The organism is Brevibacillus sp. 7WMA2 (genome assembly GCF_010748895.1).
In the GTDB taxonomy this organism is placed as follows: Bacteria; Bacillota; Bacilli; order Brevibacillales; family Brevibacillaceae; genus Brevibacillus_B; species Brevibacillus_B halotolerans.
On record NZ_CP048799.1, the window covers coordinates 1,524,461 to 1,639,803 of the forward strand.

At 40.7% G+C, this 115,343-nt stretch carries 66 protein-coding genes, 1 pseudogene and 1 riboswitch (2 of these 68 running past the window's edge); of the genes and pseudogenes, 14 read left to right on the plus strand and 53 right to left on the minus strand.

The genetic code is table 11. The features are described from left to right. The 3 genes from GOP56_RS05545 to mtnA form a co-directional block, all read right to left on the minus strand. Positions 1-281, minus strand: partial view of an MFS transporter gene (locus GOP56_RS05545; protein ID WP_003336268.1) — the start only. 982 nt of this gene lie to the left of the window's left edge; 281 of the gene's 1,263 nt are visible here — the first part of the coding sequence; the start codon lies at positions 279-281; its stop codon lies off the left edge, out of view. Between the two features lie 164 nt (positions 282-445). Continuing rightward, positions 446-1,297, minus strand: coding sequence for a class II aldolase/adducin family protein (locus GOP56_RS05550; RefSeq protein WP_163244850.1), 852 nt, complete (start codon positions 1,295-1,297; stop codon positions 446-448). A 36-nt stretch (positions 1,298-1,333) separates the two neighbouring features. Next, positions 1,334-2,395 (minus strand): S-methyl-5-thioribose-1-phosphate isomerase, encoded by a 1,062-nt coding sequence (gene mtnA / locus GOP56_RS05555; protein ID WP_163244853.1) that lies wholly within the window; start codon positions 2,393-2,395, stop codon positions 1,334-1,336. 364 nt (positions 2,396-2,759) lie between these two features. On the opposite strand from mtnA, the gene GOP56_RS05560 reads away from it, so the two are divergent. Further along, entirely contained in the window at positions 2,760-3,560 is an 801-nt protein-coding gene (locus GOP56_RS05560) for a DeoR/GlpR family DNA-binding transcription regulator (RefSeq protein WP_101668368.1), read from the plus strand. A gap of 113 nt (positions 3,561-3,673) precedes the next feature. On the opposite strand, the gene GOP56_RS05565 is transcribed toward GOP56_RS05560, so the two are convergent. Together GOP56_RS05565 and GOP56_RS05570 are read right to left on the minus strand one after the other, a co-directional pair. Beyond that, positions 3,674-4,882, minus strand: a complete 1,209-nt coding sequence (locus GOP56_RS05565; RefSeq protein WP_003336263.1) for a NupC/NupG family nucleoside CNT transporter — start codon at positions 4,880-4,882, stop codon at positions 3,674-3,676. Positions 4,883-4,936: 54 nt separating this feature from the next. Beyond that, a complete protein-coding gene (locus tag GOP56_RS05570) occupies positions 4,937-5,755 on the minus strand; it encodes a purine-nucleoside phosphorylase (RefSeq protein WP_163244856.1) in 819 nt (272 codons plus the stop codon). A gap of 395 nt (positions 5,756-6,150) precedes the next feature. On the opposite strand from GOP56_RS05570, the gene GOP56_RS05575 reads away from it, so the two are divergent. Then, the gene (locus GOP56_RS05575) at positions 6,151-7,542 is read left to right on the plus strand and encodes a hypothetical protein (RefSeq protein ID WP_163244858.1); all 1,392 of its coding nucleotides are present in this window, start codon (positions 6,151-6,153) and stop codon (positions 7,540-7,542) included. Between the two features lie 152 nt (positions 7,543-7,694). Then, a complete protein-coding gene (locus GOP56_RS05580) occupies positions 7,695-8,555 on the plus strand; it encodes a polysaccharide deacetylase family protein (RefSeq protein WP_101668371.1) in 861 nt (286 codons plus the stop codon). A gap of 543 nt (positions 8,556-9,098) precedes the next feature. On the opposite strand, the gene GOP56_RS05585 is transcribed toward GOP56_RS05580, so the two are convergent. The 4 genes from GOP56_RS05585 to GOP56_RS05600 all read right to left on the minus strand — a co-directional run bounded on the left by GOP56_RS05585 (position 9,099) and on the right by GOP56_RS05600 (position 13,759). Beyond that, positions 9,099-10,124 (minus strand): ABC transporter substrate-binding protein, encoded by a 1,026-nt coding sequence (locus tag GOP56_RS05585; protein ID WP_121474356.1) that lies wholly within the window; start codon positions 10,122-10,124, stop codon positions 9,099-9,101. A gap of 25 nt (positions 10,125-10,149) precedes the next feature. Then, entirely contained in the window at positions 10,150-10,953 is an 804-nt protein-coding gene (locus GOP56_RS05590; protein WP_003336257.1) for an ABC transporter ATP-binding protein, read from the minus strand. Position 10,954: 1 nt separating this feature from the next. Then, complete coding sequence (locus tag GOP56_RS05595) at positions 10,955-12,052, minus strand: FecCD family ABC transporter permease (protein ID WP_068792361.1); 1,098 nt, start codon at positions 12,050-12,052, stop codon at positions 10,955-10,957. A 249-nt stretch (positions 12,053-12,301) separates the two neighbouring features. Then, positions 12,302-12,499, minus strand: a riboswitch (cobalamin riboswitch). A 399-nt stretch (positions 12,500-12,898) separates the two neighbouring features. Continuing rightward, positions 12,899-13,759, minus strand: a complete 861-nt coding sequence (locus GOP56_RS05600) for a DUF421 domain-containing protein (RefSeq protein WP_163244860.1) — start codon at positions 13,757-13,759, stop codon at positions 12,899-12,901. 140 nt (positions 13,760-13,899) lie between these two features. Between GOP56_RS05600 and spoVAC the strand changes: the two genes are divergently transcribed. The 4 genes from spoVAC to GOP56_RS05620 are packed head-to-tail and all read left to right on the plus strand — an operon-like array spanning position 13,900 to position 15,980. Then, the gene (gene spoVAC / locus GOP56_RS05605; RefSeq protein ID WP_022586939.1) at positions 13,900-14,379 is read left to right on the plus strand and encodes a stage V sporulation protein AC; all 480 of its coding nucleotides are present in this window, start codon (positions 13,900-13,902) and stop codon (positions 14,377-14,379) included. A 1-nt stretch (position 14,380) separates the two neighbouring features. Continuing rightward, the gene (spoVAD, locus tag GOP56_RS05610; protein WP_163244863.1) at positions 14,381-15,391 is read left to right on the plus strand and encodes a stage V sporulation protein AD; all 1,011 of its coding nucleotides are present in this window, start codon (positions 14,381-14,383) and stop codon (positions 15,389-15,391) included. Beyond that, positions 15,392-15,745, plus strand: coding sequence for a stage V sporulation protein AE (gene spoVAE / locus GOP56_RS05615; protein WP_003336249.1), 354 nt, complete (start codon positions 15,392-15,394; stop codon positions 15,743-15,745). 28 nt (positions 15,746-15,773) lie between these two features. Further along, positions 15,774-15,980, plus strand: coding sequence for a DUF1657 domain-containing protein (locus GOP56_RS05620; protein WP_003336248.1), 207 nt, complete (start codon positions 15,774-15,776; stop codon positions 15,978-15,980). Positions 15,981-16,123: 143 nt separating this feature from the next. Here the strand turns inward: GOP56_RS05620 and GOP56_RS05625 are convergent, their stop codons facing one another. The 3 genes from GOP56_RS05625 to GOP56_RS05635 form a co-directional block, all read right to left on the minus strand. Beyond that, entirely contained in the window at positions 16,124-16,435 is a 312-nt protein-coding gene (locus GOP56_RS05625; protein WP_163244865.1) for a sensor histidine kinase, read from the minus strand. A 266-nt stretch (positions 16,436-16,701) separates the two neighbouring features. Then, the gene (locus tag GOP56_RS05630) at positions 16,702-17,019 is read right to left on the minus strand and encodes a magnetosome magnetite crystal formation protein family (RefSeq protein ID WP_003336240.1); all 318 of its coding nucleotides are present in this window, start codon (positions 17,017-17,019) and stop codon (positions 16,702-16,704) included. Between the two features lie 741 nt (positions 17,020-17,760). Next, positions 17,761-18,300 (minus strand): cupin domain-containing protein, encoded by a 540-nt coding sequence (locus GOP56_RS05635; protein ID WP_163244868.1) that lies wholly within the window; start codon positions 18,298-18,300, stop codon positions 17,761-17,763. 339 nt (positions 18,301-18,639) lie between these two features. Here GOP56_RS05635 and GOP56_RS23300 point away from each other — a divergent pair, with 339 nt between their 5' ends. The 3 genes and pseudogenes from GOP56_RS23300 (at position 18,640) to GOP56_RS05640 (ending at position 19,617) form a co-directional block, all read left to right on the plus strand. Next, complete coding sequence (locus GOP56_RS23300; protein ID WP_003336238.1) at positions 18,640-18,798, plus strand: hypothetical protein; 159 nt, start codon at positions 18,640-18,642, stop codon at positions 18,796-18,798. 262 nt (positions 18,799-19,060) lie between these two features. Further along, entirely contained in the window at positions 19,061-19,156 is a 96-nt protein-coding gene (locus GOP56_RS24355) for an aminoglycoside 6-adenylyltransferase (protein ID WP_371807983.1), read from the plus strand. Next, a pseudogene (locus tag GOP56_RS05640) lies at positions 19,156-19,617 on the plus strand (aminoglycoside 6-adenylyltransferase). The gene GOP56_RS24355 and the pseudogene GOP56_RS05640 overlap by 1 nt, the downstream one beginning before the upstream one ends. A 408-nt stretch (positions 19,618-20,025) precedes the next feature. Here the strand turns inward: GOP56_RS05640 and GOP56_RS05645 are convergent. The 3 genes from GOP56_RS05645 to GOP56_RS05655 all read right to left on the minus strand — a co-directional run bounded on the left by GOP56_RS05645 (position 20,026) and on the right by GOP56_RS05655 (position 24,429). Continuing rightward, the gene (locus GOP56_RS05645; RefSeq protein ID WP_163246814.1) at positions 20,026-20,472 is read right to left on the minus strand and encodes a GNAT family N-acetyltransferase; all 447 of its coding nucleotides are present in this window, start codon (positions 20,470-20,472) and stop codon (positions 20,026-20,028) included. A 56-nt stretch (positions 20,473-20,528) separates the two neighbouring features. Continuing rightward, positions 20,529-20,819 (minus strand): hypothetical protein, encoded by a 291-nt coding sequence (locus GOP56_RS05650; RefSeq protein ID WP_022586925.1) that lies wholly within the window; start codon positions 20,817-20,819, stop codon positions 20,529-20,531. A 280-nt stretch (positions 20,820-21,099) separates the two neighbouring features. Beyond that, the gene (locus tag GOP56_RS05655) at positions 21,100-24,429 is read right to left on the minus strand and encodes a DEAD/DEAH box helicase (protein ID WP_163244872.1); all 3,330 of its coding nucleotides are present in this window, start codon (positions 24,427-24,429) and stop codon (positions 21,100-21,102) included. A gap of 236 nt (positions 24,430-24,665) precedes the next feature. On the opposite strand from GOP56_RS05655, the gene GOP56_RS05660 reads away from it, so the two are divergent. Further along, positions 24,666-25,478, plus strand: coding sequence for a MurR/RpiR family transcriptional regulator (locus tag GOP56_RS05660; RefSeq protein WP_068792368.1), 813 nt, complete (start codon positions 24,666-24,668; stop codon positions 25,476-25,478). Between the two features lie 95 nt (positions 25,479-25,573). Here GOP56_RS05660 and GOP56_RS05665 read toward each other — a convergent pair whose 3' ends face one another. The 33 genes from GOP56_RS05665 to GOP56_RS05825 form a co-directional block, all read right to left on the minus strand. Next, entirely contained in the window at positions 25,574-26,257 is a 684-nt protein-coding gene (locus tag GOP56_RS05665) for an N-acetylmannosamine-6-phosphate 2-epimerase (protein ID WP_216842798.1), read from the minus strand. Between the two features lie 29 nt (positions 26,258-26,286). After that, positions 26,287-27,828 (minus strand): PTS transporter subunit EIIC, encoded by a 1,542-nt coding sequence (locus tag GOP56_RS05670; RefSeq protein WP_163244877.1) that lies wholly within the window; start codon positions 27,826-27,828, stop codon positions 26,287-26,289. 230 nt (positions 27,829-28,058) lie between these two features. Then, positions 28,059-29,066 (minus strand): tagatose 1,6-diphosphate aldolase, encoded by a 1,008-nt coding sequence (locus tag GOP56_RS05675; protein ID WP_101668383.1) that lies wholly within the window; start codon positions 29,064-29,066, stop codon positions 28,059-28,061. A gap of 62 nt (positions 29,067-29,128) precedes the next feature. Next, the gene (gene gpmA, locus GOP56_RS05680) at positions 29,129-29,869 is read right to left on the minus strand and encodes a 2,3-diphosphoglycerate-dependent phosphoglycerate mutase (RefSeq protein WP_003336228.1); all 741 of its coding nucleotides are present in this window, start codon (positions 29,867-29,869) and stop codon (positions 29,129-29,131) included. A gap of 257 nt (positions 29,870-30,126) precedes the next feature. Continuing rightward, complete coding sequence (locus GOP56_RS05685) at positions 30,127-30,531, minus strand: nuclear transport factor 2 family protein (protein WP_163244880.1); 405 nt, start codon at positions 30,529-30,531, stop codon at positions 30,127-30,129. Between the two features lie 45 nt (positions 30,532-30,576). Next, on the minus strand, positions 30,577-31,227 hold the full coding sequence (locus tag GOP56_RS05690; protein ID WP_003336226.1) for a DsbA family oxidoreductase: 651 nt from the start codon (positions 31,225-31,227) through the stop codon (positions 30,577-30,579). Positions 31,228-31,549: 322 nt separating this feature from the next. After that, complete coding sequence (locus GOP56_RS05695; RefSeq protein ID WP_163244882.1) at positions 31,550-33,130, minus strand: acyl-CoA synthetase; 1,581 nt, start codon at positions 33,128-33,130, stop codon at positions 31,550-31,552. A 161-nt stretch (positions 33,131-33,291) separates the two neighbouring features. Beyond that, entirely contained in the window at positions 33,292-33,804 is a 513-nt protein-coding gene (locus tag GOP56_RS05700) for a hemerythrin domain-containing protein (protein WP_163244885.1), read from the minus strand. A 145-nt stretch (positions 33,805-33,949) separates the two neighbouring features. Further along, positions 33,950-34,546, minus strand: a complete 597-nt coding sequence (locus tag GOP56_RS05705; protein WP_022586916.1) for a hypothetical protein — start codon at positions 34,544-34,546, stop codon at positions 33,950-33,952. 81 nt (positions 34,547-34,627) lie between these two features. Next, on the minus strand, positions 34,628-35,749 hold the full coding sequence (locus GOP56_RS05710; protein ID WP_163244888.1) for a Ger(x)C family spore germination protein: 1,122 nt from the start codon (positions 35,747-35,749) through the stop codon (positions 34,628-34,630). Then, positions 35,746-36,849, minus strand: coding sequence for a GerAB/ArcD/ProY family transporter (locus tag GOP56_RS05715; protein WP_163244890.1), 1,104 nt, complete (start codon positions 36,847-36,849; stop codon positions 35,746-35,748). The genes GOP56_RS05710 and GOP56_RS05715 overlap by 4 nt, the downstream gene beginning before the upstream one ends. 6 nt (positions 36,850-36,855) lie before the next feature. After that, entirely contained in the window at positions 36,856-38,370 is a 1,515-nt protein-coding gene (locus tag GOP56_RS05720; protein WP_163244892.1) for a spore germination protein, read from the minus strand. A gap of 208 nt (positions 38,371-38,578) precedes the next feature. Continuing rightward, positions 38,579-42,529: a non-ribosomal peptide synthetase gene (locus GOP56_RS05725; RefSeq protein ID WP_163244894.1), complete on the minus strand. Its 3,951-nt coding sequence runs from the start codon at positions 42,527-42,529 to the stop codon at positions 38,579-38,581. 46 nt (positions 42,530-42,575) lie between these two features. Continuing rightward, positions 42,576-44,177: a serine hydrolase domain-containing protein gene (locus GOP56_RS05730; RefSeq protein WP_163244896.1), complete on the minus strand. Its 1,602-nt coding sequence runs from the start codon at positions 44,175-44,177 to the stop codon at positions 42,576-42,578. Positions 44,178-44,196: 19 nt separating this feature from the next. Further along, the gene (locus GOP56_RS05735) at positions 44,197-49,884 is read right to left on the minus strand and encodes a MupA/Atu3671 family FMN-dependent luciferase-like monooxygenase (RefSeq protein WP_163244898.1); all 5,688 of its coding nucleotides are present in this window, start codon (positions 49,882-49,884) and stop codon (positions 44,197-44,199) included. A 27-nt stretch (positions 49,885-49,911) separates the two neighbouring features. After that, the gene (locus tag GOP56_RS05740; RefSeq protein WP_163244900.1) at positions 49,912-53,919 is read right to left on the minus strand and encodes a non-ribosomal peptide synthetase; all 4,008 of its coding nucleotides are present in this window, start codon (positions 53,917-53,919) and stop codon (positions 49,912-49,914) included. 138 nt (positions 53,920-54,057) lie between these two features. After that, positions 54,058-66,930 (minus strand): non-ribosomal peptide synthetase, encoded by a 12,873-nt coding sequence (locus tag GOP56_RS05745; RefSeq protein WP_163244902.1) that lies wholly within the window; start codon positions 66,928-66,930, stop codon positions 54,058-54,060. A gap of 116 nt (positions 66,931-67,046) precedes the next feature. Further along, positions 67,047-74,795 (minus strand): non-ribosomal peptide synthetase, encoded by a 7,749-nt coding sequence (locus tag GOP56_RS05750; protein ID WP_254068626.1) that lies wholly within the window; start codon positions 74,793-74,795, stop codon positions 67,047-67,049. Between the two features lie 235 nt (positions 74,796-75,030). Beyond that, on the minus strand, positions 75,031-82,794 hold the full coding sequence (locus GOP56_RS05755) for a non-ribosomal peptide synthetase (protein WP_163244906.1): 7,764 nt from the start codon (positions 82,792-82,794) through the stop codon (positions 75,031-75,033). Positions 82,795-82,821: 27 nt separating this feature from the next. Beyond that, a complete protein-coding gene (locus tag GOP56_RS05760; protein WP_163244908.1) occupies positions 82,822-83,790 on the minus strand; it encodes a 2,3-diaminopropionate biosynthesis protein SbnB in 969 nt (322 codons plus the stop codon). A gap of 21 nt (positions 83,791-83,811) precedes the next feature. Next, positions 83,812-85,101: a diaminobutyrate--2-oxoglutarate transaminase gene (gene ectB, locus GOP56_RS05765; protein ID WP_163244910.1), complete on the minus strand. Its 1,290-nt coding sequence runs from the start codon at positions 85,099-85,101 to the stop codon at positions 83,812-83,814. 29 nt (positions 85,102-85,130) lie between these two features. Then, positions 85,131-91,196: a type I polyketide synthase gene (locus tag GOP56_RS05770; protein WP_163244912.1), complete on the minus strand. Its 6,066-nt coding sequence runs from the start codon at positions 91,194-91,196 to the stop codon at positions 85,131-85,133. 25 nt (positions 91,197-91,221) lie between these two features. Then, entirely contained in the window at positions 91,222-94,959 is a 3,738-nt protein-coding gene (locus tag GOP56_RS05775; RefSeq protein WP_163244914.1) for a non-ribosomal peptide synthetase, read from the minus strand. Between the two features lie 56 nt (positions 94,960-95,015). Further along, positions 95,016-96,272, minus strand: a complete 1,257-nt coding sequence (fabD, locus tag GOP56_RS05780; RefSeq protein ID WP_163244916.1) for an ACP S-malonyltransferase — start codon at positions 96,270-96,272, stop codon at positions 95,016-95,018. A gap of 104 nt (positions 96,273-96,376) precedes the next feature. Further along, positions 96,377-97,330, minus strand: coding sequence for a 2,3-diaminopropionate biosynthesis protein SbnA (gene sbnA / locus GOP56_RS05785; RefSeq protein WP_163244919.1), 954 nt, complete (start codon positions 97,328-97,330; stop codon positions 96,377-96,379). Positions 97,331-97,874: 544 nt separating this feature from the next. Next, a complete protein-coding gene (gene fabG / locus GOP56_RS05790) occupies positions 97,875-98,636 on the minus strand; it encodes a 3-oxoacyl-ACP reductase FabG (RefSeq protein WP_163244922.1) in 762 nt (253 codons plus the stop codon). 72 nt (positions 98,637-98,708) lie between these two features. Further along, a complete protein-coding gene (locus tag GOP56_RS05795) occupies positions 98,709-100,610 on the minus strand; it encodes a 6-bladed beta-propeller (protein WP_163244925.1) in 1,902 nt (633 codons plus the stop codon). A 1-nt stretch (position 100,611) separates the two neighbouring features. Beyond that, positions 100,612-101,655: a 3-oxoacyl-ACP synthase gene (locus tag GOP56_RS05800; protein ID WP_163244928.1), complete on the minus strand. Its 1,044-nt coding sequence runs from the start codon at positions 101,653-101,655 to the stop codon at positions 100,612-100,614. Continuing rightward, positions 101,652-102,065: a MaoC family dehydratase gene (locus GOP56_RS05805; protein ID WP_003340252.1), complete on the minus strand. Its 414-nt coding sequence runs from the start codon at positions 102,063-102,065 to the stop codon at positions 101,652-101,654. Before GOP56_RS05805 ends, GOP56_RS05800 begins: the two co-directional genes overlap by 4 nt. A gap of 20 nt (positions 102,066-102,085) precedes the next feature. After that, a complete protein-coding gene (locus tag GOP56_RS05810; RefSeq protein ID WP_163244931.1) occupies positions 102,086-103,645 on the minus strand; it encodes an o-succinylbenzoate--CoA ligase in 1,560 nt (519 codons plus the stop codon). Between the two features lie 19 nt (positions 103,646-103,664). Then, complete coding sequence (locus GOP56_RS05815; RefSeq protein WP_163246815.1) at positions 103,665-104,258, minus strand: TetR/AcrR family transcriptional regulator; 594 nt, start codon at positions 104,256-104,258, stop codon at positions 103,665-103,667. 159 nt (positions 104,259-104,417) lie between these two features. Further along, entirely contained in the window at positions 104,418-104,924 is a 507-nt protein-coding gene (locus GOP56_RS05820) for a hypothetical protein (protein WP_163244152.1), read from the minus strand. Between the two features lie 23 nt (positions 104,925-104,947). Then, positions 104,948-105,598 (minus strand): anthranilate synthase component II, encoded by a 651-nt coding sequence (locus GOP56_RS05825; RefSeq protein ID WP_163244934.1) that lies wholly within the window; start codon positions 105,596-105,598, stop codon positions 104,948-104,950. Positions 105,599-105,880: 282 nt separating this feature from the next. Between GOP56_RS05825 and pabB the strand changes: the two genes are divergently transcribed. Continuing rightward, a complete protein-coding gene (gene pabB, locus GOP56_RS05830) occupies positions 105,881-107,422 on the plus strand; it encodes an aminodeoxychorismate synthase component I (RefSeq protein WP_254068627.1) in 1,542 nt (513 codons plus the stop codon). A gap of 218 nt (positions 107,423-107,640) precedes the next feature. Here the strand turns inward: pabB and GOP56_RS05835 are convergent, their stop codons facing one another. Continuing rightward, positions 107,641-108,105 (minus strand): DinB family protein, encoded by a 465-nt coding sequence (locus tag GOP56_RS05835; RefSeq protein WP_163244939.1) that lies wholly within the window; start codon positions 108,103-108,105, stop codon positions 107,641-107,643. Between the two features lie 237 nt (positions 108,106-108,342). On the opposite strand from GOP56_RS05835, the gene GOP56_RS05840 reads away from it, so the two are divergent. Together GOP56_RS05840 and GOP56_RS05845 are read left to right on the plus strand one after the other, a co-directional pair. Next, the gene (locus tag GOP56_RS05840; protein WP_163244941.1) at positions 108,343-108,894 is read left to right on the plus strand and encodes a helix-turn-helix domain-containing protein; all 552 of its coding nucleotides are present in this window, start codon (positions 108,343-108,345) and stop codon (positions 108,892-108,894) included. A gap of 65 nt (positions 108,895-108,959) precedes the next feature. Continuing rightward, complete coding sequence (locus GOP56_RS05845) at positions 108,960-110,051, plus strand: M24 family metallopeptidase (RefSeq protein WP_163244944.1); 1,092 nt, start codon at positions 108,960-108,962, stop codon at positions 110,049-110,051. A 166-nt stretch (positions 110,052-110,217) separates the two neighbouring features. Here the strand turns inward: GOP56_RS05845 and sucD are convergent, their stop codons facing one another. The 4 genes from sucD to GOP56_RS05865 all read right to left on the minus strand — a co-directional run. After that, complete coding sequence (gene sucD / locus GOP56_RS05850; RefSeq protein WP_003336193.1) at positions 110,218-111,120, minus strand: succinate--CoA ligase subunit alpha; 903 nt, start codon at positions 111,118-111,120, stop codon at positions 110,218-110,220. A gap of 20 nt (positions 111,121-111,140) precedes the next feature. Continuing rightward, positions 111,141-112,301: an ADP-forming succinate--CoA ligase subunit beta gene (gene sucC / locus GOP56_RS05855; RefSeq protein WP_003336192.1), complete on the minus strand. Its 1,161-nt coding sequence runs from the start codon at positions 112,299-112,301 to the stop codon at positions 111,141-111,143. A gap of 143 nt (positions 112,302-112,444) precedes the next feature. After that, positions 112,445-113,686 carry a 2-oxoglutarate dehydrogenase complex dihydrolipoyllysine-residue succinyltransferase gene (gene odhB, locus GOP56_RS05860; RefSeq protein WP_163244946.1) on the minus strand — a complete coding sequence of 414 codons (1,242 nt, stop codon included), beginning with the start codon at positions 113,684-113,686 and terminating at the stop codon, positions 112,445-112,447. 5 nt (positions 113,687-113,691) lie between these two features. Next, positions 113,692-115,343: the 3' portion of a 2-oxoglutarate dehydrogenase E1 component gene (locus GOP56_RS05865; RefSeq protein ID WP_163244949.1), read on the minus strand. It continues 1,195 nt past the right edge of the window; 1,652 of the gene's 2,847 nt are visible here — the last part of the coding sequence; its start codon lies beyond the right edge, outside the window; the stop codon is at positions 113,692-113,694.

The window sequence follows — 115,343 nt, forward strand, 5'->3', positions numbered from 1 at the left end:
AAAACAGAAGCGGCACTTAAAATATCACACCACACCATTGTTCTTTTTGGTCTCCAACGATCAGCAAACGTCCCGCCTATAAATGAGAAAATAAAGATAGGAGCAAATTCGGCTACAGAAATCATGGAGACCGCATAAGGATCATTATTGGTAACTTCCATAACATACAAAAGGATAGCAAAATTTCGCACCCAGGTACCTAGCTGTAAAAATACACCTGACAATAGAATAACGCGTATAAATGGATTTGATAAAATATGCGGTTTTTTTACGGTTTCCACCTGATTCCCCCTCCTATAAATACATACTTACAAGTAGAAGCATTCCTATATCCTATCACATCTTTTTATAGTATACATTCTTTTTTTTACATAACTTTTAACCAAAAGGAAAAATGCGAAAACCTTGAAAACAGGCTTCGCATTTTTTCTATCACTACCATTTCCTATTCCAGTTTTGAATGCTGTAGCTGGGAAATAACCGCCTTGGTTACCCTGCTAACAAGCTCCTCCATTTGTTGTTCATCTAATTTGACTGTCAGTGGTTGTGGTTCCTTCATAGACATAGCTTGTTTATTTACAGAGCATACATCGACTCCTGGTGGACAAATGACTCCTGTTGGTGTCTCCCCTATTAAGCCCATTTTCTCTCGTAACGCTACTAGCTCTTGTACCCGTTCTACTGACAACTCCCGTGCTCCGTTCATTTGTTTTGCAATCCAATTAATTTTTGCAGTAAATTCGAGCGATTCCATCAAATAGTAGGCTGTTTGCAGGTCTTTTCCCCATGTAAGTGCCCCGTGGTTTTCTAGCAAAACCCCCTGATGGTTCATGATATGAGGCGCAATGGATTCAGGAAGAGCATGGGTGGATGGAGTCGCATATTTCGCTAAAGGTATGGTTCCAAGCAGCACTACCGATTCTGGCAGGGTTGCAAAATCTAAAGGAATGCCTGCTATCGCAAAAGCTGTAGCATACGGAGGGTGAACATGAACGATCCCGCCAATGTCTGGACGCATTTCGTATACTTTCAAGTGCATTTTCATCTCAGAGGTTGGTTGAAGCTCTCCTTCTAATACTTCCCCTTGGAGGTTTACTTTGACCAGCATATCTGGCTGCAAAGCTCCTTTACTTACGCCGGTTGGTGTGATCCAGATCTCGTTGGCAGAAAGACGAACCGAAATATTTCCATCGTTAGCCGCACCAAAGCCTTTTGCATATACTTTACGCCCAATCTCACAGATATCCTGTTTGATTTTAGCTTCATCTGTCATCTGTTTGTACGCTGGTTCGGTCATGATTAGTTTTGTCCTCCTTGTTTCCTGTAGGTCCATCTAGTTGCTTTTTGCAGTGACCTGGAACAGCTCTGTCAATGCATTGTCGTAAGGAGCTCGTAAAATACCCTTCTCCGTAATGATTGCTGTTATTAAATCGTGTGGAGTTACATCAAAGGCAGGATTAAAGACTTTGACATCATTGGGTGCCGTTTGCTTGCCAAATCCTTCAATAATTTCACCAGCTTCTCGCTCCTCAATCGGAATCTGCTCTCCCGTAGCGGTATCCAGGTCAATTGTAGACATTGGGGCTGCTACATAAAATGGAATGCCATGAGCCTTTGCCAGTAGTGCTACACCATACGTTCCAATTTTGTTCGCTACATCACCATTAGCCGCAACCCGATCGCATCCAACGATAACTGCCTGTACCCAGCCTTTAGACATCACCATTGCAGCCATGCTATCCGTAATTAACGTAACATCAATACCCGCTTCCTGTAATTCCCATGCTGTCAGACGAGCTCCTTGCAGTAAGGGACGAGTCTCATCGGCAAATACCCTGATATCCCAGCCTTTTTCTTTTGCTAAATAAATAGGTGCAAGCGCTGTGCCATAACGTGCCGTAGCAATTCCACCAGCATTACAATGCGTTAACACACCCATGCCATCCTCAAACAACGTCAATGCATGTTCACCAATCATTCGGCATGTTTCTTCGTCCTCATCACGAATCGCATGCGCTTCTGTAACAAGACGCTGTTTAATTTCAGCCACTGGTAGGTTCTGGTCAGCCAAAGCTCGTTGCTCCATACGGTTTAATGCCCAAAATAGGTTAACTGCTGTAGGTCGTGACGACGCGAGGTACTCTTTATGCTTTGTGAATGCATCGTAGAAGGCTTCAAAGGAGTCCTCAGGTGCATCATGAATTCCCAACAGTAGTCCATAAGCGGCAGCAATCCCAATCGCAGGAGCTCCTCTTACCTTTAGCTCCTTAATGGCATCCCAGGCATCCTTTATGTTGTCTATTTCTAAAAATTCTTTCAAAGTTGGAAGTTTCGTCTGATCTAAAATAAATAAAATATTGTCTTCAAAACGGACCGATTGAATAAACGTCGCCATGTGAGAGCCTCCCCCTATTTGATAAGTCGATTCAAATTTGAATGACTTAAGATTACGATTTGTCTTATCTTTGTTATAGCAAAAAAACAAAAAATTTTCTGCTAGTAATCAAAAGTCACATAAAACCACATAATCTAACATTTTTATTGACTGATACCTTGATTTTACTAATCTGTATACTTATTTTCAACTGCTTCCGGCCCTTTGGTCAAAACTTTTTCGACACTCCATCTGGATTTCTGTAAATAATGATTCAAATTTCTTTTCTTTCTATCTTTTTTTACAACGTTATTTTTGGTATCCTTTTTGGCAAGAGACATACCTGTAGGTCGATTGGGATTAGATCATTGTTTTGGGAGGTATTATGTTAGCAATCGAACGTCGCAAAAAAATCATGAGCATGCTATTTGAACAAGGAAATGTCATGGTAACAGAGCTTAGTAAACAATTCTCTGTTTCTGAAGAGACCATACGTCGTGATTTAGACAAATTAGAGAAGGAAGGCATTTTAGTCCGTACATATGGAGGAGCTATTTTAGAAGATGGACTACGCTCTGATTTCCCACTTTGGGTACGTGAAAGCTATTATGTCGAGGTAAAGGAAAAACTAGGAGAAAAATGCGCTCAGCTCATAAAAAGCGGCGATACAATCATGCTTGATTCCAGCACTACTTCATTATATATTGCCAAAAAAATAAAAAATAAACAGAATCTTACGGTTATCACCAATTCATTTAAGGTCGAGCTAGAGCTATCGGATGCTGAACACGTAAAACTAATTTCCACGGGTGGCACTCTACAACGCCGTTCCCTTTCATATGTTAGCCACTCAGCAACTAGAGCCCTTTCTCATTATTTTGCCGATGCATCCTTCGTTTCCTGTACCGGCCTTCATCTTCAACGAGGCGCTACAGATTCTAACGAATTTGAAGCGGAAATTAGAAAACTGATGTTAAAAAACTCAGAGCAAAAAATCCTAGTGCTCGATCATACTAAAATTGATAAAGCCGGCTTTACTTTTATTACTGACTTTCAAGGCATTACAAAAGTGATCACAGACCAGCCCTTATCTGTAGAATGGCGACAGCTTTTAAGTAGATATAATATCGAAATTGACGATGAGGATATTGATACCGCTTTCGAGGAAACTCCTTCCTCTTCCTAAAACTTCCAAGCAGGAGTAGAGGTAGAGGTAGTCGTAGAAGTAAGTGACTACATACGAAAACGCAGCTCCTGCCTACATCATAGGTAAGGAACTGCGTTTTATGGTTTTACCCCTTACAAGAACATCCCAGCAATCGCACCATTTAACAAGGAAGCCAATGTACCGGCAAAGATAACCTTCATGCCAACCTGAGCAATTTCACTTCGACGCTCAGGTACAAGTGTACCAAGCCCACCAATCAGCATTGCCATAGAGCCAAAGTTAGCAAATCCGCAAAGCGCAAAGCTCAGGATTGCTACCGTTTTAGGTGTCAAATTTGCCATGTTTTTAGCCATATCAATATAAGCGACAAATTCGTTTAATACGATTTTTTGGCCAATATAAGAACCTGCTTGAACAGCCTCACTCCATGGTACTCCAACTGCAAAAGCCAAAGGAGAGAACAGATAACCAAAAATCCCCTGCAAGGTTATCTCCAGGCCAAACAGTCCTCCAATATAGCCAAGCAAGCCATTCACCATAGCAACCAAGGCTACAAATGCCAACAGCATGGCTCCCACATTCAACGCCAAAAACAGGCCATCTCCTGCACCGCGTGCTGCTGCATCAAATATATTCGCTGATTCATTTTTTTCCAGTTTTATTTCCCGGTCTTTTATATTTTCCGTCTCCGGGAAGAATAGCTTGGCTATAACTAATCCAGCAGGAGCAGCCATAAAGCTCGCCGCAAGCAAATATTCCATTGGGATACCTAGTAAAGAGTAGGAAGCAAGCACTGTTCCCGCTATAGAAGCAAGTCCCCCTGTTAGCACAGCAAACAGCTCTGAGCGTGTCAGTTGGCTTAAAAAGGGACGAATAACTAAAGGTGCTTCCGTTTGACCCACGAAAATATTCGCCGCTGCTGACATTGACTCAGCTTTACTCGTACCTAATATTTTAGAAATACCGCCACCAATGTATTTGATAAATAGCTGCATAACGCCTACATAATACAAAACAGCAATCAGAGCTGCGAAAAAAATAACCATTGGCACAACATTAAATGCTACGACAAACGTAATTTTAGAATCAGGAGTGTACAGCCCGCCAAAAAGGAATTTGATCCCTTCATTCGCATAACCAATAATATGGTTCATTACGTCAGTGAACTTACTTAGTACAGCTCGACCTGCCTCCCACTTTAACACAATGAATGCAAACAGAAACTGGATAGCTAATCCTCCAACAATCGGACGCCATCTAATCCCTTTCTTATTGTTACAAAACAAGAATGCAATAAATAGAACAGCAATTACCCCAAGGAGGCCTCGAAGAAAATCCATGATGACTTTACACCTCTGTTTTTTATTTAATACCTACTCTTATAACCTTGTGACTTACATATTCTCCACGATGCCTCGTAGAAGCTTAGAAAAATTCTCTTTTGCTTGTCCTGCTGCCTCATAAACCTCTTCAGCCGTAATAGGTTGAGGCAGAATACCAGCAGCTAAATTGCAAATGCATGAGATAGTCAGCACTTTAATACCTGCATGCTTGGCTACAATCACCTCTGGTACTGTTGACATACCTACTGCATCTCCCCCTATTGTTCGTGCCATTCTGACTTCAGCTGGCGTTTCAAAGGAAGGTCCTGTAAAAGCCACATAGACACCCTCTTTTAAAGGTACACCTATCTGTGTCGCTACCTGCCTTGCCAACTGAGCTAAGGATTTACAATAGGTGTCACTCATATCAGGAAAGCGATCTCCCAGCCTCTCATCATTAGCCCCGATCAACGGATTTATCCCCATTAAGTTAATGTGATCCGTCACTAGCATTAAATCCCCTGGCTGCTGGTCGATATGTAAGCCTCCACTGGCGTTAGTTAAAATAAGTTGCTCAACCCCCAGCATTTTCATTACTCGAATTGGAAATGTTACCGATTCGATACTGTGACCCTCATAATAATGAAAGCGGCCTTGCATAGCAACAACCGTCTTCCCTTCAAGTTTGCCAACAATAAGTTTACCTGCATGATAATCCACTGTCGACATCACAAAATGAGGAATTTCTTGATAAGGAATAACAATGGCATCAGCTAACTCTTCCGCTAATTCACCTAAGCCCGATCCTAGAATCAATCCAATGGTTGGTGTTTGATTTATTCTTTCCTTTATGTATTTGTTAGCTTCATCTATAGCTTCCCACTTATGCATAAGAAACCTCCCTGTTGTTTTTTTCTGTCTTAACTCATATGTAGTCTGTCAGAATATCACAAAACACAACATTACCAAAAAGAAATCAACAATTGATCGGTGCAATCTTATTTTATTTTAATATCCGAATTTAATCAAGCTAAAACAAAACATTGTACGTATTTTAGCCAGTTAAATTGTTTTTTTTGATTAATAAACAGAATTTTTAATGCATTTTACTTACATTCCGAAAAAATAATCCTTTTAAAAAGCTCTTCTATCCCTTTATAATATGAGTATAAAAACGTCTTTTTATTGTAATTTTATGGATTTTACTGGCAAGTAGCAAACGAAACCTTTTTTCGTAAAAAGTTTAGTTCAGTTAAAATTCATCTAAATTGGGAGGTCAAACTAACATGAAACGAACCCTACATCCAATGAAAAAGCCTGGACTAGCTTTTGTCTTAGCTTTAAGTGTTTTAACAGCTTCTCCATCTGTTTATGCCAAGGAGACTTTACTGCTTGCCACTCAGGGGACATCTTCGGCCGTCACTGCCCCTCATTTGAATGAATATGCCCAATTCTTACAGACCAATTATCAGGTAACCTTTTCAAAACAGGTAACCCGCGCTGATTATCTACAAGCTCTATCGACTATACTCGCTTTACAACCATCAAAAGAAAGCAAAATCTCATTTACTGATGTAAAAGAGGGTTCTACTTTAGCACAAGCCGCTAGTGCTCTGCAAGAACAAGGGATCGTTAATGCCACTACACTAAAGCCAAATGAATCCTTAACCGCTCAAGATGCCATCTCGTATACGGTCCGTGCTGCTGGTCTGAAAGAATTAGCTTATACGTATCCGGAAGCGAAAATAAAAAAAGCCTTTGCTTCTGTAGCCCTCTCCTATAAAACAGGTCAGCTTCCTATGAAGGCAGCGCAAGAGATTGCTGTGGCAATCGATACAAAGCTACTCCCAGAATCTCTTGCTCAAACCGTTATCAAAAATCAAGCTGTTTCGCCCGATGTAGCAGCTTTATTGATCGGAAAAGTACTCGAATATAAAGGAGAGTATAAGCATTTCCTAGGTCTAACAACTGATGAGGATATTTATAATAAGGTGTCTCATTCCTGGAAAACCACCAATTTAATCAAAGCTGAAGAATTGCAAAAGATCGTGGACGAGGCACTTAAACAAGATATCGTCACAGGGTATAATCTCAAGGATAAACGATTCGCCCCACGGTTTGACCCGGCTCTTTCACTCACCTATGGTCATAGTGACATACAGCATGCCATTCAACTGATCGGTTTGCTAAAAAGTGAGGGACTGGTAGCAAAAGTACAACTAGAGCGGAAAACATCTGCTTTTATCTATTTAGCCGAATGGGGTCAACCTGTCATCACTCCTGATTATCAAGTAGTAAAAATTGATAACGGTAAATACATCGCCTACTCCAAAGAATACGATATCAGTTTTGAATTCACATCTGTAGCTGATAAAGAAGCCTTTGACAAAATCATTCATACGTATGCAAAAAAAGATAAGGAAAATCAGACTGGTTTGCTTATTTCATCTTGGTGGCAGCCACTCTACTTCTCGCTGAATGAAATGAATGGGTATAAACAGATTACCAATAACTATATGGAAAAAGACAATTATGTGGCTCAATCCTTCTCGTTAAACGAGAAATCCGCACAAGTTGTTGACGGTTTTAAGAAGATTGACCCTAAGGTAAAAGTTACCTCCTATCCTTTTTATGTAGATGCTCCATTCTATAATTATCTGATCGGTGACTACAAATAAGAAATCGTTCCAAACGCTCTGCTTACTGGCAGAGCTTTTTTCTTTCTTCCTTGTATGTCTCATGCTTTGCTAAAAAAAGCGCATACTAACGTTTATGTAAGAAATTCACGAAGATGTTCAAGAAGAAAAGGCGGATCAGAAAGGAGCCCTTCATGCTACGTAAAATCAGCGATAGATTCTTCCTGCTCTTTGTCATAGTCCTACTAGCGATACAAGCTTTCTCTGATACTCCCCAAGCAACACAAGCAAAATCGCTTCTTGATGAACAAAAGCTATTCATCGAGCAGCCTACCTCTTATGAAGTAACGATCCGGCAAAAAAACCGCGATTATTATGAAAAACGGGGAGAAGCTATTTGGGACTTGCCTACAGAAAAAAAAGCCATTGCTCTAACCTTTGATGATGGACCAAACGAAACCTACACCCCTCAAATCTTAGAGCTACTACAGAAATATGGAGTTAAATCCACTTTTTTTACAGTCGGTAACCGCATTAAAAAAAATCCCAAGCTAGCTAAGCAGATGGTACAGCAAAATCACGAGCTGGCAAACCATACCTTTACCCATCCCGATTTGAGACGTCTTTCAAAACAACGACTAAAAATCGAATTGGAGTCTGCTCAATCCATGATTCAAACAACAACAGGGGTAGTACCTACTCTATTTCGTCCACCTGGTGGTAGTTACAACGAAAAAATTGTGGCTGCCGCAAAAGAGATGGGTTACTTGGTTGTCATGTGGTCCTGGCATCAGGATACTAAGGATTGGACGAATCCAGGGGTACAAAAGATTGTCAACAAGGTGCTGAAAAATGTACGAAATGGCGATATCATCTTATTTCATGACCATGGCGGAGATCGTCAGCAAACGGTAGATGCCTTGAAAATCATTTTGCCAGAGCTTAAAAAACGCGGCTTTGAAATGATTACGGTATCAGAGTTGATTTCCATACGGAATCAGTACCCTGTGAAAGCAAATTTACCTTCCCTTGTCCCCAATAGAGGCCATAAATAGATTTTTTACGTCTTAAAAAAAACCGCCATAGCTGTGGTGGCAGCATGGCGGTTAAAGTGTATGGGAGAGTGTCAGTTAACAGATTCCTTTTACGAAAAGGATTTTAGTTGGCTTATATTCAGATCATCGACTTTGAGTTATCAAACAACTTTTCGCTTGTTGCTGTGAAATGGTTTTGTTAGCTTGTTTTTATCAATGTGTCTTGAATGTAAAGTATACCTTGTCAGTATAAATCCATGTCAAGGTAAACTAAGGAAGATAGATACTTCTTTCTTCCATGTAGAACTCCTTTCATAGGATCTGTTACGCTAATTCTCCCACACGATTCCTGGTGCAATTGGTATCAATCCGCATGAATGTACCTATGCACATTCTATGACCGATTTGGTTACAAAAAGGTTGCAAATATAATTGTATTTTTATTTATACCTACAACTAAGACGATTCCTCTTCATTATCTCCATAAAAAAAGCACATGCGAGGATAAGATAATCCATATCCCAGCATATGCCTTCTGTAAAAGCTACCTTATGAAATCTTCTATTAGAACTTCTCTGGATAAAATCCTTTTGCAAGTATTTCTACCGCTCGTACATTTCGAACACCTTCAAATACATCGGAAAGTGGCAAGCTAACAAATCGCTTATTCTTAATAGCAGGGATATCGGAAAGTGCTTTGTTTTCTAGTAAATATTTGATCTTCTCTTCTGCACTTGGTTTATCATAATCATTAATTACAATTACATCGGGAGCTCGCTTTATGGCTTCTTCCCAGCTCACTTCACTCCAAGATTTTTCTAAATCACCAAAAACGTTTTGTCCGCCAGCCATTTCGATTAAACGCGTTTCTAAGGAATTTCCTGTTGTATACAAACCTGAATTAACACTATCAAAGACCAATACTTTGACTGGTTTTTCTATATTTCCTATCTTTTGTTGAATGGCCTGAATATCCGTTTTCATTTTAGCAACAATATCCTTAGCACGATCCTCTACATGCAGAATCTTGCCTAATTGCATCAAATCCTCATAAACCTCGTCGACTGTAGGGTGTTTAGATATCGTTCCTGTAATGGTATAAGCTGGGATACCCATTTTTTGCAGCTCCTCTATACTGCCAATTCCTTTTGCTGTAAATGCAGAGCTTCTGCCAATAACGAAGTCAGGCTCTACACTTAGAAAGACTTCTAAGGAAGGATATTGCTTAGACAAAAGCTTGATTTGATCATATTTTGCCTTATATTCGGGCAAGACTTCGTCGTCAGGATAAGCTGTACCGACCATTACGTCTTCAACACCTAATGCTAGTAGCATTTCGGTCACATGCTGATTCATACTCACTACTCGCTTCGGTGCTTGTTCAAAGGTTAACGTATGCTCTCCATTTTTAATTTGAATCTTCTCAGCTACTGGCTGTGAATTAGTAGAAGCTGCCTGAGGAGTCGTCCCATTTCCACAGCCACTTACTAGTAATGAAAGACCGGCAAAGATTGTAATCATCATCTTTTGACCTTTATACAAAAGGCCTTGCTTCTTGGTAGTGGAGCTTTGCATAGTATATTTGTTCATCTTGTTTTCCTACCTTTTCCTTTATTCAACAAATAACCTGATCTGGGATCATATAATGAATGTTCACTCTTCCTGTAACTGGATGAACGGTTACTTCTGTTTGAATCTTGTACACTCGTTCTAAAATTTCAGGCCGAAGAACTTCCTGTGGAGTTCCAGAGCAAACGATAACTCCTTTTTCTAGCATATAAAGACGATCACAGAACATAGCGGCCAAATTTAAATCATGTAAGGCGGCCAGTACGCTTTTCTGCTGTTGTTTCAGTAATTTGAGCATCCCTAATTGATGATGGATGTCCAAATGATTAGTCGGTTCATCCAGCAGTAACAGATCGGTCTCTTGTACAATTGCTCTTGCTAATAAGACGCGCTGCTTTTCTCCCCCAGATAAACTCAGATAACTCCGATCACCCATGTTCTGTAGGCCAACTTGAGCTAGAGCTTGCTCTACTAACGCTAAATCATGCTTATTCTCCTGCTCCCACATACTCTTGTGTGGAGAACGTCCCATCAGTACAAGCTCGTATACACTAAAATCAAATTGAATCTGCGTTTCTTGAACCACTGCACTTAGTTCTTTTGCTAATTGCTTCTGTTGGTATTGACCAAGCTCTCTTTCCAGTAAATAGATACTGCCTGTAGTGGGTAATAGAGTCCGATATACCTGCTTAAGGAGAGTAGATTTACCACTACCATTCGGGCCAAGCAAGCCCACGAATTCTCCTTTTTGTACGTGTAAATCTATATCCTGCAAGATACATGTCCCTTGGATCTCATATCCAACTTGTTTTAACTCAACATGCTTGTCTACGTCCAATTTTGTGGGCACATTAGCTTCCTCCAAACGTATACGCCCGACGACGTAGCATCCAGATAAAAAATGGACCGCCGCAAAGCGCTGTGACTATTCCTATCGGCAATTCTTCAGGGGCAATGATTAGTCTAGCTAATACATCCGCCCAGATCATAAAAATCGCTCCACCACAGGCACAAAGTGGGATTAGTCTCCTATGATCAGAACCCACCCACAAGCGAAAGATATGGGGTAACATTAAACCAACAAAGCCAATGCTACCGCTTACAGCAACCAGTAAGCCTGTAACGAGAGAAATCGTAATCAGTAGAATCTTACGCATATTTTCTGGATGTAGACCAAGTAGCGTAGAGGTTTCTTCCCCTAAGATCAACAAATTTAGATTGCGTGCATTTACCCATAAAAATATAAAGAAAGCAAGTACTGCAATCGTTGGCAATACAAGTGACTCCCACTTGGCACGAGTGAAGCTTCCCATCATCCAGTACAGCACACTTGAAAGGCTTTCCGCTCTTGGTGCCAGCATAATAAAAAAACTAGTAAGCGCTGACAACATAATAGACACAGCTATTCCAGCTAACAACAGACGTATTAGCTGCACCCTTCCGCCTACCAAAGACAAAAGAAACACCAATATAACGGAAGCCAAAGCACCTAAAAAGGCCGCTAAAGAAAGCGCATACGAACCAAATACTCCCAAACTACCAAATAACAGCACTGCTGTTGCTCCCACCGATGCCCCTGATGATACGCCTAAGATATATGGATCAGCTAAAGGATTACGAATCAATGCCTGAATGGCTATCCCAACAATAGACAGCCCGGCACCTACAACCGCAGATAATAAAACACGTGGCAGTCGAATATCCCAAACAATATGCATCTGCGCGTTAGACACGTCTGTCCCTACCCATTGTTGTACAAAAGGAACATGTGAGCCTATGACCTTCCAAACGATAACTGGGTCTATTTGTACTGGTCCCAGCATGATTGCAACCGTCAGCGATAAAAATAATACCACGCCGCTTCCCATCAATTTCGCTATCCAATTTTTTGTATATTGCGTACCGATGCTGTTTACTGACCTTGGGGCTGTCGTGGCGGTTTGTTGCATGCTTCTCCCCCCTATGTAAAACAAAGTAACGAAATGAAATTACTAACTCGGTGATCACCCAAGCTTCAAGTGCAGGTGGCACCGTAATTGGACCTCTACGCCCCGCTAACATGTTATTCCTTAAAGATTCGCACAAAAAAGCATCCGTTCCAAAAGGAGACAGATGCTTGGGTTTTTGGACATATCAATTCCTATAGGTGTATGTACACTATCATCATACGACCTACCCAAACACCTGCCCATCCTCGTGGGAGTGTTGCATCTTACGGCAGGTCTCCTGGCTCATGAATCCTCGCAAGCATCCTCCCTTCCCATTCTCTGCAAAAGCGAACAGTGGTGTATCGGATGTTGCTCCTCATTTACAGTGGCGGGACCGCATCGGATTTTCACCGAACTTCCCTTTTAAGTCTGATCCTGAAATCAAACACCGTAACATGGCTATAAATCAGTTGTAATTGTTTGTGAGTGTAACACGATTTGGTGGAACATGGCAAGGTAATGGTGAATTTGTGATAGGTTTGTAAGAACTTTGTAAAATATTTACGTAATGTTTGTAGTTTAGTAGTAATCGGTCCAGTTGTTTGTTCACATAATGTTAATTATGTTATTTAATTTATACCAAAATTTCTTTCTTTCTCATTTTATGCACTCTTCGTTTCTATCTTTCCATGAATGTAATAGAAAGGCAAAAAAGCTATCCAATTAAGGATAGCTTACCTTCCCAATCAAATTTCCCCCTGCCATTACCAAGTTCCTGTCATGTAGCCTAAGCATTAGCCTCTTGATAATTTTAGTAACTTGTCTGGACAAGGTTTCTATTATAAAGGCTTCTGTATCGATCTCTTGTTAGCTCTGTAAAAAAGGTTTTACCTCTTCTATTATTTTTTTTAAGCTTTGAGCCCCCTTTTCATATTCCTTTTTAGCCATGTTATTTTTTGTTTCAAGTGAAAAAGTCTCCAAATCTGCTTGGCATTTTTTCAACGTAGACAACGTCAATGGTTTTTCCTGAGGGACTGGTACAGTAATCTGGTCATCATATAAATCTACATTCAATTGCCCATAACTGTCTACTTGTCCTATATAAACGTTTTCCAATGGTATTCCCATCTTATTGAGAGTTGTGTGGAGCCATCTTTTCGACAATCCTGTGGTTGCTAAAGGCCCTAACATGACATTCCCATCCAAAATGACCGTCTGAGGCTCTCGGCTTGGAGCTCCTTGGATATTCAGATCTTTGGCAGTAAGCGGTTGATTTTCTTTTTTGAGCAGGACACTAATCTGACCATTCTGCTCTAATAGCGCATACTCAACATCTGCAATCGAGAATACATCTTTTAGGCGCAATTGTTCTAACAATTCCTCACCTGTATAATTCTCTTTCTTGAGATTGTCCTCCATAATTTTTCCATCTTTGATCAGTACACGAGCATTTCCTTCAACTATATCGCTCACTGTCTTACTTTTGACCGATAGATAACTGAAAAGAAATGGAATAAGGGCCCAAATGATCATGCTAACGAATCCGTTCAAAAACCTGTCATCGACGTCAGCTGAAATGAATCCCGCAATGGAGCCAATCGTAACACCTACAATATATTCAAAAAAAGTGGCTTGGGCAATTTGGCGTTTTCCCATTAAACGGGTTAAGAACAATAAAGTAAAAAGCGTAACGATTGATCTAAAAACAATCTCCCAGAATTCAGGCATAAATATCCTCCCTAGTAACATCTAATCCTTCTATGTATTTAGATTGTGTTACTTTGTTGATTTTTATATATAAAAGTAAGGTATAAAAACTGGCTTTGTATTCCAAATTAACTTTGACTACATCAATAAAGGAGTTAACAATGGCTACAAAAAACAGTAAATTAACCGCAACTCAAATCGAATATCAAGCCTTTGCAAAAGCGTTAGAACCTCCACGACCTGTGCTTAAAAATACCATTCGGGCTTTTTGGGTTGGTGGTTTGATTTGTTTATTTGGACAATTTATTCAAACCTTTTTCATTCACTTTTTTCACTTTGATGAAAAAAGCGCTGGAAACCCAACCTCTGCTGTCCTAATCGCCATTTCTGTTCTCCTAACTGGTTTTGGCGTTTACGACAAGATTGCACAATTTGGAGGTGCGGGAACCGCTGTGCCTGTTACCGGTTTTGCCAATTCGATTGCTTCAGCAGCTATTGAACACAAAAGTGAAGGATATGTACTTGGTGTGGGCGGCAACATGTTTAAATTAGCAGGCTCAGTTATCGTTTTTGGTGTAGTTGCCGCATTTTTCATCGCGTTAATAAAATGGTTTTTTACTTTTGCGGTAGGAGGATCTTGAGATGTTAAAGGGACATCAATCATGGATTTTTCCAAGCAAACCAACGATTTTATCCACGGCAACAGTTGGTGGGCCTTTTGAAGCACAAGGAAAAATTGCGAATGATTTTGATATTCTTCATAGTGATACCTGGCTGGAGCAAGACAGCTTTGAAAAGGCTGAAAAAATGATGATGGAAGAAGCTTTTGACCTCGCTGTCAAACGAGCTAGCTTGCAAAAAGGAGATATCAATTACCTCATTACAGGGGACTTAATGAACCAAATCATCTCCTCAAGCTTTTCAGCACGTACGATTGGGGTACCTTATCTAGGGATATTTGGTGCTTGTTCAACCTCTATGGAAGGATTAGCTTTAGCAGCTCAATTGATAGATAGCAGGGCAGCTAATTATGTACTTACGGGTACTTGCAGCCATAATTCAACTGCTGAGAAACAGTATCGTTATCCCACAGAGTATGGTGCACAAAAGCCTCCCACTTCACAGTGGACGGTAACCGGTGCCGCAGCGGCCGTGGTTGCACCTCAAGGAACAGGTCCGAGGGTTTCCTCTGCTACGATTGGTAAAGTTGTTGATATGGGACTAACTGATCCCCAAAATATGGGGGCGGCTATGGCCCCCGCGGCAGTAGATACCATTCAAGCTCATTTTCGAGATATGCAGATTGGGCCTGATTATTATGATTTGATCGTTACGGGCGACCTTGGAAAACTTGGCCATTCGATCGCAGGAAAACTCTTGAAAAAGCATGGATTTTCCATTCGAGACGAAGCCTTTACAGATTGTGGATTATTAATTTATCACGACAATCAGGAGGTTTTCTCTGGGGGTAGCGGCTGTGCATGCTGTGCCACTGTTACATATGGTCATTTGCTAAACCGGTTAGCTAATGGGGAATGGAACCGAATTTTGGTTATAGCAACAGGCGCCCTATTATCGCCGCTCAGCTTTCAACAAAATGAATCGATTCCTTGTGTAGCACACGCTGTAGCTATTGAGAGGGGGGGGAAATGAGTGAGCATCTTTATTTGGGCATTTATTGTTGGAGGCATCATCTGTGTCATCGGTCAATTATTGATGGATGTTGCCAAATTAACACCTGCTCATACCATGTCTACCCTAGTGGTAGTTGGAGCTATTATGGATGGACTAGGTTGGTATGAACCGTTAATCAAATGGGCCGGAGCCGGTGTTACGGTCCCTATTACAAGTTTCGGGAATGCTCTAGTACATGGGGCTTTGGAAGAAATGCAACGGGATGGTATTGTCGGGATTATTACGGGCATTTTTGAAGTAACCAGTGCAGGTATTTCGGCAGCCATTATTTTTGGTTTTTTAGGCGCAGTTGTATTTAAACCAAAGAGTTAGAGACATACTAAATCAGGAGGTGATATCGATGACAGTAGCTTCTTCAGTAAAACAAACCCTGGCTAGCTTAAAAGGTGCACAGGCCGATTTAGAAACCTTTGCATTAAGTACACAAAATAAACAAGCAAAGCAAGCTTTTACAAAATCTGCAGAGCAAGCACAAACCATTATTGACCAACTGGAATCTCGTGTTCAACAGTTAGAACAAGAGGAACCTCAGTATAAGGGCTTCTAGCCTATCACACAAAAAAAGAGGTAAGGGGGCTGGTTAATACCATCCCTTTTTACCCTCTTTCTTTTTGTAAATAAAGCATTTCATAAAATGCCTTGCTAGCATCTACAAATTCTACTACGGAGGATTTGTCAGTTGCGCTTTTCTTACACTGGGATCGTAAATTCTATAATAGCACCGCCAGACTCACTGTAATTATAGGCCTTCATTGCTCCTTCATGTTTTCCCACAATCAATTGACATATGTACAAGCCAAGCCCAACACTTGATTGATGCATGTCACTGTTGCTACCCTTATCATATTTTCTAAAAATAGTAGATAACTCTTGTTTTTCAAAACCAGTTCCTGAGTCAGTTATTTTTATGGTTAATGACTCATTTGTTAAAAAAGCTTCAGGTCTGATGCTATCTCCACTCGATGTATGCTTTATGGCATTGGAAACAATGTTCTCTATCACTTCCCCTATTCGAAACAGGTCAGGCTACCTCGACATCCGTGCTTCCTGTGTAATAGACAAGGTAATTGTAAATATCATTTTTGTATTGAACAAATAAGCGTTCGACCTCATGGTTGCACTTCACATTTCTTCACTCCAATTTAATTAATACACAAATTAGACGGACGATCTTATTGTTTTATTACAACAAGATAAAAAAACCGTATAGATTCTATCTACACGGTATTGCTAAACGAAACAAGCGATCATATATTATGTTAGTACTATTACATTTCATTTAATACCTTTACACCTTTTACAATATTCCAAATGAAATAGTAAATCATTACAATTGCAGTAATACCATAGGTAGCGATGATACTAAATCCCACTGCTGTCTCTGTTCCTTGATTCAAGCCAATGGTTCCTGATACTACAAGGCCAATAACTAGGGTTACATACGGAATAAGATGCGTCCACAGCGCTTTTTTAGCATGAACTTTAACCGCATGGTCACCTACGAAATAAACAATAATCGGTAATAAAAATGGAGCAAAAAAGACACTTAAGTAGCATAAAGAAGATAAAATATGATTTCCTTTCATAACATTCACCTCAACTGATTTCTTATGCTACTATTATTGCATCTACCTTCTATTTTAACTATCGAATAACCTTACGCAAATATAACAAATTTGTAAGGTTCACCTACTGTATATTCTATCATGTAAAACATACCTCCTCAGAGGGAGGTGCAGTTGATTTGCCGCTCGGTTATCGTGTATTATTTGTGATTAGAGATGAGTTTTTACACTTACTTTTAATAGCGTTATGATGTTTTGTAATACTTGTTGACGAATTTGGTCAACAACTTGCCAACAACCCTTATTATATTCATTTACGTGTCTTGAAGTTGATTGGTAAAAGAAAAAGTCGTTTCCTGAATTTATGTCCATTACACTTCTTTCTAGTCTCGTAATGTCTCTTTTCTCTTTCTGCAAAACGATCGCGTTCAACGGACTTTGATAAAAAAGTCGAGAATAAACCCCGACTTTTTTAAATAGTTCGTAATATTGTTCGATTTCATCACTGACCAAAATGTGGAAAACTCCCGTATCTGTTTTCTTATCTCGCTGGTAGTCTATCGCCCCGCCAAATCATCAAAATGTTGAATAGCAGCCTTGTTTTCATACCAATATTGCGGTAAACATTTTCTATCTCTCTAAAGGATCGTGGTCAACCGTACGGCATTTTATCCCTATTTTTGTTTGTCGGATTCTATTTGATTAGCCTTTCAATCAAATACAAAAACCCCCTTAAGGCTGTTCTTGTATTACAGTATTTATCTATTGACCCCCTTCTGCAGACATGGCATCTGCCTTTGTTTTATGAACAGTACCATATGGATGCTCAGGCGGAGCATAGATAACGTAAATTTTCAGTGGCTTATTCCCCGTATTGGTTACATTGTGCCATGTTCCAGCTGGTATCATAATTGCATAACCATCATAGGCCATTTTTTGAAAGTCTAATTTATCTTTGCTATTCCCCATTTGAACAAGTCCCTGGCCTTCTTCAATGCGTATGAATTGATCAGTATTCGGATGGACTTCTAAACCAATGTCATCTCCAACATTAATACTCATCAGCGTCACTTGGAAGTGCTTCCCTGTCCATAAAGCGGTGCGGTAAGTATTGTTTTGCTTAGCAGCTTTCGCAATATTCACTACAAATGGTTTTGATCCATAATCTTTTAAAAGGATGCTTCTATAATAAGGATTCCCGTTGTTATTCCAATTGTAATAATTCGGATACCAATTATAACCCCAATTATGGTTATAACTTGGATTATTCCATTGATAGTAATTGCATGGTCTAGGGTACATACTCATTCTCCTCCCGAGATTTCTATATTTTTCTTTTATCCTATGCAATTGCCTATTTATCGGAATGCAAAATGGGCATTAATGGGCAGGAGCCTGTAGCCTAATCATTTGTGAAACTATTGTACTTTTCATATCGTTATTGAAGAAACTGCCCTTATGAGGAATAACTTACATTTTTCCGATGGCTTTAGGAAGGCAGCATAACACCGCTGAAAGGGCAACACCGTCCAATATAATAAAATAAAAATCGGCCATTGGATAGGTTTTTAAGAATTAGTAAAACCTAGGACATAAGCAGCTACATGTTAGAAAGATCAAATCCGTAGGGTGGTGATTATAATGGACTCAAGAAAACGTTCCTCAAAGGAAGAACCAACAATAGCTCCAAGTATGAACGGTCATGATCCACTTGAAGAAAAAGCGAGCGCTGATGAGGTAGAAAAAGGAGAGTATACTTCCGTCACTAAGCTTTTTCTTGACCGCACTCCAGAAGATTAGAAACGGGTAACATGTCCGTTTCTTTTTTTGTCCTCATCATATCTTACGTCAGGATCGGCTGTGGTTTAGCAGTATTATAAATTGTTAGCGAGACACCCGTTCATTTTTTTATGCTTGTAACACGTGTTCAAAAAGTCTCATCCGAGCTTTATGGTAAATGCTACTCCCCCCTCCTAGCAGAAGACAACCATGAAAACAGAGTCCGCGTTTCCTACAGTTTTATAATAAGCTAACAGACAAATCAGTTTATTCCCGAGATATATTGGAAAGGGGCATTCGTGCAGTAACGCTAGAAGGATCACGGACGAATCCAAATGTGCCAAAGGACCTGTTTCAGGATTTGATATTAGCTATCTAGTGACCGATGTAGATTATTGGGTAAAGCGTCCGTCAGCTGCATTTTTTGCAGATTGCTGCAATGAATTCTGGTGGGTCTCTACTTATGTAGCAAAAGGATTATGGAGAAGAGAAATTCTTTACGCCCAGGACCACCTTAACAGATATGTGAGGCCGATGCTGTTGACAATGCTGGAGTGGAAGGTTGGTATCCAAACGAACTTTTCAATTAGTGTAGGAAAAAATAGCAAAGAGAAATATCTTTCAGAGCAATGCTGAGAATCCCTTCTATCCACCTATGCCGATGGGAGCTACGAAGGTACATGGAAAGCGCTCTTTACGATGGGGGAATTATTTCGAAGTACAGCAAAATATGTAGCAGATCACTTGCACTATACCTATCCTCAGGATGATGATCAGCGTGTTACGGCTTTTTTAAAGCATGTCCAAACATTGCCCTTGGATGCCACCAAAATCTACTGAATTTTAGGTACTTTACAGGGCTTATGTTTGCGTGCTTTGTTTGTTATAAAAAAAATCTGCCGTATCGACAGATTTTTTTTCCGTAATGTGCGCGCCAAAACTAAAGCACTTCATTTCTATTCTAGAAATGGTGCGTTACTGTTGCCTCAAATCGTTTTTGATCAGTTTCTCCCTAAGAGGTCACTGCACACTATAGATTTGCCTTATCGTATTTAACATGAAACAAAATACTGTACCAGTTACTATATAGATTTTAAGGGAAGTCCTTTTTAGGCTCCCCGTTAGACTTAGCGATTAACTGATACTGGTACTGGTTTTGATCTAGATGTAGCATGTCGTGTAAGCATCATATAGTATTTTTACACAATCGTTTCCCGTTTCCCGTTGTTACATCATCTATTCAAAAGCTTAGAGCTCATACTGCAATAATGGCAGCATCCTATCTTTCCACACAGTAGAAGGTATTTCTCCTATTTGTCTAGCTCCCATTTTTAAATAAAATCCTTTTGCATGAGGATCGCTGTCAATCGTAAATTTGTCTATTCCTAATTCAATTGCTTTTTCTTTTACAAAGCTCCATAAAATGCTACCGTATCCCTGCCCCTTATAGTCCCGATGCATGTAAAGGAAATCGAGGCTATCAAGCTCTTTCCTCACAAATGAAAAAAAGCCAATGACTCTGCCTTCCTTTTCTAGCACATAAACATGATTTTTTTCTATGTATGCTTGGTTTATGGTTAAGTCCTCTTTACAAGCTAAAATAAACGCCGCGTCATAATCCCATGTTGCCTTAGAATCTAGAGCAAGTTGGCTTAGTTCCTCTGCTTCCGATACAAGAGCCTCTCTAAGCATCATCACCCATTCACCCCCAGGTCTATCGTGTGCCTACACTCGACTAGAAACGATTATCATCAGCTCAGTAGTTTCTTCCATAGTTCATCATAGTCGCCATTTACTCGTAAATTTTTGAGTTCTTCATCAGTGCTTGCTATTGGTATATCTCGCTTTGTTGCTATTGATCCTACATGATTTTTACAATACGTTGATCTAGCTATTATTTGAATGTCTTTGCTTTCTCGATTAGGAATCGCACACTGAATGTAAGAGGCATTTGCTTCACATTGAATACATGTTAAGTTAGTTGGAATGAGTTGCAGTGGTTTTAATAGTTCAACGTTTACGTATGCTTTCTTGTCTGACATTTGATTCCTCCAATATTTCATTATGACTGTTTTATATTTGTATGATCTTCATTCATTCTATCTTTACATATTGTATGTCGCTATTGACAATAGTCTACTAAATGAGCATGTAACATTTGGAATTTATATAATCTTATATTATAATTCTTTATATGTAAAATAGGTGTTTTCATCATTTCTATTTTTTCTCATATCAATATCAATGATACGGAGTGTTTCTAGAAGTCCGTATCATTGATAGTTTGTAAAACACAAATCCTCTTCGTGTATACATATTTCATCAAATCATCAAAATCTCCCTGATTTCCTGCTCCGTTAAAGTAGATAAAGCTTCATGACCTGGCTGAATTACTTCCTCAATTAGATTTTTCTTTTTCTGCTGAAGCTCGTACATTTTCTCTTCCACTGTGCCTTGAGTGACCAGACGTAGAACCTGCACTACGTTTTTCTGTCCTATTCGATGGGCACGGTCAGCTGCTTGCTGTTCTACAGCCGGGTTCCACCATAGATCATAGAGAATAACCGTGTCTGCCCCGGTCAGGTTCAAACCAGTACCACCTGCTTTTAAGGAAAGAAGAAACAATTCTCGCTCCCCTTCATTAAATCTGTTACACAGCTCAACCCGTTCAGCAGCGGGTGTACTCCCATCCAAATAAAAGTACGGTACCCCCAAATACCCTAGCTCACGACCAATTAATCCAAGCATCTGGGTAAATTGAGAAAACACCAGTATTCGTTTCCCAGCGCTTAGGCACTCTTGAATAACCTCTAGCAATTGTTCAAGCTTGGCGGAGCTTCCTGCGTAGTCCTCGACAAACAGAGCAGGATGACAGCATATCTGGCGGAGCCGAGTCAAACCAGCTAGAATTTTAATCTTGTTTTTCTGAAAGTCATCCTCATCCAAATGTTTTAATGTCTCCTCCTGTAATTTTGCCAGATAGGCGACATATAATTTTTTCTGATCTGGTAGAAGCGCAGACGCTTGCAGTGATTCAATCTTTTCGGGGAGTTCCTTTAATACATCGGTTTTCACGCGGCGTAATATAAACGGTCGAATCTTTTTAGCTACCACTTCTTGCGTTACATTATGGAACGCCTTTCTATTCTGAAAGAGTTCTGGGAACACGGCGTCAAAGATCGACCACAATTCCTCCAATTTGTTTTCCACAGGTGTTCCAGTAAGAGCAAAGCGATACTTGGCCTGAATTTCCTTTACTGCCTGTGCCGTTTGAGTAACGTAATTTTTGAAAGCCTGTGCCTCGTCCAAAATAAGAGTATGAAACATCGAGGCAGCATACAAATCGATATCCCTACGCAGTAGTGGGTAAGAGGTAATGATAACATCTACCCCTGATGCTTCTCGTATGATGCTAGTGCGCTCCACTCTGCTACCATCAGCGATGACTGTCTGAATCTCGGGTGCAAATCTTTTCAGCTCATTGCGCCAGTTGTAGACCAAAGAAGCTGGGCAGACAATTAACGCTGGCATTCCCTGTTCTCGGATCTCTGGTAGCACGGACACGATAAAAGCGATGCTTTGCAATGTTTTGCCCAGTCCCATATCATCTGCTAGAATACCGCCAAAACGATAGTGCGCTAACGTTTTCATCCATTGAAATCCATATATCTGGTAGTCTCGAAGTACATGAGCTAAGCTTTCGGGTACAGGAAAATCCAGATTGTCAGGATTTCGGATATTTTCTAAAAGACGTCGAAGCGATTTGCCCAGCTTGACGTTCTTGCCCCTTTCATGTGAATCAATCAAATGAAGTCCACGGACTAATGGAAGGCGTAGATTCGCTTCCTTCCACTCCTCTTTTCGTATGCCTAGCTCATTTATAAAGAGGGAAACCTCCTGGAACTCCACACTCTCCAACGGTAATAATGCTCCATTAGGCAATCGATAGTATTTTCGCTTCTCTTCAATCGATTTCAGTAGCTTTCGAATATCTGAATCAGGTATTCCAGCCATATCAAAATTAAATTCAAGCCATTGCATTCGCTCATCTACATCTACTGTTATCTTAGGAGGAGTATGCCCAGTGTGAAGTCTTACTTTTACTGCTGTGGTTGCATATACCTTTAAGAGCTTCTCTAGCACGGGAATGACATGGTATAAAAATTCATATTCTGCCTCTTCATCATCCATAAAATATCCTGCTTCCGTCTGGACAAAGGAGCTGTTTTCCATAAGCTCCAGAATGCGTCGCTCCTGATCACCATCCCTCATGAGAATCGGATCAGTATCTCTCTTCCGGCTAGTAGTCTCCAAAGGGTTGATGATAATATCGCCATATTGAAATTCAAGACCTGCAAGCAATCGATCTCTCACTCGGTCTAGGTATAGCCTTGCCTGTAACGGTGTTTGTACGATTTTCTCAGAAACAGCTTGAGCAATATGCACACTTCCTAGCTTTATCAGACCAGGTATAACCTTTTCCATAAAAGGTTCCATTTGCTCGGGCTGAATCTGAACTTGATTCCTGTGAGATGGATCAAGCATTCTTTTTAGTTCAAGGAGACGCTTGCACTGTTCCTGCTGGAGCTTGATAAGCTTTCCATCTGAGAGGACTACTTCATATGATTCCATGATGGTGAGCTTATCTAAGCCCCGAATATCCAACTGATAGCCTGTAGACTGCGCTTGGTCGAATTCAAATTCCAGAGGCAATGGCCCATCGGATAAATGGATACCATCAAGTAGACGATCTCCCTGCTCAAGCTTTACCAATGGGGCCTTCATTAGCAGAGCTAGAAGAGGCTCCCAGGAAAAAGGAGGAATCAAAAGCATTCGATCATCGCTCTTCCTATTAGCATGGACGGAAATATTCCATGTATCTTGAAACATTCTTTCGTTTTTACTAATTTGGACTAATTGCTGAAGAACCTCATCATTTTCTTTTTGAAAGCTATGAAGCTCAGGATCATAGGCAAAGTGTTTCGAGAATATAACCCCTTCACGACGATCCATTCGGTCAAGAAATTCTCTTATTTGTTTAACCACATAGAGTCGTTTTGGCCCTAATTTAAGCTCTAGACCAAACATGTACCTACCATAACCATAATGGAAGGGTCTACAAATAAACTCAACATCAAGAACCTCCCGTGTATCTAGGGGTGTACGTGTACAGCTTGGACGCAACGATTGGCGGCTAAATATCCTCAGCATATGTTTTGCCATTTGTGCATCTGGATCAGAGAACATTGTAGACCGCTCCATAGAATCGGCAAATTTTGCTCTGGTATACTCGCGCCCCTCAGCTATCCCCTCTCTAGCCTGTATCTGACTAGCATTGATACGATTATTAAATAGTCCGCTACTATCCTGATCACTATCCCGTATACTTAACAATACAGCAGCAATATGCTGACAAAATTTATCGTACGAAGAAAGGGTAGGACAAGTGCATTCCGCACTCACTTCCTCTCGGTCTACTCTAACAGTAACCTGGTAACCACTCCCCGCATTTACCGTTGCTTGATAGCTTTGTTGATCTGGGTCATAATGCGTAATCATCACCTTGCCCGTTCGATAATATACGTCACCTTTTTCGTAAGAGACCTGACCGCACAAGGTTTTAATGATCCTTCGATTTAACTGAAAGCTCATTGCACTGTTCCTTCCTTTTGCATGTTAATTTACTCTATCCGGTTTTACTTTCGTACCTATGATAGCAGAAACATCTCCAAATAAGAAAAGGTTCCTTGATAACAAACATCTTTTGCTACTAGAATCGAAAAAAATGTTCCTTCTGCAAGACAATCCCTAGTTAATATGTTTTGTCCAAATGTAAATCAAACAGTATAATGAAAGTATTTCATGCATGAGAGGAAGGTGCCCGGCTTTTGTCTACAGCAGGAGTCTTCGAACGTATTCAAATTAATTTTCACCTGTTATCTTCTAAGGAAAAAGAAATTGCAGAGTACATCCGGAAGCATAAGGATTTGATGTTAAATATTAATATTAAAGAATTAGCACAGAAAGTAGAAACATCCACTTCGACCATCACACGGTTTTGTAAGAAGATTGGCTGTAATAATTTTGTCGAATTTAAAATCATGTTAAGTCGTGAGGTTGCTCCTACAGAAACAAGTGAAAATACATTTGCTCAAGTAGGAAATACCTATTTGCAGATCATCCAGTCTACGATTGAAATGATTGATCCAGCGATTATCAAACAGATTGTTCAATTGATTATAAACTCACGGGTTATTCACATCTATGGGATCGGCAGCTCAGGCTTGACCTCTTTGGAGATGAAAAACAGATTGGTACGGTTTGGCTTGCTGGTCGATGCGATTATTGATCCTCATATGATGCTGATGGATGCTTCGCTTTTAACCAGCAATGATTTGGTCATTTGCCTGTCAAATACGGGGCTGACACGTGAAGTCATTGATGCTGCTAGGGAAGCTAAGTCGCATGAAGCCACTGTCATTAGCATCACAAACTATAATCACACGCCCCTCACCGATACCTCTGATATAGTCCTGTTCACATCCAACCTTCGACGAAGTGATGAATTACAATTGGTGCAAAGCCAGCTTGCATTCTATTTCATCATTGATGTCATTTCGATGCTGTTAGCCGAGGATGCTGAATTATTGGCAAAACGCCAAGAAACATTGCGTGTTCTTTATCAGCATAAACAAGGATAATCTTTGAAAAAAAGAAGGCCTTCACCAATTGGCGAAGCCTTCTTTTTAGACTCTACATCTGCCTTTCTCTTACTAATAGAGAGATAGAGTGATTATTATGCTTTCGCAAGCTGATCAACAAAACGCTTTGTAATCTGCTGTGGACGCGTGATGGCCCCTCCTACAACTACAGCATAAACTCCTAGCTCTAGGCAGCGCTTAGCCATATCAGGAGTCAAGATATTTCCCTCCGCAATGACTGGCACAGAAATACATGCAAGTATTTCTTGCAAAAGGGAAAAATCGTTATCGTACAGCCTTTGCCCGATACTCTGAGGGGTGTAGCCTACGAGAGTAGTAGAGACAAAATCAAAACCAAGCTCCTCTGCCTTTTTCGCTTCTGCCAAGGTAGCAACGTCCGCCATAAGCAATTGGGACGGGTATTTCTCTTTTACTTCCTGAACAAATCGTTCTAGTGTTTTCCCGGCTGGTCGGATTCGATCAGTCGCATCTAGCGCAATAATTTCGCAGCCTGTCTCGACTAGCTCATCTATTTCTTTCATCGTTGGGGTGATATAAATTTCTGAATCGTCGTAATCACGTTTGACGATTCCCATAATTGGTAGCTTGACCTGCTTTTTAATTTCTGCAATATCTTCCCGCGTATTGGCACGAATACCAACGGCACCGCCTTCCTCAGCTGCCCGTGCCATTCTCCCCATGATAAAAGCGCTGTGCAAGGGTTCATCAGGCAAAGCCTGACATGATACTACCAAGCCATGCTTAATTTGTTCTTTTATTACTTCATTTGTAATCTCATTCACGGTACCTACACTCCCAATGTTTCTTCAATTTCATTTTTAATGATAGTCACATGTGGTCCATAAATAACTTGAACGCCGTTTCCCTTCAAAATGACACCTTTTGCTCCTGTCTTCTTCAGCTCTGCTTCAGACACTTTTTCACCGTCAAAAACGGTCATACGTAAGCGAGTCGCGCAGCAATCCACATCTTTAATATTTTCGCTTCCACCTAAGGCTTCAATAATAGTAACGGCACGGCTTGTTTGTGCTCCATCCGTTTCAGCCTCATGTAAACCCTGATCTGTTTCACGTCCCGGAGTTTTAATATTAAATTTCTTAATCGCAAAGCGGAAAGTGAAGTAGTACAAGAAGAACCAGAAAACACCAATTATCGGAACATATAACCAGTTTGTTTTGGCAGTACCTTGGAGAACTCCAAACAGAACAAAGTCAATAAAGCCACCAGAGAAGGTTTGACCAATCGTAATCTGGAAAATATGAGCCATCATAAACGCTAGACCATCAAAGAATGCATGCACAGCATACAAAACAGGTGCGATGAACAAGAATGAAAATTCGATCGGTTCCGTAATTCCTGTCAAAAAGCAGGTTAGACCCGCCGAAAGCAGTAGACCGGCAACTTTTTTGCGATTCTCTGGCTTCACACATTGATACATGGCCAGTACCGCTCCTAGTAGTCCAAACATCATGGTGATAAAGCGTCCTGACATAAAACGAGCCGTTCCGATATAAAACTGCGTTGTGTTTGGATCAGCCAATTGGGCAAAGAAAATTTTCTGAGTTCCTTCCACCAATGTTCCATTGACAACCAATGAACCGCCAAGACCTGTCGTCCAGAATGGCATGTAGAAAATATGATGCAAGCCAAAAGGACCTAGTAGACGAAGAATAAATCCATAGAAGAATGTTCCAATGTATCCTGTTGATTCAACGAGGCCACCTAGCTTGAAAATTCCTGATTGAATAGGGGGCCATACAAGAAACATCGCTACTCCCAGCAAAATAGAGGCAAATGAAGTGATGATAGGTATAAAACGTGAACCACCAAAGAATCCTAAAAATTGAGGCAGTTCAACCTTGTTATACCGATTATGCAGAAGGGCTGTTAAAACACCAACAACAGCACCTCCGAAAACCCCAGTTTCTAATGTTTGAATACCAAGCGTCATTCCCTGACCAACGGCTGCCAAATTCTCAGTTGCTAGCTTGCTCGTAATAATGAGCATCGCGTTAATAGTGGCGTTCATAACTAAATATCCTAATACTGCTGCTAATCCAGCGGTTCCTTTATCAGAACGAGCCAAACCTACTGCAATCCCAACAGCGAAGATGATAGCTAGGTTAGCAAACACAATAGAACCGGCTGAACTCATAATGGTGAAAATGGCTTGTAACCAAGGTACATCTAAAAATGGATACGCTACCAATGTATTGGGATTTGACAGGGCTCCTCCAATACCAAGTAATAAACCTGCTGCAGGAAGAACAGCGATAGGTAGCATGAATGATTTCCCAAAGCGTTGTGCATGTTCAAAGAATCCGCTCATTTTCTTCTCCCCAGTTCTATAATGAAAATTATTTTCGTTTTAATTTTAAAATAAGGTAATCATTTTCGTCAAGGTATTTTTGTAATCGTTCTCATGATTCCCCAATCCTCTGCTTTTTCCTACGTACAAAGACAAAAAAACCAGTACACTCCTGTTTTGGATGCAATGTACTGGTTTTACTCTTTTTTATTCTATCTATGTTTAACTTTCCTCACAAAGCAGTAGCTGAACTAATCTATAATTTGGATGTCTTCTACTTTTCCATAAATGGACCACCATGGAGAAGCTTTATCTAATAATTCGTTTAAATGATCAATATTATACTTCCCTTTGGTTTGTAGCCACTGACGCAACCCCTCTTCGTCTCCTTCTCCATAAGCAGCTACGCCGTCAAACCAAGTAGCCCGTCCACAAAGTACACCGCAAAAGGCAGACTCAGCTTCGATTGCGAACTCAATGGTTTTCCGGAATAATTCCGATGTAACGCCTGCACTTAAATAGATAAAGGGTAGGGTAGCTAGGTCTGACGCTTCTTTAAAATGTCTGGCAGCTTCCTCTTTCGTATAAGCATGCTCTCCATCTGCAAATCCCTCAACATAATTGAAGTTAACAGGAACCTCTACCTTTAATACATCTATCCCGTAACGTGGCTTCGAGAATTCTTGGATGGATGCCTTAACTTTAGCAGGCTTTATTTTTGCAAACTCGATGCTTTTTGTGTCTTCCACAAGCTGATCATAAACAATGGGCTCCACAAAAAGCGGTATATCTACCGCTCTGCATTCCGCTCCTACTCTTTCCAGGAATGCATGCTTCTTTTCATTAATCTCGGCAGGTTCGCAAGGATCATAGTAGACTAAAATCTTAACGGCATCTCCTCCTTGTTCTTTAATTCGAAGAGCAGACAAATCTTCTATCACATCTGGTAAACGTCCTGGTTCCGTAGCATCATATCCTGTTTTCTCATAAGAAAGTAACAATCCTGCTCGATCATCCTTTGCTTTTATACCGTATTCTCCTGTTTCTAGGTCTAATAGGATCGCACTAACGTAAGGAGTTAATTCACGGGAAACAGCCTCTTTAAAAATCTTGACCTGTTCTATATGATATGAGTCTCCTTTAACTTTTTGAATCATTTTCTTCATAGAGCCCCTCTGGTCAATGGCTAAAGCAGCGATTACTCCTTTATCGTTCGATAACCTCTGTAATCCTTCAAATTTTCCGCGTTGCATCTTCATCTTACCTTCACTCCCTACAATTCATTGTGGAAAAGGGGATACTCCAATGCCAAATCATCCAGTTAATGCATATCGATATGCTTGGGAACTTGGCCTTCAGGAACCTTGCCGTCCATACTTAAATAGTAATGATTAATTGGGTTTAACTGATCATCCAATTCATATACCAGCGGAATACCAGTCGGAATGTTTAGGCTTACAATACCGTCCGCCGAAATTTGATCTAAATATTTGATTAAGGCCCGAATCGTATTTCCATGAGCGGAGATAATGACCTTTTGGCCTTTTTTCAATGTAGGGGCAATTTCCGTATCCCAATAGGCTAAAACTCGTTTTTCGGTATCCTCAAGATTTTCAGTGAGAGGAAATTCCCCTTCCTTTAGCGCTTTATATTTTGGATGAGAGGCTTCAAAACGCTCATCATCCTTTGTCAGAGCAGGCGGGCGTACATCGGTTGATCTTCTCCATAATTGAACCTGATCTGCTCCATATTTTTGACTCGTTTCTGCCTTATTTAAACCTTGCAAGGCCCCGTAATGACGTTCATTTAACTGCCATGTTTTATGGACAGGAATCCACATGAGATCCATTTCATGTAAAACAATCCATAAGGTACGAATTGCTCTTTTTAAAACAGAGGTGTAGCCTACGTCAAACACATATCCATTTTTCTTCAGGATCATTCCTGCTTCTCTTGCTTCTTGAAGTCCATTCGTGGATAAGTCCACATCTGTCCATCCTGTAAACCTATTTTCGAGATTCCATAAACTTTGTCCATGCCGAATAAGTACTAGTTTCATCATAACTGATACCCCTTTCTTCCCAAAAGGTCCTTTCGTAAGTGATCAGCCTGTCAGGTGTACATGAACGATTCTTTTCCTCAACTTCAAGTAAGGTTATTCATATGTAGTATAGCATTAAATTGGTATTTTATTTCCTGCGTGGAAACGACACAAACGATACAAACAAATAAAAAAGGCAACTAGAACAGTTGAATCCTTTGTTCCTAGTTGCCTCAAGTCCTTCCATATTGCTACCGCTGTTATTTACGGTTAATGATCTAAAAGGTCATTGCCTGTTGCACAACATGACTATCAACATATTGTTTAAATTTGATAATTTTTCCCTCATGAAGGTGATAAATGTGTACAAACTCTGCTTGAAACGCTTTGCCTGTTTCTTTATAGGTTCCAGAATAAACCCCTTCAACGATAATGATATCCTTCTCGTTTACTTCATGATAGGTGTGTACGCTTGCCTTGAAATCGTCCCATTCCGTTGCCAAACGGCTAAATACATTCTGCATGACAGCCTCTACACCAATGTATGTTCCACCATATGGAAAGCCTGGTGCCTCCGTCCATTCTACGAAATCCGAAAGGGCTGCAAGCAAATGCTGAGCGTTAGAAGAAGATGGACCCTCGTATGTTCTGCGAATGATTTCTAAGTTAGTTAGTTGACTCATATAAGTATCCTCCAAATTCAGATAAGCAAGTCTGAAATCAATCTATTAGCATTCTCCGTCCAGAGAGCATTGCAATCCATCAAACTCGTTTGTCTTATTTTTATCTAGTTCCTTATCAATAATTTTTGCTAAGGTTTCCTTGTTAGCTAATCCCTGTACCACTTCGTCACCAATCACGAGCGTTGGAACAGCCATAATTTGTGCTTCTTCATAGGCATGCTTTAATAGCTTCTGATGCACTTCTTTATATTTTCGTGTTACCAAGGCTTCCCTGCACTCATCCATATCAAGTCCAACTTCACCCGCTAGTTTTGTCAGCACATCAATATCTTCAATGTTTTGTTCTTCTTGGAAAAATGCTGTAAACACTCTATGATGATACTCATTTCCTTTTCCCTGTTCCTTCGCGTACTGATAGGCTTCAAATGCCAAGTGTGTATATGGATGTGGTGAAACACGCGGCAAACGCATATCAATTCCTAGCTTTTTAGCAGTCGGCAAAATAAAGGAATCCCAGGAGCCAAGCTTGTCAGGCTCCTTCCATGGATCAATTTTTGAATAAGGACTTGGACGCAATTCGAATGGCATCCATTCTACCTCTACATCTTTTTCCTTCGCGATCTCATCTAAAGGGCCTTTTCCTAAAAAACAAAATGGACATATAAAATCAGAGTAAGCTTTAATTTTTATCGTCATCGCTACATTACCTCAGCTTTCCATTTATAATCCTATTGTCATAACCATGCTAGTCCTATAAAAAGATTCAAGAATATACTATTCAACGACTGGGGATTCACAAAGAATCTTCTACAGTACTTGTCGTCTTGTTAACATGTAACAATTATAGTTACAACCAAAGTTTAAGTCAACCATTTTATACGATTCCATTTTAGAATTACTAATACGTTAAAAATTTATCCTCATTCAGCCACATTTCATAATCACCTCTCTCCTTACCTTGCCGCATATGAAAAAAAGCCTTTTCTCCGTTACGAAAAAGGCTTCCAGACAAAGCTTATCAATGTATTTTATCCATTTCACTCAACATCTGATATTGTCTGCGCAGCTCTCTTTTTACAATTTTCCCGCTAGGATTACGCGGTAGCTGATCCGTGACCACAACAAACTTAGGCACTTTAAAGGAGGAAAGACCTTTTTTACAAAATTGCAATAATTCTTCTGTTTCTATTTCTTCTCCTGCTTGCGCTACTACAATCGCTGTAACTGCTTCGATCCAATACGGATGCGGAATACCGATCACTGCCACCTCCGAAACCTTTGGATGCTGATACATCCATTCTTCAATTTCACGACTAGCTACGTTTTCACCTCCCGTTTTAATCATATCCTTTTTGCGATCTACCACTGTTATATAGCCCTCTTCATCCATGCTACCGAGGTCACCACTATGAAACCAGCCACCTTGAAAAGCACTTCTCGTTTTCTCCTCATCCTTAAAATAGCCAAGCATGATATGACTGCTCCGATGTACAATCTCGCCGATATGGCCAATTGGCACTTCGTTTCCTGACTCATCAACAATTTTTGTTTCTACATGTAATGCAGGCTTCCCAGCCGAGCCTGTTTTGCGAAGCTGATCATGTGGTTTTAATACGGTGGCTAGTGGAGCTACTTCTGTTTGTCCATAAAAATTATATAGCTTGCTTTGAGGTAAGCGCATACCAAGCTCTTTGATAATCTCTACAGGCATGATGGCAGCTCCGTAGTAGCATTTTTGTAACGAAGATAAATTACGTGCTGCAAAATCCTCGGAACGCAATAATGCGATCCACACAGTAGGCGGACAAAAAAGCTGTGTTGCCCCGTATCGTTCTACCGTCTCAAGCATCAGTGCAGGTGCAGCATGTTCTAAAATAGTACCGCTTGCGCCAACATATAAATGAGGACCTAAGAAACAATGAAGCTGGGCGGAGTGGAATAACGGTAAAGCATGAACCAAAATATCCTGCTCCGTCAAATCACCATCTAAGATTACACTCATGTATTGCGCTATCAAGTTTTTATGAGTAAGCATCACGCCTTTTGGCTTGGACTCCGTACCACTTGTATACATAATCTGAGCGACGTCATCATCATCCAAGTTCACATCAGGCTCCACTGTTGGTAAGTCAGTAATCATCGTACGCAATGGCATCCATTCCAAATTAGGATCGGCAGGGTTTGATATGATAGCTCGTAGTCGCAACTCGCAGTTCGCAATCTCATTCGCTTTATCTGCTACAGCTAGGAATTCTGGCGCAACAAAACAAGCCTGAATCTCTGCATGTCCCATGATATATGCAACATCCTCTACATTCAGCATATAGTTGATCGGGACCATAATAACTCCCGCTTTGGCTAAAGCGAACGTAACAATTACAAAGTCAAGTGAGTTACGGGATAGTACGGCAGCACGATCACCCGTTTGCAGTCCCTTAGAGCAGATATATTGAGCTGTTTGGTTTATTAATGAATCGAGTTGTTGGTAGGTAACCTCCTCCCTTTTAAAACGCAAAACTATTTTTTTCGGAAAACGGAGACTGCTTCTTCTGATAATATCCCCTAATGTATTGCGGCGAGTTCGTTGAATTTCGCTCATTTCCATACCTCCCCACTATTTCTCTTTATTATATATGGGTTTGGTACGTTTTCAGAATGTTTCGTCATAAATAAAGCCTTTTCTTGCTCATGCACCAGTGACTGTCGCAGAGACTGCTCAGACGTTGAACAGTCTCCTTTAATCCGATTTGGTTACCCCTATTATTTTCTGTTCGCTTTCATTAACTGTCTCTGCAACTCGTCCTTCTGTTCCTCTACTAGCAGTTGGTTTGCCATCGGAAAAAGAACCATCTCTTCTTTCATAAAGTGATCGGATAAAACTACGTAGGCTTTCGCTACAGGATCGGCCGTCATAATAGCTGAGTTCTTGTCAATCGTTACACCTACTGTGCTCATTTTTTCTTTGAAATGTACGAAATGTTGTTTCGCTTCTCGGTGTTCCTCTTCCATGACTGCAATAGGTCCGTTCTCTCCACCCGTCAGCTCAAATATCATGGGGAAAAAGAAGGATTCTTCACGTTCGGCGTGCGTTTCTAGCATAAGCAAAAAACTGTCTACCTTTTCTTCTAATGAATGCAGACTTTGAGCATAGCTCTTCTCATCTCCCGTTTTCCCCATTGTAACGGCTTGTTCATACAACTCTTCCATTAACTGCCGGAGCGGACCATGCTCGTTCTTTAATTGTTCAAATGCAGGTGATAAATCTTTATGCATGGCACTTTTCCTCCTTGTTTTCTCTGCTTCTAGTATACTTGTTTTTGCTAGAAATAGTGAGAAGTTGTAACGTTTTTACCAAAATAAAATAGGCACCTCCTTTTGCCCCTCAAGAGATGCCTATATCCTTTTGGATCTTTACCGTTTACCTTGTACTCTCTTCTTCCTGATGGATGAATTGCTGTTCGACCAATTCCTGGTGAAAACGTAAAAAGTGTAAATAGACACGGACAGCCTCATCAAAGCGCTCCATACGACTTTGTAATTGTTGCTGTTCACTAAGACCATAGAAGCGGCATTCGTGAACATGCATCACCCAGCGATCGAAGTCTCCTTTTCCAAACCAAATACGCTGATGAAAAAATTTTCTCATCATGTATAAAAATGATTCTTGGGAATAGTGATCTTGAAACTTTACGACTTGGTTCTCCCATTCATTTCGGACTTCCTCATGAAAAACGCTAAGGAACCATTTCATCGTACCTTCCACTAAAAGTCCGATATTCGTCCAAGCAAGTAATAAATCCCCAGGCTCTGTGCTCTGCATATGTAGCCAACGGTGCAGGCTTTTCGATAAACTAATCTGGCACAATAAGGTATCTGCCGTGACTAGATGAGCAGTAGACAGTTGTTTCGATCGAGGAGGAATGCTCCAACTTGCATGAATGCTAGTGTGTCGTTCAATTACTTCATCTACGACTTGTTCTAATGGCATTTGCTCTACTTGTTCCCATGACACCATAACACGTTCTCCCCCTCATCTGTTATAATACAGTTATTCTACTCGCTTTTCTCTGTTTTGTATAGCGTAACTATTGCCCTGTTATTCTTGAACTAAGCCGTTGAACATTACCCTAATTTCTGGCTCGATCATAATCGTTATCTTTGCAAGTGCACTTCCCCAGTCCATCTGCATGTTTTTCCAATCCTGATAATAGTATGCTCTCATGTAATCTCCTAGGCCTAGAGGATCTACTTTGTGCTGCTGGAGTTTTTTTATGACCTTCTCTGTTTCTTTTTTTACTGCCTTTTCAAGAAACTTTTCGATTGATTTCATGGTGTTCTGCGCAGGAAATAAATTTACGCTTTCATTCAGGTTCGCATCCATTTTTAGCTTGATGTTATAGTAGAATTGATCATCCTTTTTTACTAGCTTCACCTTACGAGTCACACGTTCAAAGGTGGCGCTTATGATTTTGCTGTCAGCTTTATTTTTTGTTTCCTTCAGAGGTAACGACAGGGAGAACAAGCCTTTATGAAAGCGTTGAAGCATATGCATAATTATAGTCTCCTGAAGAGAAAGCGTCGTTACAGCCTTTCCCTGCCCATTTAATAAAGCGGTTCCTTTTATCTCCAATTGATTTTTTTCTTTCTTGACAACTCCAATATAAGGTGTAATCGTCTTCTCCATTACCGTCCATTGAAAATCGAGTAACGTAGAACGCGAAATCAGGTTACGCACTGCTGTCGAATCAATTAACTGACCAAGATATATGGGCAGACGGGGCCTGTTTTTCGCTTCGAACATAATCACATCCTTCACCGGCCCATCCACCATTAAAACATTCGCATTACTAGCACTAGTCACATCCCGATACAAAACATCTAATAAGGGAAACACATCATGCGACTCCAATAATTCCCGTCCAATCAATACCTGCTGGAGTTTGGCAGTAGTTAAAAGTCCGATAGAGCTAGCATCAAAAAAATTACGTGCGTTACGAATACTATCTGCTTTAACTTCATGTGTTTCTACTTTTTTAGGTGCATCTTCATTAAAAATAGGACTTACTGAATAGTAATACAGATTTTTCCCTTTTTTATCCAAACCAAGTGTTAAATTAAACGTTGCATTCTCAATATTGATCCGTTGCGAGCATCCACTCAGCAATAAAGAGAGCAGATCGATCCACAGAAACATGTGAACATAATACTTGTTAATCATCTCTCTCGCCTCCTCTGTATGACCTTTTGAAATAGGACAAGATACAGGAAGAAGATTAGAGGGAACAAATAGCTCACGAAATAGCTGAGTGGCTGCGCTATCTCTAAAAAATGACGGATTTCTGAAAAACTAGGCGAATATAAAAGCGAAATGGCGATAAAACATCCTAAAAAAATCAGAAAGTGTTTCTTCCTCATCTCAGCATGGAATAGATTCTCTACGGTATAGACAGAAAAATAGCTGAGGGTAATCCATGATATCGAAAGAACAAACAAATAAAACGACAGAAAAATGACTTCAAAACGCTCTAAAAACGGAAACTCCACTACTTTTAATAAGGTAAGCGTGGGCCACATATAGTTAGCCACTTGTTCCTGTGAAAAAAAGAGAAAACAGATGATGGTGACAAACAGCAAAACCAGCATCGAAATAGTATTGGCGATGAGAGCACCCGCTGTTGCTTTTGATTTATCCTTTAAGAAGGGATAGAAAAACATGATCATCTCAAAGCCCCAAAAGAAGGTAATGGCAGGCATGATACCTTTTATCACAGGTTCTAGTCCTTCCCGCATAATCGGAAGCAGATAGAATGTATTAGCATATTGTAAGGGAAAAATCAACAGCAAAGGCATCCACACACTTATCAAAATAGCAAATTGAGCATAGCGAGTAATGTTTTTAAACCCATGAGAACACAGCATATAAATCGGGATAACAAATAAACTCATTAGCCAAAAGCTCGAAATTCTCTGGAGAACCCATACCTGGATTAAAAAAATGGAACCTGCTACTATCGCATAGGTAAACAAGATGAGATGGAGCGCTATCAAAAAATACATGAACCAACCAACAATTGGACCACAATAGATACGTAAAGACTGGAATAGCGTAAGTTCGGGATTTCTGGCCATCATTTTTGTGATAATGATGCTAGCGATACAAACGATGATCCAGCTCAGCACAATAGATATCCAGCCATCTATTCCTACTTCACGTGCTAAGTCTCTGGGAATATATAAAATCCCCAAACCTACCTGATTCCCCGCTATTAAAAAAATATATTGATACAGCGTTATTTGATTATGCTTCACATAACCCATCTACCATCACCTATCTGTTGGATCAGTAGCCTTTTTCTTCTTTTCCTGTAATGGACTTGCACTATGAGGTCTGATAGTCAAATATTTTGGTGCAGTAAGTACAACGGCATCTTTCCATTCTTTCATTCGAACCGGAGCAAGCGGCGAACCATACGGCGTTCCAATAGAGGTTAGCGTAATAAGGTGGATAAACATGATCATTAACCCCATGATAATTCCTACATAGCCAAAGAAATAAGCAAGCATCATCATGGGAAAGCGAAGTAAACGAATGGTTGACGACATATCGTAGTAAGGGATGATAAAGGAAGCAATTGCTGTAATGGATACCACGATCACCATAATGTTGCTTACAATACCAGCCTGAACTGCAGCCTGACCAATTACAATACCACCTACAATACTAACCGTTTGACCGATTGGCCCCGGCAGACGCAATCCCGCTTCCCGGAGCATTTCCAATGATAATTCCATTACTAAAGCCTCTAATACGGGCGGAAAAGGTACTTTTTCCCTTGACTCTCCAATGGATAATAACAGCTTTAACGGGATCACTTCGAAATGAAACGAAATTGTCGCCACATAAAAAGCCGGAAGCACAAGAGAAATCATAAAAGCAATATAGCGCAGCAGCCGAACAAACGAAGCTAATAGCCAGTTGACATTATAATCATCCTTCGTTTGCAAAAAACCAACCAGATCCATTGGTGCAATAAGTACTCCTGGGGAACGATCCATGATAATAGCGACACGCCCTTTTAAAATTTGCATTGCTGTCGTATCAGGACGTTCTGTCACCAAAAACTGCGGAAATACTGTGAATGTATTCTTTGAGATTAATTGCTGTAATTCACCGATATTTATAATGACATCCAGACTCAGCGCTTGAATGCGCCGCTCCAATTCCTCTATGACCTTTGGGTTAGCTACATCCTCCAAATAGGCCAGGGTAATAGTAACTTTTCCCCGTTCTCCAATTTTTAGCTGCCGAAGCTTTAATTCTGGGCTAGGTATGTATCTACGTAGTAAACCAAGGTTTTTTGAAGCATTCTCTACGAAACCATCATGCGCACCCTTGATTGTTGGCTCAAGATACGGCTCTTCAATCGAACGATCAGGATATGAAATGGTATTGATCTGGTAAGCTGTAGCATGGTGATGAAACAGTAAGATGCTTTTACCAATTAATAAGCTTTGTACAATCTCCTCTAGCGAGTGTGTTGGCTTCATTTCACAGCTTATTAAGGAAGAATCCTCAATCTGTGTAAGTGACGTCATGTTTTTTAACATAGGAGAAAGTACATCTTCATAAATTAATTTTTTATCAGAAAGCTCCTCCATATATAAAATGGCAGCCTCTTCACCTTGATTCCACGAAAAGCGTTGTACGGTAAGATCTGGCATCTGATCAAGCTTGGACAGAATTTGATTTATATTGTCCTTCAGTGATGTAGTAATAATAGATTCAGCTTGCGCGTGTCCTTTTCCCATGCTTCGTTTAAAAAATGGATGTTTGGGCATGCAATCACCTCTACATGTCCTTAGACTGTATGTTAAGTATGTACTGTTAATGGAGGATTATGCACATAATAGAAAACCTTGGATATTCCTTATACAAACTTGCAAAGACCCCATTTCTTTTAACTCGATCCACTTCGAAAATGATAAAAAAAACAGTGTAGAAGCAGGAAAAGATTCCCTTGCTACTACACTATTTTTACACGTTACATTAAAAATCGAATTCTTCATCCTCAAAGGCATCTGGTAGCGCTGGCGAATCTGAGTTCCTACTAAGCTCAAAACTAGCGATTGTCTTGTCGAATCGAGATGGGATTTGCTTTAAAATTTGTAAATAAGCTTGCCCCAAGTCCTCCGCCGTTTCTCTTTTGAATAAGTTACTTGAATAGTACAGATCAAATAATAGACCCTCATCAGGCGTCTCAACAGCGATGATGGATAAATCCATTTTGGAGGTAGTATCCGCAAAGTCATAGGCTATATAAGTTAATTCTTCCGATTCTATCCTTGCTTGGTTCATATTTTGAAGGGTAAGCATCGTTTGAAATAGTGGTGTTCGACTCGTATCCCTTGGGATTTTAAGCTTTTCTACTAGAGCATCAAAGGGATAATCTTGATGGTCGAACGCTTGAAGTGTTCGTACCTTTATTTCTGTAAAGAATTCTTCAAATGTTTTCGCAGCTTGAGGATAATTACGCATTGCTAGGGTGTTAATAAACATCCCTACCACTCTTTCCAGATCAGCATGCTGCCTTCCCGCTACTGGGGTGCCAACAACAATATCCTCCTGTCCTGTACATGTAAACAGCAAGATATTATAGGCTGCTAACAGAAGCATATATAAGGTAGATTCAGTATCTTGAGCGATTTGATAAAGTTCTTCACTTTCAGCCCTAGGAAGGGTAAAGGAAATTCGTCCCCCTGCATTTGTACGTATGGAAGGGCGTGGATAATCGGTCAGCAAACGTAGAACTGGTGGCTGAACAACGAACGTATCCTTCCAATATTTTTCTTGTATCTTTACCTGCTCAGAAGCAAACCATTGATTCTGCCAATGTGTGAAATCCTTGTATTGTATAGGTAATGGCAAAAGTTCCTTTCCTTTATAGAAATCAATCAAATCCTCAATCAGGATTGCCATAGATATACCATCAGAAATGATATGATGCATGTCCATGATCAAGAAATGACGCTCTGGTCCTAACTCATACAAGCCGACGCGAAACAGGGGTGCCTGTGATAAATGGAACGGTTTTATGAATTCTTGAATTGCATCACGAAGCTCATCCTCTTGTATCTTACGTTGACTCAGATGAAAGGTTACCTGTTTATGGATTCGCTGAACCTGCTCTTCTCCTTGCCACTCAAACGAGGTACGGAGTGCTTCATGACGTTCGATTAGTTGAGTAAGAGCTGTTTCAAAACGTTCCCGATTGACTGGACCCTCAATGATTACGCAAGTAGGAATGTTATAGCTTGTATCCCCTTGATTCAGTTCGTCGACAATCAGCATTCTCCTTTGGGCAGCAGAAATTGGGTAATACGAACGCTCTTCCACGGGTTCCAATGGGGTTTGAATAAAGGCAGAATCGCCAGACACCTGAATCAACTGCTCCAGCGACTCAATGGTAGGATGATCAAAAATTTGTTTAACCGAAAGACTCACATTAAGTTCTTTGTACAGGATAGTAACCAGCGTCATTGCCTTTAGAGAGTGACCTCCTATCCGAAAAAAATGATCCTGTATTCCGATTTTGTCTAGCTTCAAAATATCTTTCCAAATCCGTACCAATTCCTCTTGCAGAGGAGTTTTAGCCGCCTCATATGAAGCAGCTGAAGTAAGGTAATCATTCAATTGAGCTAGTTTTAATCTATTGATTTTCCCATTTGGAGTAAGCGGAAATTCAGGCAACTGCATAAATTGAGATGGAACCATATAATCTGGTAAATGGCTTTGAGCAAACTCGGAAATTTGATTAAGGGTTACTTCATTTTCCGAAACGAAATAAGCAACTAAATATTTGATCCCATCCTCGTCTGTTTTATCAAGAACAATCACTTCTCTCATGCCAGGGAATTGTAATAGCCTTGCTTCTATTTCCTCCAGCTCGATACGAAAACCTCGAATTTTTACTTGATGATCCATTCTACCTATAAATTCCAGATCACCACTTTTGAGCCAACGCATTAAATCACCAGTTCTATAGACGCGTGGCACGCATAGATGCGGTGTATCAATAAAACGCTCTTTGGTCAGCTCTGGAGCGTTAAAGTATCCATGCCCCACGCCTTCCCCACCAATACATAATTCACCTGGAATTCCCGGAGGAAGCAGTTGCAAATGTTTATCTAAGATATAAAGCTTGGCGTTATGTATTGGTTTTCCAATAGGAACCGTAGTAATTTGCTGTAATTCCTCCTTGTTCAAGATATGGTACCCAGAAATATCTGTACACTCTGTTGGACCATATGTGTTGGATAATTCCGCTCTAAAATGGGGCGATTTGATCCAAGGCTGTAGTTGAACCATGTTGATCGGTTCACCACCAAGACTGATGTGGCGAATGCTTTTCAGCTTAGCAAAATCATCGGCGACATTTTCATAAAGTAAGGGATAAAATGCACTAGGAGCGCAGTTAATCGTAGTTATCTGCTCTCTATCGATCACAGTAGACATCTGACGATAATCGAAAGGACCCGGGGAATAGATGATTAATCTTCCTCCAACAAGTAACACGCTAAACAAATTTTTCTGTGCCAAATCAAAACTATTGGGAGCAATCAGCAAAGCCCGTTCATTCTCTGAAAAAGACAGCTTCTTGATATACCAGTATAAAAGATTAACAAAAGAATGATGTCTAATCATAGCTCCTTTTGGATTTCCTGTAGAACCTGATGTATAGAGAACATACAGAATTCCTTCAGGTTGATAAGGTAGGTTTAGGTTTTCCGTAGGAGCAGTTGCTTGCGTCAAAATTTCTTCGATGATGAAAGTACGAGCTTGTTCTTGTGTGCCGTTCATTTTATGTTTTTGTTGGGTTAGTATCACAGAGGCTTGAGAATGTGTTAGTAAATAGTTGATTCGCTCCTCTGGATAATCAGGATCGACTTGTAGATATGTCGCACCTGATTTAACAATACCGAGGATACCAATTAATAATTCAAGAGAACGTTCCACCATAAAACCAACAATTGTCCCGGCACTCACCTCTTGTTCATGTAAGAACCAGGCAACTTGATTCGCACGATCATTTAATTCACGATAGGTTAATGATTTCCCTTCGAATACAACAGCAATCCGATCAGGCGTCCGTTCAACCTGCTCTTCGAAAAGCTGGGATACCGATTTATCGCGTGGATAGTCAAAGCTACTCGCGTTAAAATCATAAAGTAACCGACAACGTTCATCTTCATCTAGGAATGAGATTTCCATTAAGCTTTTATCCGGTTCTCTCATCACTTCAGAGAGATAATTGTCTAGATGATGAACGATCATTTGCATCCGATCATGACTATACAAACTAGCATTATATTCAAGAGCCAGTTGTAAATGATCCGCTTTCTGAGAAAAGCTAAAGAGCGAGTCAGCTTTTAATTGGCTTACGCTGCTTTTCTCGTGGATGTCGTCTAGCATAATGCATGTATTACATAATGGGAATATCCCATCTTCAACCTGCAATCCAGCTTTTGTCATCACCTGGTAAAATGGATAGTTGGAATTTTGGCTAGCTTCCTTGATGTTTTTACTCATTTGCATAAGTAACTGCTTAAACGTCATCTTATTTCGTTGTACCTGAATACGTAACGGTAGTAATTTATTTACGATTTTCAATTCTTGCTTTTGTTTAAAGACAGGTGTACTAAACACAATATCATCTGCTTCGGTGTAGCGTGAAAGAAGATCTGCAAGAGCAGTAGCAAGAATCGTCAATATTGCATATGGAGATTGATTTGCAATCATCCGAATTTTTTCTGTTACCTCTGCCGAAAACGAATGAGTGATGACTCCCTTTTGGAATTCCTCCAGCGATGTACGTAAAGATTCAATAGGGAACGTAGAAAGCGCACTAATCCCGTTCATTTGATCTAGCCAGTATGCTTCTTCTTTTTCTAATTTTTCATGAGAGAGTATGAGATTTTCTGTGATTTTGCTAGTCGTCATGAATGCAAGCCTCCTAGATGTAGAAGATAGATGATTCCTCTAGACGTTATAATCGTTGCATTTTCCAAGTGCCATGGAGATGAAAATAGGGAACCTGCCCTTGCTCATCAATGTGAAATTGCACCGATTTAAACGTATCACTGACAAATAAACCGTGTTCCATTGGAATCAGAACTTCTGTAACCCCGTCCTCTTCCATGATAAGTTTATGATCCTGATACGTTACATGATAAACCCAGTCTGGAAATCCATGGTGTGAATAAGTCCCACAGCAAGCTTCTAGTTCCTCTGCTAATAGAGACGTCCGATCATCTGGCAATAAGTAACGGTGACAGCGATTGTTATTGATCATAAGATACTGCACACAACCGTCACTTTCCCTTATCACTTTCAGATTCAGCACATGATTGCCCTCTTCGTCATACCCCTGCAAGAAATCGCCTGTCCTTAGCTGTAGCCTAATTGGTTGGTTATTTAAGGTTAATAGCGACTGATCTTCCTTCGTAATTTCTATAAATCCTACGTTAGCTCCAAAGAAGGTTCCCGCAATGCCTGAGCATTCCTTGGCGTTATTTTGATCTTGGAGAAGCTCTGCGGAGGTTTTTGCTTGGACAAGCGGTAATTGCAATTGCTCGAACACGAGACGGATAATTTTTTCATGCGGAAAGGGGCGATTATTAAGGATAATGACAGCACTCCCCGCCTCTGTATGCATAACAAAATCACCACTATAGCTACTAATATCGCCAAAATGTCGAGAGATACGATGACCTGTCTCTGTTTCTTGCAAGAAAAAGCCCAATCCAAACCCACTTTGATACGTGTTAAATAATGGCGTGTTATATTCATGCATTTGCTGAATGGATTGGGCCTGCAGGAATTGCTTATCCATATCACATTCCTTATTTATATGTAAAAGGGCAAACTTAGCTAAATCTGTCACTGTTGACATCGCAAAAAAGGATGGATAATACGCTGTATTTTCTACAAAGCGATGCAGGACACAAATCTGATCATCATGTATATAATGCGGCAACGCCAGTGAATGGGTCATGGCAAACAATGGATCATATGTGCTGCTATTCATTTCTAGAGGAGCAAAGACTACTTCTTGAATTAAGGCTGCAAAAGCTTTTCCTGTAACCTCTTCTGCTACACAGCCTGCTAGATTGTAATGAAAATTACTATATGTATGAAGCTTTCCTGGTGGAGCCATCAATTTCATTTTAGAAAGCTCCTCAGAAACATGTCGCCGTAAGCCATCTGATTCGCGACTTCCAAGATAATCTCCACCGTTATTAAATCCTGCCGAATGGCTCAATAAAGTCCGAAGAGTTAACAGATTATTGTACGTGGGATTTTGGAGTGAAAACCAAGGAATGTAATTAATGATGGGAGTATCTAATTCAAGAAGCCCATCCTCTACTAATTTCATGATCAACGTGGCGGTAAACAGCTTCGAAATCGAGCCTATACGAAATAATGTCTGTGGACTTACCGCTACTCCTGAATCTTGCACACTAGTCACACCAAATCCCTTTGTATAGACTAATTCCTTATTATGGATAATGGCGATGGCCAGGCCCGGTACACGGGCCTGCTCCATTTCCATCGTGATTTGATGCTCAAGCTCTTTTATACGTAGCATGCAAATCTCTCCTCCTCTTCTATAAATTCTCTAGATAATCAGCTAATTCTTCAATCGAGAGCGTATGATTCCCTACATCACTTGGAGTGATCTCTTTTTCTTTCTTATTGAGACAATGATTGATAATGTCAAGCAAATGTTTTTTGTATAGATCAATCATATTTTGTACGGTACTAAAATCGTACATGTTTTGGTTATATTCAAAGTGAAGTCGTAATGCACCATCCTGAATGATGCCAACAATTTCAAAATTGTACTGTCTCTGTACCCTGCGACTCAGAGTTGGACCTGTACGAAAAGGTGAAATTGAAAAGGCATCCGTTGAGATATCCTGATCAAATTGTCCTAGGTAATTGAACATAATTTGCGGCTTTACATTTAGATGACTGACGGTCTCTATGTCAGCAGATGTTACGTAGCGTAAGATGCCATAGCCAATTCCCTTATTCGGAACCTTCCGCAGATACTCTTTGGTATATTTAATATGATAGGCGATATCTGTGTCTTTTGTTTCAAGCAACACTGGATAAAGAGAGGTAAACCAGCCAACCGTCCGCGAAATGTCTATATTCTCACTGATGGGTTCTCTACCATGACCCTCTACATGTATGAGAGTACGATTTTCACCAGTCCACTCACTCATTGTAAGAGCAAGTGCCGTTAACAATACGTCATTTATTTCTGTGTTGTAGGCATGGTGAACTTCTTTTAATAAATGGTTAGTCTCTTCCTGATTAAGTTCCATGGTTAATGTCTTGCTATCCTGCATCCGATTCTCAATGACAATATGATCCTGAGGCAAGGACGCTATCGGTACATTAGCCAGTTGCTCCCAATAAGTAGATTCCTTTAGAATGGTTTGACTATTGGCATAAACATGAAGCTCTGTTGACCATTCTTTAAACGAATCCGTTTTATCCTGAAGAGAAATGGCTTCTCCGTTTTGTGCCTGCATATAACCACTGGCAAGATCTTCAAGCAGAATTCTCCAAGAGATTCCATCAACTACTAAATGATGAATCGCGATCAATAAATGATCACCCTGATCCGTTTTAAAGTGTCCAATCGCGATCAACGGACCTGTGCTAAGTGTAAATCCAGCCTGAATATTAGATGCTTCAGCCTCGATCATAGCTGGCGTCACATGCTTACCTCTGAAATCTAAGCATGTATAATCAAACAAACGATCTGAAAGTCCACGGATATTCTGTATAACGTGCCCCCCTTCTACATGAAACGTCATACGCAGAGCATCATGGTGTTCAACAAGTCGTGTAAATACCTTTTGGAGCAATAGCTCGTCCCAGCCTTGTTCATGCTGAAGCATAACTGCGTGATTGTAGTGATGGGCATCTGTTACATTTTGCTGAAAGAACCAATGCTGAATAGGTGTTAGACGTACGTTCCCCTCAACTAGCTGGTTTGTTGTCCGTTTTGTTTTCATTTGTTTTACATGCATAGAAAGCTCTCTAATGGTTGGGTATTTGAATAAATCATTGATTTGAATTTTGTATTGATATTTCTGAATTAAGGAAGACACTTGTATCGCACGTATCGAATCTCCACCTAGTGAGAAAAAATTGTCATGAACGCTTACATTAGTGACACCTAGGACTTTTTGCCAAACAGCAACTAATGCATCCTCTTTATCATTGGAAGCCTCCACATATTCAACGCCCGTGTCTATCATGGTCCAGTCTACTGGTAAAGCACTCCGATCTATTTTGCCGTTTGGAGTTAAAGGTAATTGTTCCAGGGGAGCAAAATATGCAGGGATCATATAGCCCGGTAACCTCTCCGCAAGGAAACTGCGCAGTTGAGTTACATTTTTGTTTATTTTATTTGTTCCCGCTTTCCAGACAATGTAGGCAACGAGTTGTTTATCATCATTTTCATCCGTTTGAGTAGTAACTGCTGCTTCTGCAATATCTGGATGTTTAAGAATTGCTGTTTCAATCTCGCCTAACTCCATGCGATAGCCACGTATTTTGACCTGATAATCTTTTCGATCTATAAATTCAAGTGTTCCATCTGCTCGATATCGACCCAAATCACCTGTTTGGTACAATCGAGACTGTGGATCGGAAGAGAATGGATTCGGAATAAATTTCTCACTAGTCAAATCTTCTTTATTCCAGTAACCTTTCACTACTCCTTTTCCACCGATATAAATCTCACCGATCACCCCAATCGGTAGAATATGATGGTGCTCATCAAGAATGAAAATTTGGGTGTTAGCAATCGGGTTCCCAATGTAGGCAATTTGATCTGTCTCAGCTATCTGATGAATCGCCGACCAAATTGTTGTTTCGGTCGGACCATACATGTTGTATATGCTTGCCTTTGTTTGCCTTTGTATCTGATGCATCAGAGAAGCTGGGAAAGCTTCACCGCCCACTAGCAAGGCCTCAAGAGATTGTAAAAACTTCTGAGAGCTAGGATCAGCGGCAATCATCTTGAGCCGTGACGGCGTCGTTTGCATCATGGTGATCGGACGGATACGCGGAGTTGTATCGCTAGCTAAAGCTTTGACCTCGCTTTTTCTAGCGTACTTATCCTTGAAAGCAGCTAAGTGATGCAAGCTTTGAATTACAGAAGCATGATCAATACCAAAATCGAGTAAACAAGCGATTTCATTCACACCGATATGATAGAGCTGCTCAACTAATTTATGACAAGTCTTTGGTGTCCCAAGTAAAGTCGCCGTATTCCAATAGCGTTGAAAAGCGACTTCCAGAATTTGTTCAATATCCTCCTCTGATACGTTGTTCATATCCAGCATATCTGTGCCGATAGTAAGATTTTTAGCCAGATTACGTATCAAGCTCACACTAGATCTTAGATAGTCACAAAATGGTTTTTTTACTTTGTCATGTACATAATCAATATCATCATCAATAAAGGTATGAAGCATGAGTGACACCTTGAACAGCTTTGGATCATACCCATTCTCGCGGAGGGTCTCATGATACAGACGAATATTTTTTTCTAATTGATAAATATCCTGTCCAAGAAAATGCGTTAAAATGTTGGCTCCCATTTTTCCAGCTTCAATAAAGGATTCGGCTGTCCCTGTTGTTGTTACCCAAACTGAAACCTCCGATTGAATTGGTTTTGGAAATGCTTGGACTTCTACAGGGTATCCCTTCCCATTTATACGTGTTACTTTTTCACCGCGCCATAATTGGCGGACTTCTTTTATTTGTCTAAACATAAGATCATAACGCTCTTCGTAGTTTTCCGGACGTAAAACGAAGTCGTCTACATGCCAGCCCGGTGCAAACGATAGGCCAACACGTCCCTTTGAAAGATTATCTACGACTGACCATTCTTCAGCGATACGTAGAGAGTCATGCAAGGGAGATACGATGCTACCAGAACGGATCTGTAAGTTTTGGGTAATCATAGCAAGCGCCGAACTGATTACGGACGGATTAGGATATAGTCCACCGAACTCGTGAAAATGGCGTTCTGGAGTCCAAACAGCATTAAAGCCATGCTTGTCTGCGAACTTGGTTGTTTCCAAAAGCAATGAATATTTATCATCCACCTGTTGATGATCGTAGCTTGAGAAAAAGAATACGCTAAAATCCATCTGTGGCTGTTCCGTATTCGTTAAAAAACTGTCGTAGTTTTCGTACGTATCATCAGGGCTTATGACAACTTGGATTCCGCGTGTTAGTGTCCAGAATAGTTCTAGAACAGAAATATCAAAGGAAATCGTTGTTACTGATAAAAAAGCATCCGTTGTAGTTGGCTGTAGCTTTTGATCCATTGCTGTAAAAAAGTTGCTTACATTTGCATGTGTAACCATTACGCCTTTTGGATTACCGGTTGAACCAGATGTATAGATCACATAGGCCCAATCTGTTCCTTTGATTATCCCATGTGGAACAGTAATGGATTGAGTTACCAGCTTAGCAGCTACTTCATCAAGGAGTAGGATAGTCGTTTCAGATCTATCACCCATTCGATTTTGAAAATGTGATTTTGTTACAAGCACTTTCATTTGACTATCGTTGATAATATAACGAATGCGCTCAACTGGATACGTTGGATCAATCGGTACATACGCTGCCCCGGATTTTAAAATAGCCAACAGAGATACGATCATCTTCTCACTACGATCTAGCATGATTCCGACCAAATCATTTGGGTTAATTTGATACTGTCCCCGCAAATAATGGGCAAGTTGGTTGGAAAGCTCGTCTAGTTGACGATACGTCAATGTTTTATCGCCATAAACGATTGCGATCTCATCTGGAATTTCCGTGACTTGGATCTGGAACCATTCTTGAATTGTTTTTTCATCACATACGACTAGTTCCTCATTCGTGAATGTATGAATGATATGATTTTTTTCTGCTTGATCCAATAATTCTATATGAGCGATCAAATGATCTGGTTCAGACGTCACCGTATGAAGGATATGCATAAAATGCTTCTTGAATTGTTCCGCTTGTTCTTTTATGTAAACAAGTTCATTAAAAATAATTTTTATCTTGACTACTTGATCAAATTGAATATGCAAAGTTAAATCATAATTTGGATGTTCAGTAAATTGAATGTCTGTTACAGAAAAGCCCATGTTTTGTTTATCTTGCAAACGTTCTAATCCTTTTGAGAGTGGATAATTATCAAAAATCAAAAGGTGTGAAATAAGCTCTTGCTTCAACTGAGATTGTGACTGAATTTCATAAAGAGGATAGTACTCATAATCTTTAGACTCAAGGGAAGCTTGCTGTATTTTTTGCAATAAGGATGAGAAAACCTGATTTTCTTCGCATTTCACTCGTTTTGGAACGGTATTGATAAACAAACCAACCATTTCATCACTACCGAGTAGCGTAGGAGGGCGACCCGAAACAACCGAACCGAACACAACATCTGTATGATTGCTATACTTCTGCAAAAAGATACCGAAGCATGCCTCAAATATTGTATTGATCGTAACTTGGCGTTGCTTAGAAATTTGCATTAGCTTTTCGGTAATCTTCTCGTCTAATTCGAAGATAACTTCGCCATGTTTAAATTTTCCAGATGCGCTCCCTTCACCAAAAGCTGGAAGACTTCTTGGCTGCTCATATTGCTCCAGATATTGTTTCCAATATGCGCCCGCTTCCTCATGGTTTTGTTGCTCTAGCCATTTGACGAACTGGCTAAAGGGCTGTACCGTTTTAAGCTCACATTTTTTTTCATTTCGAAGACAATCGTAAATATGGAAAAGCTCATCTAGGACAATACTTGATGACCAACCATCCATAAGGATATGATGAAATCCCCAAACAATGTAAAAGCTATCAATTGCCGCTTGAATGACTGTGACTCTAAATAAAGTATCATGAGTAAGATCAAACCCTTTTAAACGATCTGACCTAACAAATTCATCGATATAGGACTCTTTCTTTCCCTCATCAAGATGTGATATATCGACAATCTGAATTTGTAGTGGTCGTTCCTTTAATACAATCTGTTTTGGCGTTTGAATCTTCTCATATACAAACATTGTCCGAAAAATCTCGTACCGTTCAATCAGGATATTAAAGCTTTGCTCTAAAAGCTCTGGCTGAAGCAAGCCATCTACTGTAAAGACGGCTTGCTGATAGTATGTTCCCGATGTACGATCAAGCATGGAATGAAACAGCATTCCTTCTTGGGTCGAAGTGAGTGAATATATTTTCTGAATTTGTGCGTTGTTAGTCTCCATATTTCACCTCTGCTCATGTATAAGAGATCATTCTTCTAATAGACTTAAAATGTCATCCAAATCTGACATAGATAAATTGTTGTCCCCAAAATCGCTTGGCGTAAACTCTTGGGTCTTTTTACTCGTACAGTGACGAATAATTTCTTGTAGATGTCTGAAAAAACCATCCAATACCTTTTGCATCGTATCTCGCGAAAATTGATTTCTGTCGTAGTCCATCCAAAATGTCAGCTCTCCATTTTGGATCATTCCTGTAAAGATTAGCTTATGGGTGCGACTGTTGGCATTGCTGATTGGATGATCTGGTTGGATGGAGGAAAGCTGAAAAATAGCATCTTCCTTTTCCTCATCTATTTCTCCAAGATAGTTAAATAAGCAAGTCGCTTGCGATCCACCTGACAATGCTTGTTTATTCATATCCGTTCCAAGGTATCTGAGTAGTCCATATCCGATTCCTTGATTGGGGACTTTCTTTAACAGTTCTTTCATTTCCTTTATTTGCATGGAGAGATCAGCATGATGTCTCATATCCAAAAGTATTGGATACAGTGTGGTAAACCATCCCACAGTCCGAGTTATGTCCAGTTGGTCACTCAGCTCGTGGCGTCCGTGCCCCTCGACATCAATGAGTATCATGTCTGATTTCTTCCATGAGCGAAGAGACATGCCGAGCCCCGTTAAGAGAATGTCATAAATTTGAGTATTGTAGGCACGGTGAACCTCTTTTAGCAATAGCTGAGTATCTGATGTAGAAAGTCTGCCAACCAGCCGCTCGTTCTCGCTCATGCTCCCCAAGGCACGGTCTTCTTCTACAGAGTCCTCTGTTATTTTTCCCCAGTAAGAAAGCTCTTTTTGCAGCTCAGATGAGGTTGCATATTCGTATAGTTGCTGTGACCAGACAAGATAAGAATCTGTTTTATCAGGAAGCGAAACAGCTTGATTATTCACAGCAAGCTGATAGCCTTGCTCTATATCCTCTAATAAAATTCGTAAAGAAAGGGTATCGACAATCAAATGATGGAAGGTAAGAAATAAATGATCTCCAAAATCCGTGTGGAATAAACCAACGTTAATTAGCTTACCACCCCACAAATCAAGGCTTGATTGCAGCTCTCGACATATGCTTTGAATGTCACTATTCACCTCTTTATCTGTTTTTGATTTACCTGTCAAATCAAAAACCTGACATTCATAGACCGGTTGAGCTATATCCCGAATCGTCTGTACAATGGCATTTTCTTCCTGTCGAAAGGACATCCGTAGAGCATCATGATGAGCAGTGAGCTTGTCCAGAACCTTCATCAAGCTTTCATAATCAATTGGAAACTTGCTATCTAACATCACTGATTGATTATAATGGTGTTTTTCTTCCATCGGCTGGGCAAAAAACCAGTGTTGAATAGGAGTCAGAGGAACGATTCCTTGTACAATTTCCTGATTAGCCCGGTGATTAATTGGCTGTAGATGTGGTCGCAATTCTATAATCGTTGGATATTCAAACAGGCTTTTCACTTGAAGCTTGTATCCACGCTTATAAAGCTCAGAAACGACCCTCATGGCTTTTATTGAATCTCCGCCTAAATCGATGAAGCGATCATGAATACTAATCTTATCCTCGCCAAGTACCTGGCTCCAAACACTGATAAGTACCGCTTCCTCTTCATCTCTGGCCGCTTCAAACACAGTGGAGCCTACATCACTTCTAGTCAGCAGCGAAAGCGCTTGACGGTCAATTTTTCCGTTTGGTTTAAGCGGAAAGCTAGATATCTTGCTGAAAAAATGTGGCAACATATACGCAGGTAAATGCTGCATTAGATATTCACGTATTTCTTGTGTCGATGTTCCCCTCTCTCCTTCTGAATCCATGACTAGAAAGGCTAAGAGCTGCATATCTCCCTGATGGTCTGGTTCGGCAAGCACGATCGAATTAGAAATTCCCGGGTGCTGGTTTAATGTATGCTCAATCTCGCCTAATTCGATTCGGTACCCACGTATTTTTACTAAATGATCGGCACGCCCGAGACATTGTAGCGTTCCATCCGGGAGCCATTTACCAATATCCCCCGTTTTAAACATTTTTTCATCCTTCGTTTTACCAAAGGGATTCGTTACAAACTTTTCCTCAGTCAATTCAATGCGATTCAAATACCCTTTCGCTACTCCCTCACCAGCTATACAAATCTCTCCTTGCACTCCGATGGGAGCCAGCTTTTGATGCTGATCAAGAATATAGATTTGCGTATTTGCGATTGGCTTTCCTATTGTTATATTTTCGTTGTGCTTTGTAGCTAGTCTAGGTATTTCATGAACCGCAGACCAGATTGTTGTCTCCGTAGGACCATACATGTTGAATATTCTTGCATTGGTTTTCTTATGGAGATCGTCTATATATTGGGCAGGAAACGCTTCTCCTCCTACTAACAAAATCCGAAGAGACTGTAACAAACGCTGTGAGTCAGGCGCATCCATTAGCAGTTTAAGTCGGGACGGTGTGCATTGCATCATCGTAATCTTCTCAATATGCGGTTGGTCAAGATAATGATCATAGCTACCTAACGTATTCTCCTGCGTGTCTACCAAGACAAGACGAATTCCTCTAGTCATTGTCCATAATAGCTCCAAAACAGAAATATCAAATGAGATGGTTGTCACCGATAGAAACGTATCACTCTCTATAGGCTGTAGACTTTCATCCATCCCGACAAAAAAATTCCCTACATTTCTATGGGTTACCATAACACCTTTCGGATTGCCTGTTGAGCCTGATGTATAGATAACATAAGCTAGATTGTCAGCGTTACGGATCGTGTCTAGACCAGCAGTTGGTTCCGTATCTATCAATTCTTGATCCCGATCAAGAACCACAAGCGAAATAGGTTTGTATTCAGCAGAATCATTATGCTCAATGTGATTCAAAAAAGCAGATTGAGTAATGACTGCCTTCATCTTGCTATCATGAATCATATAAGCGATCCGCTCGGTTGGATACGTAGGATCAATCGGTACATACGCTGCTCCCGATTTAAGCACTGCCAGTAAACTAATCACCACTTCCTCTGTCCGCTCAACCATTACTCCCACACAATCATTGGCCTGAATAAAGGCATGACGCTGTAAATGCCAAGCAATCTGATTTGCTCTCTCATCTACCTCTTTGTAGGTAAGTGCCTGATCTTTATACACGACTGCAATTTGATTAGGTTTCTTGGTAACTTGTATTTCCCACCAGTCTGTAATGGTTTTGTCTCGTGCAAAGGCTCTCTCTGTCTGATTAAAGCCATGGATAATCTGATTAGCCTCCTGTTCACTCATTACTTGTAGCTCTGTTAATGGCTGGGTAGAGTTTTCCATCACATTCGTAAATATCTTGAAGAGATGCTTGGACATTTGGTTCACAGTTTCTTTATAAAATAAGTCATTCGAATAAATAATTTCCCCCGTCAGTTGTTCTCCAGAAAAATGAAACTGAAAAAGAAGGTCTGAGTCATTATGTACATCCTTATGAATATTGCGAAGGCTTACTACCACGGGAAAAGCGGGGAGTCGCTGATCTTCAGGTACCAGCCCTAATTCATTAAAAATTTTCATGATAGGAATATTTTGATATTGATCTGCTTCCATGACTGATTGCTTCACTTGATGCAAGATGGTGCGAAAGGTATCATTTGGCGTCATCTGCGTTCGAATGGCTAACCGTTGACTCAGGTCTATGGCGTCATCGTTCTTGAACACAGGCATTCCAAGGATCAAATCCTCGTAACCAGTATATCTATAGAGTAGACAGTTGATCCCGCTCAAAAGAACCATATAGATGCCATGCTCTGACCCGTTGACAAGTTGTACCATCCATTTACTCACTTCATCAGGAAAAGTAAAAGGTATACTCGTCTTGTGGGCTTCTTTCTGTTCACCTCTTGAAAAATCAGGTGGATAAATGGTTACCTGTTCAGCTCCAGCTAGTTTGTTTAACCAGTAATGTCGTTCTTCTTCTAATTCACCGCTTGAGAGAAGCAGATTCTGTGTAATGTTATCCATCGCTACTTTTTTCTCCTCTCCATTTGCATGATTACCCCTGGTTATGCATTTCCTCTAGGTTTTCTATATAAGTCCCGATCACCCTCAGGACCAAAATTTTCGCTCAAGGGTGATCAGGCTTTGTGTTTCCATACACCATTAGAAATGAAAGTCGATTTCTGTTTGAATTGATTTTTTAACTTTAGTAAAGGTTTTTTCCAAGGAGATATCTCGTAATTGTACTTGATCGTCTAGCACAATCGTACGCAGAATATGCTGATAATCTCTGGTCATTCGTTCCACGGTTTCTGGTGTAAATAGCCTTGTCGCATATTCCAATTCGAAATGAAGTCGATTATCTTGCTCTTTTGCTTCTAACGTAAGATCGAATTTTGCCACTTTAGTAGCATATGGATATGGTGAAACCCGCATGCCCTCCAGTTCTATTTCTGGGATTTCCATGTTCTGCATAGTAAACATCGTATCGAATAGTGGATTGCGGCTAAGATCACGTGAAAGCTTCAATGATTCTGGCAATTGCTCCATCGGATACTGCTGGTGCTCAAATGCCTGAAGGATAAGTTGCTTCACTTCGCCAAGATATTGTACGAATGTTTTATCGCTTTGAGGCTGCGTACGTATTGGTAGGATATTAATGAACATCCCCATTACGTTTTCAAGATCAGCATGCGAACGCCCTGCAATCGCAGTACCTGTAACAATATCCTCTTGATTGGCATATTTGGCCAGTAATATCTGATAAGCCGCCATTAACAACATGAAAAGGGTTGTATTGCTTTTTTTACTTACCTCATATACTCCTTGACTTATATCCGAATCAAGCACGAAACGTATCCGTTCACCCTCAAAACTCTTCATTTTTGGGCGATCCCAATCCGTTGGAAGCGAGAGAACAGGAACTTCATTAGCAAACACGTTTTTCCAGTATTCCCCTTGTGTATCCATGATTTTTTTGCCCTCTTGCGCCTGCCAATTGGTAAAATCCTTGTACTGAATAGACAGTGGAGCAAGCTCTTTACCTTGATATAAATCCATCATTTCCCGAATAAATACTCCCAGAGACACACCATCAGAAATAATGTGATGCAAATCAACGAATAACAAGTGTCTTGTAGCCGACAACTCCGCGATTGTAACCCGAAGTAATGGAGATTTGCTCAAATCAAACGGCTGGACAAACAGTTTGATTTGTTCCTCAATCTCGCGCTCCTCTACATTTATGTAATTGAGAGTTAGCTGAGATTCTTCTTGAATAATTTGCATCGGTTCCCCATCTACTAGGTCAAACGAGGTGCGTAGGCTTTCATGACGATCTACGATTTCTTGCAATGCTTTTTCAAGGCGTCCTTTATCCAGTTCACCTTCCAACAGCAGAATGCCAGGCATATTATAGCTGGTGCTTTCCATATTTAATTGATGCTGTAGGAAGAGACTCTTCTGTCCGTCAGATAATAGATAACAATCCTTTTTTGGAGCTGGCTGAATGGAAACATGCATGCTTTTCTGTGCATTACGAAGATACGTAGCCTGCTCCTTGATCGTCGGCATTTCAAAGATTTGCCGTAGACTCATCTCGACATCAAAAACCTTGTGAATACGTGATAACAGCATGATTGCCTTTAATGAATGCCCACCGTTTTCAAAGAAATGATCGGTCACGCTGATTCCCTTTATTCCAAGCACGCTTTCCCATATTTGAAGCAATTTTTCTTCTGTTATATTTGCTGCTTTCACTGATTCTCTTGTTTCATCGCTTACAGGTACAGGTAACGCTTTACGATCTACCTTTCCATTTGTATTCACAGGCATCTTATTTAATTGGATCAGGTAGGAAGGAATCATATATGCAGGTAATACCTTCGATAAGATTGCCTTCACTTCTGCGTTATCGATCTGGCTGTTGCAGACTATATATCCGCAAAGATACTTATTGCCAAATTCATCTTCAAGATCAGTGACAATTGCTTCATTGATGGCCGGAATTTGAACCAATTTGCTCTCAATCTCACCTAATTCGATGCGGAAGCCACGAATTTTTACCTGATGATCCTTGCGTCCATAGAATTCGATGATTCCGCCTGGGAGCCATCTTCCTAAATCCCCTGTTTTATACATACGCCGTCCTTTTTCTACAGGAAACGGATCATCCATAAATGCTGCTTGAGTTCGCTTGGTATCATACAGGTATCCACGACCTACTCCAATCCCAGAGACAAGAATTTCACCTTTTACACCAATTGGGCACTGCTGAAGGTTTTCATTCACAATGTATATATTAAAATTTTGCAATGGCTGTCCAATTGGAATAGTCGGCATATCTGGTACTGTATCCATATAATAATGGGTGATGTCGTCAGATGCCTCCGTAGGACCATAAGCATTGATTATTGGAATGGAAGGATACAGGCTGAACCATTTCTTAACTACGTTTTGTTTAAGAGTCTCTCCTGTGACTAACAGGTACTCAAGTGACTGGAAGGTTTGAGATTCTTTTTCCAATAGATCAAGCATGACTGACAAATAAGAAGGAACCACCTCTAGTACAGTAACACTGTCATGTCCTACTTGATCGATAAAGTGCTTTGTATTGAGAATCAGCTCATTGGGATAGATCACTGTAGTTCCGCCGCATACAAGGGCAACAAAAAACTGCCATACCGAAATATCAAAGCAATGGGAAGAATTTTGCGCAACGATACTTTCTGATGTTATTTTTACTCCATCAACCTTCGCAAAAATATGGTTCATCATCCCGATATGCTCCACCATCGCACCTTTTGGCTTTCCAGTAGAGCCAGACGTGTAAATGACGTAAGACAACTGATTCATATCAAGCGGTATGTTTACGTTATCTGCACTTTCCTTCATAAGATCATCTCTAATTTGGTCGAGACAGATTATTCTTCCCGCAAAGCCATTTCTTACTGTGTCGCTAACCAAATCACTTGTAGTTAGTAGTACCTGTGCTTGCGATTCCTGTAGGATTCCAAGCACACGATCCAGCGGATATTCTGGATCAATTGGCGTATAAGCAGCTCCTACCTTCCACACAGCAAGGATGCTTTCTACCATACGTGGAGCTCGCTCCATGTAAATACCGACCAATCCTTCTGTTGTTAGTCCAGTTTTACTTAGGAGATGACCCAGTCGATTCGCCCCTTCATTTAATTCTTGGTAGGTTATCTGACAATCTTGGTAATGCAACGCTACCTTCTTAGGCTGTTTCAGCGCGTAATCTTCTACATAATGGTAAATCGAACGTTCTGTGTCAAAAGCTTGCTCTGTTGCGTTAAATTGATCAATAATCTCCGCTTGATTTCCCAGATAGTCTAATTCCGACAAGGTATTCTTTCCATCTGTAATCTGCTTAGCTATATGAATGAAGCAATCTAAAAATGATTCACCCGGAAATAGCTGTTGATCATAGTAAACGGAAAGCTCAATGGTATCTGATAACGCTTTGACCCATATATTAACCTGTCGCTCAGAATAACGAGGATGATAATAGTGAATATAAGTCATCTCTTGACAAACCGGAATCATCGTAAAGTTAAGATAATTGAAGTAAAAAGATACCTCTTCTTCCCCTATGATATTTTTTTGCTCCATCATGGAAATATCTCGATATGCATGATCTTCCGATTTTATTTTCATCAAGTGAGCGAAATAGTCTTTCATTTCCATATCTGGTTTGAAAATATAACGTGGAAACAATAAGGGTGTCACTTGATAAAAGTTTCCGACAGTATGGGAGTACTCTCGCGAACGTCCATTAATAACATTGCGTATCAGAAAATCGGATTGCTGGTTGCTATAAATTTTAACCAACAAACCATATACCCCCCATAAGAAATGGGAAAGCCGTACCTTCTCCTGTTCACAATATCTTTTGATCTGTACAAACAGTTCAGCTGGTATCCGAGTGGTTTGACTTACAACTGCTGATTCCTGTTCTATACCGCTAGTAGAAAGTTGCTCCACATTAGAAAGCTTTTCCTTCCAATGTTTTTTGATGATATTGGTATCAAACGATTGTAAGTTATCCGAAACATAAGCAGGGAAGCTCTCTGTTTCCTTTGGTTTATATTCTGTACCGTTCTCCAAAGCTTCATAGCTTGCGATGATATGCTCAATAATAATTTTTACTCCTACACCATCAATGATGAGGTTATGAGCTAAAATGCAAAACGTATGATTCCCAGCCTGATCAGTAGCAAATACGAATCTGACAAGCTTTGGTTCAAATAAGTTCCATGGAACGTTTAGCTCCTGTTCAATCAGCTTTGTTATAAAAGCACTGCTTGTTTCGGCTCCCTCTGTTTTGTATTCTTCGTAGGAAAACGGACTATTTTTCTTTACAGCTTGATAAAGTGCAGCGCCATCCTTAAGTAGATGAGCATGAAGCTGCGGTGTCTGATTAAAAACATGCTCGGTTGCCTGCTTCCATCGCTCTTGATTGATCTTTGCTGGGAGATCGATGGAGGTGGAGAAAAGATAACATAGCCCATTGTTTTGAGTAAGCAAAATATCGTAATACATATCTCGTTGAGTGGTTGTCAATGGATAAACACATTCATAATCAGACTTTGATAAGGCTAAATGGTTAAATAATGAGTTTTCCGTCCCGTTACTCATTTGTATCTGACTAATTTCGCTCATAGGATGCTCAAGCAGCTCTATCAGTAGCTTTTTGAACCAATCGATCAATACATCCAGCTTTGTTTCGTTAAAAATAGCTGCATTGCATTCCATAAGGCAGGATAAACCATCATTCGTTTCTTGGATTAACAAGCTTACATCACTGCGAGTAGCTGCATTTTTAACCTCAAAAGGTGTCAGCGTTAATTCCCCTGCTGATAAGGTATTTGGCAATTCATGATCTGCGCTTTGATACGTAAAGCCTGCGCGGACCTTTTCGATAGGAAATTGAAGCCGCTCTACCATGTATTCCAGTGGGTAATCCTGATTTTCAATCATTTCCACAATTTGCTGTTTCATCTCTTCAATTATATGCAGCCAAGTTTTATTACTCGTCACCTGTAAGCGGACAGGTAGTGTATGGACAAACATACCTACCATATTTTCGACGAACGGATGAGTACGACCAGAGGTTACTGTGAGTACCGCAATATCCTCGGTGTAGCAGCATTTAGCAAGAAAAATCTCATAAACGGCAAATAGGGTATGATATAAGGTTGCCTTGCACTGATCACTGATTTTTTTGAGAGCTGCTGTTGTTTCTGCATCGATCTTGAAGCTTTGCACATGCCCCCGGCCATTTTGAGTCGTATTCACGTCAACATCAACTGGCAAATTTAATTCAGGAAGCGGTTCAGCTAGTAGATTACGCCAATAGGTTTCTTGCTTCTGCACATTTTCTGTAGATAAGAATGAATTCTGCCAGGCTGCAAAATCCTTATAGGTGACACTTAGTTCTGGCAACTGTTCACCCTGATATAAATGAAGCAGTTCTTTTATCAGGATATTCATGCTTAGTCCATCTGAAATAATATGATGCATGTCCAGTAGTAAAATGTGCTTTTCCTCTGCGACTTTTACTAGTTGCAGGCGTATTAGAGGTGCCTCAGAAAGCACAAAGGGTTGAACAAATTCCTCTGTCAGACTACTTAGCTGTTCCTCTATTCCTTCTGTATACACCAATGGAATGTCTACTTCATCGTGAATTTGTTGAACAATCTCTCCCTCTCTAAGGTGAAAAGATGTTCGCAATGCTTCATGCCGAGAAATAACATGCTTAATCTGTTCACGAAGTTTTGCATAGTCCAGTTTTCCTTCGATACAAATCCCTACAGGCAGGTTATAGCTAGTTCCATTTTGGGCTTCCTGCTCTGCTAGAACGTATAACCTTTTTTGAACAGAAGAAACCGGATAATCATCTTGTTTTGTCAATTTCGTAATAAGAGGTACACCCATACCAGTTCCCTGTACAGTATTAGCCGCTAGCTCCCTGATGGTTGGATAGAGAAACATATGATGCAAAGGGATAAAGCAATCAAATTCCTTCTGCATTCTCATAGCAATGGTAGATGCCTGTAGAGATTGACCGCCTAAATCAAAGAAGTTATCTTCCGTGCCAAATTGCTTACTTCCTAAGACATCACTCCAAATCGCCCAAATTTTTTCCTCCGTATCATTGGCAGGTAAAGTAAAACCATTCTCAACTTCTTGGTAGGAAAATGGATCAGGTAATTCAGAAAGATCGATCCCTCCAGCACTGCGCAGAGGCATTCCCATTTGTTTTACAAAATGAGTAGGCCGCATATATTCTGGAAGACAAGACGATAAGAACGAGCGAAGCTTTTGAATATTCAATTGATCTGGCTGACTAGTAAAGAGATACGCAGACAGAAGCTCTTTATTGTGGGCCTGATCATCAGCATTCCTCACGATTGCTCGATCTACACCAGGAAATAGCTCCAGCACGGCTTCAATTTCTTGTGTATAAATGCGATGGTTATTCCGTCTCGCTTGGTTATCTGTGTTTCCTATATACTCCAATTCGCCTTCTGGTAAGAATCGAGTTAATTCCCTGGTCGCATACACAAATTGTTTATCAACATGTCCCCATGTAAGGTACAAATGACCTGCTACACCCACTGGTACTGGCTGTCTCTGATCATCTACGATCTCTGGTTGAAAAAAACCTATTGGATAACCTAATGGAACCTTTTGCAGGACCGCCCCTTCTCGAACAAATGCTTCATGTGCTGTTATAAGCATCGGAACTTTCTTCATGCTAAAGGTGCGCAACAGACTTGAACCACTCGGCAAAAATTCCTTCCATTGAAGTAGGTGTTGGTAAAGTAATACTTCTGCATCAAGGACAATAAGCTTGAGCAGATCAACTTCTTGTAGGGAAGTCAGTATACGCTTTGTATGCTCGTCTAGCTGGCTACCCTTATGAATGAAAATAGTTTTTCCAGTGTCATTGCTTTTACCAAGGAAAGCATCATCTTGATGAGCAATTCGCAGAGTCGCTCCATTTACTAGAGCTGGTACCCATAGCTTTTCCCAGAAGCCTGCTTCATCAGCCGAAGTAATATACACACAATCCGAGCCTGTAAGCTCACATTTTTCTTTTACTGCCTCTGCATAACATAGGAGCTGTTGATGCGTAAAGCCGCCAACATCTTGTACGATTTGCACCATTTTGTCTTTGCGATTCTGTGATTGTAGGTTTGTAGAAGCTACCTGTTTTACATCTTCCTGTATTTCTTGAAGATCAATAATCTGCTTAGCGTGTTCCTTGACAAATGCTGTCGCTTCTCGTGTTATGACTACCGCATGCTGTAATAGATCGTTCGGTTCTTCATTTAGATAGGTGTACGTGTAGCCTGCTTTTATCACAGCAAGAATACTTACAATCGCTTCTATAGAAGTAGGTAAGCAAATGATCATTTGCTGATTTGGTTCGATATTCATTTGCTGTATCCAGCGCGCTAATTGATTAGACTGCTCATGAAGGGATTTATACGTAATTTCGCGATTCCCGCATAAAACAGCATTCTTGTCGGGATGCTCTAACGCCCACTTTTCTACCTGCTCATGAATAAACAATTGATCCTTACTTTCTAGAAGGACTTGCTCTTTCAGGTTCTGCGAAGCTTTTAGATGATGTGTAAGCAGTGGTATACCGGAAAGTGAGCGATCAGAATAACGTACCAAATCCTCTACTAATCTAGCAAATCCATTGATCCATCCGTCTATGATTCCATGTTCAGAGAGATCAGCATTGTATTCAAATTCAAGATGTAATTCAGCCCCTACTTCAATAACATTAAGTCCAATATCCTGCTTGGTTGTAACCTTAGGAAAAGGTACAAACTCTACTGCACATTCAGGAAATTGCAAATTGCCTGTCGGCCGATCCATGTTGAAGGTTGCAGTAATTCCAGGTAGCTTAGGACTCCTCGCTTGAGCTGCTAGCATTTTGCCAATTAAAGCCATTGAGCAATGCTGATATTGGTAAACCTCAAAGGCATTCTTTTTCACTACGCTACTAACCTTTTCAAAGGTCATATCTGGCTCAATTTGCCCATGAATCGGTAGCATATTTACACATTGCCCTACTAAATGTGAGGAGCCTGCAAGCGCTTGTCCTCCACTAGGGATACCAATGAACATCGAATTTTGACCTGTTATCTTATGCAAAAACACCTGAAAAGAGGCTAAAAGAGTCATAAATAAGCTATTTCTCTGCTTCTTACTAAACTCTCTTAGTTTGTTTACAACATCGGCTTGTAGAATGAGAGTTGTGCGATTTCCTATGTAGCTACGTTTTGCAGGCTTCATTTTTGAACTTGGAAAATCCAGCACTTCAAACGGTTTTGTACTCTGTTGCTCCCAAAAAGGTACTGCTTCTGAAAGCTGACTCTGCTGCTTATCTTGCCATGCGATAAAATCTCTATACTGCATAGGCTCAGGGAGAACTATTTTCTGATCATGATAGGCAGCCGTATAAAGGGACTCCAATTCCTTTACAAGAATACCTACTGACCATCCATCAGCAATAATATGATGAATAATGAAAACGAGCTGATAAACATCTTTTTCTATTTGCAGGATATAGGCTTTGAATAACGGACCTTTTTCCAGATGAAAGACTTGTTTACCCTCGTTGTCCATCCAAGTCTGTGCTTGTTTTTTGGCATTCACGCCTGGTTGATCTAAAAAATCAACCAATGGTACGTCAATCACCATTTTGGGATGGATACACTGATATTCGCCATCTGCGCTTATCGTTGTTCGTAGGGATTCATGTCTATCAACAAGTTGCTGTATGGCATGACGCATGTCATCCAATTTTAATTGACCTGTTAGTTGAAGCACGAAGCATTCATTATACGAACGCGACTCTTCCTCTCCTAATTGACAAAAAAACCATAATTGCTTTTGCTCTTCTGATAATGGTACCTGTAGCTTATTTTTAACTCCCTTATCTAGGCTCTCTTCTAAGGGAGTGTCAGGAAAAAAACCTGCTTTCTTCATCTCCTCTACACTGTCTTTAACTGCGTCAATGATCTTTTCGACATCTTGATCAGTATGAGCAGTGGACAAGAAGCAGTTTCTTCCTTCCCAGGTATAAATACCACGGAACAGCAGATGGTAAAATAATATTTCTTGCGTACCTTTTAATACAAAACGGAACAAAGAGCCAAAATGAACCATTCGAATAGAGATATTTTGTTCTCTAAAATAAGCGTTAAGCGTTTGGCACATACGTGCTGTTCGTTGGTTTACCTCTTCTTGTAGGGTACTTCCTTGTTGTTTCAGATGCTCTAGAGTCACTTTTGCGGCTACCATGGTCAAGGGATGATGGCAAAATGTCCCTGCAACGAATGTACGCTTTTCCGCAACCGGTGGATAAGATTGATCGCCATATTGCCAGTATCCTCCGTCAATACAATCTAAATAGGCAGTTTTTCCAGCAACAACACCTATAGGCATTCCGCCTCCAACAATTTTCCCATAGGTTACCATATCAGCCTGAACACCAAACCATGCTTGGGCACCGCCGGGATGGATACGGAAACCGGTAATCACTTCATCAAAAATGAGGGCTGTGCCAAGCTCAGTTGTCAGAGCACGCAAGGAGTGTAAAAACTCTTTTGGCTGTAATTCTGGATCACGGCTTTGAACTGGTTCAACCAATACCGCTGCTAGATCATCGGCATTCTCCCGGATGATTTGCAAGGCCTTCTCACTGCCATATTCAAGAACCAAAATATCATCGCTCATGCTTGCTGGAACACCTGGAGCCATCGGTTTGGAGCTACCATCGTCTTTAGCCGTATCAGTGCGAGCTAAGATACCGTCAAAGCTGCCATGGTAAGAGCCTGCAAAGATAGCAATTTTCGAGCGGCCCGTATAAGCTCGGGCTATCCGGACAGCAACCATAACCGCTTCCGTACCTGAGTTATAAAAGGCAACCCGATCTACTCCTGCGATTTCAGAAATTAATTCAGCCACTTCTCCGCTTAATCGTGACATGGGACCTACAGGGAAGCCTCGCTTCAACTCTTCATTGATAGCCTCTGTGATAAAGGCAGGATTATGTCCAAGCAGGTTAACCCCAAATCCCATGCATATGTCGATATATTCATTTCCATCGATATCCCACAGCTTAGAACCCATAGCTCGATCGCTAACGATTGGGTATATCATTTCTTTCCAGTTGGAACGATATCCCGCCACATTTCGATTATTAGCAAGTACATTGCGATAGTTTTGAGCTAACAGCTTGGAGGAGCGAGTTTTGTCAGAATACCTCGTTATAAAATCCTGTAGATGGCTACGTTCTTGCATTGTTACGTTCTGCGTTGACTCAAAAGAAACCTTTTGATAGGGAACGAACACTTCTTTTTGGTTGTTTTCTTTTGCTAGATTTCTAAAACCAACGGGAGATTCTTGTACAATCGCAGCTTCTCCTCTAGCTTGTAAACGACGCTCATCAATTGCTATAGGAGCTGGGGCTAAGCTCTCCCTTTGACCATTCGGCTGTAGTAAACGAAATACATCCAGTTGTTTTGCCATTATTTCTAATTGCTGACTCATCAATTGCTCAAGCCCGCCTAGATCGGTCTGTCCATGTCCATTGCCCGTTGGAACTGGTTGATAGTCAGATACGTGCGGTTGAGAAGCCTCTCTACTTGCTACCTGTTCACTTTCTTCAGATGGTTTCGTAGCCCTAGCCTCGCACTTCATAGAACTTGCAAAGAAACTGTCAGGTAAGACCTGCGCTAGATAATTTGCTACATTGTATGTGTTATTTAATTCTTCAAAAAACATAGTAAAGGATATTTGAACACCGTATGTATCCTTGATTTGGTTGTTCAGTTGAATAAATAGAATTGAGTCGAATCCTAGATCATAAAAATTAGCATGCACATCAAATTCTTGCTCATTTATTTCTGCTTGCGTGCACACCATGTGTTTTACGTTCTGTAAAATCGTTTCTATTCTCTGACTCTCAAAATGATCGTTGTTTACTTCAGAGTTAGTAGAATGTGCATTCAAAATGTTTCCCTCTCTTTCGTCGATACATGCTGTTCGGGATTCAATCCAATATCGCTTGCGATCAAATGGATACACAGGTCCGCTGATCCGTTTTCGCTTTTCATTCCTATAGATAAGATCCCAGTCAATAATCGCTCCTGACACATATGCCTGACATAAGCTGACTAAGGCTTCAGAACTTGTCCGGTCTGTATCCAGGTATTTCTGGGCTGCTTCTTTTGCTTCTTGCGTAAATTCTTGAATTTCTCGCTCGCTAACTTTTCCTCTTGAAAGATCACTCTGTTGTTCGCGTACGATCTGATGGATTCCATAGAATACATGATGACTCACATGTATTCTGGATTCGTTTGGATGAACTGCTGATAATACGGTAGCTGCTTGTTCTAACTCTTCTATCAATTCCTGTTTGGTAGAAAATGCAAGAGCAAGACGATGAGTATAATGCGAGCGGCCTCTGTTAGCCGTATAACAAATATCTGATAAAATCTCATCTGGTTTATCCGACAAAAAACGGATATATTCCTGTACCAGCGCTTGAAGAGAGGTCAAGCTTTTGGCAGAAATCGCTAAAACTTCAATTCGCTGAGGCAAATAATCTGCTGCCTCATCCTCCTGTACGGGAGCTTCCTCTAAGATGATATGGCAATTCGTTCCACTTAATCCAAAGGAGCTAATACCGCATCGCAAAGGTTCTTCCTTTGTTTCCCATGTACGTAAAGCCGTATTAACATAAACCGGCGAATTCTCAAATGCAATCTGACGATTTGGCATTTCAAAATGAAGAGTCGGTGGGATTTTCTTGTGTTTTAATGCTAGAACCGATTTGATAATCCCTGCTAAGCCGGCTGCTGCTCCTAGATGACCAATGTTTGATTTAACAGAACCGATTGCACAAAATTGGCTTCGATCCGTGAATGTACGAAATGCTTTTTGGATGGCCTCTACTTCGATAGGATCACCTAACGCCGTACCCGTACCATGCGCTTCTATATAAGAAATGGTTTCAGGTTCAATACCTGCATCCTGCCAAGCAGCAAGAATTACTTCTTTTTGAGCCAGTACATTAGGTGCAGTCAGACCATTGGATGTACCATCATGATTAAGCGCACTTCCTTTAATCACTGCATAGATATGGTCACGATCATGAATGGCTTGGTGTAGCGGTTTTAAAATAAGGGCGGCCACACCTTCTCCCACCCCTGTTCCATCCGAATTCCTATCGAAAGCCCTTGTACGTCGTGTCGATGATTCAATCCCTAGTTTTAATTCATTGTCTAACGGCATAAAATGAAGACCTACACTCCCGGCAATGGTCATATTGCATTCTCCGTTACGGAGAGCTTGGCAAGCGGTATGTATAGCCACCGCTGATGAGGAGCAAGTCGTATCAATTGTTAATGACGGACCTCTCAAATCTAATAAATATGCGATTCGACTGGCAATAATCGGTGACAAATTGCCTGGTATAAACAAAGGGATCGATTCATGTCCCACTTCTTTTATCAATCCTTTGTAATCATGCAAAGCATCTCCACTGAATCCAACGTATACGCCTGTCTTGCTACCTTTGCATGTTTCACCACCGTAGCCCGCATCCTCCAGAGCATGCCATGCTGATTCCAAAAACAAACGCTGGGTTGGACTCATGTACGAGGCTTCTTTAGGTGAGAGCCGAAAAAATGCAGCGTCAAATTTGTCGATTTCTTCTAAGAAGGCACCCTCATAATAAGTATCTTCAGCAGTAGATTTAATCGTACGTAGATACGCTTTTGTATCGGCCTGCCTAGATTCAGGGAAAGGACCTATACAATCCTCTCCATTGCAGAGATTATTCCAAAAAGCTTCCAAATGAGATGCCTTAGGAAATTGACCAGACATACCAATAATTGCAATCGATTTTTTATCAACAGCTTTAATGTCACTCTCAGTTTCGCTGATTAAGCTATCTAGTTTAAATGAATCAAAATTAAGCAAAGATGTCTCACTCCTACTTCTTCAGGTTACATTGACTGTTGCCTGATCCCCCGATACTTGCCACGGATTGAATCAGGCAACAATCTTTTTGAAAATACCGATCCTGTCGAAAGTTACTAATTTTCTAAGATCATTGCAAGGAGTTTCCGATAAGCATGAAGTAATTCTTTCATTTTTTCGCTTCTAAGCCTTTGAGGCTGATAGTCGAGACGGAAGTTGATATAGTTGCTATCTGATTCGATCTCAAGCAGGATATCAAATGTGTCATTTATCTCACTGCGCTTCGTTGCAAGTCCTTTTCGGTAAAGTAACGGAGTAACAGTGAATGGTTCCTTGGACATAACAAGTCCAGAAAGCCTATCTGCCTCGTATACCTTGATCTCCTCTTCTGCTTTTTGCTTCTGATGAACATAGCGGAACAACTCAGAAAAATTAGTCATTGAGCTTATATTTACATCTAGTGACATAAACTGATTAGGCGCTTGCATCAGTAGCTGAACAGACACTTGCTCGGACCCACTAATTTGCGATAGCAAAAATGCATAAGCAGCGACAAATATATCGTCTATGCTCACTTGTTCTACTTCCGCTAATCGCTGTAATTTCAGCATAGTGGCGGATGTTAATTCTGCTTCAAATATAGAACCCGGCTCGCTCATTTGATTACTAGCAAAATAATCTCGTCCCATAGAAATGCTTGGTAATGTAAAGGTTCTGGCTTGCTCCTTATCACCATGCATAATTAGATTCGCGATCTTACTAATTGATGGATAAGTGAACATATCGGTAACAGTCACATAATTGGGATATTTTTCATCCACACGGCTGTGCATCCGCACCAATAATAAAGAATTTCCACCGAGATCAAAGAAATTGTCGTGAACACCAAAACCAGTGACTCCAAGTAATTCTTCCCAAATAGAAAGTAGCACTTCCTCTATCTCATTTGAGGCAGCGACAAATGCCGTACCTGTAGAAAGTCTAGATGTCGTATTTTCAAGTGCCTTTCGATCAGCCTTACCGCTTGGTGTAAGTGGCATCTTCTCTATTTGAACAAAATGTGCCGGAACCATATACTCTGGCAGTGCTTCTTTTACAAACTCACGCAGAGGAGCAACCGAAAGCTCGGTGTGAGCGACAATGTAGGCAATCAATATTTTGTTGCCAAACGTATCCTCGCTACTAAGAACGATCGCTTCCGTAATCTCATCATGGCTTAGTAAGCGTTGCTCAATCTCCCCTAATTCAATTCGATATCCTCTTATTTTTACCTGATGATCAGATCTTCCCAAATATTCAAGCGTTCCGTCCTCACACCATCTCGCTATGTCACCTGTACGATACATGCGAACAGAGTTGTCAGCATGAAACGGATCGGACACAAACTTTTCAGAGGTTAGCTTAGGCTGGTTCAAGTAACCTCTCGCTACACCATCACCCGCTATACACAATTCTCCTTGGACGCCAAGGGGGACTAGCTTGTTATGTTTGTCTACAATATAGATACTTGTATTTCCTATTGGCTGTCCGATGGTTACTGTTTCTTCATTGGTCAAATCAGCAATCGCGGAGTAAACCGTCGTCTCAGTAGGGCCATACAAATTGAACAGCTTGGCCTGTGTGATGGCTTGCAGTCGATTCAATTGAACAGTTGAAAAAGCTTCTCCGCCAATCATAATGACCTCAAGCAAATGCAAACTGCGATGACATTCCTTATCATTCATCAGAAGCTGGAGGCGTGATGGAGTGACCTGTATCATGCTTGCCTCTTTGTTGATGATTAACCTGCTCAAGCGTTTAGGATCACGTTGCTCACCTTCCGTAGCAATAACGACAGTAACTCCCTTTAACAATGGGACAAAGGTCTCTAGCACTAGCACATCAAAGCTAATATTAGTAACAGAGACAAGTCTTTTGCCCTCTTGGAAAGGCATGATTTTCACCGCAGCTTCGATAAAATTATGGACTCCGCGATGCTCAATCATTACACCTTTTGGCTTCCCAGTTGAACCAGAAGTAAAGCAAACGTAACAAAGCGAATTAGCGTCGATTGAAGTATGGATTGCTTCTGTAGATTGACTATTTATCATAGAAGCACCATGTTGTTGTCTGCGTTGAATGCTCACATTCTTTTTCGTCAAAGCATCCTCTGATAGACATGCTTTATCAATCGTAAATAAAGCATCATATCGATATCGAGTTAACTCATTTTCGATGGTGTGTTCTTTTTGAGAAAAAGTCACATGTGTAACCTCGTCATGCTTCGATAGCCAATCCTCTAAGAAAGAACGCGAGATAAACAGTTCAGTTGTAAATTCAGTTTTTGTACGATGCTTATCATCTTGAATCTGTGTTTTCTTATGCTCCGTTAATGACTGTATCATCTCTTCCTTCAACGACAAATCCATAATGTCGCCAACAAATAAAACCCCATTTTCCCCCATCAGCTCTAGCGCTTTTGCTAGGATAAAGCGTAAATAATTATGATTAGGGAAATATTGAATGACACTATTTAAAATCACTACATCAAAATCTCGTTCATCCAACTGGTCAATTTCGTGAGCAGGAAAAGTGGCAAGCTTCATGTTCGAAACACCTTCACGTAGCATTCTTTGCCTATTTTTCTCAATAATGACATCAGATAAGTCCGTACCATAATAAGAACCAACATATGGAGCTAGCTCAAACATTGTCAAACCTGATGAGCATCCAATTTCCAAAACTCTCGTCTGAGAATGTAGATGAGGTTTTAGCTTATGCAGGACGTTTTTACTATACTCACTCATTTCCTCTAAAGAGAGGGGCTGTCCTGTATAACTGCTTACCCAGCCGCCAATTGAAATCTCATCATTTCCAACTGAACCGATATGATTCCACAATTTCTGATCAATCAGATCGTTCGTTTGGTTGGCGTCTATGGAAGTAATCTCATCTTTATCAAGGCAGACAAAGGTATCTAACGTTGGACATTCCCATTGCAACGCATTAAGCTGATGGATAAAACGCGAAGTAGATAGGACAACACTTATGCTAGCTTCATTTACGATTACCTTGACTCGTTCATCGGGTAATACGGGATCAATTGGTACATAGGCGGCTCCTGCCTTTAGAATGCCAAGCATTGCGATTAAGATAAATTCAGATCGTTCAATCAGGATTCCAATTAATTGATTCGGTTGTACCCGATGATGCTCAAGTAAATAATGAGCAATTTGGTTAGCCCTCTCATCTAATTCCTGATACGTTAGCGATCGTTCTTCACACATGAGAGCGATCTGATTAGGCGTTAGCTTTACACGTTCAGCAAATAATTGATGAATCGTTTTATCCTTGTCATAGAACATTGCCGTATCATTAAATTCAACGAGAAGCTGATTTTTTTCCTCAGGCAACAATACTTCCAAACTTTCAAACGTCAAATTCGGATTCTTTGTCACCATTTGTACGAAATGGATAAAATGTTTTAATAGTTGCTCTGCCGTTCTCTTAAGGAACAAATCTTTGCAGTATTCCAGACGGAAATGATATCGTCCTTCCCTTACTTTTGCTTCAAGAGTTAGGTCAAATTTAGATGTTTTATTTGGAAACTCCAATTGGCTAATGGAAATATCCTCTAATGTCAGCTCTTTGCTGTCCATATTCTGTAAAATAAACATGGTATCAAACACAGGGTTTCGGTCTACATTCCGTTCAACATCCAGCTTTTGGACCAATTCCTCAAACGGATACTCTTGGTGCTCATATGCTAGCAATACGTTTAGTTTCACTCTTGCAAGAAAGGAAACGAAGCTATCCTCTTGATCCACACGATTACGAATTGGCAACGTATTTACAAACATCCCCATTACGTTTTGTAAATCAGCATGTGTTCTTCCTGCAATTGGCGATCCAATCACTTGATCATTTTGTCCTGAATAGGTAGCCAGTAAGAAATGATATGCTGCAAGAAGCACCATAAATGGAGTCACGTTGTTTTCAAAGGCAAATTGATTTATCGCGGCAGTCTCTTCTTTATTCAACCCCATCCATATAGAATCTCCACGAAAGCTTTTTAATGGAGGACGGGGAAAATCGGTCGGAAGATGCAAGATTGGAATTTCATCAGCAAATTGTGACAGCCAATATTGCTCTTTTTTAGCCCATTCATCTGAGGCTCCCTGTGAATTGTGCCAAACCGTATAATCTTTATACTGAATAGCCAATTCAGGTAATGATTTGCCTGCATATAAGCTCATGAACTCTTCGATAAATAACTCAAGCGTTGAACCGTCTGAAATGATGTGATGCATGTCAAACAAGAGTAGATATTCTTCCTTCTCTATATGTACTAGCTTGACTCTTAAGAGTGGTGCTTGTTGTAGATCAAACGGCTGCACAAAAGCTTCTACGATTTGTGTGATCAATTCAGACTGACCTATTTCCTCATCCATATTCTCTAGTAATGAGTATTCGGATATGGAAAAGGGAACCTTCGAATGAATCTGTTGAACAACCTCATTATTTATAAAATGAAAGGATGTCCGTAAAGCCTCATGGCGATCAATTAATTGATGAAATGCTTTTTCCAGTCGGTTACGATCTACATTGCCTTTTAGTGTGATCATTGCTGGCATATTATAGGTTGTTGAACCCTGTTCCATTTTATCTAATACGAACAATCTCTTCTGTGCAGAAGAAATCGGATAATAATCCTGTACAGGTGCTTTTTCAATGTGCCCGTATGCTATGGATGCTTCACTTTCTATCAACGACGCTAATTCTGCAATGGTTGGTGTATGAAATACGGCTCGTAACGAAATCTGTTTGTTAGAGACTTTTCGTAATTTCGAGATAAATTGGGATGCTCTAAGTGAATGTCCACCCAGTTCAAAAAAATTATCATGAATTCCTATCTTTTCTACCTGTAAAATTTCACTCCAGATTTGCACCATTTTGATTTCTAGCTCTGTACGAGGCGCTACGTATTCTACTCCTGTGTTGATGCTAATCCCCTCTGGAGCAGGGAGCGACTTACGATCAATCTTTCCATTTGGTGAATGAGGTAATTTATCTACCTGCATAAAATAAGAGGGAACCATATAATTAGGAAGCTCAGACGACAAGCTTCTTTTTAGTTCATTTACCGTTAATTGCTTATCCGCCACAAAATAAGCGCACAAATGCTTAGTCCCCTCTTGATCTTCCCGCGCGACTACGACAGCTTCTTGCACATCTTTTATTTTCACAAGCTGCGCTTCTACTTCTCCAAGCTCAATGCGATAGCCTCGAATTTTAACTTGATGATCGATTCTTCCTAAACACTCGATGGTTCCATCTGGGAGCCATTTTGCCAAATCACCTGTTTTATGCATCAGGCTCCCTGGCACAAATGGATTTTCTACAAACTTTTTAGCCGTTAATTCTGGAAGGTTCCAGTAGCCCTTTGCTAGTCCTTCACCCGCAATACATAGCTCACCTGCCACACCTATTGGTTGAAGCTGATTTTGAGCACTTAAAACATAGAAGTATTTATTCATGAGCGGCTTACCGACTGTGATAGCCTCTCCTGTCTTTATTTCTGCAACAGATGACCAAACAGTGGTTTCCGTGGGACCGTACATATTATACAGTCGTGCCCCCGTGTAGGTGCGCAAGGTTTGCAGCAATGAAACAGGTGGGGCTTCTCCACCCAGCATAATCTCACGAACTCCCTCTAAACATTTGACACGCTCTGTGCCATGCATGGAAGACAATAACATTTGCATACGAGGAGGTGTCATTTGAAGCATATCAATTTTCTCTTTCCAAATGATTTCACTCAATACTTTTGGATCAGCCTGTTGAGCTTCACTAGCGATGACAACCTTTACCCCTTTACTTAGCGAAAGGAACGTTTCCAAAATGAATGGATCAAATGAAATTGTCGTAATACAAAGGATCGACTTCCCTGGAGAAAAATCAATTCGATCCGTAATGCCATCCACCTGATTGATAACTGATTGATGAGTAATCACTACCCCTTTAGGCTTACCTGTTGAACCTGATGTGTACATAACATAGGCTAAATTAGATGGGGTACTAATCGGTTCAAGATTGGTTGTGAGATCCTGATAGGAAGATTCTTCATCCACAGCGAGACATTTTCCAGCAAAGGTGATTCTCTCTTGTAAATGACTATGTACCACAACCAGTTTGGCACCCGTATCCTCTAGCATGTAGCGAATTCGCTCTTCTGGATACCCTGGATCAATCGGAACGTAGGCCCCTCCGGCCTTCAGGATTCCTAGCAGCCCAACTATCATGTCCATGGAACGCTCGACCAAAATACCAACAAGTTGATCAGGAGCTACTCCTTCTGCTCTTAGAGTACGTGCCAATTGGTTTGCTCGTTCATTTAACTCACGGTATGTGAGGTGCGCTCCTTCACAGACGATAGCAACTTGATCTGGGGTACGCTCAACCTGACTTTCAAATAACTGATGAATCGTTTGCTGCTCTAGATTCTCTACTGTTGTATCGTTGAACTTCTCAAGGATCAATGTTTTCTCGAAAGGAGTCATCATCTCAATCGAGAAGAGTTTTGCATTTGGGTCGCTTAGTATCCCTTCTGTCATTTGTAGCACATGCCCAGCAATACGCTCGATGGTAGATTCGTCAAAACGATTTTGGTGATAAGTAATTCGTAATTCTACGTCCTCGTTCATGACGATTTCCAAGCAGAGCGGATAGTTGGTTAATTCGTTCATCTCGAAGGACCGTACTGACAAATCGGAAAATTTGTTCATCAGACTAAAATCCATCGGGTAGTTCTGAACGATCATAATAGAATCAAATATCGACTCCTGATGATCCAGTTGAGTCCATTTTTTAGCATCAACAAGTGGACTTGCCTCAAAAGCTTCTCGGGCTTTCACTTGTTGGTGAACCATTTGCAGCAGATTGATAATTGTCTCGTCTGAGCGGTTTTGTACACGGAACGGTAGTGTATTGATAAAGAGACCTACCATTTGATCAATCCCTTTGATCGGTGCTGTACGTCCCGAACTCGTTACGCCAAACACAACGTCCTGATTGTTATTGTAGCGTTGCAATACCATGCCCCAAACGGTATAAAAAAAGGTAGCAATCGTAATATTCTGCTCTTGGACAAATGCTTGTAAACGTTTTGTCATTCCTTGAGTGAAACCATATGTATAGCTTTTCCCCTGTTTCATAGCTTCAAGGCTATATTCTTTACGGGAAAGTACGTCTGATTTTGTGTCGAATCCATCAAGCAGGTTTTTCCAAAATAAAGTAACTTCTTCCTTTTTCTGCTGAGACTGACTCCATTTGATAAAATCCTTAAATTTACTTTTCTCTTTTGCCGTATGCTCCTGTCCTGCTTTAAGATTATGATAAGCTTGGAAAAATTCGTTCAGTAAAACACCATTACTCCAGCCATCATACAAAATATGATGATTTGTAATAATCATTTCATATTGATTGTCCGTCAATTTACATAAAGTAACACGGAACGGCTCGATATGTAGATGCAAAGGTTCCTGGAGGTCTTGTTGCTTCACACTTGCAAGCTTCTCCATTTTTTGTTCTACAGGTACTAGCGACAGGTCAATCTGTCTAAAAGAAACCGGCTTGTCCTTTAAAATGATCTGCACTGGTTTTTCTAAGTTTTCCCATCGATATATCGTGCGTAGCATTTCATTCTGTTGGGCCATGTAATCCCATGCTTGTTTCATTAGCTCTGGTTGAACACTGCCTTCCAGATTTAGCGACAACTGTTCATAATACTCTCTACTTTCAAGATTATATAAATAGTAAAATAATATCCCTTCTTGAGAAGGCGTTAATCCCAAAATTTCTTCGACGTTCGCTTTGTCAATCTTCATTGTTTCCCCCATATACATCCACTCCATTTGTACTCTTGTCGGCCTTCTATTTAGTTCAAAAACGTACTTAGAAAAACAGAAGTTGATGAAAAAAGAAAAATGTACATACGCCAGAAAATTCCATGACTTAACAATATCATACAATTAAAAAATTTTCACTAATACTATAATAAAATAAGGAAAAAAGGTAAGACCGTGGTTTTTATCCCAAGGTCTTACTTCCAATCCATTTTATTTAAAACTGAAAATCCAATTGATCAGAAATATCCATTTCGATTAAGTCATAGGATTCAGCAATCTCTATATCACTTAATTTTGTACCCGCTTCATTAACAATGATCGTTAGCAGCTTAAGAAAGGATTCTCCGAGAATGTTGATCGTACTCTCTGTAAATAATGTATTGGCATACTCAAATTGAAATACTAACTCCTCATCAGCTTCGATCGTAATGACGCTTACATCAAATTTAGACATACGATATTTATAATCAAAGCGAGATATGGATAGCTTATCAGTAGCATCATTACCTTCTGTGATGTAAGGCTCCTCAATATTTTGCAGGATAAACATGGTGTCAAACAGAGGATTTCTGGACTCATCCTTTGCTGCATCCAGCTTTTCTACGAGCATGTCAAATTGATAATCCTGATGATCAAAGGCTTGTAACACATGCTCCTTAACCATAAGCAGGAACTCGGTAAATGTCTGCTGCGTATCAGATTGTAAACGGATGGCCAATGTATTGACAAACATACCGATTACCTTTTCCAAATCTGCATGATGTCTGCCAGCAATCGGTGTTCCGATAATGATATCCTGCTGATGAGCGTATTTGGATAGCAGCACGTGATAGGCAGCAAGTAACACCATGTAAAGTGTTGTACCTGTAGAGCTAGCTAGATTACGCAATCCTAACGTCAATTCTTTATCTGCAAAGAACTCAACAAAACTACCCTCAAAGCTTTTCACAGACGGACGCGGATAATCTGTTGGCAACCCAAGCACAGGTAATTGACCGCTAAATTGCTCTAACCAGTATTTCTCTTGACCTTGCATGACCTCAGACGCCCGTAGCTTGTTTTGCCAAGCTGAAATATCCTTGTATTGAATTCTTGGTTCTGGAAGTTGCTTTTCCTGATAGAATTGCACCAGTTCATCTAACAAAATAGCTATGGATGACCCATCCATGATGATATGATGCATATCCAGAACAAGTACATGGTATTCATCTTCTACTGTGACCACGAAAACACGTAGCAGTGGTGCCTTGCTCAAGTCAAAAGGAGCCACAAGCGACTGCACAACGGAGTAGAGCTGTTTGTGTGTTGATGTCACTTCTTTTATGTCTAGCTCCAGCTTCTCCTGAACATATTGAACAGGCTCTCCTCTTTCCCACCCGAAAGAAGTACGAAGAATCTCATGACGCTCCACCAGTTTTTGAAAGGCTTGATGTAGACGCTGTTTGTCCAATTTCCCCTCAATAATAAACATATTCGGAATATTATAGGCGATACTCTCTGAATCACGTAGATTTACAAGAAACATCCGTTTTTGTGCAGAAGAAAGCTGGTAGGCTTCTTGTTTTTTGACAGGTTGGATCATCGGATAAGCTTTTTTTCCACTGCTCTCTACTAGCTGTGCTAAGTCTTTGATGATAGGTCTGTCAAAAAAGTCCCGTAATGAGATATCTACCTGGAGCTCCTTATTGATACGTGAGATGACGGTCGTTGCCTTGAGTGAATGACCACCGTTTTCAAAAAAATGATCTTCAATACCTATCCCAGCCGTATCAAGCACGCTTTCCCAGATCGCAATTATTTTTTCTTCAATCTTGTTACGCGGTGCTACGTATTTGCTTTCTAGTACATTTCGATCAGGTTTTGGCAACGCCTTGCGATCTACCTTGCCATTTGCAGTCAAGGGGAGTTTCTCCATTTTTACGAAGAAGGCTGGAATCATATAGTCTGGCAATGTATTTGCTAAATGACTTTTCAACTGATTAATTGGCACATCTTGTTTTAGCACCACATATGCACATAAGCTCTTCTGACCTCTTGCATCCTCAATATCCATTACTACTGTTTCTAAAATATTGGGATGATTGTTGATCTGATTCTCAATTTCCTCCAATTCAATACGGAATCCCCGAATTTTAACCTGATAATCTTTACGCCCAAAAAACTCAAGTGTTCCATCAGAGAGCCATCGTCCCATGTCTCCTGTTTTATAGAGTCGTACCCCTTTATGATCAGCAAATGGATCGTCCATAAATACTTTGGCGGTTCTTTCTGGATCATGTAAATAACCTCGTCCAACCCCTATGCCAGACACACAAATTTCTCCTTTAATTCCAACCGGGCAAAGATTCATTTTTTCATCCACGATGTACACCTTAAAATTGTGCAGAGGTTTACCAATCGGAACAATTTCGCTCTGAGGCAATTGATCTATGATATGAATCGTAACATCGTCTGACGCCTCACTAGGCCCATAAGCATTCGCTAGCGGAATATGCGGGAAGAGCTTAAACCATCTCGCTACCAGGCTACGTTTAATTGCTTCTCCTGTGACACTTACATATCGAAAACAATCTAACGACAAGTTGTTTTCTTCCACATGATCTAGCATCACAGACAAAACGGATGGAACAACTTGAAAGATATTTATTTGATCTTGAATAATTTGTTCAATGCAAGAGTTAGGCTCCATTGTCATCTGATTATCATAAATAATGGTCGTTCCACCTAAGATAATAGATGTAAAAAATTGCCACACTGAAATATCAAAGCAGTGAGAAGCTGTTTGAGCGATTCGACAATCTTCACCCAAATTAAGCCGCTGTTTCATCATGTATAGATGATTAGTAAGTCCGATATGCTCTACCATCGACCCTTTTGGCTTGCCCGTTGATCCTGATGTATAAATGATATAAGCAAGTTGATTAGGCCCAACCTTCACTCTGAGGTTATCTTTCATTTCCTGATTGATGGCATCCATTTGGGCATCGAGGCAAAGAATGGTGCCCTTGTAGTTTTGTTTAATCTCAGGCGTTACAAATGCAGATATAGTTATCAGTACCGTCGCTCCTGAATCTTCGAGAATACCCATAATTCGCTGTATAGGATAGGCCGTATCAATAGGGATATAAGCCCCACCTGCTTTCCAAATCCCTAGAATACTTTCCATCATTGGAATGGAGCGTTCTAAGAAAACAGCAACGATCTCTTCCTTTTGCAAACCGGTTCTTTGGATAAACCGCGCCATTTGATTTGCCCGAGCATTTAACTCTTCATACGTGATTTGTTGATCCCGATGTATCGCAGCAATGTCAGTAGGTCGACATTCCACCTGCTCTTCGAATAATTCATGCACCGTTTTGTCCATTGGAAAATCACATCTAGTGTTATTAAAATCATCGAGAATTTGTTTCTTTTCCTGTTTTGTCAACATCGTAAGATCAGAAATAGGTTGTTCTGGATTCTCCACAATGGATTCAAGCAGCTCTCGATAATGTTCCATCATCCGGCTAATGGTGGTAGAAAAAAAGATATCCATGTTATATTCCGCTACCAACAGCAGGCCGTCTGGATGCTCTGCGATATCAAACAAAAGGTCAAACATAGACGTGCCTCTATCAATTTCCGGATGAATCAGCGTCTCATCAGAGAGTTTAAAATCTGTGCGACCAGTATTTTGCAATGTGAACATCACCTGAAAAATGGGCGTGATGTTTTTGGTACGTTCAGGTTGTAAAACCTCCACTAATTTTTCAAATGGAACATCCTGATTGGAAAAGGCTTCAAGCGTAACCTCTCGCACTTGCTTTAAGAGTTGAGTAAATGTTGGATTATCCGCCAATTGAGAGCGTAATACAATTGTATTAGCAAAGAATCCAATCATCCCCTCAGTCTCCAAGCGTGTCCGATTAGCAATTGGAGAACCAACTAGGATATCTGTTTCGCCCGAATATCGACTAAGCAATACGTTAAACGCTGACAGCAAAGCCATATAAAGAGTCACACCTTGACGCTTGCAAAGAACATGTAATTTCGTAACAAGCTCTTTCGGCATAACTAACGTGTCCCGCTGACCTGCACCACTGGCTACACTCGGACGAGTCCGGTCTATTGGTAATTGCAAAACAGGCAAATCCCCAGCCAACTGCTTTTTCCAATAGGCTAGCTGCTGATTCATCACTTTACCATCGAGCCATTTACGCTGCCATGCGGCAAAATCGGCATATTGTAGCTGCATTTCTGGTAAAAGTGACGGTTTTCCTTGGCTAAATGCTTCATATAAAACAGATAACTCATGTGTAAATATCTGTAAGGACCAACCATCCATAATAAGGTGATGCATGGTGTAATAAAAGACATAATTCTCATCATCTTTTTTGAATAATATGAACCGCACCAATGGACATTTCGTTAAATCAAACGGTCGATTAGCATCCTCATTGGCCATATCAATGATACGCTGATGGCGTTCTGAAGCCACAACGTCACCCATATCAATCACCGGAATGCGAATGGGTTGGAATGGATAACTGACCTGATAAGGTTTTCCGTCTTTTGAGATAAAGCTGGTGCGCAGAATTTCGTGTCGACGAATAATCTCATTGACTGCACGCTCCAGAGCATCAATGTTCAAATTCCCTTTGAGTGTATTTGCCACTGGGACATTATAGGTTGCACTTCCAGGCTCAAGCTGCTCAACAAACCAAACTCCCTGCTGTGTATACGAAAGGACAAGATCACTATCGCGTGAAACAGGAACTAATGGAACTGATACAGATTGCTCTCCGGAAGCTATGATTTCGTCAATTTGTTTTCCCATTGCTTGGATCGTTGGATTTTCAAAGAACGTTCGCAAGGATATTTCGATATGAAACGTATGGTATATCCTCGATAACAACTGAGTAGCTAGTAGAGAATGGCCACCACTATTAAAGAAATCATCAATGATACTAATGCGATCAATTCCTACTATTTCTTTCCAAAATCCAGCTAAAATGAGCTCTGTTTCTGTAATAGGTTCAATAAGCGGTGTATTGCTTTCCTCTCGTTCTATCAAAGGAGCCGGCAATGCTTTTCGATCTACTTTCCCATTTGGAGTAACCGGCACATGATCCAAATAAATAAACGCAGCAGGGATCATATGCACTGGCAATTTCTTCTCTGCATAGCTGCGAAGCTCACTAGCGGAAAGTATCTCTTGATTGTAGGTAGTAAAATAAGCAATCAGTTGCTTGTTGCTATTTTGATCTTCTCTCATGATTACTACTGCATCTCGAATTTCTGGATGCTGACCCAAAACAGCTTCAATTTCACCTAATTCAATTCGAAATCCGCGGATTTTCACCTGATCATCCTTGCGTCCGATGTAGCTTAAAGTCCCATCTGGCAAGTACCGAACAATATCCCCGGTCTTATATAAACGATCCGTTGCGTTTGGCGAAAATATATTCTTTATGAAGCGTTCATTTGTGATCTCTGGTCGATGTAAATATCCTAGAGCAAGACCAGGCCCTCCCACATACAGCTCACCTGGAACTCCGATAGGGACGATTTGTAAATATTGATCGAGAACATAGACCTGAGTATTAGCAATAGGCTTCCCGATTGGAATTGATAAAGCATCAGCAGGAACTTGCGCAACATGATGGGTCGTAGTAAACGTTGTACATTCTGCTGGACCATAAACATTAATCAGCTTCTTCGGCTTACCTTTTTCTAAGGCTACTCTTACCCATTTCGCATCAGCCGCTTCTCCTCCGAATAAAACCGTAATATTTGTAAACATGTCAGGACTTTCCCCTGCATATTGGTTGAACAGGGCAGTCGTGCATAGCATCACGGTTATCCCATAACGTTGAATCTCTTTCTGGAAAGCATACGGAGATAGAACAACGTCCGGCGCAATAAGCACAAGCGTCGCACCATGCAGTAGCGTCCCCCATAGCTCAAAGGTAAATGCATCAAAGGATGTGTTATTAATCTGCGCTAAACGATCGCTAGGCTCCCATTCTATATAGGAATGATTTTTTACGAGACGAACAATCCCCTGATGTGTAACCCTTGTCCCTTTTGGGATACCTGTTGATCCGGAGGTATAGATAACATAAGCCATATTCATAGCAGTAGCGTTACTATTAGGTGTTGATAAGCTTTCCTGATCAAGGTCCTGAGCGTCGCTATCTAGTAGTACTAGTGTCAGATCATCGTTTGAAAACTGTTGATAATGAGACTGTTTGGTAATCAGCACAGATAATTGAGAGTCCTTGATAATAAAGGAAATTCTCTCCTCAGGATAGGTAAGATCAATCGGTAGATACGCTGCTCCCGCTTTCAGTATTGCTAGGATGCCTATGATCATCTCTGGCGATCGTTCCATACTGATGCCCACAAGCGTGTCTGGCTGCACACCTAATCGTTGAAGTCGATGAGCCATCTGATTGGATTTCTCATGTAATTCTCGATAGGTAAGCTGACTTTTTCCGTCAATAATTGCGATTTGGTCTGGAGATCGTCTAACCTGCTCTTCAAATAACTCTTGAACAAGCGTTTGACTAGGAAATGGAATATTCGTCTCATTCCAAGTCGTAAGAAGTAGGTTACGTTCGGAATCACCTAGGAGAGAAACCTGCCCGATCGAAGTTTCCGGATGAACCATGATATCTCTTAGCAATGTAGTTAGATGCCCTGTAAAGCGTTTGATCGTTTCCTCTTCAAAGCGTTCCGCATCAAAAATGATGGTCCCTACTAAACCTACTTCGCGTTGGGAAATAGCAAGAGCAAGCTCTGTATCATTACTCCAGAATGGATCATCTATCTCACCCGTTACAAATAAGATCTGAAATGCAGACTGTCGATAGACCGAAAATTCCTGCTCAAAAGCGCTAGCTTCTACTGTACGTTGGACACGCTGAAGCAATTCATTGAAGCTTGGATTTCCAGAAAAGTCACTGTATATAGAGAGCGGAGAATCTTTGCTAGGATCATCCTGTCTGATCCATCCGCTTACAATGCCGTTCTCACCTGTATAACGGTGAAGAAGCAATTGCCAGACACTTAATAGCGTAACAAAAAGAGAGCTACCAGCTGTTTCTGCTAGTTTTGTAAGTTGTTTGCTTTCCTCATTTGAGAGAGTAAATTCAATATTTCCCCATTTGTTTGGGGCATGATGTAAAAGAGAATGCTCCAATGGTAGCTGTAAGGTAGGAACACCCGTCAGTAACCCATTCCAATGCGTGAGAAGTTGATCCATTGCTTGCAGTGAATCCCCCGTTTTACTGGTAATCAAGTGTAAAACAACAAACAAACGATTCACTAGCTGTCCAACACCCTCATCACTGTAGAGAGCTGGGTGATAATCTAATTGGAGAATCAGACCCTTATCTTGTTTTTTAAAATGAAACACCATATCAGCAGGAATAGACTCTACACTTGCTTGATCATGTATGCTATCTAGCAGAACGATGGTTCCAAAGATCGGTCTGCTTTTTTCCTCATTTGACATCCCCAATAAGCTAGCAATTACATGATGCGGCAGACTTTGATGTTTCACTGCATTGGCTATCGTAGCTTTTAAGGTAGGAAGCACCTGTTTCCAGGTTAGGGAACGATCTAAGGAACTGCGAATCGGCAAGACATTGGAAATAGCCTGCTGACCACCCTCTTTTTGTTGAAAAACAGGCATTCCGACAATAATATCGGAACGCTGTTGGTATGTAGACAAAAGATACTTTATTCCCGCAAGCAAAAACATGTATATGCCGTAGTCTGAGTTGTTACTCATGCGCATAATGCTTTCCACTATCGCAGGTGGAATTGGATAGCTGACGGAATTCATATCCTCTACTTTATTGGCAAGAGGGCGTGTTTCAACGGGGAAACCACTAAAATCAGCGACACCCTCCAAGTTCTGAAGCCAGTAGGAGCGTTCTTGCTCAAATTGTCCGCTTGCAAGTAAAATGTTATGCAAAAAATTGGTGCTCATTGGAATCCCCCTTTCTACATGCTATGTTTATTCCAATAGTTGTCCTACCTTTAAATCCTCTGCTTTTTTCACAAAATAATGCCCCATCGAAATATCAAAAACAGCCATCCCCATAGGATTAAACATAATAGCCTGATCTTCACGATAACTAGACATGGCATTATGACAAACCACATCAATAATCGATCTTGTGTCTTCTTTTTGCAAACCACATTGCAAATGCATAGACTCTATATCCGTTTTTTCCCGACATACCTCTTCCCAGTTGTCTACAATAATTGAGCCTTTTACATGCGGGAAAATCTCTGTAGTAAAGTCTCGTAACGAAACATTGAGTAGAAGTGAGCCTGCTTTTGGTGCTGCATCAATGTATGGTGCTTTAGAGACTGTGCATGTCATGAAGATATCCGATTGTTGATAGGCTTCTTTCCAGTCCTTAGCGATGATAACCTTCTCTTTCACAGATGGATCAATCGACGTGATGTCAATTGGATTGAGGTCATATAAGTAAATATTTTTTATTCGATCTCCCAGTAATGAAGTGACCATCTTAAAGTGATATTGACCGATCGGACCCCAGCCGATAATGCCAACCGTGATATCTTTTTGCTTGCGAACATCATCATAATGTTTCAAGATCATTCCACTGACAGAAGCAGTACGAATTACGCTAAGCAATGCTGTGTTAACAATGGCTTCTGGAACCCCATTCGTTGCGTTATTTAGAATAGTGACACTGTGCGCTCGTGGAATACCTTGATGAATATTATTTGGAAAGCTAGCAATCCATTTAATCCCCGCTTGATTAATCGTACCTCCTACAAAAGCCGGCATAGCAATAATTCGATTTTGCTCTTGTCCATAGCGTAAATAAGGTTTTATTGGTTGGGAAAAGTCATCTTGCTGTAAGCATTTCACTGCCTCTTCAATAACAGAAGTCGTTTCATCCCAGTTAATTCCGATGCTCAGCAAGTCCTTTTCATGTAGATATCTCATTCGGTAATCTCCTCTCCCTTTTTACATCTTGCTTGTTTCGAAACCGCTCAAGATCTCCCTCGTTGATTCTTGCAAGATCGCGCAGCCTTTTTGTAATTCATCCCATTCAATGGTTAATGGAGGCAGAAGCTTAACCACGGTATCATTGCGACCTACACACTCGATGATTAAACCGCGCTCGTAGCAGCGTTTTGCTATCTTTTTCGCAGTGTTTACATCTGAACCACTAGCTTTAGCCACATCCACACCCCAAATTAATCCCATTCCACGAACTTCAATCTGGTCGTGCAGGCTAGCAATCTGTTCATGTAAGAATTGCTTTACATACCCTTCTTTACGTAGAACCTCTGCTTCTAATTGTTCTTGCTCTCTGTAATGCAAGGCGGCCTCGGCAGCAACAAAGGCTAGTTGATTACCGCGGAATGTTCCATTATGTTCTGCTGGTTGCCAGATATCTAATTCTGGTTTAAACAACAAAAGAGACATTGGTAGACCATAACCGCTGATAGATTTGGAAAGTACGACAATATCCGGAACAATGGCCGCTCTTTCAAATGAGAAGAAGGAGCCTGCTCGACCGCATCCAATCTGAACCTCGTCGCAAATCAACAGCACATCATGCTTGTCACACAATTGGCGTAATCTTTGGAGCCACTGGATAGGGGCGACGTTAATCCCCCCTTCTGCCTGAATCGTCTCGCAAATGATTGCCGCTGGTTTCGCAATGCCCGAATGGCTATCGCTAAGCATTTTGTCCATATACTCAATCGTATCGAACGAAAAATCAGTAGGGTACGGCATAAATGTGACTTGAGGCAAATCAACACCTGCCGCCTGCCGATTGTAGCTATTGGCGGTAACAGACAAAGCACCTAAAGACATACCATGAAAGCCACCTGTAAAAGCAAAAATACCTGCGCGTTGCTTTGTCTTGCGGGCAATCTTTAGTCCCGCTTCTACCGCATTTGCTCCCGTAGGACCACAAAACATGACTTTATACTCCAAGTTTCTGGGACGAAGAATCAACTCATTAAAGGTCTGCAAAAAACTTTCCTTGGCAGAGGTATGCATATCTAGACCATGAGCAAGCCCATCCGCTTCTAAATAATCAATGAGCTTTTTTTTAATAAAATCATTATTATGCCCGTAGTTGAGAGCCCCAGCTCCTGCAAAGAAATCAATAAACTTTGCTCCTGATCTGGTATACATCGTTGCGTTTTTTCCTTTTATAAATACATCTGGAAAGGATCTGCAATAAGAACGGACATTAGACTCTAGTTGTTCGAATATGAAAGTTGATTGCGTAAGCATAGAGATTCTCCTCTAGTTTGTTTTATAAGTTAGAAATTAAAATCAAAATCTCCCATGATGCTTGATACCTGTGCTTCTTTCCATTCCTGCAGCTGAATTTGGGACAAAAGCTGTACGTCAGGAATGCGTAAACCACTCTTGCTGATTTCATACAAGATATTCAAATAATAGTCAGCTAGCTTACTTATCGTTTCTATTTTGAACAGATTCGTATTGAACTCGAATCTAAAATCCAGTTGTTCTGTGTCAGCTCCGCCTACCAAGCTTACATCATACAAACTAACGCCATCGTTGTTAGCAGGCATTGATTCATGCCATTTAAACATCGTAGAAAAGATCGGATTTCGTTGACTACGCTTGGCATTAACCTGGGCGACAATAGCATCAAATGGGTAACGACTGTGTGTAGTGGCGGCCATTCTCGTTTTTTCTACCTTGGCAAATAATGCTTCGATTGTATCTGTTTCTTCTATCTTCACACGCATACAGAAGATATTCGTTAGTGCTCCCACTATTTCATTGCTATCTAAATGACCTTGGTGACGAGCCGTCATCCCTATGATGATATCTGTATCAAGAGTAAGCTTGTGTAGCAGAAGATAATAGGCTGACAATAGATAGGTTTCCATTGGAATATCTAATCGTTTGATTGCTTCTTGAATGGATGTGTAGATCTTTTTATCCGTTACCTGAAAAGGAAAAAAGCTTCCTTGATAGCTTGGAGTCTTAGGACGTTGAAAATCTGTTGCTAGGTTTAATTGAGGAAGTGGATTCCGTAATTCCTGTTGCCAGTATGCCTGGTCTAGTTGAAACCCTTCACTCTTTTCCCAGCTAAGCTGATCGCGTATCCAGGAGATATAGCTACCCTCTGGTGAAGGCACGATTTGCTTCTTTTCTTTTAGATCGTGATAGACCTGAAGAATCTCACTCGCAATATACTCAGAACTCGATTGATCTGCAATCAGTGAATGGATAATCAGAGCAAAGAGCGTTTTCTTTTCCGGTAAACGATATAAAATCGGACGCCATGTTGACTTTGAAAGCTCGCAAGCTCGAATTCTAGCGTCTTTCAGCTTTCTTCTAGCTAATTGATGTGCATCTGCCTCATAGGAGAGGTCCTCATATTCTGGCTCTACACGCAAAGCTGGCAAAATAACTTGTTTGGGTAGTCCATTCTCTTCACGGAAAATTGTCCGCAGAGCCTCATGCTGTTGGGTAACTACATCAATCGCCTTTTGCAACAACTCAATGTCAACAGATGCAGAAAGCTCTTGTTCAATCAATAGGGTAAGTTCAGTCATTAAAGGATTGTAGGATTGAAGGAAGTAGATATGACGTTGCATACCCGTCAGCTCCATTCCTTCCTCTGACTCCGGCACCAAATTCGATGCTTCTGTAGCTTGCTCAGAGCTGGTGCTTTCTTTCGTACCCTCTTCTTGAGAAGAAAGATGTGACGCAAGTGAAAAAATCGTTACGTTTTGGAATATTTCACTTATCCCAATATTCTTATTCAGATGCTTTTGAACCGAATTGACGATCTTGACGGCAATAATAGAATCTCCACCGAGACTAAAGAAGTCATCGTAGATATTTATTTCGTCGAGTCCTAATTCCAAGCAAAAGACCTGCGCTACTAATCGCTCATTGGTAGAATAGCTCTCACTAGCATTACGCCCTAGCAACGTAATGTCTGGTAAGCCTTGAGATGCTACTGCTCCTTGTCTTCTAACTTTTAATCTCTCCATTTTTTCCAACTTGGTTTTAATTGGGTTTGCGAGATGAAATGATAGAGCATCCAAATGTTCAGGAGTGTTATCATAATTGATTTCTGCTATGGTTACTCTTTTCAACTGCTTATGCAAAACCTGCTGAAATGCTTGGATGGCATGATGAGTTGACAAGGACTTAAAGAATCCTACATCATGATTAGCTCCGTATTCTACAGCCATCCCTACTTCTTTCCATGCCGCCCAATTGATAGTCAATGTCTTCCCAGTATGGCGATTACGATAGGACGTAAATGCATCTAGGTAAGCATTGGCAGCCGCATAGTCCCCTTGTCCAACTCCACCGTACAGTGAGTTAATTGAGGAAAACAGTACCATAAAATCAAGCTGATCACCTTTCGTCAGATGGTCTAATAACCAGGTACCCTTTACTTTTGGCGATAACACCGGTTGGCTGCTAGCTTCCTCTTTACGCAGGATAAATCCCTCGCCAGCTACACCCGCACTATGGATAATGCCATTGATCGTCGTGAATTGTGACCGAACTTGAGCAAGTACAGCTTGTAATTCATCCTGATCACTGATATCGGCGCTTAGTACCGTGACATGACTTCCCAACGCTTCAATCTGGCGGATAGCTTTGATTTGTCGATATAATTTTGGCTGGGACTGTACTTCTACTTGGTCCCAAAGCTCTCTACTTGGCAACGAAGAACGATTAATTAATACAAGATTGACAGAAGCCTGCGAAGCAAGATAATGAGCCATTTCGAGCCCAATTGCACCAAGACCACCTGTAAGTAAATAAACTCCATTTTCGCGAATTTCAATAGAATCGTCTGCAATATCATCTAAATTCCACTCGCAGAATTCCTCCACAAATCGTTGATCCTTACGGTGCATCACAAGATAATCCTTGTCTTTACTCCCTAGTTCAGCAAGGATGGTTTCAGCAGTAGTCCATTTGTCAATATCGATTGCTCTACACAATAGATGCGGGTACTCCTGCGTTACCACTTTTCCCAATCCGAATAAGGTAGCGTGATGTGGCTGAATGTATTCCTGCTGTTCATTCAACTCGTATACATATGGAGCCACGAGCAAAATCTCTATCTCGTCATGAATGTTATGCTCTAAAAGAGCTTTCGTCAGGCGAACGAGACTCTCATAGCCTCTTTTCTGCGTTTCTTCCAAGTCCACAAGATCGTTGACATCCTGCTTTTCCACAACAGATAGCAAGTGCACGATTTGAGTAATGCCTCTTTCTTTTAGTAATCCGATTAAAGTCATATAGTCGGATTGAAGGCCGTTTATTTTATAACTGCGCTGGTCAAGCTCTTCAAACTCGGCTCCCCATTCAACCTGAATCCACGGCCTGTCCATGGAATCAAATGCTTGTATCATTTGATCACCAATGCTTGTCTCATCTTTAAAGATAAGTACAGTCCCCATATTTTTGGAGCTCTCATCTGTAAGATTTATTTCCTTCTCAATCCAATTCAGGCCATAATAAAAGCTAGCATTTTTTGCTTTGTTTACTCCCAAATCCATTTGGTGTACACGTTTTATCGCATAATCTTCAATTTCTGCAAATACGACGCCCTCTTCATTTACTAATGTCACATCAAAATTAATAATTTCCTTACTTTCAGACTGATCAGGCTTTAGTCTGAGATGACTGTAAAATCTGCTGGGCATTGTGTTGTACACTTTACAAATACGGTAGGTAAACGGCAGATAAAAATCCTGACTAACTGTGTTAATCGCTAAGTTAACAGCATTATCCATCAGAGAAGGATGGAAATGATACAAATCTTTATCTGCTGCAAAGCGTTCTGGCAGACTAAAGTGTGCGAGCACTTCACCATCACCAACATATACCTGCTGCACATTATTCCAGCGAGGTCCTGTAATGATAGCCCCTGAACCAGAGAAATCCTCTTCGTATTGAATAAATTCTTTGCGCTCGATGCTGCATCTGTTTTTTATTTCTTCAAGTTGTAACAGCGGAGCATGATCATCTAAGCCAACTATTACTTTCCCTTGAGCGTGTCGCACCCACTCTCCGTTGTAACGACTGGCAATGATAAAGTCATAAGCTCGTCCATTTTCTTTTAAAATGGTTTGGACCTTATGAGACTCTCCTTTTTCGCAAATGAATGGCGCAAGGAACACAATATCTTCTACTTTCACTTGTCTAGTTGGTATTTGTTGATAGCAGGCTTCAAGTAGCATTTCAAGATACGTAGTTCCCGGCACAACAAATTTATCATTGACGATATGTTCATGTAGCACCCAGTGTTTATCTACATGAAAATCAGTTGCATAAATAATAGTATCAATCGATTCAGCTTCTAATCGATCTAGTAGAGGCAAATCAAGCTCTTTTTCTGCTCTTTTCATAAGCGGGTAAGAATTTACGGCTTCTGGCTCCACCCAGCACCGCTTACGATTAAATGGATATACGGGAAGACTTATCTTATGAGCATGTTCCTTCTGCACCAGTCTTTCCCAATCCACCTCTGCTCCACGGACGTATAATTGGCTCAACTGATGAAGAAGCACTTCGGAAGACTCTGCCATAACAAGCTGACTAATTAAAGCATTTGCCTGTTCGCTCAATTGTCTGATATCTGCTTCCGTAATCTCTTTTTCACTTCGATTGGGTTTCTGATCATGTATGATCTTAAATGAATTTGAATAGCAGCCGATCCGCTCTTCCGTAGCAAATAATTCCGTTTTACATAAGGAAAGCTTTTCTTTTAAATCAGTACGATCACGCACTACCAGCGCCAATCGTGATTCATAATGTCCTCTGCCTGTATTAGACGTATAGGCAAGATCAGTTATACTTACCTTTTCATTTTTCTCAATATACTGAATGTAAGCATCCACTAGCTGACACAGTCCATCCTCAGTTTTTGCGGAGAGGGACAAAATGTGTGGCTTAGATGCTTGATCTGATAATGGAGGACGCAGCTTAGGAGCAGGCGCTTCCTCCAAGACGATATGGCAGTTGGTACCACTCAAGCCAAATGAACTGATTCCACAACGACGCGGATGCCCATTCGATTCCCATTCCCTTAAACAGTCGTTAACATAGACCGGTGAACTGTCGAACGGGATTTTTTGATTGGGATATTGGAAATTAACTGTAGGAGGAAGTTCCTTATGTGTTAGCGATAAAATACTTTTGATTAAACCAGCAATTCCTGCTGCATGGTCGAGATGCCCAAAGTTCGTTTTTATCGAACCGATACCGCAAAATTGCTGCTGATTTGTATACTTTGCAAAAGCTCGCTGAATCCCCTTAATTTCAATAGGGTCTCCTAGTGAGGTTCCGGTCCCATGTGCCTCAATATATTGAATAGTCGCCGGTTCTATATCTGCATTTTTCCAAGCCCTGACAATCACGTCTTCCTGTGCTAGTGAATTAGGCGCCGTTATTCCAATTGAATGACCATCCTGGTTGAAAGCACTGCCTTTGACTACGGCATAAATATGGTCTTTATCTTGTATAGCCTGATCAAGGGCTTTTAGCATTACAACGCCAACACCCTCCCCAAAGCCAGTTCCATCTGATCGATTATCAAAGGTTTTCGCCCGTCCATTTTGTGAAGAAATGCCGATCCCTGAATTAAAGTCTCCGTCTAAGGGAAGCATGATAATTTTGACTCCCCCTGCAAGAGCCATATCACATTCACCATTAATGATCGCCTGACACGCCAAATGAACAGCAACCAAAGAAGAAGAACAAGCTGTATCCACTACCATGCTTGGCCCGTGCAAATCGAGCGTGTAGGCAATTCTGCTCGCAATGATAGACTTTATGTTACCGGGAATGGCTGCCCCAGACAGAGATGGAGCAACATTTTTAATATATTGCTTATAGTCCTCCCCTGAGTCTGCATCTGCACTATATCCAACAAAAACACCCGTTCTGGTTCCCGTAATTTTTTGACCGCCATAACCAGCATCTTCAATTGCTGAGAATGCTTCTTCTAAAAATAGACGTTGATTAGGGTCCATTAAACTAGCTTCTTTAGGTGAAATCGAGAATAACTGGTAATCGAACTGATCAATTTCTTCTAAATAGGCAGCATGTAAATACCGCTTTTGGATATGCGGCTGAACATGGTTAATAAATCGATCAATATCCTTTTGTCGTGACTCTGGGATCGTACGAATACAATCGTTTCCATTACGTAATGTCTCCCAAAACTCCTCCAAATTTTGCGTTTCACCGAAGCGTCCAGAGATTCCGATGATCGCAATGTCATTTTTTTTCACACTTTTCATTTGAACAACCGTGCGCTCGTCTTTTTGGGTTAAATTCACCCCGGTTAAATCCAGTAATTTTTTCTTCACTTATCTCCCCTCTTTTCCAGCTCAATTAGATAGTTGCTTGATGCTCATTTTCTAGCATGAGAGAAAGTAGCTTGAGATACCCATAAATGAGTTCTTCGACTTTTCCATGGTTTAATTTGTTTTGATCATATCGACATTCAAAAGCAATCATTTTTGGCTCGATTTGCAATTTAAATATGAGATCAAACAAGCGATTAAATTCGTTTGACTGAGAAGAATATTCGGTAAATAACGGCCATATTTGTTCATTTTTTTTACTTGTATAGCTCTTTTCTAATGACTGTATAGAATATAGAGAAAGGGGATTTGGCTGTATTCGCGCTTCTCTTACATGTCTAAATAAGTCGCCAAAATCTTCAATGCTGTTCATATTTACGTGAATAGCTATGGTTCTATGATCCATTGTCTGCAACTGAAGGGTGACATCAGTCAGTTCGCCGACTTCAGCATACAAATACAGATTCATTGCAAGTAAAATATCAGCTATCTCGACACTGTACCGATCTGCTACCATATGTAGGCCGGCAACCATTTCTTCCTGAAAAGCAAACGTGAATAGCGTACTGTTATGACCTTCAGTTACATTAAAATATTCCGAAGGGAGCTGGATGGCCGGAATTTGAATCAATGGTAGATTCTCTACTGTCCTAGATTCAATATAGCTGGCTAACTTCGCAATTGTAGAGTAGGAAAAAACATCTCCAATATCTATTTTCCCCGCATATTTTTTATCTACTTGGGCATGCATCTGAACTAGCAGAATGGAATTTCCGCCTAAATCGAAAAAGCTTTCATGTAAACCAATGACATCCCGTTTCAATACATTTTTCCAGATCTCCACTAACTCCCGCTCAACCTCTGTATGCGGAGACTGAACAAGCACTTCACTTGATCGTACACCTTCGCTCAGTTTAGGTAATTGCTTTCGATCGATCTTTCCGTTAGCTGTAAGCGGAAGCTCCTTTAGAAAAACAAAGTGTGCTGGAACCATATATTCTGGTAATTCCTGACGAAGTACCTGACGAAGTTCATGCGGATTTACATCATGCTGCCCTACGTAATAAGCGGTTAGATTCTGCGAAGCGCCAACCTCCTCCACGACCACCACTGCTTCGTGAACCGCTGGGTGTTTTACTAAGCAATTCTCAATCTCGCCAAGCTCAACGCGGAAGCCCCTAATCTTGATTTGATGGTCGATCCTCCCTTTAAACTCAATTGTTCCGTCTGGAAGCCATCTTGCTAAATCACCAGTGCGATACATCATTCGATCTGTTTGAAATGGATTTATCACAAACTTTTCGGAAGTCTGTTCCTCTCGATTCAGATAACCTTTTGATAAGCCGTCACCTGCTAAACACAATTCGCCTGTCATACCGATTGGCTGTAAGCTATTGTGCTGATTGAGAATGTAGGCTTGTGTATTCGCTATTGGTTTTCCGATTGTAATAGTAGTTGTATTTGTCACATCCTGTATTAACGACCAGATCGTTGTTTCTGTAGGACCGTACATATTAAATATCTTGGCTTGTGTACGTTCTTTCAGTTGAGCTAATAGGGAAGGGAGAAGAGCTTCTCCTCCTATCAGGATTTGTTCTAATTGGCTAAAGCAATCTGCCTCACTGTATAAAAGCAATTGCAGTCGAGAAGGTGTGAGTTGCAAGGAATTGATATTTTGGACCTTGATCAGCTCATTTAATAATTTTGGATCACGCTGCTGTGCTTCTGTTGCAACAACTACACGCATTCCTTGAGTGAGTGGCACTAACGTCTCTAATACAAAAATATCAAAGGAAATGGTAGTAAGAGCTAGGATTGATTTTCCTTCAGTAAAAGCAAGTTTCTCAGTGATTCCTTGGATAAAATTATGAACCGCTCTATGAGGAATCATGACTCCTTTTGGCTGCCCAGTTGATCCAGAAGTGTAAATCACATACGCTAAATCCTCTGACCCAGCAGTATCCGCTTTCCACAAGGACTCTTCTTCATACGCTACCGTCTCGTCAAGATAAATGTATTCCTGCCCCATTTGGTTATCTGAGACTAAATGCCGTTGGGTAAGAATCAATGTAGCGCCACTATCTGTAAGCATGTATTTCACACGCTCCTCAGGATAGGTCGGATCAATTGGTAAATATGCTCCTCCGGCTTTAAGAATCGCAAGTAAGCCGATCATCATATCCAATGAACGTTCGGTCATTAACCCAACAATCGTATTGGGGCCTACTCCTTTATCAATCAAACTGCAAGCGACTCTCTTGGCTTGTTCATCCAATTCACGATATGTTAGCTGAGCTCCTTCACATACGACCGCTATCTGATCCGGTGTTTTTTTGGCTTGTAGCGCAATTAATTCATGAATAGTCTTACTACGATCATATGAAAGCATGGTGTCATTGAATCGCTCAAGCAGCTCATTCTCTTCTGCTAGAGTCGTAATCTTGAGCTGGCTAAGCTCGATTTCTGGATTCGCTATGACTTGTTCTATCAATTCCTCGATATGACCAAAGATTCTTTTGATAAAGTCGTAGCTATGTACATTCGCGTTGTAGCCCATCCGAATGATCAAGGACTCTCCCGTGATGACCATTATGCTAAAGTCATAATTGGTTTGTTCCAATAACTCAAGATGAGTGATTGCTTGAGCAAGCCCCCTCGTACCTGACTCAATGCTTGATTCACTCATATCAATTGGTGATTTTTGAAAAATAGAAACATGGTCAATGATGCCTTGACTCATCTTTGTGCCTACTGGCATCTCATAAAGCGGGAAAAAATCATACATCTTTGCTCTAGTTGAGCTTTCCTGAGCCATTTGTACAAGCTGTCCAAACGTTTCTACCCGGTCTGTCCGAATACGCACAGGAACTGTATTAATAAATAACCCGATCATCTGGTTAATGCCTGCTACTTCGGCATTTCGGCCAGACACAACAGATCCAAACACTACATCGTCTACATTGTTATATCGTTGGAGCACCAGTCCCCATATTGCTTCCCATACCGTGCTTAATGTAGCATTATTTTGCCGTGCAAGCTTAGTAAGCTGTTGTGTTTTTTTAATATCGATCTCAAATTCCGCTTCTTTTGCCTCATATCCAGTAGCATTCGTTTTATTGATTAAACTTGGCATTACGACCAACTGATCATAGCCTTCCAGATAACCTCCCCAGTATTCCTTGGCCTGCTCATTATCCTGCTTTTCTAACCATTGAATAAATTGCTGATAGGAATGGACCGGTTCCAGCTTTAGCGTTTTATGGAACGCAAAAGAATCGTAAATTTGTAGAAATTCATGGAACATAATACCAAGTGACCAGCCATCCATAATTAAATGATGGTAGCTCCAAACCACTTTAAAGCACTCTTTTGATGTCTGGAATATAGCAATACGAATAAGGACTTCTTTAGATAAATGAAATCCCTTTGTTTTGTCTTTCTTCAAATAATCTTGTACATATTCCTCCTGATCACGCACTCTGGAAATATCCTCAAAATGAATGCACGTCAATTCCCGTTTTTTAAGCACCAGTTGCATTGGCTTTTTTACTTTTTCATATACAAAGGCTGTTCGTAAAATATCATGTCGTTCAATTAATACATTGACGCTTTTTAAAAACAGATCAATTTCTACATGACCTTCAATCGAAAAAGTCAAGCTCTGAAAGTAGGCACCAGAATCTTTATGTACAATGGAGTGAAATAAAATGCCTTCTTGTAAGGGAGTCAGTGGATAAATTTTGGTTACTTCTGGTTTTTTTTCCAAGTGAAAAGCTCCTTTTTCTTCCCATAGTAAAGGTGACCGTTCAATCAATTTTCAAATCAATAATTCTGAAACTCAGGAAGCAAATAGCCCGTTCCTGTTTCGTCTAGAATTTCATCAAAGCGTTTTTTCTGTTCTTCAGTTGGAGTTTTTTTGGTTACAAATACCGATGTCAGCATATCAAGGGCTTCACGCATTTGTTTTACGGTCGGTTCTACGCCTGTCTCTTCCAGCTCATTTTGTAGCTTTTGAATCCGTCGATATGGCTCAATCACACCTTGTTGATACGCTTCAGCATCCATATTTCGATTTGGTGTTGCAACAGCAACAGCTAAGCATTTTGTAATTACACTAGGAATAAAGGCTTGATAATCCGTCGGGAATCCCATCATTTCTTTCACGCCAACAACATCCTGTGCGACATCATATGAATAGGCAAGTACATCAGGATATTCCTTTTTCATTAAATTGCGCAAGACCTTATTCGGTCCAAACTCGATTACTTTCCGAATGCCCTTTTGGTATAAAAACTGCATAGTGGCAAGCCATTGAACCGGTGCCGTCACTTGTGTAGTCAAATTTTCTACAATTTGATCACTGCTTGTGTATGGCTGTCCATCGACATTCGCAATGACAGAATAACGCATAGGCTGATAGCTATTTTGTTGAAGCTCCGTCTGTAAAGAGGAAGCAACTGATTGCATTAGTGGACTATGAAACGGGGCGCTAACACGCAAGAATATGACTGTAGCCCCCATCTGTTCCAGTTTTTTTGCTGCCTGTTCAATCGCTTGGCGATGACCGGAAATAACTACTTGACGTGAGGAATTAATGTTAGAAAGATGCGCAAAGTTCTCCTCATCTGAATATTCAAAACAAACCTTTTCAATGTCAGCCTTGTCTATTCCCGAAACAGATGCCATCGCTCCAGTTCCTTGAGCCGTTATTTCCTGCATAAGTAGACCGCGCTTGTGAACGAAACGAACTGCCTGTGAAAAATTCATTGCTCCAGCGCAAACAAGTGCGGAATATTCACCTAAGCTATGTCCAGCGACAAAATGAGGCTTGACACCTATCTCCTGCATATAAACACGCCAAAGAGCAATACTTGTAGCTAAAATAGCTGGTTGAGCATTAGCCGTTTTGGTCAGCTCCTCAAGATCGCCTTCGATGCATAGTTTACGTAAATCAAATCCTACGATCTGCTCGGCCTCTTCAAAGGTCCTTCTAGCAATGGCGTAATGATCGCATAATTCTTTTCCCATATTGACATATTGTGAGCCTTGTCCAGAAAACACAAATGCTAAATCTCTCATGTATTCATCACTCCCCCATTACGTATTTTGGTTTACTAGTCATACATAACGCCCCCAAAATAGATGCTTGATGATAGATAATCGTGATAGGACGTTTTATATCGTTATGATTGGTGTAGGCAGAATTTTTCTACCCACTCTTTGTTATAAATCGTATCCACATAAGATAAACCGTTATCAGGACAAATAAAGACTACATTCGGCGGTGTTTGAAATGTCTTATCTGCAAAATAATGCTTGATAGCATAATAGGAGCTGCCCGATGAGCCACCTACAAATAAAGCGTGCTTTTCTAGCAGTTCGTGACACCCTTGGATTGTTCGATACTCAGGTACATGAATCACCTCGTCGATCATAGCCTCCTTCAGTATTTCTGGGACCATGCTAGATCCAATCCCTGGAATAAAGCGTTTTTTCGGACTATTTCCAAATATCACCGAACCCTCTGTATCTACTGCAATAACCTTAACGGATGGAAACTTTTCCTTTAATCTGCGGGACACACCAGCAATGGTTCCACACGAGCTAACACCGATAAACACATAATCCAGATGTTCAAAGGAGTCGGCAATTTCTCTGCCTAATCCATGATAATGAGCCAGGAAGCTATCCCGGTTTGCATACTGATTTGTCCAAAATGAATCTTTGATTGTACGTAGAAGTTCATTTACTTTTCTTATTCGATTTAATAAATAACCACCAGTCTCGTCTCGCTCGGTTACTTTTATCACCTTGGTAGCGGTGACACGTAAAATTTTTTCATATATCTCATTAATATTATTATCAACAATAGGTATAAAGGGAATTTCTAGCTTTTTACATAAATAGGCTAATGCGATGCCAAAATTTCCGGAAGTAGATTCAATTACAGTAGTAGTAGAGGTTATTTCGCCTCTCTCAATTGCAGATTTTAATATGTAATAAGCCGGCCGAACTTTCACGCTTCCACTATAATTCTGAAATTCCAGCTTGGTATAAAGGTTCATCGTATCGTTTTTCAAATGTAAAAGAGGTGTATCACCAATAAATGACTGTAGCTCGTCTAGTTTTGATAGCATAAATTACCTCTCCCTTTGGTATTCGTATTGCCTCAATGCAACACTTCGCTTGCATCCTTTTCATAAAAGTGCATGCTGATTAAGCTATCACCTTCAATCAAACAAAATAAAGCGCTCTAGCTACTTTCTGTTAGAAGCGAATAATTAAAAAGCGAATTGTGAGTAAATTCAAAACAAACAGCAAATAGTATTCACATTCCTGCTATGAAATAAAATGACTTTTTAAGATAATCTTTACTATAAAAGCATATTATTGAAAAATTTTTTCCATATTTTTAATATACCTAAACTTTCCAGCGATGTCTATATGACGAAAAGCTAAAATTTACTATATTCACTTTTTTTCAAAAAGGTAATTCTTTTATTATTATGGAAAAATAGGCCATTAGTGAATTATAAGAATATATTATAAATAAATGCTTCCTTATATTTTATAAATAAAATTTTTCCTCCAGCGTTTTTTTATCTAATAAAGAAATTATTAATTTTTGTTAATAAAGCGCACCATCTCTTCATGAGATCAGCGCGCTTTATCGTTACTTGTTTAAATAGACAGTCCGCCATTCACCTCTAAGACCGTACCGTTTACATAATCTGCATCCTCTGAGGCTAAGAATAGGTATGCTTTTGCAATATCAGATGGCTTCCCTAGACGATGAAGAGGGATTTGGGCAACCAAATTTGACAGTACCTTCTCAGGTACCTTTAGAGCCATTGAAGTTTCAATAAAGCCCGGAGCAACCGCATTGACCGTTATTCCCTTTCTACCTAGCTCCTTGGCCCAAGTTTTTGTCATCCCAATTACTCCTGCTTTAGATGCAGCATAGTTGGTTTGGCCAATATTACCAGTACAGCCGACAATAGATGATGTATTAATAATTTTACCCGAGCCTTTTTCAATCAGATGCGGAATAACTGCTTTTGTGCAGTAGAAACCCCCATTCAGGTTAACATCAATAACCCGTTGCCATTGCTCTACCGTCATTTTTGCTACCATAGCATCCTGCGTAATCCCCGCATTGTTAATTAGAATATCCACTGTAGAAAATGCTTCGATTACGCTTTGGACCAGCTTCTCGACACTCTCCATGTTGGAGACATCTACCTGTACATACCTAACATGCTCAAAACCAGCCTGCTGGCACTCCTCCAATAGGGTGATTCCCGCGCTTTGATTATAATCAGCGATGACCACCTTTGCGCCTTCCGCTAAAAACAGCTTCACGGTCTCTTTGCCTATACCATTGGCTCCTCCTGTTACGATCACTACTTTTCCTTGTAGCTTCTGCGTATTAATCTGACTCATAGCAACTATTTCTCCTCTCTATCAGCTATTTGGAGTATATTCACTCGAAAAACCAACATGCACCATTATTTTTTAGTCCGATGGAACGAATTTTTGAAGCCGTTGCAGCAGCCCATCCGCAATCCACAGTGCTCCTGAAGAATCAATCCCTACTCCCTGCGGAGAGAAAAAATGTCCGTCTGCTCCACTAAAATGCCCCCACTCCTCAAGAAATTTTCCCTCTTGATCGTACATTTCCATTCGATTGTTCGAGGTATCTGTGACATAAACACGATCCTGTTTATCTATGGCAATACCGATTGGGAGAAACAAATCCCCTTTTCCTTCCTTCCAATTTCCCAATGGGTCTGTTGCACCTGCGCCACCATTTGTTCCCCATTTAGCTAGAAAACGCCCGCTATTATCAAACTTCTGAATACGATGATTACTCCGATCCACCACATATATGTTGTCTTTTGAATCAATGGCTAATTGCATTGGCTGGTTAAACTGGCCGTCTTTTGTTCCCTTTTGGCCCCATTCTGTCATGTAAATGAAAAACGGATTAAATTTTTGAATGCGATGGTTAAGTGTATCTGCCACAAAGATGTTTCCTTTACTATCAACTGCTACTCCTGCTGGAAATTGAAAAAAACCGCTGAGATAGCCCATCGAACCATAGGTAGCTACAAAAACACCCGTATTGGTAAATTTCTGAATGCGATGATTCACAGAGTCAGCAACATAAACAAATCCGTAAGCATCTATAGCAACCTGACGTGGAACGATAAATTGACCAGGCAAACTGCCAAAAGCATTGGGACCACCATTTCCGAAATTATTGCCCCATTTTCCAACCAGCACTCCACTGGAATTATACTTTAGAATCCTATGATTAAATGAATCAGCCACAAAGATATTGCCGCTTTTGTCAATTTCCACATCGAAAGGACCCGCATACTGATTTTTGTCACCACGAGAGTTTCCGATAGAACCATCTAGCACAGCACTCAAAACGGAATCTTTATAGACAACAATCCGATTATTCCCCGTATCTGTTACGTAGAATTTCCCACCCCCATCAGGCAACACCTGGTTTGGATAGATTAAAATCGGAAATAGTCCCACAGTATACAAAAAGCGATCCTGCTGATCAAATTTCATGATCCGATTGTTAAAGGTATCTGCCACGTAGAATGCACCTGATAAAGGATCGAAATTGATGCCTCTCGGAAAATTAAATTGGTAGGGTCCAAGACCAGATTCATCTTTTCCAATCTGTCTTTGGAACTTGCCTTTATCATTAAATACCTGTATTCGATTATTAAATGTGTCAGCTATGTATACCTCATCAGTTGGACTAATTGCAATTCCTTGTGGGAGGGCAAGCTCCCCTTGTCCTTTTCCGTATGTGCCAATCGTTAGTAGATACGTCCCAGCCTGATCAAACTTTTGAACACGATGATTATATTCATCAGTAACATAATAGTTATTCTTGCTGTCAACGGCTAGCTCTCGTGGAAAACCAAACTCTCCTTCCCCTTTCCCACGGGTTCCCCAGCTTTTTAAAAAATGGAATTGATGATCAAACTTTTGTATCCGATAATTCCCCGTATCTGCTACTAGAATATTCCCCTCCTTATCAATAGCGACTCCAAACGGCATGTTGAACTTTCCTGGCTTGTCACCAAGACCACCAAAGGTCTCTAGTACCTTACCAGACTTATTCATTTTCACAATCCGATGATTCCCCATATCAGCCACATATATATTACCAGTAAGATCCTTTGCCATAGCGACTGGCGTTCGAAACATCGAAGGATCGTCTGCTTCATTTCCCCAAGCTTCTGAATACGTAAAGCTTGAGGCAAACACAGGTGACTCCACTAGGAAAAATAGGGAAAACGAACAGATTATAGCGAGTAGCTTGGTTACGAAAAGTGTATGAAGCCTTGATCGCTTATGACAAAAAGGGCGATTTTCCAAGCTTTTCATATTAGCAATCCTCCCCCATCCATTCAAGAACGGTAGCTGCCCAGGTATATCCCGTACCAGCACTTACTGCTACGACAATGTCTCCCTTATGCAACAGATGCTTCTCCTGTGCAAAATGCAAACCAATGCATGGGTCTAATGCTGACATATGTCCATGGTGATCTAAATAAATCGCTTGATCCTCAGCTAGGCCTAGACGTTGTAATAACTCTCTAAACATGGAACGCTTGGTATGCAGTGGTAAAAGTAGCTTTATATCCTGAATGGTTTTTTCGCTCTTTTGTAGTGCTAATTCAATCACTTTCACAAAAGCAGGAACGGATATGGGATCAAGACGCTCCTTCATGCCAGAAGGGTTCGTCACGTCAATATAATGAAGACGCTTCTCCACCGTATCGTGGCTTGCTGGATTTTTACTGCCACCCCCAGGTACCTTGACATCGTCGTGAAATGATCCATCAGTTATCACAGCTGATTGTAAAATGCGAATCTTAGAAGCTCCGCGTGTAACTAATGCAGCAGTTCCACCATCAGCGAAGTTAAACATGAACCGGGATCGCGGATTGTCGTAATCAATAATGTGCGATTCTTTACACCCAGCAACGAGCAGAATATTGCGAATACTATTATCAGCCGTTAGCATATCCTTTGCCACCTTTAAAGCGATAGGAAAGCAGGAGCTTACATTCATAATTTCAAAAGCATATGCGTTTGTAGCCCCTAGCTCATGCTGAATTTTAGCTGCACACGACCACACGTAATAATCCTTGTGCGGGCTACCAAAATAGATAATGACATCAAGCTCTTCTGGACGAATTTTCTTTCCTACAAATGATGTAGCAGCCGCTACCGCCAGATCAGATACGTGAAGCGTATCATCCGCTACATGTTTTTCATAAAGTCCAAACTTTTCTATGATAACGGATGCAGGAATACCTGTTTTTTGAGCGAGCATGTTTGCTGTTTCGATGTGAGGGGGGAAATAAACACCCGTTTCCTCAATCCCAATACTAACACTTGCTATGTTACTCTGTTTTCTATTCATATCTTCTCCCCTTCTCCTGGCACCACCATAGTAGCTATCCCAGTAAGAACTACTTTGCCATGTTGATTCGTACATTCTGTTACTAAAGTTAACGTTTTTCGTGCTTCATTAAACTCTTTTACAGTAGCAGTGGCTGTGATGGTATCTCCAATAAACACAGGAGCCTTAAATTGCAAGGTCTGATCCTTATAAACTGACCCTTTACCTGGCAAATGCATTCCTAGTAAACGGGATAATAGGCTAGCTGTTAGTAGTCCATGGGAAATTCTCTGTCCAAACCGTGTATCACCTGCATATTCCTTATCAACATGGATGGGATTGTAATCACCGCTTAATCCAGCAAACATCACGAAATCTGTTTCTGTCATGGTTCGGCTAAATGAGGCACTCTGTCCAATCTTAAAACTCATTGTTGCAGTCACCTTCCTTATCAATGATTTGATCCTATCCTTTGCAAAGCAGTTTTATTGATCTTGCCTGTCGCATTTCGAGGCAATTCAGCCAAAAAGACAAAATATTTAGGTATTTTATATTTTGCGATTTTCATTTGACACTCTTGCCGAAGTATTTCCTCTGTAAGCGTAGCACTTTCTTTTATGACTACAAAAGCCTTTGCTACCTCACCCCATTTCTCATCTGCTACACCAACCACAGCCACTTCAGCTACTTCCGGTAATGAGCCAATCACTTGCTCTACCTCTAAAGGGTAAATATTTTCGCCACCCGATATAATCATTTCCTTGCGACGTCCAGCAATATAGAGGAAGCCTTCTTCATCCCTTCTCGCTAAATCACCTGTATAAAACCAACCATTACGCATTGCCTTTGCCGTCTCGTTGGGTAAATTCCAATACTCCTTCATCACGTGAGGACCTTTTATTGCCAGTTCGCCCACTTCCCCATTTGGTACCTCCTGATCATGCTCATCCACTAGCCTAATTTCACAAAACAGGACAGGCTTGCCAATAGAGCCAACCTTATGGCGTGCGTCCTCAACTGAAAGCATACAAACAGTGGGGGATGTCTCGGTTAGACCAAAACCCTGTCCAAAAGGAAGCCCTCGATCCTGATAATACAAAATCAGCTCATGTGGGCAAGGGGCCCCTCCATTATAAAACCAGCGGACGGAGCTCAGGTCTGTAGTGGAAAATAATTGACTTCTTCTAAGTGCATCATGAATAGCTGGAACCCCCATGACGATTGTCACTTGATACTGTTGGATCATTTCTAAGGCTTTGTCTGGATGAAACCTGCCCACAATAACAATGCTTCCTCCTGCAAACAATGTTGGAAAAGCAAACAGTCCAATTCCTCCGATATGAAATAAGGGTAGTAATACAATGGAACGATCACTCGAAGTAATATCTAAAGAGGTCAAATTATGGATCGCATTCCAAAACATATTTTCTTGTGTTAATACTGCTCCTTTGGGGCGTCCTGTGGTGCCAGAGGTATAGCAAATTAGATAGGGGTCTTTAGCATTCATCTTTTCATATATGAGAGGTTCGCTTGACAACAGATTGATAGCGTTTTCAAAACTAGCTTCAATAGCAGTAGCTGATCGATCGCGTGCTTCTTCATCGAAAACATGTTTCTTGTGATCCATCCGAATAATCTGTCTCAAACTCACCTTCGTTTCCAGTTGCTCGATGACAGGCTGAAATTCATGTTGTGTAAACAATACTTTGGTCCCACTATCCTCTAGCTGATAGGTGAGTTCATTTGCGGTCAATCTTATATTCAGCGGAACCGCAATACCGCCCAGCTTAGCAATAGCAAACAATAATAAAACATAGGACAGACTATTTTGTGCTAAAATCCCTACTCGGACTCCAGCATCTACCCCACATTCCTGTTGGAGAAACCGAGCGAACTGATTCACCTTTTGCCCCATTTCCTTATAGGTAAGCTGTTGCTCTTCTGTAATGATGGCTATTCGATTAGGCGTATTCTGTGCTCGCTGGTCGATCCAGTAAGCAATCCCTTGCATAGACATCCTCCTTTCCTAATTACTTGTTCTCAGCTTTTTTCCCCATACCTTGTAGAATAAAACTCATCGCTGTTTCAAATACCTCTACCGGCACCTCTTGATTTTCCCAATAAACCCATCTCATGCCTAAAAACTGTCCAATTGACATCAGACAATAAGCTAGTGTCTCCTTATCTAGTGAGCGAAAAGCCTTCTCCTCCATTGCAGCCGTCAAGCTTTTGATAAAGCCACTCGCCAGCTTATCATAGTACCAGCGATACAACGCCTCATCTACTAACACGGCTTGTTGTACGATCCCATATAGGTTCCGATGTTCTTTTACCCACCGAAAAAATGCTTGGAATCCAAGTCGCAAAGCTCCTTCATGGGAATGAGCTTTTATCACCTCTAGCTTAATTTGGGAACGTAAATCACGGCTTAGTTGTCTAATTAGCTCTTCATAAATTGCTTTTTTGGAAGAAAAGTAATTATAAAAAGTACCTTGGGCTACTTGGGCCTCTTGGGTAATCATAACGATGGACGCTTCATAATACCCATTTGCCCCAAAGACCTGCTCGGCTGCTGTCAATAATTTTTGTCTGGTTTCTTGTCCTTTTTTTGTCATGTGTGTCATGGCTGTTTGCCCTAGTTCTCGCTCTATTTCTGACACCTGAATCACCTCTCAGTTTTTATTATAATTAATTTTCTGATTTTTTCAATATTTTTATCCTTTAAAAAGAAAAAGGACAGAGTGCAGATTATTCTGACTCACTCCATCCCTTTCCTGCCCGAATTAGCTTATTGGTTTGAGCTTATCTACATCAACGATTTTTTCTTTGATTAAAGCCGCTATTGCCTTATATTGAGCAACTCCATTCTTTACAAAGGAGACTTGGTAGCATATGTCATTTTCTAGCCAAAAATAAGAGGTGATATCCGGCTCACTTGACGAGCTCATTTCCTCATCAATTTTATATGGCTCCGTTTTTAGTACTTCCCTGCCTTCTATGATTACCGGTGTAACTTTAACAACGAATTTCTTGCCATCTATCCGCTCGAAAGGAGCATGCCCGCTTTTTTTCATATCCGCATACATTTTTTTGTCCTTGATTTGTTTGTAAGAAAACCCTGAGATTCCGTCTGTTTTTTTGTTTATTTGTACTATATAAAGCTCAGGATATGGGTGAGCTCGGAATCGCTCATCTCTTTGCATACTTCCCGAGAGCAATACCAATAAGCTACTAAAATATAAAATCCCCTCCCACGCGAAAATTAACGCTATCAGGAAGGGAAGTTTCATCGTGCAGCCCCATGATGTTTAACTTACATGACTAGACATTTTGGATGAAGGATTTCATTCTCAGAGTCCTCTAGCTGTGCTTTTTTTGAAGAATGATATTTTCTGGTCATTTTTGTAAAATTTTCAACTAATTGCTGGCCAAATTCAGTACAAATTGACTCAGGGTGAAACTGTACTCCCCAAATAGGCCGCTCTTTATGGCGCAATCCCATAATGATACCATCACTTGTCCATGCTGTTTTCTCAAGGCATTCAGGGAGTCTATCCTCAACTATTAGAGAATGATAACGAACCACCTGAAAGCCTTGTGGAATTCCACTAAACAACGCTGAATGATTATGCCATATGTTGCTTAATCTCCCATGCATCGCCTCTGGTGCATGAATGATTTTTGCACCAAATATATGACCAATTCCCTGATGCCCCAGACAGACCCCCAAAATGGGAACTTCAGCTTTAAGCAAAGCGTCTCTACAAATCCCAAAATCCTTTACATTTGCCGGGGTTCCTGGTCCAGGTGAAATGACAATGTTATCAAACGACAGGTTCTGTAATTCCGACCATGTAAATTGATCGTTACGAACGACTGTTGGCAACACTCCACTTGTAGACGCGAAAAGTTGATAAAGATTGAACGTATAGGAATCATAGTTGTCAATTAATAAGGTCTTCACAGTCTTTACTCCTCTCCACTGCAAAAGGGCATCCTCACATTATACTGGGATTATTTTTTCGAAAATGTATGGTTTCAGGAAACATGCTGTATCAATCATACGTGAATTTAGACGATCAATAAATCTTTTTAGGATAAGTAATTCCATCCAGATGCCCTTGATGCTTTTACAAGTCTTTTAACTCCTCAAAAATAATTTTGCAATTGCTATCAATTTTATGTAACTATCAAAGGGAGGAAATTTCCTACACACAATACTTACGTGATTAACATATACAAGGAGATGTGTATTTTGTCTAACATTCCACCTCATTCAATTGTCCCTCAGGGAATATCTCACAAAAAGACAGATACATGCCCAACTGTCAAGGTTATCAGCAGAAAAGTAACGATGTATGTAGAACCAGAAAGAGTCTTTCTTCATTTATTCGCAAAAGAAACATATACATACTGGTTAGATAGCAATCGTGTAGAATCAAATTTGTCACGTTTTTCATTTATGGGAACGAACGATGGTCCATTAAGCCGGGTTATTTCCTATGAAACAGCGACCAAGCAGATCAAAATAAAAGATTCTACGGGCCAAACTGAAGTGACTGAGAGCATTTTTGATTATTTAGACCGTGAATTATATAGCATGCAACAAGAGTCTACTGAATTGCCTTTTGATTTTAACGGAGGGTTCGTTGGTTACTTTGGCTATGAATTAAAAGCAGAATGCGGTGCTTCCCTACACCACACCGCAGCAACCCCTGACGCAATGTTTATCTATGCCGATCGACTGCTTGCTTTTGATCATCAGGAAAAGTGTATCTATTTGGTTAGCATTGTACCCATTCATGATCTTGCTTTAGCGGACCTGTGGTTTGAAAGTATGGAACAAAAACTAAAAAACCTTCCCCTACAGCCAGCTTTAGAAATTTCCAATACAGGTGATGTCAAGCAACCGCTTTCCTTTCACTTAAGTCAATCGCACTCACAATATGTAGATAGCATAGAGGCATGCAAGCAATATATTTTAGACGGTGAAACATATGAAATTTGTTTAACGAATCGAATTCATACGCGGGAGAATTTCGATCCAACGTTGACGTACCGAATTCTACGCGAGATTAATCCAGCTCCTTACTCTGCTTTTTTCAAGTTTCACGACCTAAGTATCCTATGTTCATCTCCAGAGAGGTTCCTAAAAATCGATCAAAATCGATTGGTTGAGGCCAAGCCTATAAAAGGCACCATAGCACGCGGCTCTGATTCCGAGGAGGATATGCGTCTTGCAGAACAATTACGCAGCAGTGAAAAGGATCGGGCCGAAAATCTTATGATTGTTGACCTGTTGCGCAATGATTTAGGCCTAGTATGTGAAACGGGAAGCATTCGTGTTCCCAAATTAATGGCTATTGAATCCTATCAAACGGTACACCAGATGGTATCTACAATTCAAGGAACACTCAGACCTGAGCTGTCAGCAATCGATTGCATACGTGCTGCTTTTCCTGGAGGTTCAATGACCGGGGCTCCGAAATTGCGTACAATGACATTCATCGACGAATTGGAAACCAACGCTCGGGGCATCTATTCTGGTGCTATTGGATTTCTAGGGTTAAACGGAACAATTGACCTCAACATTGTCATACGAACCATTGTAATGTCTCCTCAAACAACGACAATAGGTGTAGGAGGCGCCATTGTAAGTCTCTCTGATCCCGAACAGGAATTTGAAGAAATTTTGTTAAAAGGACATGCTTTGATCAAAGCACTAACCATTTCACGTTATGGCAAATTTGACGATCAGCTATGGACGTTACATGAGACGAAGGCCTAAGTGCGTATATAACCCAAAGATCAGTACTTAGAACATGAATGAAAACGACAGCTCTAATGTATTTACTTTTTTACCATTTAGTTATCAGCTATCTATCATTGTACCTTTTTGATGGCGAGACTGTTGTGAAAATGACAGTAACTCTCCTTCAAAAAGGTCCTCTCGTCTTCTCGCCTCTCTGACTGTAGACAGTAATAAACCAGAACAAAAGCTTCTCTCTACTCTAAGTATATCCGTCCTAAAAAGCTTGCAGAGACTGGTTGTTTATGTAGTTCCCTTGCCCGGACAGATAATTGACCAATATGATGAATTTCATGAGCAATAACATGGTGTAAAATCTCTCTTACTGTGAACCTTCCTTGATCCCATGGAACTATTACTATGGTGTTTAGTAAAACATGTACGTCCGTCTTCAAAAATCCCTCATGTTCGGTACGACATGTATCAGAGAGGGATTTCACTTTTTCTATGGTATGATAGTCCTCACATTGCAAAGCAACATCCTGTTCTCCCCGGATGGCCCGAATCCAACTATATTCCACATCAATAATATGTAAAAGCGTATTTAGTATATTGTCTACGCCCCCAACTTGGTTCATCATCAGCTCTTCTGTAGTCAGTTGCTTGCACCATTCTAACCATTCATCTCTAACCTGCCAATTATACTGAAAAAATACAAACATGAAAATCACTCCTTCACTAGAATGGAAATACAGATGTATCACGTCACCAAACCCAAACAAACGTTCTTTTATTATAAAATGAATATTCAAACAAAACAAATAAAAATCGCCAATTATCATTACTAACCGAAACAATTTACTGAATCTTCAAAATAAAAACTGGATTATTTTTTTGTATTGCTGTAATATGTTTTTACACTACAAAAATTGCATCTTCTACATTTTAGAGGTGATGATTTGGAGAGTATATATGAGAAAATGAGAAGCATTCGCTTACAAAAGGGATTAACGCTTAAAGATCTAAGCGAAAAGTCAGGTTTCTCGATCAGTTTCTTATCACAAGTAGAGAGAGGCAACAGTTCGCTCGCTATTACCTCCCTTCAAAAAATTGCGGAGAGTTTACAGGTTCCGATTACTTATTTTTTTGAATCTCAAAAAGCTAACAAATATGCCACACGCGTTAAAGATCGACATCCGTTTCGAATAGAAGGATCTCCTAGTATCTATACCCGATTAGGTGGAGATTTTCCTGAGAGAACGATGGAGACCCTGCTAACGATCTTGCCTCCCGGTCAAACCCGCCATGTCAGTTTTCACCATGCTGGAGAAGAATTTTACTACGTCCTAGAAGGAACCATGACCATTTGTGTTGACGAAACAGAGTATATCCTCCAAAAAGGCGACACAATCCACTTCCCTTCCACATTAGAACATACTTGGTTCAATCCATCAGATAACGAAGAGACCCATGTCCTATCAGTCCTAACCCCAGTTATTTTTAAAAGCTAACACCCTACAATCATCTAAATCCAGCTTGTTATGTTTATCACAATTCAAGAAAGAATGGTGATCTGATGAAATCAAGAATAGAGCATCTCTACCTCTATATGGAAAAAGAGTCAATCGACGTACTATTGATAACCCTTCCTAAAAATGTTTACTATTTCACCGGCTTTCTGACAGAGCCTCATGAGCGATTTATGGCACTTGTTTTGATCAGAGATGAGGATCCCTTTCTTTTCCTTCCCCTACTCGATAGCGAGAAGGCACAGGCTGTTTCTTCCGTCACCAGAATTTATTCCCATCGTGACTCAGAAAATCCATACGAAATACTGCAACGTTATTTGCCTACCTCTATCACGCGGCTGGGTTTAGAGAAGAGTCATCTGAGCGCTGTTAGCTATGAAGCTATACGAGCTACGATTCACGCAACGGAAATCCTTGATATCGAAATCCTCCTTCGTGACATGCGCATGACGAAAAGTCCAGATGAAATAGCAACTATCAAACAAGCAATCTGGGTTATAGAAGAGTCGCTTCGTAGAACCCTTCCCAAAATTTCAATAGGAAGCACAGAGCTGGACATTGTTGCTGAATTAGAATTTCAGACGAAAAAGCTAGGAGCCCAAGGACCGTCATTCTCCACCATCGTACTTGGCGGACAACGAACCGGACTGCCTCATGGCGACCCAACCAAGCGCGCTATTCAGGAAGGAGAATTACTGCTAATTGATGCTGGGGTTTTTGTAGGTGGTTATGTTTCTGATTTAACAAGAACCTTTGCTGTTGGAAAAATAAATCATGTACTTACAGATATGTATGACACCGTCTTACGAGCTAATCTGCGAGCTATTGAAACTGTTCGTCCCTCTGTTCCTATCGCTAATGTTGATCTCGCAGCCCGTGAGTTCATTGAAAATAAAGGATATGGAGAATATTTTATTAATCGTGTGGGTCATGGCATCGGATTAGAAATTCATGAATATCCTTCTGTTCACAGTAATGCCCAAGGTACTCTCCAGGAGGGGATGGTTTTTACAATCGAACCAGGAATCTATAATCCACGACTAGGCGGAGTGCGCATTGAGGATGATGTACTTGTTACAGCAAGCGGAGCTGAAGTGTTAACTACTTTCCCTAAGGACCTTATAACCCTTGAATGTTAGGAAAAGCTCAGCTAAGCACCCCCGCTTAATTCTCCTTCAGCAAAAAGGAGGTAGCATTGAATAGATCAATCGTTATTGACGTCAAATAAAAAGGATAGAGCATAGCCATTCATCAGCTCGCTCTATCCTTTTACAAACCCTAATCTATTAGCTTAGCTAGATACGATTAGTGAGTTTTGCACTTGTCATATAGGCCTTTTTCTTTTAATACGGAAATTAATAGCTCACCCATTACTGCTGGAGTCTCTGCTACCTTAATACCGCATTCGTTCATGACACGAATTTTTTCATCGGCTGTTCCTTTACCACCTGAGATGATAGCACCAGCATGTCCCATACGTTTTCCTGGAGGTGCTGTGCGACCACCGATAAAGCCTACTACTGGTTTAGTTGCATGCTCTTTTACCCAAAGAGCCGCTTCCTCTTCAGCTGTACCACCGATCTCACCGATCATAATGATCGCATATGTTTCCGGGTCTTCATTGAAAGCTTTTAGCACATCGATAAAGTTCGTGCCATTTACCGGGTCTCCACCAATTCCGACTGCTGTCGATTGACCGATACCTTCAACAGTTAATTGATGTACCGCTTCATATGTTAAAGTACCAGAACGGGATACGATTCCTACATGGCCTTTTTTATGAATGTAGCCAGGCATAATACCGATTTTGCACTCATCTGGAGTAATAACGCCTGGGCAGTTTGGACCTACTAGGCGAGTTTTCTTTCCTTCCATGTAGCGTTTTACTTTAACCATATCAAGAACTGGGATATGCTCAGTGATGCAAATAACCAAATCTAATTCAGCGTCAACTGCTTCTAGGATCGCATCTGCCGCAAAGCGGGCTGGTACATAAATAACGGATGCTGTTGCACCAGTGCTCTCAACTGCTTCTGACAAGGTGTTGAATACAGGTACGCCTTCTACCTCTGTACCACCTTTACCAGGAGTTACCCCACCTACGATTTTTGTTCCGTATTCCAACATTTGTTTTGTATGGAACAATGCTGTTGAACCTGTAATACCTTGGACGATTACCTTTGTATCTTTATTAATAAATACGCTCACTTATTTTTTCCCCCTAACCATTAACCCACGAGTGATACAATCTTTTGAGCGCCGTCTGCCATTGAATCAGCAGAGGTAATGTTTAAACCAGAGTCTTTTAGGATCTGTTTGCCCAATTCAACATTTGTACCTTCTAGACGAACAACCAATGGCACTTCAAGGCTTAGTTGTTTGGCAGCTTCAACTACACCAGTAGCAATAATGTCACACTTCATGATTCCACCAAAGATATTAACGAAGATTCCTTTTACATTTTTATCAGACAAAATGATTTTAAAGGCTTCCGTTACTTTCTCAGCAGTAGCACCGCCCCCTACATCTAGGAAGTTGGCAGGATCTCCACCAAAGTGTTTGATAATATCCATCGTAGCCATTGCTAGACCTGCACCATTTACCATGCAACCGATATTACCATCTAGGGAAATATAGCTTAGATCATATTTGGATGCTTCGATCTCTTTTGGATCTTCTTCTTCCAAATCTCTATAATCCATGATGTCTTTATGGCGGTATAGTGCATTGGAGTCAAAATTCAATTTTGCATCCAATGCCATTACGTTTCCGTCACCTGTGACAACTAATGGATTGATTTCAGCGATAGAGCAATCTTTCTCAACAAAGGCCGTGTATAAAGCAGTCATGAACGCTGCAGCTTTATTGATCAGCTCTGTAGGAATATTGATGTTAAATGCTAGGCGTCTAGCTTGGAATGGTGTTAAACCAACTACCGGATCAATATATTCCTTAAAGATTTTTTCAGGCGTTGCGGCTGCTACCTCTTCGATCTCTGTGCCGCCTTCCTCGGAGCCCATCAAAACCACACGAGAAGTAGCTCTATCTAAAACTAGACCTAAATAATATTCTTTTTTAATATCGCAGCCTTCTTCAATTAAAAGGCGCTTAACTTCTTTACCCTCTGGACCTGTTTGATGAGTGACCAACGTTTTGCCCAGAATTTCGCTTGCGTAAGCTTTTACTTCATCTAGAGACTTCGCTACTTTTACGCCACCAGCTTTACCGCGTCCACCTGCGTGGATTTGAGCTTTTACTACACATACTTTTGTACCTAGTTCTTTTGCTGCTGCTACGGCCTCTTCAACTGTGAATGCTACTTTCCCGTTTGGAACAGTAACCCCATATTGTCGCAGAACCTCTTTTCCTTGATACTCATGAATGTTCATCGATTATCCTCCTGTTACCTGGTAGGAACCATTGTAATTCAACTATCTTGTACTGCTTTTTTATAATAAGGGCCTGCCCCTTCCTCCCACTTGCTTCACCGCGCTTAGGCAAAGAAGAGGCAGACCGTACTCACACCTAGATATTAGCCTTCAAGCAATAGAGACTCTGGATCTTCCAATAGATTTTTCACTGTTACTAAGAAGCCTACTGCTTCCCGACCGTCAACAATTCTGTGATCGTAGGAAAGTGCGATATACATCATCGGTCTGTTCTCCATACGGTCTTGATCAATCGCTACTGGACGAGTCTGGATTGTATGCATCCCCAGAATACCTACCTGTGGAGCATTTAGAATTGGGGTAGACAATAGTGAACCGAATACGCCACCGTTTGTAATCGTAAACGTTCCGCCTTGCAAGTCAGACAAGGCTAGTTTGTTTTCTCTTGCTTTTACAGCTAGATCACCAATTCCTTTTTCAATTTCAGCAAAGCTCATACGATCTGCATCGCGAACGACTGGAACTACCAAGCCTTCTGGAGCAGACACAGCGATACCGATATCATAGAATTTTTTCATTACGATTTCATCGCCTTGAATCTCAGCGTTTAGAAGTGGGAATTTTTTCAACGCACCAATAACAGCTTTTGTAAAGAAGGACATAAAGCCAAGCTTTACATTATTTTTCTTTTCAAACGCATCTTTACGTTTGTTGCGTAGTGCCATGATCGCTGTCATATCTACTTCATTAAAAGTAGTTAGCATCGCTGCAGTTTGTTGTACCTCTACTAAGCGTTTTGCGATCGTCTGACGGCGGCGAGACATTCTTTGACGCTCAACTGGTTTAGCAGGGTTAACCTCTTCGGCCTGCGGTGCTGCTTTTGGAGCAGAAGCTGCTTGTTTTGGTGTAGCTACTTGCTGACTTGGGTCAAAAGTAGAAACATCTTGTTTGCGAACGCGACCTAACGGGTCCATTGTAGCCACTTCATTAAGATCAATGCCACGTTCTCTAGCATGCTTTCTAGCTGCTGGAGAAGCTACTACAGATTGTTTACTTTCTTCTTGAGTAACAGCCGGTTGTGCTTTTACTTCTGGCGCAGGTTGTGAAGTTGGCTTTGGTTTGCTTTCCGCTTTTGGTGTTGATGCTGCCCCAGCTTCATCAATAACTGCGATGGTTTCACCCACTTTAACGGTGTCACCCTCTTCTTTTAATACTTGCGTTAACACACCTTCATTTTCAGCGATAATTTCCACGTTTACTTTATCGGTTTCCAATTCAAGTAGGATATCCCCCATGGCTACTGCTTCACCTTGCTGTTTTAGCCATTTACCTACTGTTCCCTCTGAAATGGATTCTGCTAATTCTGGTACTTTTACCTCTGCCATCTCTATCACACCCTTACCAAGTTTCTAGTAACACTCTGTGCAAGAATACGTTGTTGTTCTTTTTTATGAGCAACTGGATCTCCTTCTGACGGACTTGAGCGTCTCATGCGTCCGTTGTAGGATACATTTACTCCTTTTGGTGCTAGTGCTTTTAAACGTGGTTCAACAAAAGTCCATGCTCCCATGTTTCTTGGTTCTTCCTGTGTCCAGACAATTTCACGCAGGTTTTTGTATTTACGAATAAGCTCGTTGATTTTTTCTGTTGGGAACGGATATAGTTCCTCAACTCGAACAATTTGCAACCAATCAAATTTTCCGACGTCCGCTACCTGATCGGACAAATCAACAGCCATTCTTCCTGTGCAGAATACTAGGCGTTCTACGGCTTCAGGTTTTTGTCCCAAACCTGGCTGCTCGATAACCGTTTTAAACTCCCCGTTGGTAAATTCATCAATAGCTGATCCCGCAGAAGGATTACGTAGCAAGCTCTTCGGTGACATCATCACCAATGGTCTTACTTCGTCTTTGTTTAACATGGCAGCCTGTCTTCTTAAGATATGGAAATACTGAGCAGAAGAAGAAAGATTAGCTACTGTCCAGTTGTTTTCCGCTGAAAGCTGTAAGAAACGTTCCAGTCTCGCACTGGAGTGTTCTGGTCCCTGACCTTCATATCCATGTGGTAGTAGCATCACAAGACCTGATTTCTGACCCCATTTTGCACGACCTGCTGAAATATATTGGTCAAATATTACTTGTGCCGTATTGGCGAAATCCCCGAACTGTGCTTCCCACATGACGAGCGTTTCAGGAGCAAAAACATTATAACCATATTCGAATCCGAGTACGGCGTATTCAGACAATGGACTGTTGCGCACCTCAAAAGAAGCTTTTGCTCCTGGCAATCTGTGCAATGGAGAATACGTTTCACCCGTCTTAGAATCATGCAGTACTAGGTTGCGGTGAGAGAACGTACCACGCTCAGAATCTTGACCGCTTAAACGGATAGGTGTTCCGTCTTCTAATATAGTGGAGAATGCCAGAACTTCTGCATGTGCCCAATCAATCTTCGAGTTATCTGTGAAGACCTGCTGACGACGGGATAAGATTTTTTCTAGTTTATCAAAGACATGAAAACCCTCAGGCCATTTTAATAAATCCGCGTTAATCTCTGTCAGCTTTTTCAAATCAACAGAGGTTTTAACCTTTGGATAACCAATTTTGACCGCATCTGGTAGATCGGGAATCAAGCCAGAGTCATCATGTGCTTTGTTTACTTTCTCATAAGCTTTTACAAATGCTTGTTTAACCGTTTCTTCGATCGCTTCAAATTGCTCTTTTGACAGCTCGTTTCTTTCGGTTAAACGATCTTTGTAAATTTGAGTAATCGTTGGATGTTTACGAACCACGATGTAGGTCATCGGATTTGTCGCCATTGGTTCATCCATTTCGTTATGGCCAAGACGTCTATAACCTATTAGATCAATTAGTACATCTTTATAAAATTTACTACGATATTCGAAGGCTAATTTTGCGGCGGCAATGCATGCTTCAGGATCATCTGCATTCACATGAATAATGGGAATCCCATATCCTTTGGCAAGATCACTCGCATATCTGGTTGATCTGGAATCTTCACTTTCCGTGGTGAAACCTACAC

What these genes read in the sequence shown, in the direction of transcription:
- fabG (WP_163244922.1), bottom strand. Translation starts at nt 98,636, where the DNA reads ATGAGTCAGATTAATACGCAGAAGCTACAAGGAAAAGTAGTGATCGTA.
- GOP56_RS05650 (WP_022586925.1), bottom strand. Translation starts at nt 20,819, where the DNA reads ATGTCAGACAAGAAAGCATACGTAAACGTTGAACTATTAAAACCACTG.
- odhB (WP_163244946.1), bottom strand. Translation starts at nt 113,686, where the DNA reads ATGGCAGAGGTAAAAGTACCAGAATTAGCAGAATCCATTTCAGAGGGA.
- GOP56_RS05725 (WP_163244894.1), bottom strand. Translation starts at nt 42,529, where the DNA reads ATGACGACTAGCAAAATCACAGAAAATCTCATACTCTCTCATGAAAAA.
- ectB (WP_163244910.1), bottom strand. Translation starts at nt 85,101, where the DNA reads ATGCTTACGCAATCAACTTTCATATTCGAACAACTAGAGTCTAATGTC.
- GOP56_RS05565 (WP_003336263.1), bottom strand. Translation starts at nt 4,882, where the DNA reads ATGGATTTTCTTCGAGGCCTCCTTGGGGTAATTGCTGTTCTATTTATT.
- mtnA (WP_163244853.1), bottom strand. Translation starts at nt 2,395, where the DNA reads ATGGCGACGTTTATTCAATCGGTCCGTTTTGAAGACAATATTTTATTT.
- GOP56_RS05570 (WP_163244856.1), bottom strand. Translation starts at nt 5,755, where the DNA reads ATGCATAAGTGGGAAGCTATAGATGAAGCTAACAAATACATAAAGGAA.
- GOP56_RS05635 (WP_163244868.1), bottom strand. Translation starts at nt 18,300, where the DNA reads ATGTACCCTAGACCATGCAATTACTATCAATGGAATAATCCAAGTTAT.
- sucC (WP_003336192.1), bottom strand. Translation starts at nt 112,301, where the DNA reads ATGAACATTCATGAGTATCAAGGAAAAGAGGTTCTGCGACAATATGGG.
- GOP56_RS05845 (WP_163244944.1), top strand. Translation starts at nt 108,960, where the DNA reads ATGAAATCAAGAATAGAGCATCTCTACCTCTATATGGAAAAAGAGTCA.
- gpmA (WP_003336228.1), bottom strand. Translation starts at nt 29,869, where the DNA reads ATGATGAAACTAGTACTTATTCGGCATGGACAAAGTTTATGGAATCTC.
- GOP56_RS05810 (WP_163244931.1), bottom strand. Translation starts at nt 103,645, where the DNA reads ATGCAAGGGATTGCTTACTGGATCGACCAGCGAGCACAGAATACGCCT.
- GOP56_RS05740 (WP_163244900.1), bottom strand. Translation starts at nt 53,919, where the DNA reads ATGGATAACATTACACAGAATCTGCTTCTCTCAAGCGGTGAATTAGAA.
- GOP56_RS23300 (WP_003336238.1), top strand. Translation starts at nt 18,640, where the DNA reads ATGGACTCAAGAAAACGTTCCTCAAAGGAAGAACCAACAATAGCTCCA.
- spoVAD (WP_163244863.1), top strand. Translation starts at nt 14,381, where the DNA reads ATGTTAAAGGGACATCAATCATGGATTTTTCCAAGCAAACCAACGATT.
- GOP56_RS05645 (WP_163246814.1), bottom strand. Translation starts at nt 20,472, where the DNA reads ATGATGCTTAGAGAGGCTCTTGTATCGGAAGCAGAGGAACTAAGCCAA.
- GOP56_RS05815 (WP_163246815.1), bottom strand. Translation starts at nt 104,258, where the DNA reads ATGACACACATGACAAAAAAAGGACAAGAAACCAGACAAAAATTATTG.
- GOP56_RS05805 (WP_003340252.1), bottom strand. Translation starts at nt 102,065, where the DNA reads ATGAGTTTTAAGATTGGACAGAGTGCCTCATTTAGCCGAACCATGACA.
- sbnA (WP_163244919.1), bottom strand. Translation starts at nt 97,330, where the DNA reads ATGCTATCAAAACTAGACGAGCTACAGTCATTTATTGGTGATACACCT.
- GOP56_RS05735 (WP_163244898.1), bottom strand. Translation starts at nt 49,884, where the DNA reads ATGGAGACTAACAACGCACAAATTCAGAAAATATATTCACTCACTTCG.
- GOP56_RS05585 (WP_121474356.1), bottom strand. Translation starts at nt 10,124, where the DNA reads ATGAACAAATATACTATGCAAAGCTCCACTACCAAGAAGCAAGGCCTT.
- GOP56_RS05710 (WP_163244888.1), bottom strand. Translation starts at nt 35,749, where the DNA reads ATGATTAACAAGTATTATGTTCACATGTTTCTGTGGATCGATCTGCTC.
- GOP56_RS05630 (WP_003336240.1), bottom strand. Translation starts at nt 17,019, where the DNA reads ATGAAAGGAAATCATATTTTATCTTCTTTATGCTACTTAAGTGTCTTT.
- GOP56_RS05750 (WP_254068626.1), bottom strand. Translation starts at nt 74,795, where the DNA reads ATGAAGATTGACAAAGCGAACGTCGAAGAAATTTTGGGATTAACGCCT.
- GOP56_RS05575 (WP_163244858.1), top strand. Translation starts at nt 6,151, where the DNA reads ATGAAACGAACCCTACATCCAATGAAAAAGCCTGGACTAGCTTTTGTC.
- GOP56_RS05755 (WP_163244906.1), bottom strand. Translation starts at nt 82,794, where the DNA reads ATGAGCACCAATTTTTTGCATAACATTTTACTTGCAAGCGGACAATTT.
- GOP56_RS05700 (WP_163244885.1), bottom strand. Translation starts at nt 33,804, where the DNA reads ATGCATAAAGATTTATCACCTGCATTTGAACAATTAAAGAACGAGCAT.
- GOP56_RS05760 (WP_163244908.1), bottom strand. Translation starts at nt 83,790, where the DNA reads ATGAGATATCTACATGAAAAGGACTTGCTGAGCATCGGAATTAACTGG.
- GOP56_RS05690 (WP_003336226.1), bottom strand. Translation starts at nt 31,227, where the DNA reads ATGACGATAAAAATTAAAGCTTACTCTGATTTTATATGTCCATTTTGT.
- pabB (WP_254068627.1), top strand. Translation starts at nt 105,881, where the DNA reads ATGTGTATTTTGTCTAACATTCCACCTCATTCAATTGTCCCTCAGGGA.
- GOP56_RS05595 (WP_068792361.1), bottom strand. Translation starts at nt 12,052, where the DNA reads ATGCAACAAACCGCCACGACAGCCCCAAGGTCAGTAAACAGCATCGGT.
- GOP56_RS05695 (WP_163244882.1), bottom strand. Translation starts at nt 33,130, where the DNA reads ATGAGCGAAATTCAACGAACTCGCCGCAATACATTAGGGGATATTATC.
- fabD (WP_163244916.1), bottom strand. Translation starts at nt 96,272, where the DNA reads ATGAGAGATTTAGCATTTGTGTTTTCTGGACAAGGCTCACAATATGTC.
- GOP56_RS05655 (WP_163244872.1), bottom strand. Translation starts at nt 24,429, where the DNA reads ATGAGCTTTCAGTTAAATCGAAGGATCATTAAAACCTTGTGCGGTCAG.
- GOP56_RS05795 (WP_163244925.1), bottom strand. Translation starts at nt 100,610, where the DNA reads ATGAAAAGCTTGGAAAATCGCCCTTTTTGTCATAAGCGATCAAGGCTT.
- GOP56_RS05620 (WP_003336248.1), top strand. Translation starts at nt 15,774, where the DNA reads ATGACAGTAGCTTCTTCAGTAAAACAAACCCTGGCTAGCTTAAAAGGT.
- GOP56_RS05550 (WP_163244850.1), bottom strand. Translation starts at nt 1,297, where the DNA reads ATGACCGAACCAGCGTACAAACAGATGACAGATGAAGCTAAAATCAAA.
- GOP56_RS05800 (WP_163244928.1), bottom strand. Translation starts at nt 101,655, where the DNA reads ATGAATAGAAAACAGAGTAACATAGCAAGTGTTAGTATTGGGATTGAG.
- GOP56_RS05685 (WP_163244880.1), bottom strand. Translation starts at nt 30,531, where the DNA reads ATGAGTCAACTAACTAACTTAGAAATCATTCGCAGAACATACGAGGGT.
- GOP56_RS05705 (WP_022586916.1), bottom strand. Translation starts at nt 34,546, where the DNA reads ATGGTGTCATGGGAACAAGTAGAGCAAATGCCATTAGAACAAGTCGTA.
- GOP56_RS05600 (WP_163244860.1), bottom strand. Translation starts at nt 13,759, where the DNA reads ATGCCTGAATTCTGGGAGATTGTTTTTAGATCAATCGTTACGCTTTTT.
- GOP56_RS05715 (WP_163244890.1), bottom strand. Translation starts at nt 36,849, where the DNA reads ATGGGTTATGTGAAGCATAATCAAATAACGCTGTATCAATATATTTTT.
- GOP56_RS05675 (WP_101668383.1), bottom strand. Translation starts at nt 29,066, where the DNA reads ATGAAGATGCAACGCGGAAAATTTGAAGGATTACAGAGGTTATCGAAC.
- GOP56_RS05670 (WP_163244877.1), bottom strand. Translation starts at nt 27,828, where the DNA reads ATGAGCGGATTCTTTGAACATGCACAACGCTTTGGGAAATCATTCATG.
- GOP56_RS05820 (WP_163244152.1), bottom strand. Translation starts at nt 104,924, where the DNA reads ATGAAACTTCCCTTCCTGATAGCGTTAATTTTCGCGTGGGAGGGGATT.
- spoVAC (WP_022586939.1), top strand. Translation starts at nt 13,900, where the DNA reads ATGGCTACAAAAAACAGTAAATTAACCGCAACTCAAATCGAATATCAA.
- GOP56_RS05730 (WP_163244896.1), bottom strand. Translation starts at nt 44,177, where the DNA reads ATGCTACGTATAAAAGAGCTTGAGCATCAAATCACGATGGAAATGGAG.
- GOP56_RS05560 (WP_101668368.1), top strand. Translation starts at nt 2,760, where the DNA reads ATGTTAGCAATCGAACGTCGCAAAAAAATCATGAGCATGCTATTTGAA.
- GOP56_RS05580 (WP_101668371.1), top strand. Translation starts at nt 7,695, where the DNA reads ATGCTACGTAAAATCAGCGATAGATTCTTCCTGCTCTTTGTCATAGTC.
- GOP56_RS05835 (WP_163244939.1), bottom strand. Translation starts at nt 108,105, where the DNA reads ATGTTTGTATTTTTTCAGTATAATTGGCAGGTTAGAGATGAATGGTTA.
- GOP56_RS05720 (WP_163244892.1), bottom strand. Translation starts at nt 38,370, where the DNA reads ATGCCCAAACATCCATTTTTTAAACGAAGCATGGGAAAAGGACACGCG.